This is a genomic window from Pseudomonas sp. B3(2017) (genome assembly GCF_002113595.1).
Taxonomy (GTDB): domain Bacteria; phylum Pseudomonadota; class Gammaproteobacteria; order Pseudomonadales; family Pseudomonadaceae; genus Aquipseudomonas; species Aquipseudomonas ekonensis.
In genome coordinates this window covers 1-115,343 of sequence record NZ_NEIU01000011.1, presented here as the reverse complement: position 1 = coordinate 115,343, position 115,343 = coordinate 1, and the positions used below count along the sequence as shown (strand labels likewise).

Sequence of the window (115,343 nt, the reverse complement as noted above, 5' to 3'; positions counted from 1 at the left end):
AGATGCCGGAGTCCGTCAGCGTGGCGCAGCACACCCCCGATCTTCCTCCCGAACTTCGCCCCTTGGCCGAGATGCCGTGGTTCAAGCGCCTGGCCGCCCGTTTCCTGGGGCACGGCCTGACCCGCTTGCGCGCCCAGCACCGGTCGTCGTGGCTGCACGGTCAGGCCGACGGCTTTCGCAGCGGCCACACCGCCGGCGTCGAGTACGGCTATAAGGAAGGCCGGCAGGACGGACTGGAAGAGGGCCGCCAGATGCTGCTGATCCGTGACAGCCGCAGCACCGAACATCGGCCGCCGTCCATCGATGACCACCTGTTCGATGACTGGCGCCTGCCGCTCACCCCGGAGCTGAAGAAGCGGATGAAGGCCGATGTGGCGCGCCTGCTGCCGGCCCAGGCCCAGCCGAGCGCGGCGCAGTGGAAGATGATCTTCAGCGACACGCCGTCGACGTCCGTGGTGGCCGGTGCCGGCGCCGGCAAGTCGACGACCCTGGTGCTGCGGATCCTGCTGCTGACCCATTACCTGGGCTTCGAGCTCGACTCGATGACCGTGGTGACGTTCACCCGCGAATCGCGCCGGGACTTCATCAGGAAGCTGATCGAACTGTTCGCCCTGTGGGGGCGGCCGCTGGAGCAGAAGCAGGCGCGCGACCTGGTGCGCACGTTCCACTCGCTCATCCTGCCGATGGTGCGCAGCCTGCCGGGGTTCGAGCGGTTGCAGGCCTTCGAGAACCTCAGCAACCGGCCCCAGGGCGGCGATGACGAGGCAGACAGCAATCCGTTCGACCTGCGCATCAACGAGGCCCAGCGCCAGCGGCTCAATGCCTGTTACCACCGCTTGTACACCGAGGATGAGCGTTTCCGTCAGTTGGTCCAGCCATTGTCGCGGCATGCCTTGCAGCTCAAGGAGCTGGAGCGCGACCACCCGGACGTGCAGAAGCGCATGGCGGTGACCGAACTGGCCGCCAAACGCGATGAAGAGCTGTGCGACGTGATTGAGGACTTGTGGTTCCGGGCCGGGGCCTGGCCGATCAAGGGGATCGAGCCGAACCGCCAGACCTTTGAGATCAACGGTGCCCGTTTCCATTGCCACGGCTACATCCCGAGCCTGGATGCCTGGGTCGTGCTCGGCTTCGATGCCGGCGAAAACCCCCAGACCTGCCGGCCGGGCGCCAAGCTGACGGTGCGCGCCGAGTGGGCCGTGAAACGCACCCTGTTTCAAGCTTTCTGTCGTAAACCATTGATTTGGTTGGACAATTACGAAATGTCGAAGCGGGTTCTGGCCACGCTGGCGGGGGATGCGAGCGCAGGCCCCGGCTTCGACTACAAGGTCAAAGGCGAGTTGGCTTCCGCACCGCTGCTCGACTGTTTCGTCGGCGCCGCCGGCTTCATCGAGAACCTGGGGCTGGACGTGCCGGACGCGGTCGGCCGCATGAGTTTCGCCAAGGACGACCCCGACCGGTTCTTCTTCGAGGCCTTGAGCCTGTTTTGGCGCGCCCTGGAAGATCACCTGCTGGATCAGAAGCCGCCGGTCATGACCTACAACCGCATGTTCGCGCTGTTCAGCGAGCACTCGCCGGAAAACCTCAAACTGCTCGGCGATGACCTGCTGCGGCCGATGTCGCACCTGATGATCGACGAGTTTCAGGACGTTTCGCCGCAGATCGTCTCGTGGATCCGCGCCAGCCTGGGCGAGATCCGCAGCCGCGGGCCGTCCATGCATGTCGGGCGCGGGGCGCAACGCTCGTCGCTGCTGTGCGTGGGCGATGACTGGCAGTCCATCTACGGCTGGCGCGGCAGTTCGCCGAGCTACTTCATGGCCTTCAACACCGAGTTCCCGTCGCCGGCCACCACGCGGGTGATGCTCAGCGAGAACTACCGCAGCCACCAGCACATCATCGATGCGGCGGAGCATGTGGTGCGGGCCGCTCCGGCGATTCCCGGGAAAAAGGCCAAGGCCTGCGGCGAGGCCGGCGAACTGCGGCCGGTCAACGTTATGGAGCGCGATGACGCCGCATTGGCCCAGCGTTTGGCGGAGCATTACCGGAAAGGCGATTCGATCTTGATGCTGTATCGAAAAAGTAGCGATAAGTCATTGATTGAACAGCATATTCAGTCCGTAGTTAATGTGGATTCTAGCTTGCCGTACGACGCCCGGCGCCTGAAGCAACTGACCTTTCACAGCGCCAAGGGCCTGCAGGCCGACGCGGTGTTCATGCTGGGAGACTGCCAGCATTTGACCAGTTCCCCCTACAAGAACCAGGTCTACCGCATGGCTGGCCTGGGCAAGGCCGGCGACAGCGAGCCGTACGACAGTGCGCAAAAGGATGAGATCCTGCGCTTGGCCTACGTCGGTATCACCCGTGCGGTCAGTCACTGCTATTGGTATGTCGAACCCCAGGACGGGCCAGCGGTGAACATGCCGCGGGCATCGGACAGGGTCGATGGGGGCAAGCCGTTCTTCGCCGACCGGCGCCCGGAGAAAAAGACCGCCTGAATCGACCGACCAACAAAAAGCCCGCTATCGCTAGCGGGCTTTTTCTTTATGGATCATGTGGTTATGCGTAACTTCTCAACGATTCCGGAGGAGTGAACGCGTCCAGTTCATCCTCGACCGCCTCGATTATTCGTTCGACATCCGCAGCGTTCATCACGGTGGCGCAGGGAATGCCCGCGATCGCGATCAGGGTTTCGCCGCTGGCGCGGTCGAACAGACGGGCGATCATGCTGCCCGGTGCGTCCATCTTCGCCTCGAATCCCATGGGATGAAAATGCCAGCGCATCAGCTGGCAGGCATTGGGAAAGGTGACTTTGCTTGAGGCTCTATTCATGTGTTGCCCGCCTTCTTCATCGAGCGCTTCCGTTTGCTCAGGGTAGGTGGGAAGAGCCTTCATTGGCTCAACCGGTGGGTGCCATTAAAAGTAGCACCTGGATGTGAAAATCCTGTGAGAATTTTCAGGCCGTTTGGCGATTGCGCGGATTATTTTGATGTAAGTCACGAACCATACGGCTGCGGCCGACGAAGTGCCGCCGCGGTTCGGTCATTGCCCGGGCGTCTGAAGTTGGGCAAGCTCGGTGCTTTTGGCAGAGATCCTTATGCACGCCGACGACGACGGCCCGGAGCAGTCCCCGGCCACCCGCGAAACGGTCATGCGCTATCACCTGAGCTGGAAGCGCCGGGATCTGGACAGCGTGATGGCGCTCTACCATCCGGCCATCCAGTACAACGACTTTTTCCAGAACCGTGTGCTCGGCCTCGATGAACTGCGCGAGTACGTGCGGGTCAGCATGCCGCGCGAATCCGACGAAGCGCTGGAGCATTGCGACCGGATCCGCATCGACGGCAACACGGCGTTCATTCAGTACGAGGTGACGTTGCGCGGCGGCAGCGGCCTGGTGTCGTTCCGCTCCAGCGAAGCGATCACCGTCAAGGACGGCTTGATCTGGCGCGTCAACGAATACGCCTCGCTGGTGCGGGAAACGGCCGCTGCGGCCCAGGCGTCGAACCGGCGCCCGGCGGCGAGCCGCCTGGGGTTGTCGCCGCGCCAGTTGAGCTTCATGGCCGATGACCTGCAAAGCTATTTCCAGCGCCAGCAACCGTACCTCGACCCGGAACTGGACCTGCAGCGGGTGGCGAAGGAGTGCGGCTACAGCCGCAACCAGATTTCCTACTTGCTCAACCAGGTGCTGGGGCAAAGCTTCTATCGCTACGTCAATCAGGCCCGCCTGCAACATGTGTTGCGGGGCCTGGACACCGCCACGCCGCCGCTGCGCATCGATGAACGGGCCTTCGCTGCCGGCTTCAACTCGCTGTCGGCGTTCTACAGCTGCTTTCGCCAGCACACCGGGCAGTCGCCCAAGGCTTACGCCAAACAAATTTCTTTGCGGGCACGCGCGCAAGACAGCCCTTGAGTCCAGCCACTAGGATCGCCGCCATCGACCTTTTGATTGGCGGAGTCTTGCATGCCGGCGTGGCGCAACATCAGTTTGTGGATGGATCAGCTCGACGAGCCGCTGACCGCGCGGCCGGCGCTGGAGCAGGACCTGGACGTCGACGTGGCGATCATCGGCGCCGGCTACACAGGGCTGTGGACGGCGTACTACCTCAAGCGGCTGGCGCCGGGCCTGGACATCGCCATCGTCGAGGCGCAGACCGCCGGGTTCGGCGCGTCCGGGCGCAACGGCGGCTGGCTGATGGGCAACCTGCTGGGCGAGGACCGCTTGCTGGCCGGGCTGTCTCCCCAAGAGCGCCGGGCGTCCTACGACCTGCTGCACAGCATTCCCGATGAAGTGGAAGTTGTTCTTGAGCGCGAAGGCATCGACTGCGATTACCGCAAGGGCGGTGTGCTGTACTGCGCCGCGCGTTACCCGGAACAGGCGGCGAGCCTGCGCCAGTACCTCGACAAGCTGCACGCCCAGGGCCTGAGCGACAACGACTACCGCTGGCTCGGCCCCGAGCAGTTGGCGCAGCAGCTGCGGATCGCCAAGCCGTACGGCGCGATCTTCGCCCCCCACGTGGCGACCCTTCACCCGGCCAAACTGGTGCGCGGCCTGGCCCGCGCCGTCCAGCGCATGGGCGTGAAGATCTACGAAAACAGTCCGGTCACCCATTGGCAGGCCGGCAGCCTGCGCACCGACAAGGCCAGCGTGCGCAGCCGCTGGATCGTGCCGGCCGTCGAGGGCTATTCGGTGACGCTGCCGCCGCTGGGCCGCTATCAGTTGCCGGTGCAAAGCCTGATCGTCGCCACCGAACCGCTGTCGGCGGCGGTCTGGGACGAGATCGGCCTCAATGGCGGCCAGGCGTTCAGCGAGTTCAGCCGCCAAGTCACGTACGGCCAGCGCAGCGCCGACAACCGCCTGATCTTCGGGGCCCGGGGCGGCTACCGGTTCGCCGGCAGGCTGCGGCACGACTTCGACCTGACCCGCGATGAAGTGCAGCTGCGTCGCTATCTGTTCGGCGAGCTGTTCCCGCAACTGAAAAACGTGCAGATCACCCACGGCTGGGGCGGCAACCTCGGCATGTCCCGGCACTTCAAGCCGCACATGCTCTGCGATCGCGCCAACGGCATCGCCTTGTCCGGCGGCTACGGCGGCGAGGGCGTCGGCGCCAGCAACCTGGGCGGGCGCACCTTGGCCGACCTGATCCTGGAGCGCGACAGCGAGCTGGTGCGCCAGCCCTGGGTGCTGCCGGACGGCGGGATCCACGCGCTGCGCGCCTGGGAGCCGGAGCCGTGCCGGTGGCTGGGCTACAACGCGATCATCAAGAGCTTCGTCCATGAGGACCAGACCCTGGCCAACCCGGCCACGGCGCCCTGGCGGCGCAAGCTGGCCACCCGGGTGGCGGGCTTCATGGAAGGTTTCATGCATTGAACCCCAGCTTCAATCCCAAGACAGGTAGCCCTATGAGCATCACCCAGTTCAAAAACACCGCCACGATGCCGCTGGATGAATCCAATCCGGTGGCCGTTCCCCTCGGCACGCCGGTGGCGGTCGCCTCGACCACCAGCGTCGAGCGCGACGACGGCGTCGAAACCGGCGTCTGGGCGTGCACGCCCGGCCGCTGGCGCCGGCAGATCACCGCCCAGGAGTTCTGCCATTTCATTTCCGGCCGCTGCACCTTCACCCCCGACGGCGGCGGCGAAACCCTGCACATCCAGGGCGGCGACGCCTTGATGCTGCCGGCGAACACGCTCGGCGTCTGGGACATCCAGGAGACCGTGCGCAAGACCTATGTCCTGATTTTCTGACTTTCCGATCTTTGATTGCCTGCCCGCTTCACGACAAAAAAGACAACAGCACCCACAGGTATCCCCATGATCCAGAAAACCCTCTCACTGGCGCCGCTGCTGCTGGTCGCCTCGCTCAGCCACGCGGCCGACACGGTCAAGGTCTACAACTGGTCCGACTACATTGCGCCGGACACCGCGAAGAACTTCGAGAAGGACACGGGCCTGGGCGTCACCTACGACGTCTACGACAGCAACGAAACCCTCGACGGCAAGCTGATGACCGGCAAGTCCGGCTACGACGTGGTGTTTCCCTCCAACCATTTCATGGCGCGGCAGATCCAGGGCGGGGCGCTGAAGAAGCTCGACAAGAGCCAGCTGCCGAACTGGAAGAACCTCAACCCGGTGCTGCTCAAGGCGCTGCAGACCAACGATCCGGGCAACGAACACGGCTTCCCGTACCTGTGGGGCAGCACCGGCATCGGCTATAACGTGGCCAAGGTCAAGGCTGTGCTGGGCGAGGGTGCGCCGCTGGATTCCTGGGACCTGATCTTCAAGCCCGAGTACATGCAGAAGCTGCAGAAGTGCGGGGTGGCGATCCTCGACAACGGCCCGGAACTGCTGCCGGCGGCGCTCAACTACCTGGGCTTGCCGCACCACAGCAAGAACCCCGAGGACTACAAGAAGGCCGAAGCGCTGCTGATGAAGGTGCGGCCTTATGTCAGCTACTTCCATTCCTCCAAGTACACCAGCGACCTGGCCAACGGCGACATCTGCGTGGCGGTGGGCTTCTCCGGCGACATCCTGCAGGCGGAAAACCGCGCCAAAGAGGCGAAGAACGGCGTCGAGATCGGCTATTCGATCCCCAAGGAGGGCGCCGCCATCTGGTTCGACATGGTCGCGATGCCGGCCGACGCGCCTGACGAGAAGGCCGGCTACGCGTTCATGAACTACCTGCTGCGCCCGGATGTGATGGCCGGCATCAGCAACTACGTGCACTACGCCAACGGCAACGAACAGGCTGACGGTCTGATCGACCCGGCCATCAAGGGCGACACCAAGGTCTATCCGAGCCCCGAGATGATGGGCAAGCTGTTCGCGCTGGAGGCGATGCCCCTCAACATCGACCGGATCCGTACCCGCGTATGGAACAAGATCCGCACCGGCAGCTGATCAATCCCCCCCAAAAAAACGTAGGAGCGAGCCTGCTCGCGATGCGTGGATCCCTCGGCAGTCACGTTGAAGGATGCGCATCGCGGGCAGGCTCGCTCCTACTGTCGTTCAGGTGCCGGCCTACGCCCGGTTGCACTAATAAAGTGCAGGAAAGTGAGACGCCTTCGGCAAAAAACAATTAACCCCTATTTAATATTTAAATAAGAAATCGTCAGACAATTCGGCAAATTCACCAAAGTTCAAACAATTGTCCAACAGCACATGCTTTGTTTACGGGAGCTTTGCGGAAAAGTTCGTTTTGAGTTCGAAAAAACGCTAGACGTTCGATTTCAAATTGTGTCAGGTTGCGAATGCCTTCATTGGGCGAGTGATAGGACAATCTCGCCAGAGGTTGTCGCTATCTGACAAAAACTGTTCCATTGCTAAACAAGGAAGTGTGTTTATGTCGAAAGTAAAAGCTAACGCTATTGATACGGCCGAACAGGCATTCCAGCTGTCGGCGGCAAACCCCCTGGCGGCGTCCAGCACCGCCTGGAACCAGATCAATAGCTTCAGCCATCAGTACGATCGTGGCGGCAACCTCACGGTCAATGGCAAACCCTCCTATTCCGTCGACCAGGCCGCCGATTACATCCTGCGCGACGGGGCTGCCTACAAAGACTTGGACGGCAGCGGCAAGATCGAACTCACCTACACGTTCCTGACCTCGGCATCGTCCAGCACGATGTACAAGCACGGGATCAGCGGGTTCAGTCAGTTCAGCGCCCAACAGAAAGCCCAGGCCGTGCTCGCCATGCAATCCTGGGCCGACGTGGCCAACGTCACCTTCACCGAGAAAGCCTCGGGCGGTGATGGCCACATGACCTTCGGCAACTACAGCGGCGGCCAGGACGGCGCGGCGGCGTTCGCCTATCTGCCGGGCACCGGCGCCGGCTACGACGGCACTTCGTGGTACTTGATCAACAGCGGCTACCAGCAGAACAAGAACCCGGACCTGAACAACTACGGCCGTCAGACCCTGACCCACGAGATCGGTCACACCCTGGGCCTGGCCCACCCCGGCGACTACAACGCCGGCAACGGCAACCCGACCTACAATGACGCCCACTACGGTCAAGACACCCGTGGCTACAGCGTCATGAGCTACTGGAGCGAAAGCAACACCAGCCAGAACTTCAGCAAGGGTGGGGTGGAAGCCTATTCGTCCGGTCCGCTGATGGATGACATCGCCGCGATCCAGAAGCTGTACGGCGCCAACATGACTACCCGTACCGGCGACACCACCTACGGCTTCAACTCCAACGCCGGGCGCGATTTCCTCAGCGCTACGTCGTCGGCCGACAAGCTGGTGTTCTCGGTGTGGGACGCAGGCGGCAAGGACACCTTCGACTTCTCGGGCTTCACCCAGAACCAGAAGATCAACCTCAATGAAGCGTCGTTCTCCGACGTGGGCGGCCTGGTGGGCAACGTGTCCATCGCCAAGGGCGTCACCATCGAGAACGCCATCGGCGGTTCGGGCAACGACCTGCTGATCGGCAACAGTGTGTCCAACGAGCTCAAGGGCGGTGCCGGCAACGACATCCTCTACGGAGCCGGCGGCGCCGACAAGCTGTGGGGCGGGGCAGGTGCGGACATCTTCGTGTTCGGCGCCAGCACCGACTCCAAGCCGGGCGCGGCCGACCAGATCCTGGACTTCACCTCGGGCCTGGACAAGATCGACCTGACCGGCATCACCAAAGGCGCCGGCCTGCACTTCGTCAGCGCCTTCACCGGTGCGGCGGGTGACGCGATCCTGACTACCTCGGGCGGCAACAGCACCCTGCAAGTGGACTTCTCCGGGCACGGCGTAGCGGACTTCCTGGTCAGCACCGTCGGCGTCGCGGCTGTCACCGACATCGCAGCGTGATGTGAAACGGGAAAGCGGCGCACGGTGCGCCGCTTTCTTCACTTGCATCGCCTCGCCCTGTGGGCAAGGCTACACGCCGGAGCGAAATGTCCCATGACCCGTAGCGCAATTTCCCGCAAGGCAGTGGCTTGGCTGTTGCCGACGCTGATGATGATTTCTGGAGAGACACCCATGGCAAGCAGCCTCAGACTCGAAGAACCTTCGACGTTCGCCGGCCCGTGGCAGGCGACCTTGAGCGACCGCAGCGACGCGCCGGATGCCCAGGCCCTGCAAGACAAGCCGTCGAACACCTGCGTCATCGAGCTTGAGCCGGACCAAACCCTGGGCAAAGGCGCCGACTGCCTGAGCGCCTGGCTGCAGGACAGCGCCATCGGCTGGTTTCCCGACCCCGACGGCCTGTCGATCACCGGCAAGGAAGGCTCAAGAATCCAGTTCTTCAGCCGACAACGTGATGGGCTTTATCTGAGCACTTTGAAGTCGGGCCTGGTGATCACGCTGGTGCGCGCCGCAGCGCAACCGTGACGGCCGTCCGAACGAACAGTTTGAATATAAATGACCTCGATGCAGTTATAAGCATTGCCTTGATAGCGACAACGCCGGTTAAACATCGCGAAAGTTGTTATTGAAGTGTAAGCGGACACTTGCAGAGTATCTCCCGGGCCATGCACGGGTTGTTTAATAAAGACTCGCCAAAGAATGGCGGGGAATATCATTCGGGAATTATCAATGAAGATGGCGAAGGCCCCAGTCACCGCACCGTTATTCAAGGCACTGGGTGACTACAAGGGCATTCTGATCAGCGTCGGTTGCTTTACCGCACTGATCAACGTGCTGATGCTGGTGCCCTCCATATATATGCTGCAGGTCTACGACCGGGTGCTGTCTTCGCAAAACGAAACCACCCTGGCGATGCTGTCGCTGATGGTGGTCGGTTTCTTCGCCTTCATCGGCCTGCTGGAGGTGGTGCGCAGCTTCATCGTGATCCGCATCGGCAGCCAGCTGGAGCGCCGCTTCAACCTGCGGGTCTACCAGGCCGCGTTCGAGCGCAACCTGTTCAAGGGCGAAGGCAACGCCGGTCAGTCGCTGAACGACCTGACCCATATCCGCCAATTCGTCACGGGGCCGGCGCTGTTCGCGTTCTTCGATGCGCCGTGGTTCCCGGTCTATCTGTTTGTGATCTACCTGTTCAATGTCTGGCTGGGCGTGCTCGCCACCGCCGGTGCGGTGCTGCTGATCGCCCTGGCGTGCCTGAATGAATACATGACCAAGAAGCCGTTGGGCGAGGCCTCCGGGTTTTCGCAGAAGTCCAGCCAACTGGCCACCAGCCATCTGCACAACGCCGAAACCATCCAGGCCATGGGCATGCTCGGCGCGCTGCGCAAGCGCTGGTTCCAGGTGCATTCGCGGTTCCTCGGCCTGCAGAACCAGGCCAGCGACACCGGCGCGGTCATCTCGTCCCTGAGCAAGACCCTGCGCCTGTGCCTGCAATCGCTGGTGCTGGGGCTGGGCGCCTTGCTGGTGATCAAGGGCGACATGACCGCCGGGATGATGATCGCCGGATCGATCCTGATGGGCCGGGTGCTGAGCCCGATCGATCAGTTGATCGCCGTGTGGAAACAGTGGAGCGGGGCGAAGCTGGCGTACCGTCGCCTGGACTCGCTGCTGCAGGCGTTCCCGCCCAGCGACGACAACATGGCGCTGCCGGCGCCCAAGGGCCAGATCAGTTTCGAACAGGTCAGCGCCGGCCCGCCGGGCCAGCGGATGCCTACCTTGCACATGGTCAACTTCAGCCTCGCGGCCGGTGAAGTGCTGGGCGTGCTGGGGGCTTCGGGCTCCGGCAAATCGACCCTGGCGCGGGTGCTGGTCGGCGTCTGGCCGGCCCTGGGCGGCACCGTGCGCCTGGACGGCGCCGACATCCACCGCTGGAACCGCGATCAGCTCGGTCCGTACATCGGCTACCTGCCCCAGGACATCGAGCTGTTCAGCGGCACCGTGGCCGAAAACATCGCCCGCTTCAGCGATGCCGATCCGCAGAAGGTCGTGGCCGCCGCCCAGCAGGCCGGCGTGCACGAGATGATCCTGCGCCTGCCCAAAGGCTACGACACCCCGCTGGGCGAGGACGGCAGCGGCCTGTCCGGCGGCCAGAAGCAGCGCGTGGCCCTGGCCCGCGCCATGTACGGCACCCCGAGCCTGGTGGTGCTGGACGAGCCGAACTCCAACCTCGACACCGTCGGCGAGGCCGCGCTGGCCAGCGCCATCGCCCAGCTCAAGGCCCAGGGCACCAGCGTGATCCTGGTCACCCACCGTTCTTCGGTGCTGGCCCAGGCCGACAAGCTGCTGGTGCTCAACGACGGGCGCCTGCAGGCGTTCGGCCCGAGCCAGGACGTGCTGCGGGCGCTGTCCGGCAATCAGGAACAACCACGTGAGAAGACTGCGCAGGCACCGGCCGGGCTCAGCATGAGCCGGCAGTATCAGCCGACGACAAGGAATTCGGGTGTATGAGCAGTGCAAGCATGAACACAACCAACGAAGCGTCGCTGGAAAACGACTACACCCGCGAACGTCCGGAGCGCGACGCGAAGTTCTTCGCCCGGATGGGCTGGATCCTCGCGCTGGCCGGCGCCGGCAGTTTCTTCACCTGGGCGGCCCTGGCGCCGCTGGACCAAGGCATTCCCGTGCAGGGCACTGTGGTGGTGTCGGGCAAGCGCAAGGCCGTGCAGTCGATGAGCGCCGGGGTGGTCAGCCGCATCCTGGTGCGTGAAGGCCAAAGTGTGAAGCAGGGCCAGCCGCTGTTCCGCCTCGACCAGACCCAGGTCGCCGCCGACGTGCAGTCGCTCCAGGCCCAGTACCGCATGGCGTGGGCCAGCCTGGCGCGCTGGCAGGCCGAGCGCGACAACCTCAAGCAGGTGACGTTCCCGGCCGAACTGAGCAACGATCCGGATCCGCGCCTGGCGCTGGTGCTCGAAGGCCAGCGTCAGCTGTTCAGCAGCCGCCGCGAGGCGTATTCCCGCGAGCAGGCCGCGCTGCGCGCCAGCATCGAAGGCGCCAGTGCGCAACTGGCCGGCATGCGCCGCGCCCGCACGGACCTCAACGCCCAGGCCGATTCGCTCCAACAGCAGTTGAGCAACCTGCAACCGCTGGCGGACAACGGCTACATCCCGCGCAACCGCGTACTCGAATACCAGCGTCAGCTGTCGCAAGTGCAGCAGCAACTGGCGGAGAACACCGGCGAAAGCGGGCGGGTGGAGCAGGGCATCCTCGAATCGCGCCTGAAACTGCAGCAGCACGGCGAGGAATACCAGAAAGAAGTGCGCAGCCAACTGGCCGACGCCCAGCTCAAGAGCGTCACCCTGTCCGAGCAGTTGACCTCCGCCGGCTTCGATTTGCAGCACAGCGAGATCCTGGCCACCTCCGACGGCGTGGCGGTCAACCTCGGCGTGCACACCGAAGGCGCCGTGGTGCGCCAGGGCGAGACCTTGCTTGAGATCGTTCCGCAAGGCACCAGCCTGGAAGTGGAAGGCCACCTGCCGATCAACCTGATCGACAAGGTCGGCACCCACTTGCCGGTGGACATCCTGTTCACCGCGTTCAACCAGAGCAAGACCCCACGGGTGCCGGGCGAGGTCAGCCTGATTTCCGCCGACCAGATGGTCGACGAGAAGACCGGCGCGCCCTATTACGTGATTCGCAGCAGCGTCAGCGACCAGGCCATGGAGAAACTCAACGGTCTGGTGATCAAGCCCGGCATGCCGGCGGAAATGTTCGTGCGCACCGGCGAGCGTTCACTCCTCAACTACCTGTTCAAACCGCTGCTCGATCGGGCCGGCTCCGCGTTGACCGAAGAATAAGGATGTTCGGCTGTATGAATAAGCTTTCCATGCTGGCGGCAGCGTTCGCGCTGCTCGCAGGCAACAGTGCGGTGGCGGCCGTGGGGCCGTTCGAGATCTACGAACAAGCGTTGCGCAACGACCCGGTGTTCCTCGGCGCGATCAAGGAGCGCGACGCCGGCCTTGAGAACCGCGCCATCGGCCGCGCGGGGCTGTTGCCCAAGCTCGGCTACACCTACAACAAGGGCCACAACGACTCCAAGGCCACTCAGCTCAACAGTCGCGGCAACATCACCGAAGACCGCAAGTACAACAGCTACGGCTCCAGCCTGACCCTGCAACAGCCGCTGCTTGACTACGAGGCCTACGCCGCCTACCGCAAGGGCGTGGCGCAGTCGCTGTTCGCCGACGAAAACTTTCGCGGCAAGAGCCAGGAGCTGTTGGTGCGGGTGCTGGACAACTACACCAAGGCCCTGTTCGCCCAGGATCAGATCGACATCGCGCAGGCCAAGAAAAAGGCCTACGAGCAGCAGTTCCAGCAGAACGAGCATCTGTTCAAGTCAGGCGAGGGCACCCGCACCGACATCCTGGAAGCTGAATCGCGCTACGAGCTGGCCACCGCCGAAGAGATCGAGGCGCGCGACGAACAGGACGCGGCGCTGCGGGAGCTCGGCGCCCTGACCGGCGTGCCGGCCATCGACATCGGCGACCTGGCGCCGCTGGACCAGAACTTCCAGACGTTCACCCTGCAACCGGCCAACTACGACACCTGGCACGAGCTGGCGATCAGCAACAACCCGAACCTGGCCTCACAGCGCCAGGCCGTGGAAGTCGCACGCTACGAAGTGGAGCGCAACCGCGCCGGGCACCTGCCCAAGGTCAGCGCCTACGCGTCGATGCGCCAGAACGAATCGGAAAGCGGCAACACCTACAACCAGCGCTACGAGACCAACACCATCGGTTTTGAAGTGAGCGTGCCGCTGTACGCCGGCGGCGGGGTCTCGGCCTCGACCCGTCAGGCCAGCCGCAACATGGAGCGGGCCGAATACGAACTGGACGGCAAGACCCGCGAGACCCTGATCGAGCTGCGCCGCCAGTTCAGCGCCTGCCTGTCCGGCGTGAGCAAGCTGCGCGCCTATCAGAAGGCGCTGACGTCGGCCGAAGCGCTGGTGGTGTCGACCAAGCAGAGCATCCTCGGCGGCGAACGCACCAACCTGGACGCGCTGAACGCCGAACAACAACTGTTTACCACCCGCCGCGACCTGGCGCAGGCACGCTACGACTACCTGATGGCCTGGACCAAGCTGCACTACTACGCAGGCACCTTGAGCGAGCAGGACCTGGCCCGGGTGGACGAAGCCTTCGGACAAGGTCCCAAAGGCCGGATGAATTGATGGCGGCCTTCACCATAGGGGTAGGTGAAGGGATTGCAGCACTAAAACAACAATAGAAAAACGAGTGGTGAACATGGACGTACACTTCAAGCCGGCAGCGGTCGGCACCCTGTTGCTCGCGATTTCCGTGGCGCAGGCCCAGGCGCAGTACCTCGAAACCGGCAAGGCCGGCGATCCGGCCAGTTGGCGCAGCGCCGAGTTCCTGCGCGACTGGGGCCTGGGCCGCATGCAGGCCGACCAGGCGTATGCCGCCGGCATCACCGGCAAAGGCGTGAAGATCGGCGCCCTGGATTCGGGTTTCGATGCGCCCCATCCCGAGTTCTCCACGGACCGTTACCGCCCGGTGCTGGCCAACGGCAGCTACCTGGACGGCTCGCCGTTCAGCGTCAACGGCACGCTCAACCCCAACAACGACTCTCACGGCACCCACGTGGTCGGCACCATGGGCGCGGCCCGGGACGGCAACGGCATGCACGGGGTGGCGTACAACGCGCAGATCTACGTCGGCAACACCAACAAGAACGACAGCTTCCTGTTCGGTCCCAATCCCGACCCGCGCTACTTCAAGGCGGTGTACGACGCCCTGGCCGATGCCGGCGTGCGGGCGATCAACAACAGTTGGGGCAGCCAGCCGCCGGACGTCAGCTACCGCACCCTGGCCGACCTGCACGCGGCCTACGCCCAGCACTGGAACAAAGGCACTTGGCTCGATGCCGCCGCCGACGTGTCGCGGCGCGGCGTGATCAACGTGTTCAGCGCCGGCAACAGCGGTTACCCGAACGCCAGCGTGCGTTCGGCGCTGCCGTACTTCCAGCCGGACCTGGAAGGCCACTGGCTGGCGGTCTCGGGGCTGGACCAAGGCAACCAGCAAAAGTACAACCAGTGCGGCATCGCCAAGTACTGGTGCATCACCACGCCAGGGGCGAAGATCGACAGCACCATTCCTGACGGCGGCTATGCGGTCAAGTCCGGCACCTCGATGGCCGCCCCCCATGCCACGGGGGCGCTGGCGCTGGTGATGGAGCGCTACCCGTACATGACCAACCGCCAGGCGCTGGAGGTGCTGCTGACCACCGCCACGCAACTGGACGGCTCGGTCACCGAGGCGCCGACCACCCAGGTCGGCTGGGGCGTGGCGGACCTCGCCCGGGCGATGCGCGGGCCGGGCCAGTTGCTCGGGGCCTTCGACGCGAATCTTTCGCCAGGGCAGCGGGACGTGTGGAGCAACGACCTCTCCGACAAGGCGCTGATCCAGCGTCAGAACGAAGACCTCGCCGAACGCGCCGCCTGGCAGCAGACCCTGCAGAGCCGCGGCTGGCAGAGCGGCCTGCCGGCGGGCAGCAGCCAGCAGGACCAGACCGACTACGCGGTCGGCAGCCTTCGCGATGCCGCCGCGGCAGGCCGGGTGTATGAAGGCAGCCTGACCAAAAGCGGCGCAGGGCAACTGGTGCTCAGCGGCAACAACAGCTATCGCGGCGCGACCACGGTCAACGGCGGCCTGCTGACGGTCAACGGTTCGTTGACCTCGGCGGTCACCGTCAACGACGGCGGCAGCCTCGGCGGCTCCGGACGGGTCGGCGCACTGACCGCCAACCGCGGCGGGCGGGTGGCGCCGGGCAATTCCATCGGCACCCTGAACGTGGCCGGCGACGTGACCTTCGCCCCCGGCTCGACCTATGCGGTGGAACTGTCGCCGACCGCCAGCGACCGCATCGTCGCCGGCGGCACAGCCTCGGTGAGCGGCGCCACCGTCAGCCTGTCGCTGGAGAACAGTCCGACGCTGCTCAGCACCGTCGAGGCGAAAAGCCTGCTGGGCCGTTCCTACGACATCCTGCAAGCGGCGGGCGGCATTCGGGGGCAGTTCGCGGCGGTGGTGCCGGATTACCTGTTCATCGGCGGCAACCTGAGCTACGCCGGCAACGGCATTCAGCTCGATGTGCAGCGCAACGCGACGTCCTTCGCCAGTGTCGGGCAAACCCCCAACCAGCGTGCCGTGGCCGGTGCCGCAGAAGCGCTGGGAGCGGGCAACGCCGTCTACGAAAGCCTGTTGCTGTCGGCGACGGCGGCTTCGGCGCAGCAGGCGTTCCAGCAACTGAGCGGGGAAATCCATGCGGCCCTGGGCTCGATGCTGATCAACGACAGCCGTCAGTTGCGCGATGCCGTCGGCGAGCGGCTGCGCGACCCGCAGGCTGCGCAAGGCAACGGCTGGGTCAAGGCCCTGGGCGCCTGGGGCACCACGGACTCGACGCACGACACCGCCGGCTACAGCACCTCGCTCGGCGGCCTGCTGGCGGGCGTCGACGGGGCCTTGGACGAGCAGACCCGCATCGGCCTGGTCACCGGCTACAGTGACAGCTCGTTGAGCATGGGCTCCGGCACGCACGCGTCGGCCAAGGTCGACAGCTATCACTTGGGCGTCTACGCCGGCCGCGAGATCGAGGCCTGGCGCCTGAGCGCGGGGGCCGCCTACAGCTGGCACCGCGCCGACGTGAAGCGCGATCTGCAGTACGGCGACCTCAGCGCCAAGCAAAAGGCCAAGGTCGATGCCGCCACCACACAGGTGTTCGGCGAAGCGGCGTACCGGCTGGACGTGCAGCCGTTGGCGCTGGAACCGTTCGCCCACCTGGCCTGGGTGCATCTGGACAGCGACGGGTTCAAAGAGAAGGGCGACGCCGCCGCGCTCAAGGGCGGCGATGACCGCCGCGACGCGGTGCTCGGCACCCTCGGCGTGCGGGCGGGCAAGACGTTCGCCCTGCCGGCCGGCCAGGCCCTGGACGTCAGCGGCAAGCTCGGCTGGCAGCACAGCCTCAGCGACATCGAGTCGGAACGGCACCTGCGTTTCGCCAGCGGCACTGCGCCGTACACGGTCGAGAGTTCGCCGCTGGTGCGCGACGCCGCCGTGGTGGGCGTGCAGGCCAGCCTGGCGCTGAGTCGCGATGTGCGGGTGAACCTGGATTACGCCGGCCAGTTGGCCAGCCGCGAGAAGAGCCATGGGGTGGGCCTGAGCCTGAACTGGCAGTTTTGAAGGTGGGGAGGGGGCTGCAGCCGCGCCTCTTTGACGGCGGCCATGCCGTCGGGCGGGCGCCAGATCCCTCGCCACAGGGTGTTCCTCGATGCGTTGAGGAAAAAGGATTTTGTGCAACATCACTAAGGAAGGTCGCTGGATGAAAAACAACAACACCCCCGCGCAATCGGGTGGACGCTTTCGCCTGAAAACCCTCAACGGCGCGCTGCTCTGCGCGCTCGCCACCTGGGGCAACGCCCAGGCGGCGCCCTACGTGGAGAACGGCCGGGCCGGGGACCCGGCCAGCTGGCGCAGCGCCGAGTTCCAGGCCGACTGGGGCCTGGGCGCCATCGGCGCGGACTATGCCTACGCCGCCGGGTACTCCGGCAAAGGCGTGAAACTGGGGATCTTCGACCAGCCGGTGTACGCCGCGCACCCGGAGTTCTCCGGCGCGAACAAGGTCGTCACCCTGGTGACCCGCGGCATCCGCGAATACACCGACCCCTACATTCCGGTCAAGGCAGGCGATGCGTTTGTCTATGACGGCTCGCCTTCGGTGGGCTCCAACGGCAAGCTCGGCGCCCACGGCACCCACGTCGGCGGCATCGCCGCCGGCAGCCGCGACGGTGGGGTGATGCACGGCGTGGCGTTCGGCGCGCAGATCATCAGTGCCGACAACGGCGACCCGGGCCCGGAAGACGGGATCGTGCGCGGCAACGACGGCGCCGTGTACAAGGCCGGCTGGGATGCCCTGATCGCCAGCGGTGCGCGGATCATCAACAACAGCTGGGGGATCGGCATCACCGACCGTTTCGACCTCGGCGGCCGCGACCCGGCGTATCCGCACTTCACCGTCAACGACGCGCAACTGCAGTTCAACGAGATCCGCCAGCTGATGGGCACCAAGCCCGGCGGCGCCTACGACGGCGCCATCGCGGCGGCGCGCAGCGGGATCGTGACGATCTTCGCCGCCGGCAACGACTACAACCTGAACAACCCCGACGCCATCGCCGGCCTCGGTTACTTCGTGCCGGACATCGCGCCCAACTGGATGACCGTCGCGGCCTTGCAGAAGAACCCGGATCAGGGCAGCCCGATTCCGTACACCCTCAGCACCTTTTCCTCGCGCTGCGGCTACACCGCGAGCTTCTGCGTGTCGGCCCCCGGCACCCGGATCTACAGCTCGATCATCGAAGGCACCAACGCCGACAACCTGACCACCGGCTACGCCAACTACAACGGCACGTCGATGGCCGCGCCCCATGCCGCCGGCTCCGTGGCGGTGCTGATGGAGCGCTTCCCGTACATGACCGGCGCCGAAGTCGCCAGCGTGCTGCGCACCACCGCGACCGACCTGGGCGCACCGGGCATCGACGCCCTGTACGGCTGGGGCATGATCAACCTGCGCAAGGCCATCGACGGCCCGGCGATGTTCGTCACCGCCCAGGACATCCCGGCGGAGTTCCGCGTCGACGGCGCCTACGGCAACGGCCAGTTCGTCGCTGACCTGCCGGGCATCGGCGCGGTGCTGGACGCCGGCAAACCGACCCAGCGGCTGTGCACCGACATCACCTGTGGGCTCGATGTGTGGCGCAACGACATTTCCGGCCACGGCGGCCTGACCAAGCAAGGCCTCGGCACCTTGGTGCTGGCCGGCGCCAACACCTACGCAGGCCCCACCCTGGTGAACCAGGGGCGTCTCGCGATCAATGGCTCGCTGACCTCGGCGGTCACCGTCAACGACAGCGGCATCCTGGGCGGCAACGGCCGGATCGGTGCCCTGAGCGTGAAACGCGGCGGCACCGTGGCGCCGGGCAACTCCATCGGCACCCTGAACGTGGCCGGTGACGTGACCTTCGAGCCGGGCTCGACCTACGCGGTGGAGGTCTCGCCCACCAGCAGCGACCAGATCGTCGCCAGCGGCAAGGCGATCATCGACGGTGCCACGGTCAGCCTGTCCCTGGAGAACAGCCCGACCCTGCTGACCAGCGCCCAGGTCAAATCCCTGCTCGGCACCCGCTACGACATCCTGCAGGCGGCCGGCGGCATCGAAGGGCGCTTCGGTCAGGTGTTGCCGAACTATGCGTTCCTCGGCGGCATCCTCGACTACTCGACCGGCGGGATCGGGCTGACCGTCGCGCGCAACGGCGCATCGTTCGCCAGCGTCGGCGCGACCCCGAACCAGCGTGCCGTCGGCGCCGCCGCCGAAGCCCTCGGTGCGGGCAACGCCCTGTACGAAACCCTGCTGCTGTCGGCCACCCCGGCGGACGCGCAACAGGCCTTCCAGCAACTGACCGGCGAGATCCACCCGGCCATCGGCACGCTGCTGATCAACGACAGCCGCCACCTGCGCGATGCCGTGGGCGAACGTCTGCGCGAACGTGACATGTTCGACGCCGGCGCCCCCACCGACGACCGCAGCAACGCCTGGTTCAAAGTGCTCGGCGCCTGGGGCAAGAGTGACGGCGGGCATGACTACGCCGACTCCACCAGCTCCATCGGCGGGCTGCTGCTGGGTGTCGACGGTCTGGTCGCTGAAAATACCCGTCTGGGCTTCGTGACCGGTTACAGCGACAGCTCGCTGAGCATGGGCGAGGGCACGCACTCGTCGGCCAAGGTCGACAGCTACCACCTGGGCGCCTACCTGGGGCATCAGATGGACGCGTGGCGCCTGACCGTGGGCGGCGCGTACGGCTGGCACCGCATCGACGTCAAGCGTGACCTGGCGTTCGGCGACGTCAGCGGCAAGCAGAAGGTCAAGCGCGACGCCACCACCGCACAGCTGTTCACCGAAGCGGCCTACGACCTGGGCCTGAAACCGATGAACCTGGAGCCGTTCGTCAACCTGGCCTACGTGCACCTGAACAGCGACAGCTTCACCGAGAAGGGTGACGCGGCGGCGCTCAAGGGCGGCGAAGACAACCGCGACGCGGTGCTCTCGACCCTCGGCGTACGGGCCAAGCGCACGTTTGCCCTGACCGACAAGCAGCAACTGGAACTGGGCGCGAGCCTGGGCTGGCAGCACAACCTGAGCGGCGTGGACTCGAAGGAGCACCTGGCCTTCGCCAACGGCAACAGCGCGTTCACCGTGCAGAGCGTGTCGATGGACCGCGATGCCGCCGTGGTCGGCGTGCGCGCCGGGCTGGCGGTGGGCAGCGCCGCCCGTGTGAGCCTGGATTACAACGGACTGATCGGCGAGCGGGAAAAGGACCACGGCGTGGGCCTGACCCTCGACTGGGCATTCTGAGACGCTGTTTTTTGATGGAAGAGAGAGTGCGACATGGGAGTGTTTGACTATAAGAATGCCGACGGCAAAGCGTTGTACAGCGATGCCATCGCATTGACGCTGTATGCCTACACGCCGACCGGCAAACCGCTACCGGCCACCGGCTGGGCGCCGGTCACCGCCAAGGCGTTGGGGTATCAGGGCAAGGTCGGCGCGCAGGGCACGTTCTTCGGCGAGAAGGACGGGTTCACCAGCGCCGAGGCCGAGGTGCTCGGCAAGTACGACGCCGCCGGCAAGCTGATCGGCATCGGCGTGGCCTTCCGGGGCACCGGCGGGCTGGGCTACAGCGACACCTTCGGCGACATGAAGAACAACCTGCTGGCGGCGATCGGTCCGGTGGACTACGCGACCAACTACGCCAAGAACGCCTTCGACAACCTGCTCAAGGCGGTGGCGGCGTTCGCCGCCGCCAACGGCATCGCGGCCAAGGACGTGCTGTTCAGCGGCCACAGCCTGGGCGGGTTGGGCGTCAACAGCGTGGCCGAGCTGAGCGCAAGCAACTGGGGCGGGTTCTTCAAGGACGCGAACTACATTTCGTTCGCCTCGCCGACCCAGAGCAGCACCGGCAACAACGTGCTGAACATCGGGTTCGAGAATGACCCGGTGTTCCGGGTGCTGGACGGCACCACGTTCAGCAGCGCCTCGCTGGGCAAGCACGACGCGCCGCACGACTCGACCACCGACAACATCGTCAACTTCAACGACCAGTACGCGTCCACCGCGCAGAACCTGGTGCCGTTCAGCATCCTCAATCCGCTGAACTGGTCGGCCCACGGCTCGCTGGGGTACGCCGACGGCCTGAACCGGGTGATCGGCTCATCGTTCTACAACCTCACTGGCAAGGACTCGACCATCATCGTCTCCAACCTGGAAGAGGCCTCCCGGGGCAAGACCTGGGTGGAGGACCTGGGCCGCAGCGGCGAGCCGCACACCGGCAGCACGTTCATCATCGGCACCGACAGCAACGACTGGCTCAAGGGCGGGGCGGGCAACGACTTCCTGGAAGGCCGCGCCGGCGACGACCGGTTCCGTGACGACGGCGGGTTCAACATCCTGCTCGGCGGCCAGGGCCACAACACCTTCGAGCTGCAGAAGCCGCTGCAGAACTTCAGCTTCGCCAACGACGGCGACGGCACGCTGTATGTGCGCGACGCCTACGGCGGCATCAGCCTGACCCGCGACATCGGGGCGCTGGTGAGCAAGGAGTCGGGCTCGTGGTGGGGCAGCAAGGAAATCACCTGGACCGTCACCGCTAAAGGCCTGAGCAACGGCAGCGAACTGACCCAGTACAACCATTCGCTCAGCGGCGACGGCTACGGAAATGCGTTGCACGCCACCGCCGACGGCGACTGGCTGTTCGGCCTGGGCGGTGACGACCGGCTGATCAGCGACAAGGGTCATGTGACCTTCGTCGGCGGCGCCGGCAACGACGTGATGACGGCGATGGGAGGCAACAACACCTTCCTGTTCAGCGGCGCGTTCGGCTTCGACACGATCAACGGCTACCAGGGCGGCGACAAACTGGTGTTCATGGGCGTTCAGGGCGCGGGGCAGGGCTACGACTACAAGCAGCATGCGTCGCAGTCCGGTGGCGATACCGTGCTGAAGATTGGCGACTATGCCGTGACTCTTGTTGGGGTTGGAGTCGGTAATCTGTCGGATTCGAGTTTCGTGTTCGCGTAAAAGGCATGTGGGAGCGGGTTCGCCCGCTTCCGCAGGCAGCAACTCTGTGGGAGCCAGCCTGCTGGCGATGGCGGCTGCAAGGCCGCCGCACCTCCCGCATGAGCGCAGTGCAAAACGTAGTGAAATGCTCCGGGGCGTCCCCGTGGGGCGCCTTGGTTGTGGGCTATCTCTGACAATTCCAAAAAAAGAGAGGCAACAGCAATGGGTGTGTATGACTACAAGAACTTCAGTACGGCGGAATCCAAGGCGCTGTTCAGCGATGCCATGGCCATTACGCTGTATTCCTACCATAACCTCGACAACGGCTTCGCCGTGGGTTACCAGCAGAACGGCTTCGGCATCGGCCTGCCGCTGACGCTGATCAAGGCGTTGGTCGGCGGCACCGACTCGCAAGGGGTGATTCCCGGCATCCCCTGGAACCCGGATTCGGAAAAGGCCGCGCTCGACGCGGTGAAGAAGGCCGGCTGGACCCCCATCACCGCCTCGCAGCTGGGCTACGACGGCAAGACCGACGCCCGGGGAACCTTCTTCGGCGAAAAGGCCGGCTACACCAGCGCCCAGGTGGAGATCCTCGGCAAATACGACGCCCAGGGCCACCTCACGGAAATCGGCATCGCCTTCCGCGGCACCAGCGGTCCCCGTGAAATCCTCCTGCGCGACTCCATCGGCGACGTGATCAACGACCTGATGGCGGCGTTCGGGCCCAAGGACTACGCGAAGAACTACGTCGGCAATGCGTTCAACGATCTGCTCGCCGATGTGGTGGCGTTCGCCAAGGCCAACGGCTTGACCGGCAAAGACGTGCTGGTCAGCGGCCACAGCCTGGGCGGGCTGGCGGTCAACAGCCTGGCGGACTTGAGCGGCGACAAGTGGGGCGGGTTCTTCAAGGACTCCAACTACATCGCCTACGCCTCGCCGACCCAGAGCAGTACCGACAAGGTGCTCAACATCGGCTACGAGAACGACCCGGTGTTCCGCGCGCTGGACGGCTCGTCCTTCACCGGCGCCACCCTGGGCGTGCACGATGCGCCGAAGGAATCGGCCACCGACAACATCGTCAGCTTCAACGACCACTACGCCTCCACCGCGTGGAACCTGCTGCCGTACTCCATCGCCAACATCCCGACCTGGATCTCGCACCTGCCCACCGCGTACGGCGACGGCATGAACCGGATCATGGAGTCGAAGTTCTACGACCTGACCAGCAAGGACTCGACGATCATCGTCGCCAACCTGTCGGATCCGGCGCGGGCCAACACCTGGGTGCAGGACCTGAACCGCAACGCCGAAACCCACAAGGGCAGCACCTTCATCATCGGCAGCGACGGCAATGACCTGATCCAGGGCGGCAGCGGCAACGACTACCTGGAAGGCCGCGCCGGCAACGACACGTTCCGCGACAGCGGCGGCTACAACATCCTGCTCGGCGGCGCGGGCAACAACACCCTCGACCTGCAGCAGTCGGTGAGCAAGTTCACCTTCGCCAACGACGGCGCCGGCAACCTGTACGTGCGCGACGCCAACGGCGGCATCAGCATCACCCGCGACATCGGCAGCATCGTCACCAAGGAGCCGGGGTTCCTCTGGGGCCTGTTCAAGGACGACGTCACCCACACCGTGACCGCCGACGGCCTGAAGGTGGGCAACAACGTCACGCAATACGCGTCGAGCGTGAAGGGCGGCGCCGGCGCCGATACGCTCAAGGCGGGCGCCGGCGGCAGTTGGCTGTTCGGCCAGGACGGCAACGACCACCTGATCGGCGGGGCGGGCAACGACGTGTTCGTCGGCGGCACCGGCAACGACCTGATGGAGTCGGGGGGCGGGGCGGATACGTTCCTGTTCAACGGCGCGTTCGGCCAGGACCGGGTGGTGGGCTTCACCGGCAACGACAAACTGGTGTTCCTCGGCGTGCAGGGCGTGCTGCCCAACGAGGACTTCCGCGCCCATGCCACCGCAGTCGGGCAGGACACCGTGCTGAAGTTCGGCGCCGATACGGTGACACTGGTGGGGGTGTCGCTGAGCGGCCTCAGCGCTGACAGCATCGTCATCGCCTGACCGCCGCAAACCCCGTGGCGAGGGAGTTTGCTCCGGCAGGGACGCGCAGCCACCCCTCTTGCTGGGGACGGCTTCGCAGTCCAGCGGGAGCAAGCGCCTTCGCCACAATGCATACAGAAAGTGACCTGCTGGCCATTTCCTGACTCAAACCCCTGCACCAACAGGAACGCGGCACTAAATCCTGCGCATGCGCAGTCGTCATTTAGATGCCGCCATTGAGTACAGGAGATTCAAACGTGAAACGTTTCAAGGGGTATGTCGTTGTTGCGGGCATGGCGCTGATGACGGCCCAGGCCTGGGCCGATCTGCCTCACAGCTCGATTCTGAGCCGTTACGGGGTCAGCACCGATGAGTTGCCGGCACCGGCCGAGACCGAGCCCGCCGAACCCGTCGAAGAGAAAAGCCGTTTTCAGCTCCAGCCGGAGCAGCCTTTGGTGACCGTGCGTCTGGGCGACGGCAAGCCGCCGCAAGAGCCCACCGGCAACCTCAGCATCGACAACATGGCCCGTCAGGACCTCGAACGCTGCCAGCGCATGCAGGCCGAAGTGGCCCGGCGCGGCGGCCAATACATCCGTTGCGACAACAGCCTTCCGGGGATGGCGCCGCCGTCGCCGTATTGAGGGCAATGCCCGGGAGCTGCCGCCCGGCAGCTCCTTGCGGGCCGGTCAGTCCTGCTTGCGCACGGTGGCCACTTCATCGCCGCGCACCTTGATCTTGGCGCCGGAAATGTCCTCGAACTCATAGAAACCGTCCTTGGTCTTGGTCTCCGGCATGTCCTTGGTCAGGTACTGGGTGCCGTTCTGCAGCGTCACCACGGTCGGGGTCGAGCAGCCGGCCAGCGCCAGCAGGGCCGCCGCCAGTGAGGCGCCCAGCAGTTTGGTTTTGATTCCCATCGTTTCATGTCCTCGATTCATTCGGTCCGGCCGTTGTCGGCCTTCTAACGCGGTTGGTGCCATCAGGCTCGGAAAAGTTCGATGGACTGGCGAAAAAAACCGTCGGCGCAGGCCATTGATCCCTTTTTCGTTTGCGCCAGGCTTGCCCGAGCTGGTATCTGTACGCATAACCAGTATCCGTACGCGACGACCCCGACATCACCGTGACAGCCAATCCCCTCGACGATCCGTTCTATTACCTTAACAATTTTCGGCAAGTGCTTGATTGGCTTGAGCTTCGTTATGCCGATGTGATGGACGAGGCGGAACACGCGTTCGTCCACGGCTTCAAGGCGCTGCCCCAGGCCTCCCAGGGTCTGCTGGTGCGGCTGGTCATGCGCAAGGGCGTGCATTTCCGGGCGGGCAAGCTCGGCTACGCGGAGATCGGCGACATCGGCGAGGCGTCCCTGGCGCTGCTGGAGCGGGGCTGGCTCGACGAATACGCACCGCTGTCGATGGCCGAGCTGTTCGACGTGCTGCTCAAGGACGAGATCCTGCAGGCCTTCGGCCCGTACATCGACCGGCCCAAAGGCAAGAAAACCGAGTGGCTGGCGTCGTTGGACGAACGCTTCCCCGAAGCGCGCCCGCTGCGCGGCTGGTGCCCCGAGCTGGACGAGCGCCTGTTCAGCCTGACGGTGATGGGGCTGTGCGACCGCCTGCGCCTGATGTTCTTCGGCAACCTGCATCAGGACTGGTCGGAGTTCGTGCTCGCCGACCTTGGCATCTACGCCTACGAAAAGGTCGAACTCAGCGCCGACTCCCGCAGCCTGCGCAGCCGGGCCGACGTCGATGCCTGCCTGTTCCTGCATGACTGCCAGCAGCGTTTCGAGAGCGGCGAGCCGCTGCAAGCGATCGTCGGGCAGCTCGCCACGCTGGCGTTCGACAACCCGTGGCTGCAACGCCGGCGCGGCAAGCTGCTGTTCCACATCGCCCAGCACTGCGAACGCCTCGGCGAGTTCGCCCAGGCATTGGGCATCTACCGCGACTGCGTCTACCCCGGTGCGCGGCTGCGGATGATCCGGGTGCTGGAGCGCTGCGGGGAGTACGGCCTGGCGCTGGAGGCGGGCGAGCTTGCCGAACAGTCGCCGGAAAGCGCCGCCGAAGCGCAGGGCCTGCAACGGGTGCTGCCGAGGCTGCGGCGCAAGCTCGGCGGCCCGCCGGTCAAGCGTGCGGCGGCCAGGCCTGTGGAGCGTCTGGACCTGCACCTGCCGCGCCTGGATCCGGCGCTGTCGGTCGAGCAGTGCGTCCAGTTGCACCTGCATGAAGACGAAGGCCCGGTGCACTACGTGGAAAACAGCCTGATCAATTCGCTGTTCGGCCTGCTGTGCTGGCCGGCGATCTTCGCGCCGCTGCCGGGGGCGTTCTTCCACCCGTTCCAGCGCGGCCCGGCGGACCTGCACCATGAGGATTTCCAGCCGCGCCGCGCCGAGCTGTTCCGGGCCTGCCTGGCCGAACTCGACGACGGCCGCTACATCGACACGATCCGCACCCGCTTCGTCGCCAAGTGGGGCCTCCAATCGCCGTTCGTGTTCTGGGGGGCATTGACCGAAGCGCTGCTGGAGCAGGCGTTGGCCTGCCTGCCCGCCGAACACCTGCGGCACTGGTTCGACCGCCTGCTGCTGGACATCAAGGCCAACCGCGCCGGCATGCCCGACCTGATCCAGTTCTGGCCCGGGCAACGGGCCTACCGGATGATCGAGGTCAAAGGCCCCGGCGACCGCCTGCAAGACAACCAATTGCGCTGGCTGGAGTTCTGCGACCTGCACCGCATGCCCGTGGCGGTCTGCTATGTCCAGTGGCAGGAGCCGGGCCTGTGAGCTACAGCATCGCGGTGCGGGCGCTGTGCGAGTTCACCGCCAAGTGCGGCGACCTCGACCTGCGCTTCACACCGTCGCCGACGGCGCTGGAGGGCATCGCCGGCCACCGCACCGTCGCGTCCCGCCGCAACGACAACTATCAGAGCGAAGTTGCGCTTGAAGGCGAATTCCGCCACCTGAAGGTCAAGGGCAGGGCGGACGGCTACGACCCGGCGCAGAACTGCCTCGAAGAGGTCAAGACCTTCCGGGGCGACCTGGCCACGCAACCGCCCAACCATCGCCAACTGCACTGGGCCCAAGCCAAGGTCTACGGCTGGCTCATGTGCCGCAGGCTCGGGCTCTCGCGGATCAACGTGGCGCTGGTGTACTTCGACATCGTCAGCGAGAAGGAAACCTGCCTGGTCGAGGCCTGCAGCGCCGACGACCTGCAACGTTTCTTCGAGCAGCAATGCGGATTGTTCCTGCAGTGGGCCGAACAGGAACTGGCCCACCGCCAGGCCCGCGACCTCGGCGCGCAACAACTGGGGTTTCCCCACACAGGCTTCCGGCCCGGGCAGCGGCACCTGGCCGAGTCGGTGTTCAAGGCCGTCAGCACCGGCCGCTGCCTGATGGCCCAGGCGCCCACCGGCATCGGCAAGACCCTCGGCACCCTGTTTCCGATGCTCAAGGCGTTGGCGCCGCAGCAACTGGACAAGGTGTATTTCCTCACCGCCAAGACACCGGGACGGCAACTGGCCCTGGACGCCGCGCACGTGCTGTTCGAGCGCAACGAAGCCTTGCCGTTGCGGGTGCTGGAAATGGTCGCCCGGGACAAGGCCTGCGAGCATCCGGACAAGGCCTGCCACGGCGAATCCTGCCCCTTGGCCCGGGGCTTCTACGACCGTTTGCCGGCCGCGCGGCAGGCGGCCAGCCAAGTGCGCCTGCTGGATCAGGCGGCGATCCGCGAGATCGCCCGGCAACATGCGGTCTGTCCGTATTACCTGAGCCAGGAAATGGCCCGCTGGGCTGACGTGGTCGTTGCGGACTACAACTATTACTTCGATTTCAGTGCGCTGCTGTTCGGCCTGGCCCAGTTCAATCAGTGGAAGGTCGCCGTACTGGTGGATGAGGCGCACAACCTGGTCGAGCGCGGGCGGCAGATGTACAGCGCGAGCCTCGACCAGGCGACCCTGGACAGCGTGCGCAAGGCTGCGCCCGAGGCCCTGAAAAAGCCGCTGCAGCGGGTCAACCGCGAGTGGAACGCCCTGCACAGCGACCAGACGGCGCCGTACCAGGCCTACGACAAGGTGGGGGAGAAACTGCTTCAGGCCGTTTCCCTGTGCTGCGCGAGCATCGGCGACTACCTCAACGATCACCCGCAGGGGCTCGACAGCGGCCTGCAGAACTTCTACTTCGAGATGCTCCAGTTCGGCCGGGTGGCGGAACTGTTCGACGCGCACTACCTGTTCGACATCAGCAAACGCGACCTCGACCGCAAGCGCCCGCGCTCACAGCTGTGCCTGCGCAATGTGGTGCCTGCGGCGTTCATCGGCCCGCGCCTCGGCGCCGCCCGCAGCGCCGTGCTGTTTTCCGCGACGCTCGCCCCGCGCCGGTTCTACGCCGATCTGCTCGGCACGCCGGCCGACACGGTGTCGATCGACGTCGAATCGCCGTTCTGCGCCGAGCAGTTGCAGGTGCGGATCGAAAGCCGGATCTCCACGCGGTTCAACCATCGTCAGGCGTCGCTGGCCCCGATCACCGAACTGATCGCCCGCCAGTTCGGCGAGCGTCCGGGCAATTACCTGGCGTTCTTCAGCAGTTTCGATTACTTGCAGCAGGTGGCGCAGCTGTTGGCCGAGCGCCATCCGCACATTGCGCAATGGCAGCAGTCGCGGGGCATGACAGAAGAGCGGCGCCAGGCGTTTCTCGACCGTTTCACGGCTGACGGCCAAGGCGTCGGGTTCGCCGTGCTGGGCGGCGCGTTCGGCGAAGGCATCGACTTGCCCGGCGCACGCTTGATCGGCGCCTTCATCGCCACCCTGGGCCTGCCGCAGCTCAACCCGGTGAACGAGCAGATAAAGCGGCGCATGGCGGCGGTGTTCGGCGCCGGCCATGACTACGTCTACCTGTTTCCCGGTGTGCAGAAGGTGGTGCAGGCCGCCGGGCGGGTGATCCGCACCCAGGAGGACCGCGGCGTGGTGACGCTGATCGACGATCGGTTCGCCGAAGCCCGGATCCGGCAATTGCTGCCGCAGTGGTGGGCGCTCGACGCCTCTGAGGAGGCGTCTGCAAAAGCCCTTGTGCCTGTAGGTCGTTGACCCTCTCACTCGTGTGTTATGGAACTGGGCTTGTAGGATTTTTCATTAATAAAATCAAAGAGATATCCGGTAAATCTTTCGGCTTTGAAAATGTCGCAGACATCAGGCCTTATCGGTGCCGTCACTCACGACAGAACCTTGATAAGGAAATCAATGACATGTCCGAACTTGCGACCTATGCCTACACCCCTGCCGACGTGAACGCTGCGTATACCGACATCCGCGAAGCGTTGTTCACCGGCAAAGAGGCCAGCGAAGTCCCGCAGTTGCTGATCACCGCCGGACTGCAAGGCTCCGGCAAGACCTACTTGCTGGAAAAGACGCTGCTGCCGTCGGGGCAGTACGCGAACTACATCCGGCTGTACTCGCCGGACTTTCGAAAGAAGCATCCGCAATACGACACCATGCTGCGCAAGGGCGTGCTGCACGCGTACGAACACACGGAGTCGTTCGTGCGCGAAGTCTGCGCGAAACTGTTCGAAGAGGCCTTCACCGGCCGGTATTCCATGATCGTGGAGTGCGCCTTCGACGACATCGATTTTGCGAATCTGCCGGCCTTCGCTGCAGGCGCCGGCTACCGGATCGAAGCGCACATCGTCGCCTGCAGCCTGCCGTTCGCGTTCATCTCGGGGGTCAAGCGGGCATTCAGAAGCCTTGAAAAGCAGGAGCTGGAGCGGTTCGTGCGGCCGTCGGACCTGCGTTCGAGCCTGGGCAATTCCCACGCGGTGCTCTTTGCCCTGGAAAGCGCGGCCAAGACGGTCGACGGATCGCAGATCCACCTGTACGAACGGGGCCTGGGCGCCCTCAATGACCGTGTGTTGCGCCGGCAAAGCACCTACAGCCTGGATGAGTCGAAAAAACTCACGGTGACCTCGATGCTCGAACCCTACCGCTACAGCGACTACGAGCAGGTCAGCGGCAATACGGTCAACACGACGGCTGAACGCGACGAAATGATCAGGGAATGCCACCTGGCCCTGAGCAAGACGGCCGCGCATGTGGATCAGGTTCCGATGTTTGTCTACAACGCACTTCACGCCCGAATCGTGAAGCACGTCTACCGTTGACCGCATTCGCGGGCGTCGATCTGCACGGGCCGCTTCTCAATCCCGTGGTTTGACGCATACTCCTGAGAGTCATGACGGGTGTGTGAGCCGATGAGCGAAAATTTCAGCAAGAATTCGATCAGTGAAGAAACGCGTTTTCGCCTGTTGATCGATGCGGTGGTCGACTACGCGATCTACATGATCGACCCACATGGCGTCATCACCAGCTGGAACTCCGGGGCCAAGCGCTTCAAAGGGTACGAGAAGGCGGAGATCCTCGGTGAGCACTTCTCGCGGTTCTACACCGAGCGCGACCGCGCCGCCGGCTTGCCGCAGCGCGCACTCGACACCGCCATCCGTGAGGGGCGGTTCGAGGGCGAAGGGTGGCGCGTGCGCAAGGACGGCACGCAGTTCTGGTGCCATGTGGTGATCGATCCGATCTTCAGCCCCGGCGGGCAACTGCTCGGGTTCGCCAAGATCACCCGCGACCTGACCGACCGCAAGAAGGCCCAGGAGGCCCTGGAGAAAACCCGCGAAGCGCTGTTCCAGGCGCAGAAGATGCAAGCCATCGGCCAGCTCACCGGCGGCATCGCCCACGATTTCAACAACCTGTTGACGGTGATCCTCGGCAACCTGGAGATCGTGCGAAAACGGGTGGGGGACGACCCGAAGGTCAGCCGCCTGCTGGAGAACGCCACCGAGGGCGTGCTGCGCGGCGTATCCCTGACCCAACGCATGCTGGCGTTCGCTCGCCGCCAGGAACTCAAGACTGAACCGGTGGACGTGGCCGCGCTGATCCAGGGCATCACCGGCCTGCTGCGCAGTTCCCTGGGGCCGGGGATTCGGATCGAGACCCGCTTTGCGCAGGGGCTCGATCCGGTGATGGCCGACGTCAACCAGCTGGAGCTGGCGGTGCTGAACCTGGCGACCAACGCCCGGGACGCGATGCCGGAGGGCGGCAGCGTGATCATCAGCACGCGGCCGGAGGTCGTGCTGGAGCATGCCCAAGCCCCGGTGATGGCCGGGCGGTATGTGTGCCTGAGCTTCGCCGACAGCGGCGAAGGCATGGACGATGCGACGCTGGCGTCGGCAAAGGATCCGTTCTTCACCACCAAAGGGCTCGGCAAAGGGACGGGGCTGGGGTTGTCGATGGTGCACGGGCTCGTCGAGCAACTGGGCGGGCGGTTCGTGCTCAAGAGCGAAAAGGGGCAGGGCACCACCGCCGAGCTCTGGTTGCCGGTGGCCGACGACGCAGTGGCTGGCAAGCCGCTGGCCTGCGCCGAGGATTCGCCGGTGGTCACGCGGCTGCGCGTGCTGGTGGTGGACGACGACAGCCTGGTGCTCACCAGCACGACGCTGCTGCTGGAGGACCTGGGCCACCGGGTGATCGGCGTGACGTCCGGGGCCCAAGCGCTGGCGCTGTTCGATCAGGGGGAAGTCATCGACCTGATGATCACCGACATGGCCATGCCGAACATGACCGGCGCCCAGTTGGCCCATGCGGTGCGGGTGCTCAAGCCCGACCTGCCGATCGTCCTCGCCACCGGCTATGCCGAGCGCCTGGAAGGGTTTGCGGCGCAATTGCCGCGGCTGTCGAAACCCTTCACCCAGGTCAACCTGCTGGAGATCATCGCCCGGTCGATGAAGTAGGGCGCTTGCGCCGCTCATAGCGGGCCAGCAGCGGCTGGGTGCTGACGCCGTGCAACAGGATGCTCAGCGCCACGACCGACAGAGTCAGGTCGGTGCACAGGGCCGTCAGCGCGTCGTTCAACCCGTGGTTCTGGGCATAGAACAGGTAGAACAGGCTGCCGATGCCGCGGATGCCGAACCAGCCGATCAGCAGGCGCTGATGTCCCGTCAACAGTGCCCCCCACGGCAGGAGCGCCACACAGGCCGGTCGGATCAGGCCGAACAGCACGCCACCGACCACCAGCGCGCGCCAGTCCCAATGGGGCATGAGCACCACCCCGAGCAGGGTGAGCAGGAACACTTCCAGCGCCCGTTCCACCAGGCTGCCGAAGGCCAGCATGTCGCCCATCATGATGCCGGCGGCCACCTGGCTGTCCTCCAGGCGCTCGGTGTCGCCGTGCACCGCGTGCTGCGGTTCGACGTTCTGATGGCCCACCACCGGTTGCACCAGGTGTTCGGCCGGTGGCTGTTCCGCCCCGGTGGATCGTACCTCTACCTGGCGCAGGCCCAGGCCTGCGGCGAACACAGAGAGAAAACCGTAGCCGCCCAAGGATTCGGCCACCACATAGGCGAGGGCGATCAGCGCCAGGGCCAGGTAATCGTTGGGGCTGACGGTGCTGTCGTCGTGGCGCAGGCGCAGCGACAAGGTGATCCGGCCGATGCCGCGTCCCAGCCAATAGCCGCTGAGCAGGCCGGCGGGCACGGCCCACAGCAGGCTGCGCAAGGCCCAGTCGGCCCACCTGTCCGACAGGTCACCTGCCGGCAGCAGCAACAAGCCCAGCAGCACGAACGGAAAGGCGATGCCGTCGTTGAGCCCAGCCTCGCCCGACAGGCCGAAGCGCACGCTGTCGACGTCGCGGGCGTCGTTGACCTGAACCAGCGCGGCGAGCACCGGGTCGGTCGGCGCCAGGATCGCGCCGACCAGCAGCGCAGGGCCCCAGCCCAGCCCCAGGCCGTAATGCAGCAGCAGGCAGACGCCGAGGATGGTCAGCACCATCACAGGTCCAGCCAGTCCGGCGGCGATCCGCCAGTTCCGGTCACGCAAGGGCAGGCGCAGTTTCAGCCCGCAGATGAACAGCGAGAACAGCACGGCGACTTCGGTCAGATGCTCCATCCACAGAGAGGCGCCGTCCAGCGAAAGCTTCAGCAGGCCCAGCCCGGCGGGGCCGATGGCGATGCCCAGCAACAGGCACACCGCCGAGGTCGTCACCGGCAGCCAGCGCAGGTATGAAGACGTCAGGGCGAGGGCCAGCAGCACGGCGCCGAGCACCGCGACCCAATCGATGAAACTCACGGCGAGCGGCCGGCGCCCCGACCGCGCCTAGCCGAGCGGCGCGCGCAGGTACTCCGGCGTCAGCACGTTGAACCACAGCAGGATCATCGACACCAGAATGGTCACCAGCACCAGCAGGCCGACGCCCCAGACGCTGGCCGCATAGAGCAGGCCTTGTTCCTTGCGTTCATGCATGAAGGTCGGCAAGCCGACGAACAGCAAGAATGTGGAGTACACCGAAGCCGCGCCCAACACCAGAATGGCGAGCCAGCGACTGGGGTACAGGCCGGCGATCCCGGCGATGAAAAACGGCGTGACGGTGTAGGCGGCGAAGCCGATGCACTGGTTGAGCGTCGGCCGCGCGTCGAACGTGCGCGACATCCAGCGGATGAACCCGCCCATGATCGCCACACCGGCGATGGTGGTGAGGTACAGCAGAAGGCTCAATTGCAAGGCGCTGGCGTTGCTGAGCCAGACCGTTTCCCCAGCCGCCAGGCTCCAGCCGACCGAGGTGGTGCCGATGAACAGGCAGACGGCGGGTATCAGGGCGAGCAACAGCAGGTGGGCGAGGTAATGCCGGGGATGGGCCTCTTCTTCGCGGCGGATGTCGCTCCAGGCGAAGTTGGGCTGGGTGAAGAGCTTGATGATGGGCGCGGACATGACGACCTCCGATCTTTCACGGCCCGGGCAGGGCTATAAAAGTATTGAGAGGCGCCTGGTGCGGCGGTTCAGTTTTTTCGACGGCGGACGCCCCGTCAGGGACGGGGCGCCGTGTCGTCAAGGCTGCGCGGGCTTACAGGCCCAGCTCCGAGAGGCCCGGATGGTCATCCGGACGCCGGCCCAGCGGCCAGTGGAACTTGCGTTCGCTTTCCTTGATCGGCATGTCGTTGATGCAGGCGTAGCGGTTGAACATCAGGCCGTTCTCATCGAACTCCCAGTTCTCGTTGCCGTAAGAACGGAACCAGTTGCCCGAGTCGTCGTGCCATTCGTAGGCGTAACGCACGGCGATGCGGGTATCGGAGAACGCCCACAGCTCCTTGATCAGACGGTAGTCCAGCTCCTTGGCCCACTTGCGGGTCAGGAACGCCTTGGCTTCGGCGCGGTTGTGGGCGAATTCGGCGCGGTTGCGCCATTGGGTGTCCAGGGTGTAGGCCAGCGACACGCGTTCCGGGTCGCGGGAGTTCCAGCCATCCTCGGCCAGGCGAACTTTCTCGATGGCCGATTCACGGTTGAACGGCGGCAATGGCGGACGAACTTCGGCTGCAGTAGACATATTTATCTCCCGATCAATTAACAGTTAAACAACTTGTCGGCTTGTTTCGGCGTTACAGGTCCAATAACTTTCGCGCCATGCATTGCGCATTATCGGCGGCACTGTGATCACCCATCACAAGCGCTACGGTAATGGCGCCGTCGATCAGGATCAGCAACTGTCTGGCCAGCTGTTGCGGATCCTCGGCGCCATGTTCGGTGCACAGCTCGAACAGGTAGTCGAGCAGTTTCTGTTTGTGGTCTTTGGCGACCTGGCGCACCGGATCCTCGGGGTCGCCGGTCTCGCCGCTGGTGTTGATGAAGGCGCAGCCCCGGAAGCCTTCGGAGGCGAACCAGCCCTTGAGCACGGTGAACAGGTTGAGCAGGCGGTCGGCCGGGGTTTCGGCCTGATCCACCGCGGTTCTGTACCAGTGCATCCAACGCACGTCGCGGCGTTGCAGGGCGGCGACGGTGAGCTCCTCCTTGTTGGCGAAGTAGCGGTAGATACTTTTTCTGGAGACACCGGCGGTCTTCACCAGGAGATCCATGCCGGTGGCGGCGATGCCACTTTTGTAGATCAACTTTTCGGTGACATCCAGGATGATGTCGCGGGTCGTGTCGTTGCTATTGATTTCGTTCATGCGGCAAACAGTAGAACGATCGTTCTCCTTGGTCAAGAAGATATTTTGTGAATCTTCTCGATCGTTTTGGCGGATCGTCCCGGGCGCAGGGGTGGGGTTCTTGTTCTGTGGCGCTTTCATTGACGCCATCGCCCGCAGGCTGGCTCCCACAGGAGGTCTTTACAGACACTCACAAGACCGGGCCGAATCGATGGTGTAAGCTCTCGGGTTCTTCGGATTCGACCCATAGCGAGCCCTATGCCGTTGCTTTTCAAACGCTCCCTGCTGCCCAAGTTGCGCAGCTTTCCGCTGACCGCCGAGGCCGTGACCGTGCTGTCCGGCGCTGCCGAGTTCCGCCGTTGCCTGCTGGAGAAGATCGCCCAGGCGACCCAACGCATCTACATCGTTGCGCTCTATCTGCAGCACGATGAGGCCGGCCAGGAAATCCTCGATGCCTTGCATGCCGCCAAGCTCAAGCGCCCCGAGCTTGAGATCGCCGTGGTGGTCGACTGGCTGCGCGCCCAGCGCGGGCTGATCGGCGCCGGCAAGCAGCCGGGCAACGCGGCGTGGTATCAGGAGATGACCCGCACCCACCAGAGCACGGTGCCGATCTACGGCGTGCCGGTGCAGACCCGCGAGCTGTTCGGCGTGCTGCACCTCAAAGGCTTCGTGATCGACGACTGCGTGGTGTACAGCGGCGCGAGCCTGAACAACGTCTATCTGCACAAGTTCGACAAGTACCGCTTCGACCGCTATCACCTGCTGCACAGCCGCGAACTGGCGGATTCGATGCACCATCTGGTCAAGCATGGCCTGATCGAGTCGAAGGCCGTGCACCGCCTGGATCTGCCGAAACTGCCGACCACCCGCAGCCTGCGCAACGACATCGGCGACCTGCGCAGCCGCCTCAAGCACGCGGCCTACGACACCACGGCCGGCAGCACCGAGCGCAACGGACTGTCGGTCAGCCCGGTGCTTGGGGTGGGCAAGAACAATCCGCTGAACCGGGTGATCCTGGAGCTGATCGCCAGCGCCCAGCGGCAGCTGACCATCTGCACGCCGTACTTCAACCTGCCGCTGGGGGTGGTCCGCGAGATCAACCGGGCGCTGGCCCGTGGGGTGAAGATCGACATCGTGGTGGGCGACAAGACCGCCAACGACTTCTACATCCCGCCGAGCGAGCCGTTCAAGGTGATCGCGGCGCTGCCGTACCTGTACGAGATCAGCCTGCGGCGGTTCGCCAAGCGCCATCAGCGCTCGATCGACAGCGGCCAGCTGAACCTGCACCTGTGGCGCGAGGGCGACAACAGCTATCACCTCAAGGGCATGTGGATCGACGAGCGCCGCACCTTGCTGACCGGCAACAACCTCAACCCGCGGGCGTTCCGTCTTGACCTGGAAAACGCGCTGCTGATCGACGATCCGAAGGGGGAGTGGCTGCAGCCGCGGCAGCAGGAACTGGACAACATCATGCGCCACACCACGCGGATCGCGCATTTCCAGAGCCTGGAAGCCTTGCCGGACTACCCGGCCGGGGTGGCCAAGTTCCTCAAGCGTGTGAGCCGGGTGAGGGTGGAGCGCCTGCTGTACCGCATTCTGTAGCGCTCTACAAAGGCCCGTTCACCTTTACGGGGATCCTTTGTGGGAGCAACTGTCTTGCTTCTGTTCTGCGGCGCCTTGAATGACGCCTTCGCTGGCAAGTCGAGTCGTCGCACCGCAGCTCCCACAGGAATCTTGGTGGATGCAGAAATGTGACCACTGCAAAATCCTGTGGGAGCGGGCTTGCCCGCGATAGGGCCCTTCAGAACACTACAAGACTCAGTTCAGCCCCAGCTTCCCACGCAACGTGGAAAGGTCTTCCGCCAAGGTATTGACCGGCCCCACCAACGCCTTGCGGTCGTTCTCCTTTACCTTGTCATACGTCTCGAACCCACCGTCCTGGGTGCGGTACTTGGCCAGGATCTTGTCCACGGTGGCGAAGTTCTTGTCGACCTTGGCCACGAACGCCTTGTCCTGCTTCTCGATCTGCGGGCGGAACAGGTCGACGATCTTCTTCGCGCCGTCGATGTTGCCCTGGAAGTCGTACAGGTCGGTGTGGCTGTAGCGGTCCTCCTCACCGGAAATCTTGGTCGCCGCCACTTCCTCCAGCAGCGCCGCCGCGCCGCCCACCACTTTCTCCGGCGGGAAGGTCAGGCCGGCGACACGGGCCTGCAGGTCCTTGACGTCTTTGTTCAATCCGTCCGCCAGGGCATCCAGGCCGTCGGTGCTCTTCTCGGAGAACAGCGAATACTCGATGCGGTGGAACCCGGTGAAGTCTTCGGCCTTCACGCCTTTCTCGTGGTCGTCCACCCGAGAATCGATGGAGGCGTCGAGGTCGCTGAACAGCTCGGCGATCGGCTCGATGGACTCGTAGAACACCCGGGTCGGCGCATAGAGCTTCTGCGCGGTGGCCAGGTCGCCTTTCTTCACGGCGTCGGTGAACTGCTGGGTGTGGCTGGCCAGTTCATCCAGTTGCTCGGTGACGTAGATCTTGTAGTCCGACACCGGCCCCACCAGGTCCAGCGGCGCGGTGGCGGCGAAGGCCGGAAGCGGGGTGTTGAGCAGACCTAAGGTCAGCAGCAACGCGAGAGGCGTTTTCTTCATGGGGTGGCGGCTCCTGGGCTTATGCAGTTGTTTTGGGTTGGGTAGCGTTGAGCAGCGAGCGACCGATGAAGTCCTTGTCGCCCGTGACACCCGGCAGGGTGAAGAAGTAACCGCCGCCGATCGGCTTGAGGTATTCCTCCAGCGGTTCGCCGTTGAGGCGGGTCTGTACGGTGATGAAGCCTTTTTCCAGGTCGGCCTGGTAACAGATGAACAGCAGGCCCATGTCGAGCTGGCCGTTCTTGTTCACGCCGTTGGAATAGTTGAACGGCCGGCGCAGGATCAGGTTGGCCTGGGTGGCGGCGGTGCGCGGGTTGGCCAGGCGGATGTGGGCGTCGAGCTTGGTCAGCTTGCCGTGGGGATCCTGGCCGTAGTCCGGCACTTCGGTCTCGTGATGGGCGCCTATCGGGGCGCCGGTGGTCTTCACCCGGCCGATGATGCTTTCCTGTTCCTGCAGCGGCGTGCGGTCCCAGCGCTCGACGAAGTTGCGGATGATCCGCACCGCCTGATAGCTGCCGTGGGCGGCCCAGGCCGGTTCGTCGCTGCCCGGCTGCACCCAGACGATGCGGTCCATGACGCTGGCGTCGGTGGAGTCCGGGTTGGCCGAGCCGTCGCGAAAGCCCAGGAAGTTACGGGCCGACTGCGCAGGCGTACCGGGTTTCGCCGGGGCCTGGGGCGGCACGCTGCCTTCTTGCTTCCAGCGCACCAGCAGCAGGTCCGGCAGGTTCTTCACGATGTCGCGCAGGGCGTGGATGTTGGTGTCGGCGGTGTTGGAGCAGAACTGCAGGCTGAGGTCGCCGTGGCAGCAGTCGGCTTCGAGGGCGTCGTTGGGGAAACCGACCATGCGCACCAACCGCTTGGGCTTGGCGCCGGCCAGGCCGAAGCGCTCGTCGAACAGCGATTCGCCCACCGAGACGGTGATGGTCAGGTTGTCCGGCGTCACCACCGGCCCCAGGATGCCGGAATCCAGCGGCGGCAGCTTCGGGTCGACCTGGGCCACCGGGCCGCCCTTCATCAGGAATGCGATGCGCTCGTTGAGGGTGCGGAACAGGCGCTCCAGGTCGTCACGGTCGGTGGCCAGCACGTCGAAGGCCACCAGCATGCCGGCCACCGGGCGCGGAGTGACGATGCCGGTCTGGTGCACGCCATGGAAGTCGTGGCGGTCCTGGGTCTTGTCGCTGCTGGGCGCTTCGGTCACTTGCGCAGGTTCGGCCGCTGCGGCCATCGCCGGGCAGCTCAGGGTGGAGCCTGCCAGCGCAACGCCGGCGGCGCCCATGCCCATCAGGAGGCGGCGGCGTTGCAGGTTGAAGTCTTCTGTATCGTTCATCGCGGGTCGTCTTCTGCTTACAGGCCGGAGAGGCCGAGGGCGGGGTCAATGGCGTCGAGGGTGTCGGCCAGGGTCTTGGCCTTGTCGGCGAGCTGCTTGCGCTTTTCGCCGCTGACGGTGTCGTAGCGCACGTAGGCGCCATCGGCCTTCAGGCCGTTGAGTTCGGCGTCGACGTCGGCGAGTGCCTGGTCAATCTTGGGCACCAGGTCGGCGGCGGATTTGGCCAGCATCGGGCGCAGCAGGTCGATGACCTTGCGGGCGGTCTCGACGTTGGCCGCAAACCCGTTGAGGTCGCTGTGGCTGTAGCGTTCCTCTTCGCCGCTGGCCATGCGCACGTCGGCCAGGGTGTTGAGGTTGCGCACCACGATTTCCACCAGTTGCTCCGGCGGCAGCGACTGGGCCAGCAACTGCAGCTTGAGCGTGGTCACGTCGTCCAGCAGCCGTTTGGCCACCGGGGCCAGGCCGTCGAGCTTGCGTTGCTGGAAGAGCCCGTACTCCAGGCGATGGAACCCGGTGAACCCCGGATCCTGTTCGCGTTGCTCGAAATAGTCGGCGCGGGCGTTGATGGCGTTGTCCAGCTCGCCCAGGCGCTGGGCGGCAGGGGCCAGGCGTTGATAGGCGGCACGGGCCGGCACGTACAGCGCCTGGGCCTGGGCCAGGTCGCCGCTGTCGATGGCCTGGTTCAGTGCCTTGACGGCCTTGATCAACGCACTGCTGTGCATGGCCACGTACACACGGAACTCCGACAGCGGCCCGACGAACGCGACCATCGACGGCTTGGCCTTGGCGGCGGCCTCGGAAGCGGCGGTGGGCGTCACGGTCAGCGTTCCGCGCGGGTTGCTGAGCAGGCCGCAGGTGATGGTGTAGGTGCCGGGCGCAAGGTTGGCGTTGATCACCTGGCTCAGGCCCGGCGCGATGTTTTCCCGTTCCTCGATCACCAGCACGCCGCTGAGGATTTCCCATTCCACCGCCCGGTCGGAGCGGTTGACGATGCGGAAACTGGAGTGGCCGGCCGGCACGGTCAGTTCATTCGGCTCGCAACTGCGCGGATGGATGTTGACCACCACTTCGTCGTGGTTGAGTTGACGCTTGGCCGCCGCCAGTTTCGAGGCGTAGTAGAACAGGCCGCCGGCGGCGATCATCACGATCACCGAGCCGGCCACCGCCCAGCGCAGGGCGCGGGGAGGGGAGGCCTGAAGAGAGGATGGCTTTGACATGAAGGCCCTTACTGGCTGGAAACGGAAGGAGATTTGTCGGCGGACTGGGGGCCGACGGCCGCCGCCGGATAGAAGAACACCGCCAGCGCCACCGCCAGATAGATCACGTAGGCACCCAAGGTGCTGACGGTCGGCGCGTCCTGATAGCCGAACATGCCGGCCAGCACCGAACCCACGGGGCCGTCCATCGGCAATGTCTCGCTGACGTCGAACAGTACGGTCTGCAAGTGGTTCCACAGCCCGGCCTCATGCAGGGCCTGCACGGAATTGGCGAGGATCCCGGCAGCGACCACGAGGATGAACAGCCCGGTCCAGCGGAAGAACGCCGAAAGGTTCAGGCGCATGCTGCCGGTGTAGATCAGGAAGCCGACGATGACCGCCAGGACCAGGCCGAGCAGGGCGCCGATCGGCGCGGCCGGGCCTTCGCTCTGCTGGAACACCGCCAACAGGAAGAACACGGTTTCCAGGCCTTCCCGGGCGACGGCGAAGAACACCATGGCGATCAGCGCGATGACCTGGTGCTTGGAGGTGGTCAGGGCCTGGTCGAGGGACGCCCGCAAGGAGTGCTTGATCGAGCGCGCCACCTTGCGCATCCAGAACACCATGGAGCTGAGGATGCCCACGGCCACCAGGCCGACCACGCCTTCGAACAGTTCCTGCTGCTTCTGCGGAAACTCGGCGCTGACCAGCTCCAGGCCGCCACCCACCAGCAAGGCCAGGGCCGCCGCGAGAAACACGCCGATCCACACCGCCGGCATCCATTGCCCGCGGCCGGTCTGTTGCAGGTAACTGGCGATGATGCCGACGATCAGCGCGGCTTCAATGCCCTCGCGCAACATGATCAAAAAAGGGACGAGCATTCGGTGTCCATGGGGTCGGGAAATGTAGTTACAAGTTGTAACATAATGAAATTCATTCTCACATGGCATCCGTTGACATTTACCTGAACCTTAGCTGAACAACCTGTTTTTGCATGGCCGAAACAGCGGTGGCCGTAGAAGGAGATCCTTGTGGGAGCCAGCCTGCTGGCGATGACATCAGCGAAGGCGCTATAGGGCTGCTGCTCACCAGGAAATGTGCCGGCCTTGAGCCGCTGCGTTAAGATGCCGGCACTCGAACAACCACGGATCAGCCGCGCTCCATGTCGGAAAAAGACACCATCGCCATTCAGCTTGTGCGCGAGGCGCTGCTGCAAAGCTGCGCACCGGGCCAGGCCACGGAAGAAGTGCTGAACAAGGTCGGGATCGCCCCGGCGCTGCTGCAGACCGACCACAGCCGGGTGCCGGCCTCGCAGTACGCCAGGCTTTGGCGGCTGCTGGCCCGGCGCGGCGATGACGAGTTCTTCGGCATGGATCCGCGCCGGCTCAAGTCCGGCAGCCTGGCGTTCCTCTGCCGCACTGCGATGGCGCAACCCAACCTTGCCCTGGGATTGGCCAGCGGGCTGAGTTTCCTGTCGCTGATGCTGGACAAGCTGCCGGCGCAACTGGTGCATCAGCAGAGCCTGGCGGAGATCGTTCTGCTGGAGGAGGACCCCGAGCCGCGCCGGGCGTTCACCTATTTCACCTACTGGATGATCGTCCACGGCGTGGCCTGCTGGCTGGCCGGGCGGCGGATCCCGATCCTGTCCATCGAGCTGCGTTGCGCGCAGCCGGACTTCTGCGACGACTACCGGGTGATGTTCTCGCAGAACCTGCGCTTCGACCGACCGCGTACCCGGATGATCTTCGCCGCCGATTGCCTGGACCTGCCGATCAAGCGCAGCGCCGATGAGCTCAAGCGCTTCCTGGCCCATGCCCCGGCCAACATCCTGGTGAAGTACCGCGACCCGCAAAGCCTGGCCAGCCGGATCCGTCACGACCTGCGCCAGTTGCCCGCCGAGCAGTGGCCGGAAACCGAAGCCCTGGCCCAGCAGTTGTGCATGTCGGCCTCGACCCTGCGCCGCCGGCTGGCGGAAGAAGGGCAGACCTGGCAGGGCCTCAAGGACGGCGTGCGCAAGGAACTGGCGATCGCCTGGCTGGCGGAGCCTTCGATCAGTTTCGCCGAAATCGCGGCGCGCCTTGGGTTTGCCGATGCCAGTTCGTTCTACAAGGCGTTTCGCAAGTGGTCGGGGAGCAATCCCGGGCATTACCGCAGCCTGATCCTGAACGAGGCGGTCTGATCTGGATTCTGCGATGAATTGACCGGCCTCATCGCCAGCAGGCCGGCTCCCGCAGGGCCTGAGCCTTGGCCAAACCGGTCATCCAACTTGACGCCTTTGACCATTGCCGCGCTCGCTGTGCGGAGCGACTATCCCGGTGTTGTTTACGGTTCCCCCAACCTAATAAGAACACAGAGGGATTCTGGCAATGCGCGATTACTTGTCCGCCACCGAACAGTTCAACTATCAGCACACCGTGGACGCCGTCCTCAGCGGCACGCTGGAGGCGCTCAACGCCTGTGTCGAATGCTGTGACCGTCACGCCTTGCCGGGTCGCATCGCGTTGTTCTGGGAAGGCCGCGACGGCGCCAGCGCGACCTACACCTTCAGCGACCTGCAGGATCAGGCCGCGCGCTTCGCCAATTTCCTGCTCGCCCAGGGCGTGCGCAAGGGTGACAAGGTCGCCGGCCTGCTGCCGCGCAACATCGAACTGCTCATCACCGTGTTCGCGACCTGGCGCATCGGTGCGGTGTACCAGCCGCTGTTCACCGCGTTCGGGCCCAAGGCCCTGGAACATCGCCTGAACAGTTCCGGCGCCAAAGTGGTGGTCACCGATGCCGTGAACCGGCCCAAGCTCGCCGAAGTCGACGGTTGCCCGACCGTGGTCACCGTCGGTGGCGCCAAGGGCCAGGGCATCGTGCGGGGCGATTTCAGTTTCTGGGCCGAACTGGCCCACCATTCCAACGTCTGCGAACCGGTGCTGCTCACCGGCGAAGACCCGTTCCTGCTGATGTTCACCTCCGGCACCACCGGCCCGTCCAAGGCGCTGTCGGTGCCGCTCAAGGCCATCGTCGCCTTCCAGAGCTACACCCGCGACGCCGTGGACCTGCGCCCGGAAGACGCGTTCTGGAACGTGGCCGATCCGGGCTGGGCCTACGGCATCTATTTCGGCGTCACCGGGCCGTTGTCGATGGGGCACCCGATCACGTTCTACGACGGCCCGTTCACCCTCGAAAGCACCTGCCGGGTGATCAACAAGCTCGGCATCACCAACCTGACCGGCTCGCCGACCGCGTACCGTCTGCTGATCGCCGGCGGCGACGAGTTCGCCAAGTCGATCAAGGGCAAGCTGCGCATCGTCAGCAGCGCCGGCGAGCCGCTGAACCCGGAGGTGATCCGCTGGTTCGCGGACAACCTGGGCGTGGCCATCCACGACCACTACGGCCAGACCGAACTGGGCATGGTGCTGTGCAACCACCATGGCCTGGAGCACCCGATCCACCTGGGCGCCGCCGGTTTCGCCTCGCCGGGCCACCGCATCGTGGTGCTCGACGAGCAAAACACCGAACTGGGCGTCGGCCAGCCCGGCATCCTCGCCATCGACCGCGACCGCTCGCCGATGTGCTGGTTCGCCGGCTACGAAGGCGCGCCGACCAAGGCTTTCGTCGGCCACTACTACCTGAGCGGCGACACTGTGGAGTGGAACCCCGACGGTAGCATCAGCTTCGTCGGCCGCAGCGACGACGTGATCACCACGTCCGGCTACCGGGTCGGCCCGTTCGACGTGGAAAGCGCGCTGATCGAACACCCGGCGGTGATCGAGGCGGCGGTGGTCGGCAAGCCCGACCCTGAGCGCACCGAACTGGTCAAAGCCTTCGTGGTGCTCAACCCGCAGTACCGCGCCGAACCTGCGTTGGCCGAAGAACTGCGCCAACACGTGCGCAAGCGCCTGGCCGCGCACTCGTACCCCCGTGAAATCGAATTCGTCAGCGACTTGCCCAAGACCCCGAGCGGCAAGTTGCAGCGCTTCATCCTGCGCAACCAGGAAATCGCCAAGGCTCAAGAGGCTGCGGCGAAAAACGTTTCAGCTTGAATCCAAGGAAACCGTCATGCAGATCGAGAACAAGGTATTTATCGTCACCGGCGGCGCGTCCGGCCTAGGGGCCGCCACCGCTGAATCGCTGGTCAAGGCCGGCGCCAAGGTGATGCTGGTGGACATGAACGCCGAAGCCGTCGCCGCCCAGGCCCAGCGCCTCGGCGCCCACAGCACGGTGGCGGACATCAGCAACGAGGCCGCCGCCGAAGCCGCCGTGCAGGCGACGCTAAAAGCGTTCGGCAGCCTCAACGGGCTGGTCAACTGCGCCGGCATCGTGCGCGGCGAGAAGATCCTGGGCAAGAACGGCCCGCACGCGCTGGCCAGCTTCAGCCAGGTGATCAACGTCAACCTGATCGGCAGCTTCAACATGCTGCGCCTGGCCGCTGCGGCCATCGCCGAAAGCGAAGCCAACGCCGACGGCGAACGCGGGGTGATCATCAACACCGCGTCGGTCGCCGCGTTCGACGGCCAGATCGGCCAGGCCGCGTACTCGGCCTCCAAAGGCGCGATCGCCAGCCTGACCTTGCCCGCCGCCCGCGAGCTGGCGCGGTTCGGCATCCGTGTGATGACCATCGCCCCGGGCATCTTCGAGACCCCGATGATGGCCGGCATGACCCCCGAGGTGCGCGACTCCCTGGCCGCCGGCGTGCCGTTCCCGCCGCGCCTGGGCAAGCCTGCCGAGTACGCCGCGCTGGTTCGGCATATCATTGAGAACAGCATGCTCAACGGCGAGGTGATCCGTCTCGACGGCGCCTTGCGCATGGCCGCCAAGTAAGGAGGATTTGTCATGACCACCGCCAACGATCCGATCGTCATCGTCAGCGCCGTCCGCACCCCGATGGGCGGCTTCCAGGGCGAACTGAAAAGCCTCACCGCGCCGCAGCTGGGCGCCGCCGCCATCAAGGCCGCCGTCGAACGTGCCGGCATCCGGGCCGATGCCGTCGATGAAGTCCTGTTCGGCTGCGTGCTGCCCGCCGGCCTCGGCCAGGCTCCGGCGCGCCAGGCCGCGCTGGGCGCGGGGCTGAACAAGTCGACCCGCTGCACCACCGTCAACAAGATGTGCGGCTCCGGCATGGAGACCACCATCCTGGCCCACGACATGCTCGTGGCCGGCAGCGCCGACGTGGTCATCGCCGGCGGCATGGAAAGCATGTCCAACGCGCCGTACCTGCTCGACCGCGCCCGCAGCGGCTACCGCATGGGCCATGGCCGGGTGCTGGACTCGATGTTCCTCGACGGCCTCGAAGACGCCTACGACAAGGGCCGCCTGATGGGCACCTTCGCCGAGGACTGCGCCGAGACCAACGGCTTCACCCGCGAGGCCCAGGATGCCTTCGCTATCGCCTCGACCACCCGCGCCCAGCAGGCGATCAAGGACGGCGCGTTCAAGGATGAGATCGTTCCGCTGACCGTGACCGTCGGCAAGGAACAGGTGGTGATCAGCAACGACGAGCAGCCACCCAAGGCCAAGCTGGACAAGATCGCTTCGCTCAAGCCGGCGTTCCGCGAGGGTGGCACCGTGACGGCGGCCAACTCCAGCTCGATCTCCGACGGCGCGGCGGCGCTGGTGCTGATGCGCCAGTCCCAGGCGCAGACGCTGGGCCTCAAGCCGCTGGCGGTGATCCACGGCCATTCGGCGTTCGCCGACACGCCGGGCCTGTTCCCGGTGGCGCCCATCGGTGCGATCAAGAAGCTGATGAAGAAAACCGGCTGGTCCCTGGAGCAGGTCGACCTGGTGGAAGTCAACGAGGCCTTCGCCGTGGTCGGCATGGCCGCCATGACCCACCTGGAGATCCCCCACGAAAAGCTCAACGTCCATGGCGGCGCCTGTGCCCTGGGCCACCCGATCGGCGCGTCCGGCGCGCGGATCCTGGTGACGCTGCTCTCGGCCCTGCGCCAAAGGGGCCTGAAGCGCGGCGTGGCGGCGATCTGCATCGGCGGCGGCGAAGCCACGGCGATGGCCGTGGAATGCCTCTACTGATCGCCAGGTCCCAACCCCTGTAGGAGCCAGCCTGCTGGCGATGGCGGCGGATCATCGACCTCTCTGTCGACTGACACACCGCTATCGCCAGCAGGCTGGCTCCCACACGAAGCAGTCGGCGTGACTTTTTAAGGATTCACCATGATTCCCAACGAAGACCAACAACAGATCCGCGACATGGCCCGGCAGTTCGCCGAGGAGCGGCTCAAGCCGTTCGCCGCCGAGTGGGACCGCGAGCACCGTTTCCCCAAGGAAGCCATCGGCGAAATGGCCGGCCTGGGCTTCTTCGGCATGCTGGTGCCGGAGCAGTGGGGCGGTTGCGACACCGGTTACCTGGCCTACGCCATGGCCCTGGAAGAGATCGCCGCCGGCGACGGCGCCTGCTCGACCATCATGAGCGTGCACAACTCGGTGGGCTGCGTGCCGATCCTCAAGTTCGGCAACGACGACCAGCGCGAACGCTTCCTCAAGCCGCTGGCCAGCGGCCAGATGCTCGGCGCCTTCGCCCTGACCGAGCCCCAGGCCGGTTCCGACGCCAGCAGCCTGAAGACCCGGGCGCGGCTGGAAGGCGACCACTACGTGCTCAACGGCTGCAAGCAGTTCATCACTTCCGGGCAGAACGCCGGGGTCGTGATCGTGTTCGCGGTGACCGATCCGGGCGCCGGCAAGCGCGGCATCAGCGCGTTCATCGTGCCCACCGACTCGCCGGGCTACAGCGTCGCGCGGGTCGAGGACAAGCTCGGCCAGCACGCCTCCGACACCTGCCAGATCCTCTTCGAGGACGTGAAGGTGCCGGTGGCCAACCGACTGGGCGAAGAGGGCGAGGGCTACAGGATCGCCCTGGCCAACCTGGAAGGCGGGCGCATCGGCATCGCTTCGCAATCGGTGGGCATGGCCCGCGCCGCGTTCGAGGCCGCCCGTGATTACGCCCGTGAGCGCGACAGCTTCGGCAAGCCGATCATCGAGCACCAGGCCGTGGCCTTCCGCCTGGCGGACATGGCCACCCAGGTCGCCGTGGCCCGGCAAATGGTGCATTACGCCGCCGCCTTGCGCGACAGCGGCCAGCCGGCGCTGGTCGAGGCGTCGATGGCCAAGCTGTTCGCCTCGGAAATGGCCGAGAAGGTCTGCTCGATGGCGCTGCAGACCCTCGGCGGTTACGGTTACCTCAACGACTTCCCGCTGGAGCGCATCTACCGCGACGTGCGGGTCTGCCAGATCTACGAAGGCACCAGCGACATTCAGCGCATGGTCATTTCGCGCAATCTTTGAGAAGGAATCCACACATGAGCTATGAAACGATCCTGCTGGAAACCCATGGCCGCGTCGGCCTGATCACCCTGAACCGGCCGCAAGCGCTCAACGCCCTGAACGCGCAACTGGTCAGCGAAGTGAACCGTGCCCTGGACGGTCTGGAAGCCGATGCGAACATCGGCTGCATCGTCATCACCGGTTCCAAGAAGGCCTTCGCCGCCGGCGCCGACATCAAGGAAATGGCGGAGCTGACCTATCCGCAGATCTACATGGACGACCTGTTCAGCGACAGCGACCGGGTGGCCAACCGGCGCAAGCCGATCATCGCGGCGGTCAACGGTTTCGCCCTGGGCGGCGGCTGTGAGCTGGCGCTGATGTGCGACTTCATCCTGGCCGGCGACAACGCGAAGTTCGGCCAGCCGGAAATCAACCTCGGCGTGCTGCCGGGCATGGGCGGCACCCAGCGCCTGACCCGTGCGGTGGGCAAGGCCAAGGCCATGGAGATGTGCCTGAGCGGCCGTCTGATCGGCGCCGAAGAGGCCGAACGTTGCGGCATCGTGGCGCGCATCGTGCCGAGCGACGAACTGCTGGACGAGGCGCTGAAAGTGGCGGCGGTGATCGCCAGCAAGTCGCTGCCGATTGCCATGATGGTCAAGGAAAGCGTCAACCGCGCCTTCGAAGTGAACCTGACCGAAGGCGTGCGCTTCGAGCGCCGGGTGTTCCATGCGGCGTTCGCCACCCATGACCAGAAAGAAGGCATGGCGGCGTTCATCGCCAAGCGCGAGGCTGAGTTCAAGGGCCAGTGAGGCGGCTCCGCTGCTGACGCCGTCGCTGGCAAGCCGAATCGTCGCACCGCAACTTCCACAGTTAACCGGGCCGTTCACAGATGGTGTGCTCGACACAGACCCTGTGGGAGCTGGCTTGCCAGCGATGGCGGAGTGTCAGTCGACACGGTTCAGAGAAAGACCGCAGCCTCATGCAGGCTGCGGTCTTTTGCTTTCAGATCAGGTAGTGCTTGAGCTCGCGGGCGATGACCATGCGCTGGATCTCGCTCGACCCTTCGTAGATCTGGGTGATCCGCGCGTCCCGGTAGTATTTCTCCACCGGGTAATCCTCCAGGTATCCGTACCCGCCATGGATCTGGATCGCCGATGAGCAGACCTTCTCGGCCATTTCCGAGGCGAACAGCTTGGCCTGGGACGCTTCGGACAGGCACGGCTTGCCGGCGGTGCGCAGGCGGGCGGCGTGCAGGATCATCAGCCGTGCGGCGTTCAGTTGCATGTGCATGTCGGCCAGCAGGTTGGCGATACTCTGGTGCTCGATGATCGGCGTGCCGAACTGCACGCGCTCACGGGCGTAGGCCAGCGCCGCTTCGAAGGCTGCGCGGGCGATGCCCAAAGCCTGGGCGGCGATGCCGATGCGGCCGCCTTCGAGGTTGGACAGGGCGATGGCCAGGCCCTTGCCGCGCTCGCCCAGCAGGTTGGTCTCGGGGATGCGGCAATCGTTGAGGGTCACGGCGCAGGTGTCGGAGGCGCGGATGCCCATCTTGTGTTCGCTGCGGTCAACGGTGAAGCCCGGGGTGTCGGTGGGCACCAGGAACGCCGAGATACCTTTCTTGCCCAGCTCCGGGTCGGTCACCGCAAACACGATGGCCAGCTTGGCCCGCTTGCCATTGCTGACGAACTGCTTGGCGCCGTTGATCACCCACTGGCCGTCGCGCAGTTCGGCGCGGGTGCGCAGGTTGTGCGCCTCGGAGCCGGCCTGGGGTTCGGTCAGGCAGAAGCAGCCGATCACCTGACCGCTGGCCAGGTCCGTCAGCCAGGTCTCTTTCTGGGCCTGGCTGCCGTAGTTGAGCACCGGGCCGCAGCCCACCGAGTTGTGGATGCTCATGAACGCGCCGGTGGCACCGTCGCCGGCGGAAATCTCTTCCACCGCCAGGGCATAGGCGACGTAATCGACATAGCTGCCGCCCCATTCCTCCGGCACCACCATGCCGAGCAGGCCCAGTTCGCCCATCTTCGCCACCAGGCCGTCGTCGATCCAGCCGGCCTTTTCCCAGGCTTGCGCGTGGGGCGCGATTTCGCCGCGGGCAAAGTCCCGGGCCATGTCGCGGATCATCACTTGTTCTTCAGTCAGTTCGAGATCGTGCATGGCTCAGCTCCCGCTCTCAGTGAAACCTTGGAAGAAACCCGCGACCCGTGCGGCGTCCAGCGCCTTGAGGGTGGGCGGGTTCCAGCGTGGGGATTTGTCTTTGTCGATCAGCAGGGCGCGCACGCCCTCGATCAGGTCGCCGCGTTCGAACCACTGCCGGTCCAGGTGCAGTTCGAGGGCGAAGCAGTTGTCCAGGCTCAGGTGCCGGCCCCGGCGCAGCATTTCCAGGGTCACGGCCATGGCCAGCGGCGAACGGGTCTCCATCAGGTCCGCGGTGGCGGTGGCCCATTCGTGGCTGTCGGCGACGGTCACGGTGCGCAGTTGCTCGACGATGCTCGGCACGTCAGGCAACGCGAAGAAATGGTCGATGGCCGGGCGCAGGGCCTGGAGCGGCGCGTCGGGCAGGGTCTGCACGGCGAGCCCGGCCAGCAGGCTCTGCAGATCCTTGAGCGGCGTGTCGTGCCATTGCAGGTGGTCGAGCCGCTCGTCGAGGGTCGCCAGTGCGGCACTCTCCAGATACCAGTCCGCCAACCCGCAGTACAGCGCATCGGCGGCACGGACCTGTACGCCGGTGACGCCCAAGTAGATCCCCAGCTCGCCGGGGATGCGTGGCAGGAAATAGCTGCCGCCCACGTCCGGGAAGTAACCGATGGCCGTTTCCGGCATCGCCAGGCGGCTTTTCTCGGTGACCACCCGCAGGTCGGCGCCTTGCACCAGGCCCATGCCGCCGCCCAGGACGAAACCGTCCATCAGCGCCAGCACCGGTTTGCGGTAGCGGTGGATCGTCAGGTCGAGGGCGTATTCCTCGACGAAGAAGTCTTCGTGCAGCGTGTCGCCGCTCTTGTGGCTGTCGTACAGGGAACGGATGTCGCCGCCGGCGCAGAACGCCTTTTCGCCGGCGCCGCGCAGCACGACGGCGCGGATGCGGTCATCGCCCGCCCAGGCGTCGAGGTGGCGCTGCAACTGGCGGACCATGTCCAGGGTCAGGGCGTTGAGCCCGGCGGGGCGGTTGAGGGTCAGGTGACCGATGTGATTGCGAACCTCGGCCAGCACGTCGTTCTGTGTGGCATCCATGGACGGCGTCCGCGGGGATGAAGCCTGAGCAGTCATCAGTAACTCCCTGCTTTTATTGTTTTTTGTGCGATGTGTGCGGTGTGCTCGCGCGCGAGCGTTGCCGGATCGTAACAGTGCAAATTTGCCGTGCACAACCGGGATCCGTGCAGGGGGTGTCTGCATTTTTGTCATGCCGGCGACCGTGTCCCGTCGCAAGTGCCGGATCTTCGGCGCCCGCGACAGAATCGGCTGTGAACGTGCCGTTATCAGCACAATAGAGGGGTCGCCGCCGCCCCATACGACACCTGCCGCCGACGGTCTGTTGGCATTCTGGCCCCCGGATCCCGAGCGCTCTGCGCCAAGGGTTTCAGCCCGGGCATCACCCATGTCCCGGAACAAAAACAACAAGAACGCTGTTGCGGCCGATGCCGCATCGACTTTCTGTTCCTGCCCATAAAGGCGGCCGACCGGCGCGGCCGCGACAATTCCAGACAGATCAGGACTCAAGAAGATGAAAACCAAATGGCTGAGCGTGTCCGTACTCGCGTTGCTGTGCTGCACAACCGGCGCCCATGCGAAGGAATGGAAAGAGCTGCGGTTCGGCGTCAACCCCAGTTACCCGCCCTTTGAGTCGACCACCGCCGACGGCGGCGTGCAGGGCTTCGGCGTGGATCTGGGCAATGCCATCTGCGCCGAGCTGAAGGTCAAGTGCGTGTGGGTCAGCAATGACTTCGACGGGCTGATCCCGGCGCTCAAGGCCGGCAAGTTCGACGCCATCGAGTCGTCGATGACCGTGACCGACGCACGCAAGAAGCAGATCGACTTCACCGACCGCCTGTACGCAGGACCGACCGCCATCGTCACCCGCAAGGATTCGGGCCTGCTGCCCACCGGCGAGTCCCTCAAGGGCAAGACCATCGGTTACATGCAGGGCACGATCCAGGAGGCCTACGCCAAGGCCCGCCTGGGGCCGGCCGGGGTGAAGCTGCGGGCCTACCAGAACCAGGACCAGGTCTACGCCGACTTGGTGTTCGGCCGCCTCGACGCCTCGATCCAGGACAAGCTGCAGGCGCAGATGAGTTTCCTCGCATCCCCCCAGGGCGCGCCGTTCCAGAACAGCGAAGGCATCAGCGACCCGATGATCCCGTCGGACATCGCCATCGGCGTGCGCCAGGGCAACGACGAACTCAAGGGCATGCTCAACGCCGCCATCAAGGCCCTGCATGACAAGGGCATCTACGCGCAGATCCAGCGCAAGCACTTCGGCGACCTGGACCTCTACAACAACTGATCCCCGCGCCCAGTGTGCTGTCCAAGCGCGCAGCGCACGGAGGCGGGCGGCAAACGACAGGTGACTGGCGTGAATGAATTCCTGAGTTGGACCGGGCTCGGTCTGTCGAGCCTGCAAGGCTACGGCCCGCTGTTGCTGCACGGCACATGGGTGACCCTGCAACTGTCGGCGCTGGCGCTGCTGGTGAGCATGGCCCTGGGCCTGTTGGGGGCGGCGGCCAAGCTGTCGCCGCTCAAGCTGCTCAACCTGCCGGCGACGTTCTACACCACGCTGATCCGCGGCGTGCCGGACCTGGTGCTGATGCTGCTGATCTTCTACAGCCTGCAGGGCTGGGTGAGCAGCCTCACCGAACTGATGGGCTGGCCGTACCTGGAGATCGATCCGTTCGTGGCGGGCATCGTCACCCTCGGCTTCATCTACGGCGCGTACTTCACCGAGACGTTCCGCGGGGCGATCCTCAGCGTGCCGCGGGGTCAGCAAGAGGCCGCCGCGTGCTTCGGCCTCGACCGCTGGCAGCGTTTCCGCTTCGTGGTGTTCCCGCAGATGATGCGCTTCGCCTTGCCGAGCCTGGGCAACAACTGGCTGGTGCTGCTCAAGGCCACGGCGCTGGTGTCGATCATCGGCCTGTCGGACCTGGTCAAGGTGGCCCAGGAGGCGGGCAAGAGCACGTTCAACATGCTCGACTTCCTGCTGCTGGCGGCGGCGCTGTACCTGCTGATCACCAGCGCCTCCAATTACGTGCTGCGCGCGCTGGAGCGCCGCTACAACCTGGGCGTGCGGGGGATGGCGCGATGATCGAACTGATTGCCGAGTACTGGAAACCCTTCCTGTTCAGCGACGGCGAGGCCCTGACCGGCCTGGCGATGACCCTCTGGCTGCTGGTGGCGAGCATCGCGATGGGGTTCTGCCTGTCGCTGCCTTTGGCGGTCATGCGCGTCTCGCGCCTGGGTGTGGTGCGCTGGCCGGTGCAGCTGTTCACCTACGTGTTCCGCGGCACGCCGCTGTATATCCAGTTGCTGATCTGCTACAGCGGGATCTACGGCATCGCTGCGGTGCGCTCGCAGCCGCTGCTCGAAGCGTTCTTTCGCGACGCGATGAACTGCACGTTGCTGGCGTTCACCCTGAACACCTGCGCCTACACCGTGGAGATCTTCGCCGGGGCGATCCGCAGCATTCCCTACGGCGAGATCGAAGCGGCCCATGCCTACGGCCTCAGCGGCTGGCGCCTGTACCGGCGGCTGATCCTGCCGTCGGCGCTGCGCCGGGCGCTGCCGTACTACAGCAACGAAGTGATCCTGATGCTGCACGCCACCTCGGTGGCGTTCACGGCCACCATCCCCGATATCCTCAAGGTCGCCCGGGACGCCAACGCCGCGACGTTCATGACCTTTCAGGCGTTCGGCATCGCCGGCCTGCTGTACCTCGCGCTGTCGTTCGGCCTGGTCGGCGCATTCCGCCTGGCGGAGCGGCGCTGGCTGAACTTCCTCGGCCCGGCCCACTGATCCTTTCTTTTGATCCAGAGCCGCGCCGGTGCAGGGCGGCTCCAGGAGTTTGATCCATGTACAAACTGACGGTAGAAAATCTGTACAAGCGCTTCGGTGACAACGAAGTGCTCAAGGGCGTCTCGTTGAACGCGCGGGCCGGTGATGTGGTGAGCATGATCGGCGCCAGCGGTTCGGGCAAAAGCACTATGCTGCGTTGCATCAACTTTCTGGAGCGGGCGGACGAGGGCGCCATCACCCTGGACGGCGAACGGATCCTCACGCGGCAGGGCGCCGGCGGCATGCGGGTGGCCAACCCCAAACAATTGCAGTCGCTGCGCACGCGTCTGGCGATGGTGTTCCAGCATTTCAACCTGTGGAGTCACCTGACCGTGCTGGAGAACATCGTGCTTGCGCCCTGCCGGGTGTTGGGCGAAAGCCGCAAGGAAGCCGAAGAGCGGGCGCTGGCGTACCTGGACAAGGTCGGCCTGCCGCAGCGGGTGGCGCAGCAGTACCCGGCGTTCCTCTCCGGCGGCCAGCAGCAGCGGGTGGCGATCGCCCGGGCATTGGCGGTGGAGCCGGAGATCCTGCTGTTCGACGAGCCGACCTCGGCGCTGGATCCGGAACTGGTCGGCGAAGTGCTGAAAGTGATTCAGGCCCTGGCCGAAGAGGGGCGCACCATGCTGATGGTCACCCACGAAATGGGCTTTGCCCGGCAGGTGTCCAGCCAGGTGCTGTTCCTGCACCAGGGACGGGTGGAGGAGCAGGGCGACGCGAGCCTGCTCGACCGGCCGCGCAGCGAGCGTTTGCAGCAATTCCTATCGGGTCGTTTGAAGTGAGGCAAGGGATACATGGCGGACATCCGCGATCTGACGATCGTGCTTGATCGGATCGATCAGGCCATCATCGAAGTGCTGCGCCACGAAGGGCGCATCACCTATCAAAAGCTCTCCGAGCGCGTGCACCTGACGCCCAGGCCTTGCCTGGAACGGGTGCGCAAACTTGAACAGCTCGGCGTCATCCGGGGCTACGGGGCGATTCTCGACGAGAAGAAGCTGACGCCGGGGCTCTCGCTGCTGGTGCTGGTGGCGCTGTCGAACCAGAGCGGGCGCGCGGCGCAGAAGGCCTTCGAGGCCAAGGTGCGCGCCTGCCCGCAAGTGCTTGAATGCCGGCTGATCAGCGGTGCGTTCGACTACAGCCTGCGCATGCGCTGCCGGGACATGGAGCACTACCGGGTGCTGACGGAAGTGTGGTTCGACGACCCGGACCTGCACATCGACAAACTGGTGAGCCACCCGGAACTGGCGACGGTGAAGACCACGATGGAGTGAGCCGGCCCGACACCAAGACCGCAGCCCGCAGGCTGCGGTTTTTTTTGCCCGGGCGCCTGCCGAATCGGCTGGGCAAACAGCCGATTTCGACCGTTTCCATCACTGGCGGTCGGCGCAACAACCGGGTTTGTTCCGGGCCGGAACAGACAATGGGCACCTCCCAACCCTCATCGGTTCCGTGCCCATGCAGACCACCAACACCGTTTTGATGATTCGCCCGACACGCTTCTCCTTCAACCAGGACACGGCGGCGAACAACCGCTTCCAGCGCCCGGCGGAGCACGCCGAAGACGTGCAGCTCAAGGCCTTGCAGGAATTCGACGGCTACGTCGCCGCGCTGCGCGGGCACGGGGTCGAGGTGCTGGTGCACAACGACCGCGAGGCCCCGCACACCCCCGACTCGATCTTCCCCAACAACTGGTGGAGCAGCCACCCCGACGGCACGCTGGTGCTGTACCCGATGCAAGGGCAGAACCGCCGACTGGAGCGCGACAAAGGCGTGCTCGACTGGCTGGGCGAAACCTACCGGGTCGAGCGCCTGGTGGACCTTTCCGGGCTGGAGCGCCAAGCGGTGTTTCTGGAGGGCACCGGCAGCATGGTGCTCGACCGTCAGCAGCGCATTTGCTACGCCGGCTATTCGACCCGCACCCACGGCCATGCCCTGGAGCAGGCGGTCGAGCAGTTGGGGTATTCGCTGTGCGCCTTCAACGCCGTCGACCGCCAGGGCGTGGCGATCTACCACACCAACGTGATGATGAGCGTCGGCACCCGGCTGGCTGTAGCGTGCCTGGACAGCGTCGCCGATGCCGGCGAGCGCCGGGCGCTGCGTTCGCGGCTGGAGGAGAGCGGCAAGCAGGTGATCGCCCTGGACTGGGCCCAGCTCGAATCCTTCGCCGGCAACATGCTGGAAGTCCACAACGACGCCGGCGAGCCGCTGCTGGTGATGTCGCGCACCGCGTGGCAATCGCTGAACGCCGCCCAGCGCCGCACCCTCGAAAGCCTGGCCACGCCGCTGCCGGTGAACATCGACACCATCGAACGCATCGGCGGCGGCAGCGCACGCTGCATGCTGGCCGAGGTGTTTTTCCCCAAACGCGAGCCGCAACCGCTGACCGCCAAGGAGCGCACCCGATGATCGTCCGTCCAGCCACCCCCGATGACTTGCCCGCCTTGCTGGCCCTGGCCCACAGCGCCGGCGCCGGTTTGACCACCTTGCCCGCCGACGCGGCCCGTTTGCGCCAGCGCCTGGACTGGGCGGCGAAAACCTTCGCGAAAGAAGCCTCCCGAGCCGATGCCGATTACCTGTTCGTGCTGCAGAACCCGCACGGCGAGGCCATCGGCATCTGCGCCCTGGCCGGCGCGGTGGGCCTGCGCGAGCCCTGGTACAACTACCGCTTGGGGCTGTTCGTGGCGGCGTCGAAGAACCTCGGCATCAACCAGCAACTGCCCACGCTGTTCCTGGGCAACGACATGACCGGCCAATCGGAGCTGTGCTCGCTGTTCCTGCACGCCGACCACCGCAGCGGCCTCAACGGCCGGTTGCTGTCCAAGGCGCGGTTCCTGTTCCTGGCGGAGTTCCGCGAGCGCTTCGGCGACAAGGTCATCGCCGAAATGCGCGGCTATTCGGACGAGAACGGGGTGTCGCCGTTCTGGGAAGGGTTGGGCCGGCACTTCTTCAAGATGGACTTCGCTGATGCCGACTACCTCACAGGCCTGGGCAACAAGACCTTCATCGCCGAACTGATGCCCAAGTTCCCGCTGCCCACCTGCCTGCTGCCGGAAGCCGCCCGCGCGGTGATCGGTCGCGTCCACCCCAACACCGAACCGGCGCTGGGCATGCTCAAGGCCGAAGGCTTCGAACACCGCGACTACATCGACATCTTCGACGGCGGTCCGCTGATCGAATGCGACACCGGCCAGATCCGCGCCGTGCGCGACAGCCAGGTGCTGCAACTGAGCCTCGGCACACCGGGGGACGGGGCGGATACCTGGCTGATCCACAACCGTGGGTTCGCCGACTGCAAGATCACGGCCGCGCCGGCGCGGGGGGCGGCGGGCACCTTGATCGTCGATGCGCAGACCGCCGGCACGCTGGGACTGACGGCCGGGGCGTCGGTGCGGGCGGTGCCGCTGGCGGTGCCGGCGCGGCAGCAAGCGGCGGCGTGAGCTCGGCCCGAGGTCAGGGCTTGGCGCCGAGCACTTCGCCGATGCTGCGCCGTTTGGCGTGCAGCTCGCTGGCATGGATCAGTTGCTCAAGGTCTTCCGGGGTGACGTCGATGAAGGCTTCCATGTCGGCCAGGGCCAGTTTGAGGTCGTCGGCGGTGATGGCCAGGGCGTCCACGGGGGCGACGGCGGGGGGCGGTTCGGCGGGGCGCTTGGGGTAGTGGATGCGCGTCAGGTTGTTGTAGGCCAGCGCGCAGACCACCAGGCTCACCGCGCTGAGCATCACAGGCCCCAGGGCCGTCCAGTCCATGGCCACGGTGGCGGGGTCGGCCAGCACCATCGTCAGGGCCACGGCACCGGCCGGGGGGTGCAGGCAGCGCAGCCAGCACATCACGATCAGCGCCATGCCGGCCGCCAGGCAAGCGCTGCCCAGGGTGCGGCCCAGCACATGGGCCACCAACAGCGCGACTGTGCCGGCGCACAGGTAGCCGCCGACGATCGACCAGGGTTGCGCCAGGGCACCGGAGGACACCGCAAACAGCAGCACCGCCGAAGCGCCCAGCGGGCCCATCACGTGATAGGCCGCCTGGATGCCGAACACCTGGCTGCACACCCAGACGCTGACCAGCGTGCCCAGGGCCATGCCGACGGCGGCGCGGCTCCATTCGGTGGGACGGGTGTTGACGGCGGCAGGCAACCAGCGGGCGAGCATGTGAAGACGTTCCTCGTGGATCGGGCAGAAAAGCGCAAGGCAAAAAAAAGGACTTGTCCGTGATGTCCGGAAAGTCCTTCGAAACGTTCCAACTATTGGGGGAGGAACGCGCACAGTGTGCCAAGCAAACTGGATGCTGACAAATTCATATAAATGCAGTTTCAGTGCACTATTTTTGCAGTAAGGCCACCCGCCGTCCGCTCATGAAGCACAGGAAGCCGCCCATCGCGGTCAACCCGCTCAAGGCGTAGAACATGGTCGGCGCCGGGGTGTGCATCAGCAGGAAGCCGCAGATCACCGGGCTCAGGGCGCCGCCCAGGGCCGCCAGGTTCTGCGCGCCGTAGTAGCTGCCGCGCAGTTCTTCCGGGGCCAGGGTGTCGACGAACAGGAACTCGGACGGGTAAATGATCATCTCGCCGAGGGTGAAGATGAACATGGCGACGCACCAGCTCACCAGGCTGTCGGCCAGGCTGAAGCCGATCAGGCCGGCGATGAACAGGCCCGTGCCGGCGACGATCCAGTAGCGCAGCTTTTCCCGGCTCAGGAACCGGCCGATCTGGTATTGCAGCAGGATCACCGCGATGGCGTTGCAGGCGAGCAGGGCGGCCATGGTCTTGAGGGCCTGCTGCGAATCCTCGACCACCAGCAGGTACTGCGACAGGTACAGGGTGAAGCGCCCGTGCACCACGGTGCTGAGCAGGCAGCCGCAGGTGAACATGATCAGGGTGCGGTCGTTCTTCAGGGTCACCAGGGTCTTGAGAAAGCTCTGGGGCTGGCCGATCACGGCCACGGGGTTGGCGTCCTTGGGGATGCCGACCATCAGGAAGATGCTGGCGAAGGCGATGGCGGCGGCGATCAGGAACGGCGCGATCGGATAGACCCCGGCGATCACCACCCCGAGCATCGGGCCGGTGGCGTAGCCGATGTTGGTCAGGGTGTAGCGCAGGGAGAATGCCTTGGCCCGCTGGTTGATCGGCAGGTGTTCGCTGAGGATCGCCTTGGAGCCGATCAGGAACAGGGCCGAGGCGGTTTCGGTGATCACCAGGGTGGCGGTGGTCAGGTACAGATTGTGGGCGAACGTCAGCAGCACGAAGCCGATGGCGCTGGAGAGCATCGCCAGGATCAGCAGCCGGCGCTTTTCCAGGCGGTCGATGATGTAGCCGCCGTACAGCGCGAGCAGGGTGGCGATGAACACCGCGATGCCCAGCAGCAGACCGACGTCCTGCTGGTTGAGGCCCAGCTTCTGGCTCAGGAACAGGGTGAGCAGCGGGCTGGTGATGGCGCGGCTGACGACGATGGTCAGCGAGACGATCATCAGACGGCGGATAACGAGCGAATACTTGGCCACGGAAAATCAAATGTCCTTATTCATTTAGTGTTTTGCTCAACTGGAAACCGCGTGGCCTTCATCGCTGGCAAGCCAGCTCCCACAGGAATCCGGGCCGGACGCAGAACCTGAGCCCGGCACACAACCCTTATGGGAGCCAGCCTGCTGGCGATGAGGCCGGCACTTCTAGCCTCGATGTCGCCTGCCGGATCGCCATCGCCAGCAGGCTGGCTCCCACAGGAATTTCGGCTGGATGCAGGACCTGAGCCCGCCGCAAAACCCTGTGGGAGCTGGCTTGCCAGCGATGAGGCCAAATGCGGCCCCCCAACAATCACGTCAGCCACCGCTCAAGCCCCGATACCGATTCCAGCGACTCCAGATGCCGCAATCGTTCCAGCAACCCTTCGGCCCGCTCCTGAGGCAACGCCCGCAGCGCCAGGCTGAAGAACTTCTCCTCCAGCGCCGCATCGCTCAGCGGATTGCCCGGCGCCCCCAACGGCACCTCGACGCACAGGCTGGCCTCACGCCCGTCCACGGTGTGCACGCTGACGACCGGCTCGCCATCCTCGGACAGTTGCCCGTCCACTTCAAGGCGAATCCGCGTCATCCACCGGGCAATGTCCGGATCGTCGCGCCGGGCGTCGTCGTAGGCCGAGAGCCGGCAATGCCCATGCGCCAGCCGCGCCGCGAGGGCGTAGGGCAGGCTCATCTGCGCCGCCGCCAGCGAAGCGGTGTCGCGCCCGCCGCACATGGCCTGCAAAAAGCCGCACAGGCGCACTTGGACGTCTTCCACCTGAGGCGCCTCGACCTTGAGCTGCGCCATCAGCAGCCCCAACGCATCGATCGCCGAATGCGTCCCGCGGCACGCCGCATAAGGCTTGATCGAACAGCGGGCGAGTTTCCACACCTGGCCCAGGTCCGCCACCAGCGCCGCCGGTTGCGCGGTGCCTGGCGCGAGAGTCTTGAGAAAGCCGCCCCACACGTCATCGAACAGTTGCGACGGTCCGCTGATCCCTTCGCGGGCGAAGCGGGCGGCGAGCAACCCGCCCTCGGCGGCGCGACCGCTGTGCAGTTTCTTGCTCTGCGAGCCGTCGTGGATGAACGCCCACAGACCGCCGCTGAAACTGCCGGCGATGCCCAGTGCCGACACGGTCTGCGCCGCGTCCAGGCCGAAGATCCGCGCGCTGGCCGCCGCCGCGCCGAACACCCCGCAGGTGGCGGTCGAGTGCCAGCCGGCGCCGTTGTGGGCCGAATAGCTGCCGCAGGCTTCCAGCACCCGTCGGCCGATCTCGTAGCCGATCACCACGGCGGTGATGAACTCGCGACCGCTCACCGGGCGCTCCGCCAGCGACAGTGCGGCCATCGCCGCCGGCAGCACCACGGCGCCGGAGTGGTCGCAGCCGCCGGTGTCGTCCAGCTCCAGCGCGTGGGCGGCGATGCCGTTGAGCAATGCGGCATCGCCGGCGCCGACCCGCTGTGAAGTGCCCCAGACCGGCACGGTTCCGGGGGCGCTGGCGAACAGCCGTTGCGCCTGAAGCGCCACGCGGCTGTCCGCCCCGGCGAGCGCTGCGCCGAAAGTGTCGAGGATGTGCCGCTTGGCCTGGGCCACCAGCGCCTCGGGCAGTGCTTCGAACCGGGTTTCGACGCAGAACTGCGCCAACCGCTGCATCGATTCGGTCATGTGAGGTAATCCCGATAATGCCGCTCATACACCGAGGCGGGATGATCCGCGCCCACCGCTTCAGCCTTCTGTGCCCACCATCGGGCGATGTCGGCGCCGCTGGCGATCCACACGTCGCCGTGCTGGCGGATGCTCTCCAGCAGCTCGCGCAGCACGCCGATCCGGCCCGGCGTGGCGATGATTTCCGGGTGCAGGCGCAGCACGTAGCACAGGCCGAACCGGTGGAAACCGGCGAAGTCCAGCAGCAGGTTGCGCAGCGTGTGGCTGTAGGAGGCGATCCGCGACTGGGCCGGCGGTACGGCGGGGCTCAGGTTGAAGGCGAAGTAGGGTTCGTCTTCCAGTTCGTAGTGCAGCGGCAGCTCGATTACGTCCGGCGCCGTCGGGTGGGCGAACGGCAGGTCATCGCCGCGCCATGAGGACGACCAGCGAATGCCTTCGTCGCGCAGCGCTTCGATGAACCCCGGCGCGCCGTTGCCGGCCGGAATGCGGAAACCGGTCGGGCGTTGCCCGGTCAGCGTTTGCAGCGCCGCGCAGCCCTTGGCCACCTCGGCGCGTTGCGCCGCCAGGTCCAGGGTGTCGTAGTCCTGGTGGCGGTAGCCGGCACAGGCGATTTCGTGCCCGCCGGCCAGGATCGCGGCGATGTGCTGCGGGTTCTCTTCGGCGACGATGCCGGGGACGAACCAGGTGGCGGTCACTTCCAGTTCCTTGAACAGCCGCAACAGCCGTTCGACGCCCCGTTGGGTGCCGTAGCGCCACACCGACAGGGTCTTGTCGCGCCCGGCCACTTCGGGGGCCTGGGTGAGAATGCCGTGGATGTCGTTGTAGTCGACGGTCAGCGCCACGGCGCAGCGGCGGCCGGCGGGCCAGACGGTGGCGTCAGTCATGGTGATGCTCCTTGAGCCACCAGCGGGCGACGTCGCGGCAGGTGGCGAACCACACGTCGTCACGCTCGCGCATGTGTTCGAAGAGTTGTTCCAGCAGCAGGATGCGCCCAGGCTTGCCGGTGATTTTCGGGTGGAACAGGGTGGTCAGGCACAGCCCTTCGTCCATCGCGCCGTCGTACTCGCGCCGCCAGTTGTCCAGGGTCAGGGCGTAGCTGGCGGTGCGGTCCAGGCCGGACGGGAAGTTCGGCGCGCGGGTGTAGGCGAGGGAGGCGTAGTCGTCCATTTCCCAGCGGCCGGGGATCTCCACCAGCGGCGTGGCGTGGCCCGGCACGTCGACCAGGTACGGGCGGTCGTCGCCGCGCATGCTGCTGGAATAGATGACGCCGTTGTCGGCGAGCATCTTCGGGGTCTCGGCGCGCCAGTCGCCGGACGGGGTGCGGAAACCCTCGGCGCGGATGTGCAGGTGCTGCCAGAACACCTCGCGGGATTTCTGCATGACGGCCTGCTGCTCGTCGAGCGTCAGGGCGTAGAAGGATTCGTGCTTGTAGCCGTGGTAGGCCACCTCATGGCCGCGCTCGACGATGGCCTGGCATTGCCTTGGCCAGTTCTCCACGACCCAGGCCGGGACGAAGAACGTGGTCGGCAGCCTGAACGCGTCGAGCAGGTCCAACAGGCGCGGCAAGGCACGGTAAGGGCCGTAGCCGCCGAAGCCGAAATACTCGGGCTTGCGCCAGATCGAGCCGTTGAGCATGGCGTCGCCGGTGGGGCCGTCGAGGTCGAAGGCCAGGGCCAGACAGGCTTTGCGGCCGTCGGGCCAGGTGGGGGAAAGCGGGGAGGACATCACAGGCACTCCAACCATCAATGGATAAACACAAGACCTTGCGGGGGCGGCCTTGCGGTGTGTCATTGGCCGGAGATTTCGCCTGATCCGGCCCTATCGCGGGCAAGCCCGCTCCCACAGGGTTAAATGTCGGGCCCGGGTTCTGTGTACGACCGGGATTCCTGTGGGAGCGGGCTTGCCCGCGATGAGGCCGGTACAGCCGACACCGCCGCCGCGATCAAACCCGCTCCCACAGGGTTAAATGGCGGGCCCGGGTTCCGTGTACGACCGGGATTCCTGTGGGAGCGGGCTTGCCCGCGATGAGGCCGGTACAGCCGACACCGCCGCCGCGATCAAACCCGCTCCCACAGGGTTAAATGTCGGGCCCGGGTTCTGTGTACGACCGGGATTCCTGTGGGAGCGGGCTTGCCCGCGATGAGGCCGGTACAGCCGACACCGCCATCGCGATCAGGCCCGCTCCCGCAGGCTCACTTGCCGGCGTTGACGGTCACGTTCTTGATCGCGCCCAGTTCCAGGTCCCATTTCTTCAGGATCGCGCCGTAGCTGCCGTCATCCACCATGCTCTGCAACGCGACTTTCACCGCCTCGCTCAGCTCAGGCTTCTTCTTGCTCACGCCAAGGCCGGTGAACTGCACGGAGATCGGCTGGCCGACGGTCTTGTACATGTCCTTTTCCTGGGTCTTGAGGTACGACAGGGTTTCGCTGCCCTGCATCGCTGCGTCGATCCGGCTCTGGCGCAGTTGGGCGCGGGCGTCGGCCGAGCCTTCGGTGCCGATCACCGTGATCGCAGGCTTGCCCGCCGCCTCGCAGTTGGCCTTGCTCCATTCGGCGATCTCCGACGGGAAGGTGGTGCGGCGGCTGGTGCCGACTTTCTTGCCGCACAGGTCGATGATCTCGTTGGTCGCGGCGTTCTTCTGCAAGGTGTAGAACTGCGGCCCGCTGGTGAAGTAGTCGACGAAGGTCACGCTGGCCTGGCGCTCGGCGGTGTCGGTCATGCCCGACAGCACCATGTCCACGCGGTCGGTGGTCAGGGCGTTGATCATCTGCTCGAAGCCGGTCTCCTGCCATTTGATCTTGACCCCCAGGCGCTCGGCCAGGGCGTTGCCCAGGTCGTAGTCCAGGCCGGTGAGCTGGTTGGTGGCCGGATCTTTGAAATCCATCGGCGGGTAGTTGGGCATGATCGCCACGACGATCTCGCCCTTGGCCTTGATGCTGGCCGGCAAGTCGGCGGCGGTGGCGAAACCGCAAGACATGAACGAAGCGAGTACTGCTGGAATGACGAAGTTCTTCATGGACGTTCTCTTATGAGTGTTGTGAAGGCCAAGGGGGCCTCAGGTTCGAACGGCAGAAATGAAGCTTTGGGTGCGCGGGTTTTGCGGGCTTATTAGTATTTCTTCGGGGCTTCCAGCCTCCACGATCTGGCCGCCGTCCATGAACACCATGCGGTTGGAAACCTCCCGGGCGAAGCCCAGTTCATGGGTGACGACGATCATGGTCATGCCGGTCTGCGCCAGGTCGCGCATCACCGACAGCACCTCACCGACCAGTTCCGGGTCGAGTGCCGAAGTGGGTTCATCGAACAGCATCAGCTTGGGCCGCATGGCCAGGGCGCGGGCGATCGCCACCCGTTGCTGCTGGCCGCCCGACAGTTCGATCGGGTAGCTGTTGCGCTTGTCGGCCAGGCCGACCCGGGCCAGCAGTTCCAGGGCCTCTTCGTGGGCCTCCTTGGGCGAACGCTTGAGCACCTGGCACGGGCCTTCGATGATGTTTTGCAGCACGGTCATGTGCGGAAACAGGTTGAAGCGCTGGAACACCATGCCGGTGGCCAGGCGCTGGCGGGCGATCTGGGTCTCGGTCAGCTCGTGCAGCTTGTGCCCGACGACGCGGTAGCCCACCAGTTCGCCGTCGACCCACAGGCCGCCCTTGTCGATCTTCTCCAGCTGGTTGACGCAGCGCAGCAGGGTGCTCTTGCCCGAGCCCGACGGGCCGATGATGCACAGCACTTCGCCTTGCTCGACCTCGATGTTGATGTCCTTGAGGGCGTGGTACTGGTCGTAATACTTGTTCAGGGCCACGGCCTTGACGATGCTTCTCATGTTCGATTCTCCTGCGCGGCTTACGAGCGCTTGCCGGCGCCGCGAGCGAAACGGCGCTCCAGGCGGCTTTGACCAAAGGACAGCACCGTGACGGTGGCCAGGTACCAGATGCCGGCGACGATCAGCAGCTCCATCACCCGGGCATTGGCGTAGTAGATGTTCTGGGCGTTGTAGAGCAGTTCCGAGTACTGGATGACGCTGGCCAGCGAGGTCATCTTGACCATGCCGATGAATTCGTTGCCCACCGGCGGAATGATGATGCGCATGGCCTGGGGCAGGATGATCCGGCGCAGCGCCTGCAGGCGCGGCATGCCGATCGACTTGGCCGCCTCGTATTGCCCGGTGTCCACCGACAGCAGGCCGGCGCGCACCACTTCGGCGGTGTAGGCGCCCTGGTTGATGCTCAGGCCGAGCAGGGCGGCCACGAACGGCGTCATCAGGCTCACGGTGTCGAGCTCGAACAGGCCGGGAATGCCGACCGTGGGGAAGATCAGCGCCAGGTTGAACCACAGCAGCAGCTGCAGGATCAGCGGCGTGCCCCGGAACAGCCAGGTGTAGGTCAGCGCCACGTAGCGCAGGATCGGGTTGGCCGACATGCGCATGATCGCCGTGATCACCCCGAACACGATGCCCAGGGCCATGGCCAGCACGGCCATGACGATGGTGTTGAACAGGCCCCACATGATCGCTTCGGAGGTGAGGAACTGGCCGATGTACGACCATTCGATCTTGCCTTCGGCGAAGGCCCGCACCAGGCCGATGAGTGCGATGACGATCACGGTGGCGAAGAAGATCCGCCCGTAGTAGCGCCGCGGCACATGTTGGTACTGGGTGATGTCGAACTGGTTCTCCGCCAGTTTGCGCTCCGCCTGGAGTCGTTCTGCCTGAGTCTGGCTCATGGTGTTTCTCCGAACTGTACTTTCAAATCCGACACCGGTCCTTGTGGGAGCTGGCTTGCCAGCGATTGCGGTGGGTCATCCGGCATCGATGTCGACGGTCTGGACGCTATCGCTGGCAAGCCAGCTCCCACAGGGGCCGCGGTCGTGTCTTAGAGGCGCAAGCCCCGGTAGTCTTCTGTCCACGCCTGCTGCGCAGCGAGGGCGGTCTTGAGCCGGCCGATCTGCTCGCGCACCTGCTGCGGCGCGGTGCCGCCCCAGCCGCTGCGGGCGGCGATGGCGGCTTCCAGGGTCAGGCTGTCGCGCACGTCGGCGGTCAGGCGCGGGTCGATTTCCGCCAGCAGGGCCGGCGAGGCTTCCCACAGCTCGATGCCGTGCTTCTCGCAGGCCTGCACCAGGGCACCGGTGATCTCGTGGGCTTCCTTGAACGGCACGCCGCGCACCGCCAGCCAATCGGCGACTTCAGTGGCGAGGGTGAAGCCCAACGGTGCCTGGCGCCGCAGTTCCTCGACGTTGACGGTCATGGTCGCGACCATCCCGGCCATGGCCGGCAGCACCAGCAGCAGGGTGTCGACGCTGTCGAGCACGCCGTTCTTGTCCTCGCTCAGGTCGCGGTTGTACGACAGCGGCAGGGACTTGAGGGTGGACAGCAGGCCGGTCAGGTTGCCGATCAGGCGCCCGGCCTTGCCCCGCGCCAGTTCGGCGATGTCCGGGTTTTTCTTTTGCGGCATGATCGAGCTGCCGGTGGCATAGGCGTCGTCCAGGTCGACCCAGCGGAACTGGCGCGACGACCACAGGCAGAACTCTTCGGCCAGGCGCGAGATGTTGATCCCCAGCATGCTGGCGATGAACAGGAATTCGGCGACGTGGTCGCGGCTGGCGACGGCGTCGATGGAGTTCTCGCAGACGCCGGCGTAGCCCATTTCCTTGGCCGACTGCTGTGGCTGGCGGGCGATGGCGGAGCCGGCCATGGCCGCGGCGCCCAAAGGCGACAGCGACGTGCGCGCATCCCAGTCCGCCAGCCGCTGCACGTCACGCAGCATCGCTTGGGCGTGGGCCAGCAGGTGATGGGCGAACACGATCGGTTGGGCCTGCTGCAGGTGGGTGAAGCCGGGGCAGATGCTCTCCACATGTTGCTCGGCCTGGTCCACCAGGGCCTGTTGCAGGGCCAGGACTTCCACGGCCAGGGTGCGCACGTGGTCACGCAGGAACAGACGCAGGTCGTTGGCGGTCTGGTCGTTGCGCGAACGGCCGGCGCGCAGCTTGCCGCCCAAGGCGCCGAGGCGTTCGGTCAGCAGGCGTTCGATGAAGGTGTGGACGTCTTCGTCGTCCAGGGTCGGGGCGATGCGCCCGGCGGCGAAGTCGGCGCCGATGGCGTCCAGGGCCTCGATCATCGTGCGGGTTTCCTGCCCGTCGAGCAGGCCGGCCCGCTGCAGTTCGCCGGCGTGGGCCTTGGAGCCCGCCAGGTCGTACGGGGTGAGGCGGAAATAGCGCTCGGGGCAACGGGACAGGGCCGCCAGGGCAGCGGACGGACCGCTTTTGAAACGGGCGCCCCAGAGACGGTCGGTGGCTTGTGACATGTGTTGTTTTCCTCGTCGGTAACGCGAACTGAAATCGGTGTGCACGGCCTGCCGTTCACGCTGAAAAAACAGCGGACGGAATCAGGCCGAAGCAGTCTTCAAGAGGGCAGTTGCAATGTCGCGAGAGCTGATCGAAGTGTCAGCTTTTAATGTTTTGCGATCAGTGAGTTGGCACTGATGTGCGGGATTTTTTGGCGGTTGCCAAGCCTTGTTTTCTGTGTTCATTATTATTGGTCGGCGATGTTTTTGTTGTTGGACACAGATTGTTGAACATTGCGCCAGAGGTAAATCAGCATTATGGAAACCCCACTTTCCAATTCCGGAAACCCGCCGGTGAAGACTGCCCACCGGGCGCCGCTGGCCCTCAGCGGACTGGACTTCAAACTGCTAAAGGTGTTCAAGGCCGTGGTCGAGGCCGGCGGCTTCAGTGCCGCCCAGAATGAGCTGAACGTGGGCCTTGCGGCCATCAGCAAGCAGATCTCCGACCTTGAGATCCGCATCGGCATGCGCCTGTGCACCCGCGGGCGCGAGGGGTTCCATCTGACCGAGGAAGGGCGTCTGGTGTATCAGGCGTCGATTGACCTGTTTGCCTCGGTCGACAACTTTCGGGATCGGCTTAGTTCTGCGCAGAATGAACTGATCGGCGACCTTGGTATTGGCGTTATCGACAATACGATCAGCGACGTTAATTCGCCGTTAGTTGCAGCGCTTAAACGCATGAATGAAGAATCGCCGAAAGTAAGGTTTCAACTTCAGGCGACCCAGCTAGATGAAGTCGAAAGAGGGGTGGTGGAAGGTCGCTTAGTTGCCGGAATCGTGCCGGTCTATCAACGGCGGGAAGAGTTTGATTATTACCCGTTGTACGAAGAACGCTCGGAAGTCTACTGCGCAGTCGGCCACCCGCTGTTCGACATGCCGGAGGCGCAGATGGGCAGTGACGTGCTGCTGGACCATGCCTGCATCAACCACCGCTACGCGATCCACCGGGACAAGCTCAACCATGCGCGCTACGACAGTTTTTCCGCGTCGGCGACCCAGGTCGAAGCCGTGGCGCTGCTGATCAAGACCGGGCGTTTCGTGGGTTTCCTGCCCCAGCACTACGCCGCCTCATGGGTGGCGGCCGGGCAGTTCCGAGCGGTGCGCCCGCAGGTGATCAACATCGTCACGCCGTTCAGTCTGATCCTGCGCCACAACACCGTGCGCAGCCCGTTGGTGAAGGCGTTCGCCCATGCCTTGGGCGTCGATCTGAAGGCGTCGGCCTGATCTCAGCCCAGCGTCAGTGCCATTGCGCAACGGCGCTCACCGGGCAATCCGTGGGCGATTTCGTTGTTCAGAACTTCGCTCAGACGCGGGCCGGTTTGTTCCGGGCTCAACAACTCGAATCCCATCCGTTGATAGAACGGTGCATTCCACGGCACATCGCGAAAGGTGGTCAGCGTCACCGCGGCAAGTTGCTCGTGGCGTGCCTGTTCAATGGCCGCCGACAATAACTTGCGGCCGATGCCCATACCCTGGAAGTCCTGCCCAACGGACAATTCTTCGATATGCAGTTGACGATCGGTTTGCACCGCCCGCAAGAAGCCTGAAAGTTGTCCGTCAATGCCTTGCGCCACCCACACCCGTGCCGTTCGAATGGCCTGCCGATGCTGTTCGGCGTCGGGCACCGGGGCGTCGGCCAGCCAGGCAAGGGAAGGGTCGAGGCGGAACAGCCGCGCCGCCGACCGCTCCAGGGCGGGCAGGGCGCTGGCGTCCGATTCACGGGCCGGGCGCACGCTGAATGTCATGGGAGAAGCCGCTCCAGTCGCAGGGAAAACCCGCAGGTTACGGCTTCAGCCACAGCAGCACATAGTCGTTTTTGTCGAAACGGCCGCTCAGCACCGGCGGCGCGTCACCCAACGGCGTGCCTTTCAAGGTCTGGTAGTCGCTGCGGTCCATCATCAGCCAGGCCGGTCCCTTGAGGGTTTCCAGCGCCTGGAGGGAATCGCTGAACTGCGGTTGCAGGTCCTTCTCGACGTTGACCATGAACTTGATCGCCTTGGCGTCCTTGCCCATGCCTTGCAGCACCAGCGGCGCAGGGTTCTGCTCCACCTGGGCGAGCACGGCCCGGCTGAAGGTGCGGGTGTCGTAGAGCTGACGCTCCACCGGTTCGAACACCAGCGCATACACCGCCCACAACGCCAGCACCGCGCTGAAGGCCAGCGTCTCGGCCCGCCAGCGCGGTCGCCACAGCCGCGACAACGCCGCCAGTTGCAGGACGCCCAACACGATCAGCACCGGAAGCAACCCCGTCAGATGCTCCGGAAATCTCTTCCGGGCAACCAGCAAAGCCACCATCAGCAACCCCGGCGTCACCAGCCACAGGCCTTGAATCACCCCGCGCAGCCAGGCGAACACCCGGCCATGGGCGACCTGGAACGGATACGCCGCAATGATCGCCGCCATCGGCAGCATCGGCAGCAGGTAACGGGCCTTCTTCGCCTGCGGGATCGACAGGCCGACCATCACGATCAAACCCGCCGCCGCGCAGTACTGCACCAAACGCAGGGCCGGCCCGCGTTGGCGGGGCTTGCTCAGCCACGCTGCCGCCAGAGCCAGCAACGCAAGCGGATAGGCCAGCGCGTAGTTGCCCAGCGAACTGGTGAAGTAGTAGAGCGAGCCGCTGACGCCTTCGCTGCCGTCCATGCGCCCCATGAACTGCATGCGGATCACGTCCTGGACGAACGCCTCGCCGCCGCTGACCTTGGCCAGCCACAGCAACAGGCCGACGCACGCCGCCAGCAGCACCGAGGCCAGCACGCCGAACAGCAGCAACCGCACCCATTGGCGTTCGAGCAAGTAATAGCTGCACAGCATGCCGGTCGGCACCACCAGGCCGATGGGCCCGCGGATGCCGAAACCGAGCAGCAGCAACGCAAAGACCAGCGGCCAGCGCCGGCCGGCGCCGAAATGGTCATGGGCGTAGCCGAGGTAAAACACCGCCAGCGCCACCGCCGCAAGCATCAGGTCCTGGGACACCGCCCGCACTTCGGTGACGAAGGTGACGGTCAGCATCAGCAGGGCGACGGCGGTCAGCGCCCAGCGAACCGAATGCACCGCCAGCAGCCGGTACATCAAGGTCACGGTCACCGCGCCCGCCACGGCGCTGGGCAACCACGCCGTCAGGCTGTTGACCGCGCCGAAGGGCAGGGACAGCAGCCAGACGAACAGCGTCGACAGCGCCGAGTAGTCGGCATACGGCTCGCCGTAAGTGGTGGGGAACACCGTCGGCCCGTGGCGCAGCATCTCCTGGGCGAACAGCACGAACCGCGAATCGAAACCGATGGGGGCCTGCCCGTACACCCCGGCGATGAACAGCAGCAACGCCAGCAGCCCCGCAACCAGGGACTGCCGGCGGACGGCAGGCGACAGCGCGGTCAAGCGACGTCCGAGGTGTGAGGCCACTGCTGCAGCGGAATCGGCAGCGTGCGCGATTCCCCCCGGCCCATCGGGAAGTAATGGAAGCCGTTGCGGGCCAGGCGTTCGGCGTCGTACAGGTTGCGGCCGTCGAAGATCACCGGATCCTTGAGGCGCTGCTTGATCAGGTCGAAGTCCGGCGCCTTGAACTGCTGCCATTCGGTGCAGATGATCAGCGCGTCGGAACCGGCCAGCACCGATTCGGGGGTGCCCATCAGCATCAGCTTCGACTCGTCCGGGTACAGGTGCTGGGTTTCCTGCATCGCTTCGGGGTCGAACGCCCGCACGTTGGCGCCGGCGGCCCACAGCGATTCGAGCAGCACCCGGCTCGGCGCGTCGCGCATGTCGTCGGTGTTGGGCTTGAACGCCAGGCCCCAGAGGGCGAAGGTCTTGCCGCGCAGTTCACCCTTGTAGAACGCGTTGATGCGTTCGAACAGCTTGTGCTTCTGCCGCTGGTTGATGGCTTCCACCGCTTGCAGCAGGTCGCTGGAGCAGTGGGCTTCCTCGGCGCTGTGGATCAGGGCGCGCATGTCTTTGGGGAAGCACGAGCCGCCGTAGCCGCAGCCGGGGTAGATGAAGTGGTAGCCGATGCGGGTGTCGGCGCCGATGCCCTGACGCACCGACTCGATGTCGGCCCCCAGGTGTTCGGCCAGTTCGGCGATCTGGTTGATGAAGCTGATCTTGGTCGCCAGCATGCAGTTGGCGGCGTACTTGGTCAGTTCGGCGCTGCGCAGGTCCATGAACATGATGCGATCGTGGTTGCGGTTGAACGGCGAGTACAGGTCGCGCATCACATCGCGCACCTCTTCGCGTTCGCAGCCGATGACGATCCGGTCCGGGCGGCGGCAATCGCTGACCGCCGAGCCTTCCTTGAGGAATTCGGGGTTGGACACGATATCGAACTGCAGCAGCTTGCCGGCCTTGACCAAGGCTTTTTCGATGTGCGTGCGCAGGGTGTCGCCGGTGCCCACCGGCACGGTGGATTTCTCCACCAGGATCAGCGGCTTCTCACGGTGGCGGGCCACCGCGTCGCCCACCGACAGCACGTAGCGCAGGTCGGCCGAGCCGTCCTCCTGAGAGGGCGTGCCGACGGCGATGAACGCCACCTGGCCGTGCTGCACCGCGAGTTTTTCGTCGCTGGTGAATTGCAGCCGCTGGCCGTCCAGGCCCTCGCGCACCAGGCTGGCCAGCCCCGGTTCGAAGATGCTCACGTGGCCTTGGCGCAACAGTTCGACTTTCTTCTCGTCGATGTCCATGCACACCACGTCGTGGCCGACCTCGGCCAGCACGGCCGCCTGCACCAGACCGACGTAACCGCTACCGAATACTGTGATTTTCATGGGGTACTCCTCAATTCAGGCGCACATGCCGGACGAGTGTTGATGGTGATGACGCCGAGCATGACCAAGGCCACGCCCAGGGATTTGGTAACGCTGAAGGATTCGTTGAACAGCGGCAGGCTGGCCGCCAGCAGGTAAACCAATGCGTAGCTGACGCTGAGCAGCGAGTACGCCCGCCCCAGCGGCACGTCGCGCAGGGCGGCGAGCCAGCAGAGCATCGACAGGGCGTAGGCCAGGATCGCGGCGGCCACCAACGCCAGCGCGGTCAGGTCGATGCCGCCGGCGCCAAGCGCCTCCAGCCATTGCTGGGGCTGCGGCAGGCGCACCATGCTCCAGCGCATGCCCAGTTGCGCGCCGCTGGCCAGCGCCACACTGCCCAGGGCGAAGGCGATTCCGCGTTTCTGGCTCATGACTGTTGCCCCAGCAGCGCCACGCCGCCGATCACCAGCAACACGCCGAACCAGTGGCGGCGGTCGATGGGCTCACGGAACACGAAGCGGGCGATCAGAGTGATGAAGACGAAGTTGAGGCTGAGCATCGGGTAGGCGATGCCCACATCCATGCGCTGCAACACCAGCAGCCACACCAGTAGGCCGGAACCCAGGGCGAACAGCGCCAGCCACAGCCAGGGCGAGCGCAGCTTGTCGACCCAGGACGAGTCGACGCCGCGCCAGCTCTCCACGGCGTATTTCTGCGCCACCTGGCCCAGGCAGGTCAGCAGGCACGCGGTCAACAGCAGCAACAGGCTCATGACGCCACCTTCGGCAGGATCATGATCACCAGGTTGCCCTGTTCGTAGCGGACGCCGTCCTTGGGAAGACGATCGATTTCGTCCAGTTCATCCTGCCCCTTGACGCGCATCACCACGCCGACCGAACCGGTTCGGCGGGCTTCGCGCATCCACTGTTCGACCCGGAAAGAGTCGATCCGCCGCTCGATGCCCTCAGGATAGGCCAAGCCATATTTCAGTTCGCCTACGGTGTTGTACAACGCCACGTTCGGGCGCTGCAGGCGCCAGGCCAGCGCCGAGGCCGCACCGAGGTCGTTGCTCAGCAGGTGGGTGGTGCCGGCCAGTTCGTCCTGGTGATGCAGGATGAACTGGTCCGGAGTCTTGTTGGCCACCACCGACTTGGGCAGCGCCGCCGGCAGCAGCGCGATGAACAGCAGACTGCCGAACGCCGGGGCCGCCCAGCACTGCAACGGACGGAACGCCTGCAGCAGGTTGCTGATGATCCAGCCGGTCAGGCCGATGAACACCAGCACCAGGCTGTGCAGCTCGTGGTCGTACAGCGGCTTTTTCAGCTGCACGTACACCAGGGCGATGAGGGTGACGATCCCCAGCGCCATGTTCAGCAGCCCGTTGAACCCCAGGGCCCGGCCTTGCTCCAGGCGCAGCCGCTCGGCCAGCACATGGCCCAGCAACAGGGCCAGCGGCAGCAGGCACGGCAGGATGTAGGTCGGCAGCTTGCCGTTGCTCAGGCTGAAGAACAGCAGCGGCATCACCAGCCACAGGCCGAGGAACGCGATGGCCGGCTCGCGACGGGTCTGCCACGTCTGACGCACCGCCGTCGGCCACAGCCCGGCCCACGGCAGGCTGAACGCCAGCAGCAACGGAATGTAGAACCACCAAGGCGCGTCGTGCTGGGCGTCATCGCCGGCGAAACGGCGGATGTGCTCGTGCCAGAAGAAGAACCGCCAGTAGTCCGGCTCTTGGGCATGCACGGCCAACACCCACGGCAGGCTCACAGCGATCGCCACCACGACGGCCACCGGCCCGAAGACCAGCAGCTCACGCCAGCGTTTCTGCCAGAGCATCCACGGCAAGGCGATCAGCACCGGCAGCGCCCAGGCCAGAAAGCCCTTGGTCATGAACCCCATGCCGCAGGCCAGGCCCAGCACCGACCAGCCCGCCAGGCGTTGGCCGGTGGTGCGGCTGTCGAGGGCGAACCACAAGGCCACCAGGCTCAGGTTGACCCAGAATGTGAATTGCGGATCGAGGTTGGCGTACCCGGCCTGGCCGGCCACGACGGTGAAGCTCATGTAGAGCAGGGCGCAGGCGAAACTCTTGCGCGGATCGTTCCACAGCCGCCGGGCCACCAAAAAGCACAGCAACACGCTCAGGCCCGTGCTCAGGGCCGAGGCGAAACGCACGCCGAACAGGTTCTGCCCGAACAGCTCCTGCCCCAGGGCGATCATCCAGTAGCCGGCGATCGGCTTCTCGAAATAGCGCAGCCCCATGAAGTGCGGCGACACCCAGTTGCCGCTCAGCAGCATGTCCTGGCTGATCTGCGCGTAACGGGTCTCGTCGGGGATCCACAAGCCATGGCTGCCCAGCGGCAGCAGGTAGGCCAGCAGAAAGAGCAACAGCAACAGCGGCAACGCCCAGCGCTTGCTCATGCCCCTTGCACTCCCAGCCAGCCTTCGCGGCCTTCCAGGGCACCCCGTTGCACACGGCCCAGGGGCAGTGTGTTCAAGAACTCGGGCAACAGGTCGCCCAGCGGTCGGAACGCGATGTCGCGCCGGCGCGCATCGGCCAGCAATTGTCGAAAATCAGGTGCCATCAGAATCCCTTCCACCTCGGCATGAATGGTGTAGACGTTGAGTTGCCGGTCGCGGAACCGGTCGAGGATGAAAGCGTTGAAGTCCTTGGCCGCCACGGTCGGGCCCACCACTTCGTCGAAGGTCGGCAGATCCACCGGAATCTGCGGGGTGCCTGCCGAGCCGTCGGCGAGCAGTGGCCGGAACACCTGCTGCCCGCGGCAATCGCTGTTGTAGCGAAAGCCGAAGGCCTGCTTGGCTTCGATCACCCGCTCGTCCGCCCGCCAACCCGCAGCGGCGGAGCACTGGATCTTTTCGCCGACGATGTCGCCGAGGGTGTCCACGCCGCGGCGGATCTGTTCGATCAGCTGCGCGTCGCTCCAGCGCCCGGCATTGGCCTGCCAGCCGTGGTGGTCCCAGGCGTGCAGGCCGATTTCGTGGCCGGCATCGCGGGCCCGGCGCATCAGGTGCCCGAGCTCGCGGCCGATCGGCTTGCCCGGCCAGGCGGTGCCGGCCAGCAGGATGTCCCAGCCGTACAGGCCGGCGGCGTTGGAGCGCAGCATCTTCCACAGGAACTGCGGGCGGATCAGGCGCCACAGGTGCCGGCCCATGTTGTCCGGGCCGACACTGAAGAAGAACGTCGCCTTGACCTGCGCCTCGTCGAGGATGTCCAGCAGGCGCGGCACGCCTTCACGGGTGCCGCGGAAGGTATCGACATCAATACGCAAGCCTGCCTGCATCAGCGCGCTTCTTCTTTAGGGCGCTGGGCGATTTCGAGCATCGCCTCGCGCAGGAAGAAGTCCAGGGTGTTGCCGATGGTCTCGCGCATCTCCACGGTCGGCGCCCAGTCCAGCAGGCGCTTGGCGTTGGCGATGCTCGGCTTGCGGTGCGACACGTCCTGGTAGCCGCCGCCGTAGAACGCCTTGCTTTCCACGTCGCGGAAACCGGCGAACGGCGGGAAGTTGTGGCGCAGCGGGTGGGCTTCGAACTGGCGCAGCAGCTCTTCGCCCAACTGACGGATGCTGGCTTCGTTGTCCGGGTTGCCGATGTTGATGATCTGGCCGTTGCAGACGTCGTTGTCGTTGTCGATGATCCGCGCCAGGGCCTCGACGCCGTCGGCAATGTCGGTGAAGCAGCGTTTCTGCTCGCCGCCGTCGAACAGGCGGATCGGCGTGCCTTCCACCAGGTTGAGGATCAGCTGGGTGATGGCGCGGGAACTGCCGATGCGGGCCGAGTCCAGGCGGTCCAGGCGCGGGCCCATCCAGTTGAACGGACGGAACAGGGTGAAGTTCAGGCCTTTCTGGCCGTAGGCCCAGATCACACGATCCAGCAGCTGCTTGGACACCGAGTAGATCCAGCGCTGCTTGTTGATCGGTCCGACCACCAGGTTGGAGCTGTCTTCGTCGAAGTTCGGGTCCTGGCACATGCCGTAGACCTCCGAGGTCGACGGGAAGATCACGCGCTTGTTGTACTTGACGCAGAAGCGCACCAGCCGCAGGTTTTCCTCGAAGTCGAGTTCGAACACGCGCAGCGGGTTGCGGGTGTATTCGATCGGCGTGGCGATGGCCACCAGCGGCAGCACCACGTCGCACTTCTTGATGTGGTACTCGATCCACTCGGAGTGAATGCTGATGTCGCCTTCGACGAAGTGGAAGTGCGGATGGCTGCGCAGGCGTTCGATGGCGTCGGAACCGATGTCCAGGCCATAGACTTCGTAGCGGTCGTCACGCAGCAGGCGCTCGGACAAGTGGTTGCCGATGAAGCCGTTGACGCCGAGGATCAGCACACGGGTGCGGCGCGGGCCGCGGCCGGACTCGGCGCCGCGCAGCAGCGAGCCGTCCACCAGGCCCAGTTCGTCGGCCAGTTGCGGGCCGCGCAGGTACAGGCCGTTGTCGTTGCGCTGGCCGGCGTTGATCACCAGCGAGTCCTGGCCGCAGGCGATGCGCAGCGGATCGGTGCTGATCACCCGGCCCGGGGCCTGGCCTTCGTTGCCCTGGACGACGTCGGCGCTCCACACGATCAGCTTGTGCTCGCCCACGGCGCAGAACGCGCCCGGATACGGCCGGGTGACGGCGCGCACGAGGTTGAACAGTTCTTCGGCCGGCTTGTTCCACAGCAGCTTGCCGTCCGCCGGGGTGCGACGGCCGAACACGGTGGCCTTGGACTCGTCCTGCGGGGTTTCGGTGACTTTGCCTTGCAGCAGCGCCGGCAAGGTGTCGCGCAGCAGGTCGCCGGCGGCGGTGCGCAGCTTGGCGTGCAGGCTCAGGCCGGTGTCGCTGCGCTCGATGGCCACCCGTTGCTGGGCGACGATGGCACCGGCATCGGCGCGCTTGACCATGCGGTGCAGGGTGACGCCGGTCTCGGTCTCGCCGTTGACCAGCACCCAGTTGGCCGGTGCCCGGCCGCGGTAGCGCGGCAGCAGCGAGCCGTGCAGGTTGTAGGCGCCCTTGGAAGCGGTGGCCAGCAAGGCCTCGCTCAGCAGGTTGCGGTAGTAGAACGAGAAGATGTACTCGGGGTTGAGCTTGGCGATGCGCTCGACCCACAGCGGGTGGTTGGCGTCTTCCGGCGCGTGCACCGGGATGCCTTTGTCGGCGCACAGCTGCGCGACCGACGCGTAGAAGGCGTTTTCCTTCGGATCGTCGGCGTGGGTGAACACCGCCGCGATGTCGAAACCACTGTCGAGCAGGGCTTGAATGCCGGCGCAGCCGATATCGTGATAGGCGAAGACAACAGTTTTTGCGCTCATTGGAAAACCTGATCAGAAGTGGAGTTTTGATGTTGGGCAGTGGAGAGACCGTCGACGGTGACGGCAGGCGCCGGCGCGGCCGGGTGGCTGCGCAGCACCTTCTCGATGAAGAAACGCGGGCGGGCGCGCACGTCGCTGTACATGCGGCCCAGGTATTCACCCAGAAGCCCCATGCCGATGAACTGGCCGCCGGTGAACACGAACAAGACCGCGAACAGCACGAACAGGCCGTCGCCACCCCAGCCGGCGCCGAGCGCCAGGCGCAGCACGATCAGCGCGAAGGCGAACAGCAGGCCCAGGCCCGCCATCGTGAAGCCGACGATGCTCAGCAGGCGCAACGGTGTGGTGGTCATGCAGGTGATCAAGTCGAACATCAGGTTGATCAGGCGCATCGGGCTGTACTTCGAGTCGCCGTGCTCACGCTCGGCGTGGGCCACGACGATCTCAGTGGTGTGGCGGGCGAAGCTGTTGGCCAGGATCGGAATGAACGTGCTGCGCTCGCGGCAGGCCAGCATCGCGTCGATGATCGTGCGGCGGTAGGCGCGCAGCATGCAGCCGTAGTCGCTCATGGCCACGCCGGTGGAGCGTTGCACGGCGAGGTTGATCAGCTTCGACGGCCAGCGGCGCAGGGCCGAGTCCTGGCGGTTGTTGCGCACGGTGCCGACCACGTCGTAGCCGCGCTCGGCTTCGGCCACCAGCCGCGGGATCTCTTCCGGCGGGTTCTGCAGGTCGGCGTCGAGGGTGATGACCACGTCGCCCTTGCACTGCTCGAAACCGGCCATGATCGCCGCGTGCTGGCCGTAGTTGCGGTTGAGGATCACCGCCACGAACGGGCTGTCCGGGGCCTGGGCCGCGTCTTCGAGCAATTGCGCGGAGCGGTCGCGGCTGCCGTCGTCCACCAGCACGATTTCGTATTCGTGCTTGAGCTGGGCGCAAGCGGCGGCGGTGCGGCGCAGCAGCTCCGGCAGGCTTTCCTCTTCGTTGTAGACCGGGATGACGATCGACACACAATGGATTGGGTAAGGTCTCACGGGCGTTTTTCCAGTACGTGTTCAATGGCCCCGACGACGCGGTCAAGATCCTGGCCGGTCATGTCGGGGAACAACGGAATCGAGCACAGCCGCGCCGAGTTCCATTCGGTGTGGGGCAGGTACAGATCGGGGTCACGCTGGCGGTACCAGGTGTGCAGGTGGGTGGCGATGAAATGGATGCCGGTGCCGATGCCCAGGTCCTGCAGGCCTTTCATGAAGGCCTCGCGGTCCAGGCCGCAGCGTTCGCTGTCGATGCGCAGGATGAACAGGTGCCAGGCGTGCTGCTGCGCGTAGGTCGGCAGCGACAGCGGCTGCACCGGCAGGCCTTCGAGGCGCTGCAGGTACTGGGTGGCGAGTTCGGTGCGGCGGGCGTTGATCGCGTCCAGGCGCTCCAGCTGCACCAGGGCGATGGCGGCGTTGATGTCGGCCAGGTTGTACTTGAAGCCCGGTTCCATCACCTGGGCCTGAGGCTTGCGGCCGTGGGTGAGGCGGTCGTAGGCATCCACGCCCAGGCCGTGGAACTTGAGCATGCGCACGCGGTTGGCCAGGGCTTCGTCGTCGGTGACGAACATCGCGCCTTCGGCGCAGGTCATGTTCTTGATCGCATGGAACGAGAAGATCGCGGTGCCGGTGGAACCGACGTGGCGGCCCTTGTAGCGGGTGCCGGCGGCGTGGGCGGCGTCTTCGATCACCGCGATGCCGTGCTTGTCGGCCAGGGCGTAGAGCGGATCCAGGTCGAACGCGGCGCCGGCGTAGTGCACCGGAATGATGGCTTTGGTGCGCGGGGTGATGGCGGCTTCGATGCGGGCGGCGTCGGTCATCAGGGTGTCGCGGTCGACATCGACGAACACCGGCGTGGCGCCGAGCAGCGAGATCATGTTGGCGGTGGAGACCCAGGTCTGCGACGGCGTGATCACTTCATCGCCGGGGCCGATGCCCAGGGCCAGCAGGGTGATGTGCATGCCGCCGGTGGCCGACGACAGCGCCACCGCGTGGCGGCAGCCGACGTATTGCGCGAATTGCTCTTCGAGTGCCTGGTTCTTCGGGCCGGTGGTGATCCAGCCTGAACGCAGGACCTGTTCGACGGCTGCTATTTCCTCCTCGCCGATACTCGGGCGGGAGAAGGGGAGAAACGCCTGACTCATGAGCACCTCGCTGCGAATAAAAATGACTGATCTGTTTCCTGTTGGATCCAATCCCAGCGTAGACGCAAAAAAAGTCTTCGCATCAAGGAGTTGCTAAAACAACATGACGTCGGGGTTTGGTTGACTTTTCAGGCGTTGCCCGGCAGGTTGGTTGGTGCCGGCTGAGGATCAATCGAACTTAAGGTTATGCTCGATTTTGTGAAAGGAATATGAAAAACCGGTCGGCGAATCGTTTATCTGAAAGTCATACAGCCAGTGTTCAGGCTTCTGCCGTTTATCGCGTTTTTTTGCGGAAAAGTCCTACGGAAAAACGCTCTTTAGATCATTCTCATTGCAGTTGTTAGTTGCAGTACTGAACCGTTTTTATTCAAGGCCTATCGTTTGATCGACTTACCCGCTGCACCTTCGAAAGACTCCGCAACCAGCCCGATGTCCCTGTATCTGGCGCGTCTGGCGCCCTCCAGCCAACTCACCATGCGTTATGTGCTGCAAGACGCCGCCGACCGCCTGGGATTTGAAGACGTGAATGTCGAAGACATTCCCTGGCACGCGCTGCAACCGGAAGATGTTGTTGCGCTGGTCGCCGCATTGCGCGCCGACAACTACGCGCCGAACACTTCTTCGCTGTATGTGAATGCCGTTCGCGGCGTCATGAACGAAGCCTGGCGCATGAGCCTGATCAGTCACGAACATCTGTTGAAGATGCGTTCGGTCAAAGGCATCGCCGGCACACGGCTGTCCCAGGGGCGCAATCTGAAACGCACCCTGATCCACGAACTGATGGAAGTCTGCGCCGCCGACCCGCGTCCGCAGGGGCTGCGCGACGCGGCGATCATCGCCTTGCTGTACGGCACCGGCATGCGCAAGTCGGAGTCGGTGGACCTGGACCTGCACCAGGTGGACTTCGGCGAGCGCAGCCTGTGCGTCACCGGCAAGGGCAACAAGCAACTGATCAAGTACGCGCCGGCCTGGGCATTCGCCAAGCTCGACGCCTGGCTCGAACTGCGCCGTTCGCAGCTCAAGGAAGGCGAGCGCGACGATGCGTTCCTGTTCAACCGCATCCGACGCGGCAGCCACATCACCCGCGAGCGCATCACCAAGCACGCGATCTACTACATCGCCCGCCAGCGCGGCACCCAGGTCGGGGTGAAGATCATGCCCCACGATTTCCGCCGCTCGTTCATCACCCGGGTGATCGAGGAGCACGACCTGTCGATCGCGCAGAAGCTGGCCCACCACAGCAACATCCAGACCACCGCCAACTACGACGTGCGCGACGACAACGAGCGACGGCGGGCCGTGGACCGCTTCGACCTCTGATCACGCTCGACCTCCGGTCACTGCGCGTCGAAGACGTGGGCCGCCCCCAGCACCGACAGTTGCACGGCGCTGCCGGCCGACGGCGCGTGCATGCCCGTGCTGCGCACCAGCAATGAGCGCCCGCTGTCCATGGCCGCCGGCGGGCGCAGCTCCACGGTCAGGGTGCAGGTGTTGCCGCCGAAGTCCCGCTCGGTGACCACGGCGTTGCAGCCCTGCGCATCGACCGTGTCAGACAGCAGCAGCTGTTCGGGGCGCAGCATGATCTGCGCATCGCCGCAGAAGCCGTTGCTGTTGACCGGCACCCGGCCCAGGTCGCAATCGGCCCAACCGGCCTCGATCCGCGCGGGCATCACCACCGCTTCGCCGAGAAAACGGGCGGTCTGCTCGTCGTCCGGGTAGCGGTAAAGATCCATCGGGTGACCGGACTGCACCAGACGTCCGCCGCGCATGACCGCCAACTGATCGGCGAACGACAGCGCCTCGCTCTGATCGTGGGTGACCAGGATGGTGGTCACGCCGGTCGCTTCCAACAGGCGCGCGACCATCTTGCGCATGGCGCCGCGCAGGCCGGTGTCGAGGGCGGAAAACGGTTCGTCCAGTAGCATCAGCCGCGGTTGCTGGGCCAGCGCCCGGGCCAGCGACACCCGCTGCTGCTGGCCGCCGGACAGCTCATGGGGCCAGCGCGTGGCCATGCCCGCGTCGAGCGCGACGCTGTCCATCAGTTCGGCGATCCGTTCGGAACGGGCGGTGCCGGTCTCCGCCAGGCCGAAGCCGATGTTGGCGGCCACTGTCATGTGCGGGAACAGCGCGCCGTCCTGCGGCACATAGCCGATCTGGCGCTGGTAGGCGGGCACGGCATGGGTGCTGTCCACCAGCGTCTGGCCGTTGAGCGTGAGGCTGCCGGCGTCGGGGAATTCGAAACCGGCGATCATGCGCAGCAACGTGGTCTTGCCCGAGCCGGACGGGCCGACGATCACCGTGCGGCTGCCGGCGGGCACCGACAGGCTGACGTCGTCCAGCGCCGTCTGTGCGCCGAAGGTCTTGCAAAGGGATTTGAGTTCGAGAGCGTTCATCGGCCGGCACTGCGCCTGGATTGGTGGTAGAGGATGGCCGTCAGCGGCAGCGACAGGATCACCATCAGCAGCGCGTAGGGCGCAGCGGCGGCGTAGTCGATTTCGCTGGTCATGGCCCAGAAACCGGTGGCCAGGGTGCGCGTGCCGTTGGGCGCGAGCAGCAAGGTGGCGGTGAGTTCGTTGGTGATCGCCAGGAACACCAGCGCCGCGCCCGCCGCCGCACCGGGCGCCGCCAGGCGCAGGGTGATCAGCCACAAGGCCCGCAGCGGCGAACGCCCCAGGCTCTGGGCGATGTTCTCCAGCTCCACCGGCGCCTGGGCGAAACCGGCGCGCAGGCTGACCAGCGCCCGGGGCAGGAACATCAGCAGGTACGCCAGCAGCACGGTGAGGGTGGTCTGGTAGATCGGCCGGGCGAAATGGATCGTCACGGTGACCAGGGCCAGGGCCACGACGATCCCCGGCAATGCGCTGGTGATGTAGTTGCAGCCTTCGAGCAGGCGCTGCAGCTTGCCGGGGGCACGGATCGACAGCCAGGCGATGGGGATCGCCGCGAGGCTGGTCAGCAGCGCGCCGGTGACGCCGAACGACAGGGTCTGGAGCAGGGCCGGCAGCAGCTCGTCGCCTTGCCAGACCTCGGCGCCGCCGGCGATCAGCCAGCGGCCGAGCGTGAGCAGCGGCACGCCCAGGGCCAGCAGGCACGTCACCGTTTGCAGGATCAGGCCCAAGGCGGCCGTGGCCGGGCGCAGGCGCACGGTGCGCTGCTCGCGGGCGCTGCCGGAGCCGACCCGCGCATAACGAGCCTGGCCCCGGGCGGCGGACTCGGCGGTGAGCATCGCCAGGCAGCACAGCGCCAACACCCCGGCCAGCATGTTGGCGGCCGGGCCGTTGAAGGTGGACTTGAACTGGTCGAAGATCGCCGTGGTGAACGTGTCGAAGCGGATCATCGCGTACAGGCCGTATTCGGCCAGCAGATGCAGGCCCACCAGTAGCGCGCCGCCGCAGATGGCCAGGCGCAGTTGCGGCAGCACCACCCGGAAGAACACCGCCCGGGGCTTCAGGCCCAGGGACTCGGCCACGTCCTCGATGGCCGGATCCAGGCGCCGCAGCGTCGCGGCGATCGGCAAATAGAGGAACGGGAAATAGGCGATCACGGACACCAGCACACCGGCCGGCAACCCGTGGATCGACGGCACCAGGCTGACCCAGGCGTAACTGTGCACGAAGGCCGGCACCGCCAGCGGCGCGACCGCCAGCAGCGACCAGATCCGCCGGCCCGGCAGGTCCGTGCGCTCGGTGAGCCAGGCCAGCGCCGTACCGAGCACGATGCACACGGGCAAGGTGATCAGCACCAGCAGCACGGTGTTGACCAGAAGCTCGGCCACGCGCGGGCGGAACACCAGCGCTTCGATGGTCGCCCAGCCGGTGTACCACGACACGCCGATCACAAACCCGATCGGCAGCAGCGACAACAGCGACACCGCCACGGCCAGCACGACCACCCACGAGCTCCCGCGCCCATTGAAGGCCCGGGACTGACGCGACAGGTTGACGGAAGGCGCCGCAGCGACTCCCGCCGGCAGAGATTCATGCATCAATTACAACAGTCCGGCCTGGGTCATCAGTTCGACGGCTTTCTTGCTGTCGAGCTTCGACGCATCGACTTTCGGCGCGCCCAGATCCTTCAACGGCACCAGTTTGGGGTTGGAACCGGCGTCCTTGCCCACGGCGTACTCAAACGACTTGCCGGTGCGCAGCACCTCCTGGCCCTGTTTGCCGGTGATGTACTCGAGGAATTTCTGGGCTTCCTCCTGGTGTTTGCTGGACGCCAGCACGCCGCCGCCGGAAATGCTCACGAAGGCGCCCGGATCCTGATGCCGGAAGTAGTGCAGGGCGGTGTTCTTGCTGTTCTCGCCGGTCTTGGACTGATCGACGAAGCTGTAATAGTGGTAGATGACGCCGCTGTCGATCTGACCGGCGTTCACGGCCTTGAGCACCGCGCTGTTGCCGCGGTAGGCGGTGGCGTTGGTTTTCATGGCCTTGAGCCAATCCAGCGTGGCGGCTTCGCCTTTCTGCTGCAGGACGGCGGCGACGATGGCCTGAAAGTCCGCGCCGGCCGGTGAGGCGGCCCAGCGGCCTTTCCAGGCCGGATCCGCCAGGTCCATCAGGGATTTGGGCAAGTCCTTTTCCGCCAGTTTGGCCGGGTTGTAGACGAACACGGTGGAGCGGGCCGCGATGCCGACCCACTGGCCATGGGCCGGGCGGTAGGCGGCGTCCACTTGCTCCAGCGTGGCCGGGGCCACAGGCGCGAACAGCTTGGCGTTGTCCACCAGCACCATGGCCGGGGAGTTCTCGGTGAGGAACACGTCCGCCGGAGAGGCCTTGCCTTCCTGCACCAGTTGGTTGCCCATCTCGGTGTCGTCGCCGTTGCGTAGGGTCACCGGGATGCCGGTCTCTTCGGTGAAGCCCGCGACCCAGGCCTTGGTCAGGGTTTCGTGCTGGGCGTTGTACACCACGATGCCGACCGAGTCAGCGGCAACGGCATGGCCGGCACCCAACAGTGCGGCAGTGAGCGCAGCGAGTTTCAGGAAGGACGGGACGCGTGGACGCATGACGGGACAGCTCCTGTGGTGAGACGTGATCGGCAACCCGTCGCGTGCCTAGCAATGCGAATGAGTTGCAAATGTCGGATGGCTGGCAATGTAGAGAGGCAAATGAGAAAAAAACGTCAAACAAACCGTTAATACATGTCATTGCCATTCAGGTTAGCAGTCACTCGGCCTTTGCAGGGTTGCCGTGCGTCACACAGAAGCGCTGTCGGTCAGTTGCGGGGGATGTAGGCCACGCTCTGGTCCTGGCGGACATGGAACACCTGTTCGCCGCGGGTGGGAGTGGTGGTGACGACCTGGTGGTCCGCGCCCAGGTAATCCAGGGGCACCGGGTCGCCGGGGCGGTACTGCGCGACGATGATCGTGCGCTGCGGATCCCAGTGGCGGCCGCTGGTGCGTTCCAGCCAGGCCATCAGCGCGGCGGTGTCGCCGGCGCGAGGGAAGTCCTGGGTTTCCTGCACGTAGTAGAAGGGGGCGCCGCCGGTCTGCAGGTACATCGGCACTTTGTTGTCCACCTCGACCATCACCATCTCCCACTGCTTGAGCGGTGCTTGCAGGCTGGCTTGCTGGCGTACGGTTTCGCCGAAGCGGATCACGCCGCCGCCACTGTTGGTCCACGGGTAGAGGACGCCCAGCACGCCGAGCGTCAGCACCGTGGCGGCGGCGAACCCGGCCTTGAGCCGATTGCCGCCGAACCGCCCTTGGGCTTCATGCGCCGCCATGCGACGGGTGATCCACCAGGCGCCGAGCAACTGCGCGAACGGCACCAGTGGCAGTACGTAGTAGCTGCGCCGGCTGCCGCTGGCGGTGAAGAACAGCAGCAACAGGCCCAGGCCCTGGATCAGCCGGCGGGTGTCCGGCTCGATGTGCCGCCAATGACGCGCCGCCACCCACAGCGCAATGATCCAGCACGGCGCCCACGGCAGGGTGTAGACCGGCAGGTAGACCAGATAGGTCCAGATCGGCCCGATGTTGTCGAACGGCTGGAAGAAGCGCACCACGTTTTCCCGCAGCACCAGGCCCAGGCCGCTTTCGCCGTAGTTCGGCGCGCCGTACAGGTGCGAGAGCAGGAACGGCGTCATGTAGAACGCCCCGGCCACCAGCAGCGCCGCGCCCAGGCGCAGGTTGAGGTGACGTTTCCAGCGGCCGTCCTCCAGCAGGTGCGGCAGCAGCACCAGCCCCGGCAGGATGAAGCCGATCAGCCCCTTGAACAGTGAGGTCAGGGCCAGCAGCAGGCAAAACACCACGTAGCGCGAGAAACGGGTGTCGTCCGGCCCGCGCCAGTACCACCAGACCGCCGCCAGCACACCGCACACGGTGAGGATGTCGGCGGTGGCGACCCGGGCCCAGAACACGAAGTAGAACGTGGTCGCCAGCATCCACCCGGCGATCAGCCCGGTGCCCTTGCGGAACAGGCGTTCGCCCAGCAGGTAGACCAGCCACACGCTGAGCCACGCCGCCACCACCGACGACAGTCGCAGCGACCAATGCCCCAGGCCGCCGGTCAGCCAGCTGCTGGCGGTGATCAGCCAGTAGGAGAGCAGCGGCTTGTCGTAATAGGCGCCGCCCTTGAGGTACGGGTCGAAGTAGTCGCCGCTTTGCAGCATCTGCAATGCTATGTTGGCCCAGCGGGTTTCGGCGCCCCAGAGTTCGCGGCCGCCCAGGCCCAGCATCAGCATCAGGGCGGTGGCGCCCAGCAGCAGCCACAGGGCGCGACGGTCATTGCTTACGGTCATGGCTGGCTCTGGGGAAAGATGAAGATGTGCAGGTTGCCGCGCCGGAAGTGCTGGCCGTCCACCGGCAGCAGTTCGACTTCTTCCTCTTCCTGGGTGCTGTTGACGCGCATCACCACACCCACCGAGCCTTTCTTGCGTGCATCGGTCATCCACTGGCCGACGCTGTCGAGGCTGACCTTGCGGTTGGCCATCGCCGGGTCATCGAGACCGTACTTCAGTTCGCCCACGGTGTTGAACAGATCCACCTGCGGGCGGTTCAGCCGCCATGACAGGGCCGAGGCCGCGCCCAGGTCGTTGCTCAACAGCGAAGCGGTTTCGCCCAGCGCCTGCTGGTGCTCGGCGATGAATTGGTCGGGCATCTTGCTGTCGACGATCCGCGCCGGCATCGCCGCCGGCAGCAGCGCCACCAGCAGGCCGATACCCAGCGCCGGCGTCGCCCACAGCGTCAACGGCCGCAGGGTTTGCAGGGCATTGGCGATGATCCAGCCGATCAGCACGATGTAGGCCAGCGACAGGCTGAACATCTCGGTGTTTTCGTAGAGTTCGCGCTTGCTCTGCAGGTAGAGCAGGGCCACCAGCGCCACGCTGGCCAGCACGGTGTTGATGATGCCGTTCAGGCGCAGTACGCGGCTGCTGCGGTTGTCCAGCCAGGTCACCACGGTGTGCCCCATCAGCAGGGCCAGCGGCAGCAGGCACGGCATGATGTAGGTCGGCAGCTTGCCGCTGCTGAGGCTGAAGAAGGCCAGCGGCAGGAGGAACCACAGGGCGAGGAACGCGGTTTTCGGTTCGCGCCGTTCCCGCCAGGTGCGCATCAGCGTCGACGGCAGCAGCACCGCCCATGGCAGGGTGGAGGCGAACAGCAGCGGCAGGTAGAACCACCACGGGCGGGCATGCTGCGCCGCGTCGCCGGCGGCGAAACGGCGGATGTGCTCGTGCCAGAAGAAGAAACGCCAGAAGTCCGGTTCCCGATAATGGACAGCAATCACCCACGGCAGGCTGACCAGCGCCGCCACCAGCACGGCCAACGGGCCGTAGCGCAGCAGTTCGCCGAAGCGGCGCTGCCAGACCATGTAAGGCAGCACGATCAGCACCGGCAGCATCAACGCCAGGAACCCCTTGGTCAGGAAGCCCATGCCGCAGGCCAGCCCCAACAGTGCCCAGCCGCCCAATCGGCCCCTTGGCGTCCGGCTGTCGAGGGCGAACCACACCGCCACCAGGCTCAGGTTGACCCACAGGGTGAACTGCGGGTCGAGGTTGGCGTACCCGGCTTGGCCGGCGATCAGGCCGAAACTCATGTAGAGCAGGGCGCAGGCGGCGCTGATGCGCGGCGAGTTCCACAGGCGGCGGGCCAGCAGGTAGGCCAGCCAGACGCTGACTCCGGTGCTCAGGGCCGAGGCGATGCGCACGCCGAACAGGTTCTCGCCGAAGATCGCCTGACCGATAGCGATCAGCCAGTAGCCGCCGGCGGGCTTCTCGAAGTAGCGGATGCCCATGAAGTGCGGAGCGACCCAGTTGCCGCTCTGGAGCATTTCCTGGCTGATCTGGCCGTAGCGGGTCTCGTCCGGGATCCACAGGCCGTGGTTCATCAACGGCAGCAGGTAGAACACGGCGAACGCCAGGATCAGGCCGAGGATGGCCCAGCGTTCGAAGGAGGCGTCGGGGCGGTTCAGGGGGATAGGGCGGGCAGCGTGGCGCAGCGGATTGTTTTGGGACGTCATGACAAAGCCTTGGTAGGGCGGAGTGCAGGGTTCAACGGTCCCCGACATGTTCCTGTGTCGGTGGGCCATCGGGTTGAATGAATGCAGGCGCGTGATCGGGCTACGGATGTTTCCTGTATTCAGAGTGCGTCCCAACCTCCAGGCGGGCGCGCTCGCGGTTAAGACAAGCCTAAATGGGACGGATGTCCAGTTTGGCGGCCCGTAATACATCTTTCTTTACAAAACAATGAAAGCGCTGTGGTTAAGCTGATAAATAACGTCACTGTTTCCGTTGTGGCCTTACTTCAGGGAAAGTTGCGGCCAAGTGTCGGCGTTGACGATGCCCAGTACTTCAAGCTGCCCCTTGCCGCCGATGCGTACGAACAGTGCGCTGCCATATTCTGCGGTGGCCGCGTGGGGGAACCCGGTCTGCTTCTCGAAATCGCTGATGCAGCCGCTGTGGGTCACCAGCACCAGGTTATGTTGCGCAACCTTGTGCGCCACCACGTCATTGCGCAGCGTGGGGCCGCAAGTGGCCAGCCATTCCTGGGTGGCGGCGTCGTGGCCGAACATGAAGTGTGCGGTCTGCGCGGTGCGTGTCATCGGGCTGCTCAGCACCTGGGCCCGGTCCATGCCCAGGTGCGTGAAGCCTTGCCCCACGGCGGTCGCCGCCGCGCTGCCCACCTGCGTGATGCCGTCGGCCGGCCCCAGGCAAAGGTTCTCGGAGCGGTCGCAGCGTTCGGTATGGCGCACCAGCGCAACCACTTCGCCAGCCTTCCAGGCCGTGACCAACCGGCTGGTTTCGGCAGGCCCCGCATTGCCCAGATAGGTCGGCGTGCGCGGCCACCAGACAAACCCGCTGACCAGCGCGGCCAGCGGCAGGAGCCAGGCCAATAGCACCAGTATGCGCATATGTTTCAAGCGCCCTTTCTTATTGGCGGAAATGAATTGCACGGACTCTCCCAAGGCTCGACCCCTTAGAACTTTCTGAATAAGTCAGGCACGGGGAGTGCCAACTATTTAATCAACTTTGATCGCGGGAAACATGAACGGTAGCTGAACACTACGCAGCTGCTCGTTGGGGCGCGGTGAAGAACATGTGAAAAAAATGCCAGAGCCGTAGATCCGCAACTAATCCGGTAATTGATAAATAAACTCAAATCCGAATTTTGTTTGGGTTAGAGGCTTACAAATATTGACGGCTGGGCTGAAGTTGTATTTTTTCGACTTCAACAGGGGCGACGGTGTGTCGCCCCCATGCCGTGCAGCCCGGAACGCGCCTGCTGAAGCCCTGGAGTCACCGAACCGAATGGATCTCAAGCAAAGCCTGAGCAAGCGCATCGTCATCGTGTTTGCTCTGATGAGCGCCGTCGTCGCGGGCGTGTTTGCCGTGGGCATCGTGGCCACCGTCCATGTGGTGGAGCACAAGCTGACGAGCACTGCCCTGAGCGGCGGATTACGCCGGTTGTTGTCGATGGATGACATCAGCCGGTGGAACCATCGCCCGGAAAAAGATGAACTGTTTTACTTCGAGGGGGGACCAGGGCCGTTGGCGCTCACCCCGACGCTGGCGGCATTGCCGCCGGGCTTTCAGGAGGTGACGTTCGGCGACGATGCGTTCTTTGCCATGGTGGAGCTGGTCGGCGGGCGCAAGTACGTGCTGCTGCGCGACCAGGAAAGCCTGGAAAAGCGCGAGCACCTGCTGTTCGTCGTGGTGACCGTCGGGTTTCTCCTCAGCGTGCTGCTGGCGCTGGTGCTCGGGCGCCTGCTGGCGCGCAGGGTGATGGCGCCGGTGATCCGCCTGGCGCGTCAGGTGCGGCACCGCGATCAGTTGCTGGAGCTGGCGCCGCCGCTGCACCCGGACTACGCGGCGGATGAAGTGGGCGAACTGGCGCTCTCGTTCGACCAGACGCTGGGGCGCCTGCGCGAGACCCTGAGCCGGGAAAAGCTGTTCACCGCCGACGTCAGCCACGAACTGCGCACGCCGCTGATGGTGCTGTCCGGCTCCTGCGAACTGCTGCTCGCCAACCCGTCGCTTGACCCGCGCTCCTCGGCGCAAGTGAACCGCATCGCCAGGGCCAGCCATGAGATGCGCCAACTGGTGGATACTTTCCTGATGCTGGCCCGTGCCCAGGACGACACCGGCAACGACATCTGCGCCACGCTCAGGCAGGTGGCGGACGCCCAGGCGGAAATCTGGGGCCGGTTGATCCGGGAAAAGGGCCTCGAATTCTTCTACGACCCGAACCCGACCCATTCGCAGAGCTACAACCTGACGTTTCTGCAATCGGTGATGGGCAACCTGCTGCGCAATGCCTGGCACTACACGGATAAGGGCTACGTGCGCCTCACGCTGACGCAAAGCGGTTTTGTGGTGGAGGACAGCGGCATCGGCATCCCCGAGGAGCAGCGCCCGGCGATGTTCCAGCCGTTCGTGCGCGGCGACGAGCGTCGTGGCGAAGGGCTCGGTCTGGGGCTGTCGCTCGTGCAGCGGATCTGCACCCGGCAGCGCTGGACGGTGGAACTCACCACCCGTGAGCCCAACGGTTGCCGTTTCGCGGTGGAACTGACCCCGCCGGCTCAGGAGGCCGTCGGGCAACCGCGATTGCCGCCCGCGGCCTGAATGATCAGCGCGGCCAGGCGTTTGACGTTGTTTTGCTGGGCGCTCACCAACTCGTCGATCGAAGGCCCGGACGGCGTGCGCAAGGTCGAACGGCAGGCCAGCCGCGCACCGTCGCCGCCCGCTGCCCGCAGCTGCCATTTGACGTCGATCAGCCCGTACTGGCCGGGCACCGAATCGAAGCGCTGCACCTCGATCAGCACCGACGCCTTGCGCGGGCTGCCGGCATTGCCCAACTGATCCGTCAGGGTGCTACGCAATTCATCGGCCAGGCTCGCCGCCCACCATTCGGTCTCCAGGATCGCCAGGCCGCTGTTGCCCTGGCGGATGACGATCTGCGGCCGATCCACCTGCGGCGGCACGCTGATGCCTTCCAGGGCGATGTCCGGGCCGGCGCGGCCGGCGGCCGGTTGCGCCGGGGTCAGGGTATGGAAGCTGATCGGGTCGCTGCGGCAGGCGCCGAGCAGCAGGCATGCGGCGAGCACGGCGGTTTTCAGCGGTGAGGCCATGGGACAGCTCCTGTGCTCAGTTGCGCGGCGGGCCTTTCAGGTCCAGCGGCGCGGCGTTGTCGGGACGTCCGCGGATCAAGGATTCCGGGTGCCGGCCCAGGTAATCCGAGAGTTCGCGCAGCGAACGCGACATGCGGCCGAGTTCATCCAGCGTGCGGGTCAGCTGTTCGCGCTGCGGCGAGTCTTCGGCCAGGGTCGAGTTGGCCGACTGCAAGGTCTTGCTCACGTCGGACAGGGTGTTCTGCACGCCTGGCAAGGTCTTGGCGTTGAACTGGGTCAGGCCTTTGCGCAGTTCCACCAGGTTGCTGTCCAGGTTGCCGGCGATCCGTTCCACCGGCAGCTTGTTGAGCTTGTCGATCACGGCTTCAAGCTTTTCCTGCAGCTGTTCGAGGCTGCCGGGGAGGGTCGGGATCATGACGGGGCGCAGGGTTGGGTCGAACGCGACCTTTTCGGCCTTCGGATAGAAGTCCAGGGCGATGTACAACTGGCCGGTGAGCAGGTTGCCGCTGCGGGCCTGGGCACGCAGGCCGTTCTCGACGAAGGTGCCGATCAGCCGCACGGCGGCGGCTTCGTCTTCGGGATTGTGCTTGAGCACCTTGAGCATCTTGATGTGGGCCTGGCCCAGGCGCTGCGGGTAGATCACGATGCCGACGTTGACCGGGAAGCTGCGTTTCTTCTCGTCGAAATCCAGGTTCACGCTCACCACCCGGCCCACTTCCATGCCGAGGAATTCCACCGGTGCATCGACCTTGAGCCCGCGCAGCGCCTGGTCGAACCGCAGGCTCAGGTACTGCGGCTTGCCGTTGGGCGGGGCGAGGGCGGTCTGCTGGTCGTCGAACAGGTCGAAGGTCTTGAGTTCTTCGGCCGCCACGTCGTTGGGGCTGTACTCCGGTGCGCGGAAAGCGACGCCGCCGACCAGCAGGGTGGACAGCGATTCGGTCTTGACCGCGAAACCGTTGGCGCCGACGTTCACGTCCAGGCCGCTGGCGTTCCAGAAACGGGTGTTCTCGGTGACGTAGGCATCGTTGGGCGCATGGATGAACACTTCGACGGTCACGCCTTTGCCGTCGGCGTCCAGCGCGTAGGCGACGACCTGGCCCACCGGGATCTTGCGGTAGTAGACCGGCGAGCCGATGTCCAGGGAGCCCAGGTCCTGGGTGTGCAGGTTGAAGCGCTTGCCCGGTTCGCCGTAGGTGATCGGCGGCGGGTTCTCAAGCCCGGTGAAGCGCTTGGCGCGGCTGTCGGACTGACCGATGTCGGCGCCGATGTAGTCGCCGGAGAGCAACGTGTCGATGCCCGACACTCCGCCGGCGCCGATGCGCGGGCGCACCACCCAGAACTGCGAGTCCTTGCGGGTGAAGGTCTCGGCCTGCTTGGACAGCTTGAGGGTGGCGTTGACGCTTTTCTGGTCGTTGCTCAGCTCGACGTCGGTCACGTGGCCGATCACCACGTTGCGGTATTTGACCTCGGTCTTGTTGGCGGTCAGGCCGCTGCCGGTCTTGAACGAGACGGTGATGGTCGGGCCTTCCTGCATCAGGTTGTGCACCACCAGCGAAATGCCCACCAGCACCGCGACGATCGGCACGATCCACACCAGCGACACGTTGAAGCGCCGAGTCTTGACCGGGGCGGGACCGGGTGCGGGCGGCGGGCTCGCGGCTGACGTCTCCATCCATGACCTCCGGGGGTGTGTTCGGCAATGAGCGTCAGGAACGCAAAAGCACTTCCTCAATATAGAAGTGCTTTGCGAGAGAGCAAATGCGGGCCGGCGCCGCCGTCAGCCGAGGATTTCCCGCAGGCGGTACCAGAACATGCCCAACGCCAGCAGCGGCGAGCGCAGGGCCGGGCCGCCGGGGAAGGTCATGTGCGGCACGTCGCTGAACACGTCCATGCCTTGGCTGTGGCCGGCGTGGATCGCCTCGCCGAGCAGTTTGGCGCACCAGTGGGTGACGTTCAGGCCGTGGCCGGAATAGCCCTGGGCGTAGAACACGTTCGGGTGCTGCCGGAGACGGCCCACCTGCGGGAAGCGGTTGGCGGTGATGCCGATCTTGCCGCCCCACTGGTAATCGATGCGCACGTCCGCCAGTTGCGGGAACACTTTGAGCATCTTCGGCCGCATGTACGCGGCAATGTCCGCCGGATCCCGCCCGGAATAGTGACAGGCACCACCGAACAGCAGGCGGCGGTCCGCCGAGAGACGGTAATAGTCGAGGCCGACTTTCTGGTCGCACAGCGCCAGGTTCTGCGGGATCAGTTCGGCGGCGCGCTCCGGCGACAGGGGCTCGGTGGCGATGATGTAGCTGCCGGCGGGCAGCACCTTGCCGCTGAGTTTCTGTTCAAGTTCGTCCAGGTGCGCGTTGCAGCCCAGCACCAGGCTGCCGGCACGCACGGTGCCGTGGGTGCAGCGCACCTGTACGGTGTCGCCGTGGGTGATCTCCTGCACCTGGCTCTGCTCGAAGATCCGCACCCCCAGCGCAGCGGCCACCCGGGCTTCGCCCTGCACCAGATCCAGCGGGTGCAGGTGACCCGAGCCCATGTCGATCAGGCCGCCCTGGTAGACGCCGGCATTCACCACCTGCCGGCGGATCTGTTCCGGCGCCACCAACCGCGTCTCATGGGCATAGCCGGACTTCGCCAGGCTGTCCTGTTCGGCCTTGAACGCCTCGAACTGCGCGGCGGTGTTGGCCAGCTCGCAGAAGCCCCAGCGCAGGTCGCAGTCGATGCCGTGCTCGGCGATGCGCCGGCGCACCAGCTCCACCGAGTCGATCCCGGCCTGTTGCAGGTAGCGCACGCCGTCGCTGCCGACATGGCGGGCGAAGCTTTCGACGTCATGGCCGATGCCGCGGATCAATTGCCCGCCGTTGCGCCCGCTGGCGCCCCAGCCGATCCGCCGGCCCTCCAGCAGCACCACCGAGAGGCCGCGCTGCGCCAGTTCGATGGCGGTGTTGACGCCGGTGAAGCCGCCGCCGATCACGCAGACGTCGGCGCTCAGGTCGCTGTCCAGCACCGGGTAGGGCGTGGCCGCGCGGGCGGAAGCGGCGTAGTAGGAGCGGGTGTGTTCCTGGGTGTACTGATTCATTTGTTCGACTTCACTTTGCTCCAGGACCGGGTCATCAGACGCATGATCGACTGGGGCGGGGTAGAGGAGATGTAGAGCTTGTCGAGCACCGCCTGGGGCGGGTAGACCTCGGGGTTATTGACCAGCTCGGCGTCCATGTACGGTTTGGCCGCAGGGTTGGGGTTGGCGTATCCGACCGAGGCGCTGACCTTGGCGATCACTTGCGGGTCGAGCAGGTAATTGATGAAGGCGTGGGCCTCTTTCGGGTTGCTGGCGTCGGCGGGGATCGCCAGCAGGTCGAACCACAGGTTGGCGCCTTCCTTGGGGATCGCGTAGGCGATGTTCACGCCGTTCTTGGCTTCCTTGGCGCGGTTGGCGGCCTGGAACACGTCGCCGGAATAGCCGAAGGCCACGCAGATGTCGCCGTTGGCCAGGTCCGACACGTATTTGGAGGAGTGGAAGTAGGTGATGTAGGGGCGGATGCTCAGCAGCTTCTCTTCGGCCTTCTTGTAGTCGTCCGGGCTTTCGCTGCGCGGATCCAGGCCCATGTAGTTGAGGACGGCCGGGAAGACTTCGTCGGCCGAGTCCATCATCGACACGCCGCACTGGGTGAGTTTCTTCAGGTTCTCCGGTTCGAACAGCACGGCCCAGGAGTCGATGTGGTCGACGCCCAGCACCTGCTTGACCTTGTCGACGTTGTAGCCGATGCCGTTGGTGCCCCACAGGTAAGGCACGGAGTGTTCGTTGCCGGCGTCGTTCTTCTCCAGCAGGGCGAGCAGTTTGGGGTCGAGGTTCTTCCAGTTCGGCAATTGCGAGCGGTCGAGCTTGAGGAACGCGCCGGCCTTCACCTGGCGGGCCAGGAAGTGGTTGGAGGGCACCACCACGTCATAGCCGGTGCGGCCGGCGAGCAGTTTGCCTTCCAGGGTTTCGTTGGAGTCGAAGACGTCGTAGATCACCTTGATCCCGCTGCCGGCCTGGAAGTCGGCGAGGGTGGTCTCGCCGATGTAGTCGGTCCAGTTGTATACGCTGACCTGGGGTTGAGCCTGGGCCCCGGCGCTGCACAGCAGCGCGAGGGCGGCGGGGATCATGGATTTCAACGGACGCATGGCGACACCTCTTGGCATTGTTGGAATTTTTGGGTTGCTGCGTTTCCTGTGGGAGCTAGCTTGCTGGCGATGGCGGTCTGTCAGCCGACGACGATGTTGGCTGTGCCGGCCCTATCGCGGGCAAGCCCGCTCCCACAGGGGAATGCGGTGTTTCGGGTTGCTGCGTTTTCTGTGGGGGCTAGCTTGCTGGCGATGGCGGTCTGTCAGCCGACGACGATGTTGGCTGTGTCGGCCCTATCCCGCTCCCACAGGGGAATGCGGTGTTTCGGGTTGCTGTGTTTCCTGTGGGAGCTAGCTTGCTAGCGATAGCGGTCTGTCAGCCGGCGAAGATGTTGGCTGTGCCGGCCTCTCGCGAGCAGGCTCGCTCCTACAGGGATTCAGACGCTCAGCAGCAGGAATTCCCGCTCCCAGGAGCTGATCACCCGTTTGAAGTTCTCGTGCTCGGCCCGTTTGACCGCCACATAGCCGCGTACGAACTTGTCGCCCAGGTAGCCGGCGACGGTCTCGCACTCTTCCATCTGGGTCAGGGCCTCTTCGATGGTGATCGGCAGGCGCAGGTTGCGCCGCTCATAGGCCCGGCCTTCCACGGCAGCACTCGGCTCGACGCCTTCGACCATGCCGATGTAGCCGCACAGCAGGCTGGCGGCGATGGCCAGGTACGGGTTGGCGTCTGCGCCCGGCAGGCGGTTTTCCACGCGCATCGATTCCGGCCCCGAGGTCGGCACCCGCAGCCCGACGGTGCGGTTCTCTTCGCCCCATTCGACGTTGACCGGCGCCGAGGTGTCCGGCAGGAAGCGGCGGAACGAGTTCACGTTCGGCGCGAACATCGGCAGCACCTTGGGGATGTACTTCTGCAGGCCGCCGATGTGGTGGCGGAACAGCGTGCTCATGGAGCCGTCGGCATCGGCGAAGATCGGCTGGCCGGTGGCGATGTCCACCACGCTCTGGTGCAGGTGCATGGCGCTGCCGGGCTCGTCGCCGATGGGCTTGGCCATGAAGGTGGCGGTGACGTTGTGCTTGAGCGCCGCCTCGCGCAGGGTGCGCTTGAAGACGGTGATCTGGTCGGCCAGATCCAGCGCGTCGCCATGGCGGAAGTTGATTTCCATCTGCGCCGGGCCGTCTTCGTGGATCAGCGTGTCCAGGTCCAGGCCTTGCAGCTCGCACCAGTCGTAGACGTCTTCGAACAGCGGGTCGAATTCGTTGGCCGCGTCGATGGAGAACGACTGGCGGCCGCTTTCGGCACGGCCCGAGCGACCCAGCGGCGCCTTGAGCGGCAGGTCCGGGTCTTCGCAGCGCTGGGTCAGATAGAACTCCATTTCCGGCGCCACGATCGGCTTCCAGCCCTTGTCGGTGTACAGCTGCAAGACCTTCTTGAGCACGTTGCGCGGCGACAGTTCGATCGGGTTGCCGAACTTGTCGAAGGTGTCGTGGATCACGATGGCGGTGGGCTCGATGGCCCAAGGCACCACGTACACCGCGTCGCTCACCGGTTTGCAGACCATGTCGATGTCGGCCGGGTCGAGCAGGTCGTAGTAGATGTCGTCGTCGACGAAATCCCCGGTTACCGTTTGCAGCAGCACACTTTCCGGCAGGCGCATGCCTCGCTCATGCAGGAACTTGTTGGTCGGTGCGATCTTGCCGCGGGCGATGCCGGTCAGGTCGCTGACCACGCATTCCACTTCGGTAATCTTGTGATCTTTCAGCCATGTGAACAGCTGATCGAAAGGGGCGTTCATAAAGACCTCGTCGTTGGTTTTATTGACGCGCCGGGAATACGGTTTCATCTGCCGCAGGCTTCCCCTGTGGCGCGTTGACGTCTATCTTGGGCGGGCCTTGCAGTTCCATCTATCCACTTTCAGCAGCACCAAAGCGCACCAAAAGAGTGCGCAAGGTCTCCCATGACAACGTGTAACCCGATACAGGTCCAAGCCTTCGACACCGCCGACGTCACCGAACAGATCCGCGCCACGCCGGGTTGGGTGCAGCATTACCAACAGATGTCGCCAGGGCATTTCGCCGGGCGGATCCGCTACCTGGACCTTCAGGGTGTGGAGGTCTACGAAGAGCAGATGAACACCCGGGTCGAGCAGAACTTCAGTGCGCCGCCAGGGGCGCTGGCGTTCTGTTTCGACCGCAGCGACAACGCGCTGTACCTGCTCAACGAAGAGAGCCGCAACATCTGGATCACTCCGGAGAACTACCAGGAAATCGCCGTGGTGTTCGGCCCCGACTTCGTCCGCCAGCACGGCCTGGACGTGGCCCGGCTGGAGGGGCTGTTCATGGCGCCGCTCAACGGCGGGCAGAACGCGCTGTTCAGCCGCTGGCTCAGCGCGACCCTGACCCGGCTCGCGCAGACCTTCGACCCGACGACTAAAGACGCACTGACCCGCCAGTTGCTGGAGGACTGCCTGTTCATCCTCGACAACGCCCGGCTGTGCCTGGATCGCGGCGCCCAGCAGCGCAGGGCCGATGAGCGGAGGATCATGAAGCGCGTGGGCGAATGGGCGGCGGACTCGCCGGAAGAGACCGTCAACCTGCTGGAGCTTTCACAGGTTGCCGGGGTGTCGCTGCGTCAGTTGCAGCAGGCGTTCAAGGCCTACACCGGCATGTCCCCGACCCACTGGCTGCGCCTGCGCCGGCTCAACAGCGCCCGGCGCGAACTGCTTGGCCGCAGCGGCGGGGCCAACACGGTGGCCGAAGTGGCGATGAATTGGTCGTTCTGGCATTTGGGGCGGTTCTCCAGCAGTTACCGGGCCCTGTTCAAGGAGTTGCCCAGCGAGACGCTGAAGCGGCGGAACTGAGCGACGCAACGGCGCGCAACGGCCAGCCCGGCGGCCGACCGTTACGCGCAAGGCCTCACATGCCGTTGGCGAATTCCGGATCGTCCGGGTGCAGGCGGGCGCCGAGGCCGGCCAGCGCCTTGGCGTATGCGCCGAGCACGTGAAGCGCCCAGTCGGCGCGGCGGCGGATACGCTGGTCGTCTGGACCGGCGCTCTCCGGGCCGTTCATCACGGTTTCCACCTGACGCACGATCAATTGTTCGGGCAGGTAGCAGATGCGACAGTTCTTGTAGCTTGAGGCACGCAGCTCGCAGAGCGGGTAGGCACCGCCCTGGCCGGACGAGACGCCCACCAGCAGCGCAGGCTTGTGGCCCAGTTCGCGGTAGCCGGCGTGGACGAACAGGTTCTTCAGCGCCGGGCAGGCCATACCGTGCCATTCCGGGGTGAGGACAACCAATGCGTCTGTCTCGCGCAGCAACGCGGCGTGATCTGCCCAGATCCCTTGGGTGTCTTCGGCAGGCCATAAGGGCAGCGGCGCATGGCCCAGGTCAATGACGTTGGGGCGGCTGCAAAGTTGCAAGGTCTGCAAGCGCCCCGCGAGGTACCTGGCGACTTTCGCCGATTGGCTGTAGGGCTGGCTGGAGCCGGCGACGAGGACGATGTTCAGGCTCATTGGGCCAGCTCCTGGTTGGCGGTTTTCCGGGGTTGCGGGCGTTTGTCGCGCACCAGCGGCCAGAACAGCTCGTGCTGCCAACTGACCGGGCGCATGTCCTCGATGCCGTAATGCTCAGGCCGGCGCCGGGTGATCCTGGCCGAACCGAACAGCACGTCCCAGAAGAACAGCAGGTTGCCGAAGTTGCCCTTGTAGTGGGTCACGCCGTCGTCGGCATTCAGCCCGTGGTGCGCCGAGTGGGTGGCGGGGGTCGAGATGGTGCGTTCCAGCAGCCACATCAACGGGCGCAGCGCCGCAATGCGGTACAGCCGGTCATCCCACGGCACGCTGCTGTGGGCCCCGAAAATCACCAGCATCTTGACGATCAGGTAGCCGAAATACACCGGGGCCAGGCCCATGTAGAGCAGGGCGCCGGAGAACCACAGCCCAGGCATCAGCAGGTAATAGAAGCTGTTGTTGCGGTAGACGATGCGGATGCTCATGTACGGCGCCGAATGATGGGCGCGGTGCAGCGAGTACAGGAACGGCACCTTGTGGCTGAGGCGGTGCCACCAGTATTGGGTCATGTCGTCCAGCACCAGGAACAGGCCCAGCCCGAGCAGCCAGTGCAGGCCGGCGAGGCTGTCTTTGGTCTGCGGCGCGAAACGGTCGAGCAGCCAGGCGCTGAGGAATGTCACCAGCGGCAGCGTGACGCCCATCAGCAGGCCTGAGCCGATGATTTCGATGACCGCGTCACGGCGTTGGGCACGGGGCTGCCGGAAACAGGCGCAGGCGATTTCGAGGACGATGAAGCCGATCAGGATGGCGCTGATGATCGGGATCGGACTGTTGGTTATTGTTGTTGTATTCATGGCACTCTCTGGTTGGGGCCGACAAGGCCGGTGCCAGACAATAAAAAACCAAGGGCCCGCCGCACGATATGCGCAAAACGGACAGAATCACCCGAGAAGCGGCCAACCCGATGCCGGAGCGGTTTCACCGCGGGCCGTTGGGGCGGGTGCTGGAGCGTTATCTCCACAGCCGTTCCTCACAGCCGCGAACCCACTACAGCATGGTCGCCCTGGAACAGCTTTGGGCCAAGGCCGCCGTCCATGATCCGGCCATCGGCCTGCATCTTTTCTCCCATTTCCGCCGCCAGGACTGGCACGTGCTGGCCCATGCCTGCCTGTTCAGCGTCGATCTCGAAGAGGCGATCCGCTTCTGGGCGCGCTACGCGTCGCTGGCGTCGGACATGGACCACGTGGAACTGGTCGAGGAGGGTGATTGGCTCGGCGTGGAGCTGCGCATCGATGCGCCGGCGAGCCTGGTGCGTTACGTGGTTGAGCACTACTGCGTGATGTCAGTCAGCGTGCTGCGGGCCGGAATGGACAGCGCGATCCTGCCGCAGCGAGCCTGCTTCGCGCATGAGAAGCCTGACTATCACGCCGAATACACTCAGTGGTTCGGCGAGGACGTACGGTTCGGCTGCGGCCACAATCGTGTGTATTACGATCGCGCCAGTCTGCAGCGGCCACTGCTTACCGCACATGTCGGGATGATGGAGGTGCTGTGCCAGGAACTGGACCGGCGCCTGGCCCGTCAGCATCAACTGAGCGGTTGGGCGGGAAGGGTGGCGCAGGGGATCCGCCAGGATCTGCTCGCGAGCCAGAAGCCCAGCCTGGAAACCCAGGCGCAAGCGTTGCACCAAAGCACCCGGACGTTGCGCCGGCGACTGGAAGAGCAAGGCCTGACCTTCCGCCAGCTGTTTGACCGGGTGCGCGCGGAGACGGAACAGTATCTGGAGTTGCAGGGGCTCAGCCGGGCGGAAATCGCGGCTCAATTGGGCTACAACGATCTGGCGGCTTACGTGCATGCGCGCAAGCGGTGGCGGGCAGATAGGGATGACGAATATGCAAATAAATTATAACTACGCTAAATGACTGTTTAGTGTAGTTATATTAATCGTGACACCAAGCGCAGCGAGGACTGGACGATTGAACCGATATGACGCACGGGAACTGGCCGTCGCACTCAACCTGGAACCCCACACCGAAGGCGGTTTCTACCGGCGCACGTATCAAAACGATCTCGAACCCATGATCGACACGCCCGGTGGCAAGCGTCCTCTGATGTCGTCGATCTACTACTTGCTGACCGAGAATGCGCCCATCGGGCATTTGCATCTGAACCGATCCGACATCGTTCATTACTACCATGTGGGCGACGCGATCGAGTACAGCCTGATCCTGCCTGACGGCACCTTGAAAACCGTCGTGATGGGCACCGATGTCTTGGCCGGCCAGCACTTGCAGCTCTACGTGCCTGGCGGTGTCTGGAAGGCCTCGCGGTTACTGGATGGGGCGAACGGATTCGGTTTGATCAGCGAGGCTGTATCGCCGGGCTTCGACTATGCGGACATGAGGCTGGGCGAACGAGATGAGCTCTGTGAGCGGTTTCCGCAACATCGGGATCTGATCGACAGACTGGCGTTGTGATGCCTAGTTGGGACGGGACAGGGCGCAATTGACAGGCCCGGTGCGCGCTCACGCACCAGGGCCGCCTTAACAGTTACCACTGGCCGCTAACGAGACAGCCAACGATTTCCCAGCCGCTGTACTCCCACCAGGAATAGCGTTCATCGGAGCAACTTCTGGCCAGACTTGCCAACTTGATCTCGCCGGCTTTTGCCTGCGTTCCGAAAGGCGTATCCAGTGAGGCTGTCACCGGATTGACGGTTTGCGGAGCCTTGATGGCGGTCGGATGCACGGAAGCGTTCGCGACCGTTGCGGTGAGTACGAGCGTCGCGGATACGGCCAGAGCCGCTATGGACTTTTTCATGTTCGAATCCCTTCAGTTATCTGACATGCAGCGTATGCATTGGCCAGACCTGCATGAACCAACAATCTGAACAGATCGGCCATTCGCGTGAGGTGACGCGATTGAAGCCTAACACCAGGCTGGATCCGGAACAGTCGCTCAAGTGTGCTATTGACAAGCCTGTGGTTGAGGGAATGGAAAGAGGCTCTAGTAGCCCAGGTGGTGGCTTTCAATCTGGGCAGGACGGCTCGGTACGCCTCACATAAAAGTACGCATAATGTATATTATGTTAAACCAGATGCCATGTCAGATGTGTTCATGAGCTGTCCATTTCCACCAATCCCCGGTCGGAATTCCAAGAAACCCCGTTTGACGTAAAATCAGTCGTTTGCGATGGCATCTGAGGCAATCGCGATATAAATAGACGTTGCTTCGAAAAGCGCTTAACAGATTGATTTTACTGGGCATTACGAAAAATGTAGTGCAGGCCTCACCAACTGTTGCAACGTAATTATGAGACTACCGTGTAGCCGGCAGTTGGCCTGTAAGCCTTTATTTGCGAGGGTTTCAGCCTATTCCTTCATTTTGTTACTAGCTCAGAGTCTATCAATCAATCGTGAGACAACGTCGCGTATCCACGCTTGCGAAATTAAGATAAATTCCAATAAAAACAATAAGTTATCTATATTTCGAAGAAGTCGCGAGACATAACCCGCAGCGCTTTTGGTGAAGATTTGACGAGACACTTCTGGGCCCGAACGCTCTGGCGGCATAGGCAGAATTCCGCGCCAATCCACCGCTCGGATTGCTGAAGATCAAGCCTGACGCGAGTTTTCCTAAAATATTTGTTGGAATAACTGGGCTGAGAACTGCTCTGCACTAGACCCATCCTAGAGCTATGGTTTTGGCTTCCCGGCACGAAATCGTGAGATATCACCAGTGGACAGCGCTACGCCGCTACTGCGACCAATATCGAATGCAACCCGTCATCCCACGGATGTTTGGCTGGCTGAAAGAGAACCGCCGGATCGTAACGCGCTTCGACAAACTCGCGAAAAGCTACGCCGCCATGGTCTCACTGGCTTGTTCTATGCGGTGTTTGCGACATCTCTTTTCGTACAGAGCCTAGTGACCTTTGAGGTGAGGAGGGTTTTGAATCGTATTTAAAGCTTGCTGCCATAGTGTTGCTCCCTTCCCTGAGGGATGAACTGTGCATCGGACTTGTAGCGTCCGTAGCCGGACAGACACCGGCACCCTCCTCCGTTACCGTCTAGCTTTCGTCCCGGCAAGTATGACCGTGTGGCACGTGCGACTCCGATGCCAAGGCTTTACACCCAGAGAATCAACCAGACGAGAAGCCGAAAAATCCAATTTAAAACTCGACCCTTCGCGCTGATTAAACCCGTGGCATGAGCCCAGACACACTGCTGACGCTAGATTAGACATCAGCAGAGAGCCGTAAGGGCGACGAGTGAAAACGGTGGATACCTAGCCGCGCTAGGCACCCATATGACTTCTACCAGTCCATCCCACTACGAAAACTCATATTGAGAGTATTTTCAGCTTATTGACTAGACGACCGTATGCGCTCGTCTTTTTTTCAGGATTATCAAGTATCGACTGTTGACTAATGTGATCGAACATACTCATCACTGCCTGCGTTGCCATTGAACCAAATTCTTCCTTACCAAAATCACATTCTAGCGTCGAAATTACATATGCATTACGCTTCCCCCATTGTTCGAAGCGTACAACCATTCGTTTGTTGATAATCACAGCGCCGGCGTGGAAGTCATCAGAAAAATAAAAGTCCATTTGAGGATTAATCTCGAGTTTCTTATCCGAGGAAGTTATCAATCTCTTCAGAAATGAAGTTAACCGCACCCCTCCTGTCACGGATAGTCCCACCCCCCAAGCGTTCATCACCGTTAAAATAATACTTTAAAAGTATTATTGCCTTTCGATTGAAATACGGTACGTCGTGGGCTTTTTCAAAAAAGTGAAAATCCGACGACTCCCCTATTAGCTCATAATTATTCTCAAAAAACTCTGATTCGGAGAAGCTATTCAATCCAACATCTTTTGGTTGAAGCTCAATTTCTCCGCCCATGAAAAAATCAATAAATCCGTAAAAATTCGTTGAAAGCATAACCACCCTACGTTAGCGCGCTATGGGATTTGTTCCAGCGGCATGATGCCTACCTAGAATAGAACCTACCTGTTTTAACTCCGGTACTCGACCGGAGTTAGGATTTGCATCAACCCCCGCCTGAGCGGCTTTAGCCAATCGGTCTACGTTACTTTGTTTATCAAGGTACTTTATTACGCATTCGCAAGCTTTTCCCCACTGAGACTTGCTCATATCACGCGTGGCCTTGTCAGCAGGTTCGAGCACGACATGAGTTCCCTCGCTTCTACCGACCGGGTCATAACGATAAGAGGACTGACCACGTCGGCTGTCATTGATGTCAGTCAGTTGGCCTGCGGTATCGTAGGTGTACTCACGCTTAAGCAGGACGGATTTGTCATCACTTCTGCCGAGCAATTGCTCCTGCAATCTTCCCGCTGGGTCCCACTTCTGAGTCTGCATCAACCGGTTGCCTTGATGACGCGCAACTTCACGATGCATGTCGTCACGCTCGTAGCCCAGCAGTTCATGCTCGTTCAAGCGCAATGCCAACAGATGGCCGCTACCATAGGTCAACCAACTGATCCTATGACCATCTGGGCGCTTCGTTGCGATACGCTGGTTGAGTACGTCGTACTCGTGCTGCCAGACCGCCACCAACGGTTTTTCCAATCCTAGGTAATGCTGATGTTCACGCACCAGATTGCCTGCCGGGTCGTGGAACCATTGCACGCGGCTGTCGGCATTACTGGCGAGGATCAGATTTCCGTTGGCATCGTAGGCAAACGACTCGCTCTGAGATGCGTCACCCAGACTCGCACGACGCTCGGTGACACGCCCCATTTCGTCGAGTCTGATGCTGACAACCCGCTTACCATTAATGATCGAAGCCAGGCGCCCGGTTTCAGGTTCGTACTGATAGCGGGTGACGCGAGCATCAAAGCCGATTTCGGCTAACAAGCGCCCCATGGAGTCGTACTGGAACTGCGCCGAACGCTCGTTCTCGTTTTCCAATGCCTGCAACCGCCCCAGACGATCCCAGCGATAACGTAGTGTCTGCTCGGCGGCATCCACCCGTTCAGCGATAAAGCCAGCAGCAGAATAGGTCCAGGTGGTGCAGCGATCCATACCATCTACATAAGCCAGCAACCGGCCTTCGGCATCGCGCTCGAAACGTTCTTCGGTCTTGTCCGGGTGCCTGGTCAGCACCAACTGCCCGGCCTTGTATTCGTATGCGGTGGCGTTGCCGGCGGCATCGGTGAAACAGGTCATCTGTCCGAGTTCGTCGTACTCCCAGGCGCTGGTCTTGCCTGAGCAATCGACATACTCCACCAGTTGTCCGGCGTCGTTGTAGTCCAGGGCTTTTTCGTTGCCGTTGGCGTCCTTGATCATGGTGGGTTGACCCACCTTGTTGTAGGCGTATTCGGTTTTGTTGCCTAGCGGATCGACGGCTTCGACCAGATTGCCGGCTTCGTCATAAGCGCTTAACCAGAGACCGCCCTCCGCATCCGTGACTTTGATCACTTGATCCTGATCGTCATAGGCGAAATGCACGACGGTATTGTCCGCCCGAATGTGCTCAAGCCGATTGCCGCGCTCATCGTAGCTGTAACGATCCGTCGTGCCGTCGGCATGCACGTGGCGCACAACGTTTTTGGCTTCGTCGCGGAACAACCATTCTGAAAGCCCATCGGCATGCTGAATCCGATAGGTGTATCCAAGAATGTCGTAGTAATGCCAAGTCTCGTTGCCATGTGCATCGGTCACGTAGGTCAGGCGAATGTTTTCGTCCCATTCCAGGCGTGTGTCAAAACTGCCGTCATCGGCCCATTCGCGCACGGCTTTGGCATCGGCATTAACGCCCTGCCACTCCAAGTTCATACCGCGGCCTGTGCGGTCGGTGTAACGGGTGATCAAGTGATGCTGGTACTGGTACGACCAGACTGCACCGTTCTCGTCCTGTGCCTGGATCAAATCGCCATGGGTGTCGTACTGATAGGCACAGAGCTGCCGTAGTGGTTCACCGTCGCGGATTTCCCAGAGTCCTGTGAAACGGCCCTGCTCATCAATCATCGTTCCTAGATGGCGACGAACCTTGGTGACATCATTTTCCACGTACGTGATCAAATCGGACAGGACTGGCAACGACTCATGATGGTGCTCGTGATGCAGCATCACCCCTGCACCGTTGCGCAGCGTAATGTTGGTCAGAACAAAACGCTGGCCACGGCGCACGTAGGTTTCCTTGCGTTCGAAACCACGGCACAACATCAAGTGATCTTCACTGCTACGAACCAGCGTGATGTTCTCGATGGCGTCGTAATGGAACAGCCCGACTTTGGGCAGTGGATAGCTGTGGTTGCGACCATCGGCGCCGTAGAACGTCAGGCCATCATCCACGCAGTCAAAACGTGTGGTGAATTCGGTGATCCAGCGGGCGCCAAGTTCGCTGTTGTCATACGCGCTCAGATTCGAGTTGTAGGTACGTGTCCACTCGACCGGAAACGGTCCCGGCATTTTGAAATCGCGATGACTGAGGCTTTCCGTACCCATTGCGAAATTGATGCTGTGGCAGGTGCTGGTACAGGTGCCGTTCTTCTGTGGATCGGCCGCATGCGTCGCCGGAGCCTGCTGCCCTGTAGCACCCAGTCCGCCATTAGAAGCGGTGCGCTTGGCCTGACTGGTTTGATCTGGTTTAACGCCCGCACCCTGACCATGAACATTACGTTTGCGCCAAAGAGTAACGGCGCTGGACAGAATCAGCAGTAACCAGCCAATCGAGTTCTGAACGGATTCATCGTCCAGCTTGCTCAGTTGAGTGCGTAACTCCGGGCCCATCGCCCGTAGCTTCGCAGTCTCGTTGGCAACCTTTTTCTTCACCTCATCAGGCAGCAGATTTTCCGCCGCGCTGTTGGCCAAGCCTTTACCTGCTGCCTTGTAAGCGCTGAATGCGGCACCGAAAATGTTGTCAATCGCCGCCAGTGGATCGTTGAGCAGTTGATCGCCAGCGGCGCTGATCTGCTGACTGGCCGACTGCGCATCGCCCTTGGCATCGAGCTTGCCATTGGCCACCGTATCGAGACCTTTGGCGATCTCGTTGATGACGTCCTCACCCAGCTTGCCCGCGTCCGCCAGAATCCCCGGCAGCTTACCTTTGGCCTGCTCAACAAAATCGTCGAGCGTGCCGATGATGGATTCGTTCAAGTGCCCGATCAGGATTTCAATGACCGACGAGCTGAGCAGTACCTTGCTGGTGGCCTTCATCTCCTGACGCACCAGAAACAGCGTTGGACGCAGGGTCATACGCGCAGCCGCCATCGCCGGCGGCAATGGCAAAACACCGATCAGATTGATACCGAGACTGGCCCACGCCAGCAGGTCGCGCTTTTGCGCATTCGATAACGTGACGATGTCACCCAGCGCATCGACCAGCGCCATGATGTTCCCCACTACGGGCAACGCGCCTGCAACGTTCTTGATCCGGTCAAGAGTGACCACCCCGCCACTGGCCGATTGCAGCCAGGCGTCGAAAGTCGCGGCGCTACTGGCAACGTCCTGGATGTCGATGGCATTCAACGGAACGATGGCAACCTGGGGTTCACGTTTTACAACAGCAGCGGTGTCAGTCATGGAAGCGTCTTACCAGCCAGCAGGCCTGGGGGTAGCAGAAATGGTGTATCAGGCGCATTGCCCCCAGTAAGCGCGACAACAAGCCGCGCCCGGGAACATGGGCTCAGACGAAATTCAAATTTTTATTTAGCTGATCACGGCGCCTTTCGGGCCACTGGCAATCAGTGCAGCCCCGCAGGCGGTTTTCATGCCGTCCAGTGCGATGGGCGTGCCGTCGACGGTGTAGGTGCTGCTGCCCTCTGCGATCGGGAAAACTCCTTTGCACAATGGGCAACTGACTTTGTGACCGACCCCGGCAATCGGCTTGCCGTTGAGGTCGGTCTGGGAGAACGCTTCGAGCACCTTGCCACCGTGTGTGGTGGAGTCACCCAAGCGGATTGCGTCTTTCATGTTGTCATTCCTTTGACCAGACTTCTGGCTGTCCAAATTGGTCTACTGGATACATCAGGTATGAAACCGGAGGTGATCCGATCTCACCCTTTCCTACGTCTCCATCCAGACATCTTCATAACCGGCTGTGTCGATAATGAATTTTGCTCCAGTGGGCAGGCAGAGATAATTCACAACCTCTGGCAGCATCTCACTGAGGTGGTGAACATGAACCGGCTTGTAGAAGTCATCTGCTGCCGAGTACTCACCACAATGAATGAACCAGCTGATATTTCCGCCTTCCGGCAATTGAACTCTCGTACCGTAAATCGGTGACTGGCCAAGCGAGTCAATGGCAACGGCGACCATTTCTTCAGGCACTTGCACAGGCATTCCATACTTGTCACAAATTTCCTTTTGCGACTCGTCAGGATAAACAGCTTCAGCCTTTTGCATTAATCAGATCCTCAACTTCGTTTTCATACATTTTGACCTACGAATTGAACCTGGGCTTTACTGAGTTAGGCCCACCAATCATGGAGCTTCACCGATCTGAAGCCATAGAAGGAACGTTGCTCCCCGTAAACAACAGTGGCGGATGTGCTCATGCGGGTTACCGCCGAGGCGCCGTTGACCAACGGATTGAGCCTTTGCACTTCATGGCGGGCCCAAAAAACCCAGAGTGCAAGTTGTTGTTGGGATTGCTCATCCTGTGGCGTCGCGTCGATGGTGGCTTGGATGAACGCTTCAATGCGCATGGCCCGCTCCCACGACTCGGTATTGCACACCAGAGAAGTCTGCAGCCTCACGCGGCGCTCCTCTGCGTCGTGAGCCTCTCGCTTGAGTTGCTGATCACGATCCCATTTGCGTTGCCAATCTTCATCAGCCGCCCGCTTTACTTTTACTGATTGGGCCAACCTTGGGAGAGCAATAAGCACCTGCCCGAGTCTTTTTTCGATCTGCTCTTTGTCTCTGTCTGTCCAGTTTTTTCTCTCCTGAGTCAGTGTCCTGACATCTACTGACAAGGTGAGAATACCTGTCGATTCCCATCCAAATCTGGATCTGGACAAACCGGCAAAATCTGGTCTCCAGGCTTGGCCTGGCCTTAACGGTTTGGGTGGAGGCCGTGGTATTTCGAACCGTTTCAGCTTTTCACTGATCGAGATTTTTAGCTGCTCATGATCCACGATTACGTGGGTTGCACTCGCAGTGATGGAGAAAAGATAACCACGCTTTTCGCTCTCCTTGATCAGCGTGTCGAAAATCAGCGCACAGCGGGCTATCGAATCACTGGAGACTCGGGCTGACAGAACGCATGAACTTGAGAGATCCAGCGCTCCCTCCACCACTTTGGCCTTGCGAGCTGCAGAGAGCCATTTCCTCACATGGGGATGAGGCTCAACCAACTCTGTGGATACCGCAACCAGCAACGGCTCAGGTTTTACCCTCATCTCGACGCCCAATTGGGCCTTCTGGATGTCCAAGACAGAGAACTCAATCAGGTCGGTTTGCGCTGGCGGCTTAGGGCGCTGTGGCCTTTTTGCCTCAGGCTTTGCCCAGTGCCCTCGCGCCGGCAGGATAATGCCGGCCTTCCTGCAGGCCTTTGACAGACCGACATCGGATACCCCGATTTCGCGAGCAAGCCTCAGCACAGGAGTAGTCCATACCTTCTCGAACAGCTCTTGGGGGGTGAAGCTTTTTGTGATGTACATGTCGATCCACACCTACTTTGCCATTGCACAGTTAGGTTATAGATCGGCAACAAAGGGTCTGCGCAAGATTCAGGTATTGGCGGAGCAAGACCCAGATAGACATATTCGAAGCACCAACTACTCGAATAGCCAACTGCCGCCCCCACTCAGCGAGGCGGAGAGCACTTAGCCTAACGTTGGCTTCGACAATGAACAGACATCAAGGCCTGCCGTTGAGTCAGGCGTAAGTGATTTTGCCCATACATTCAGGTGGCGCAATGCTTCCAAGGCATCCCGGCTGGCCAACACCCGGGCTGAAATCGGTTTGGCCTCGGATTAAGCCTGGGCAAAAAAATCCCGATCGACGATTCCGGCTGTTCCTGCGTTGTTCGTAGGATCGAACCTGTTCCTGTCTCTGATGCCAGGCAGGGCAGTTAAGAAGGCGTCAAGCCTAGGCTGACGCCTCCTTCGAATGCCTCAGCACTCAACGATTGGCAAAGTACATCGTCACTTCAAAGCCAATGCGCAAGTCGGTATAGCTGGGTTTGGTCCACATAGTGCGTGCTCTCTCGGTTGGTGAATTGATAAAAGGCAGCGTCCGTCCTTGTCCGCCGCGTAAACCTTGTGTTCGTTCAGGGATTGCCGGCCACCGGCGCCTTACCCTCATGAGCGTCCCAAGCCTGGTTGATCAGGTAGGCAAAAACGGCCTTGAGCTGATCATCGGTAAAATCCGCAAACGCCGGCATTCCGCCGCCAGCCTTGGACAGTACGCCTTGGCGCACGACGGCTTCGAAGAAGTCGTAGCTCGGTGGTGGCGCGTAGATGAGATTGGGCACACGGCCGCCGGCAGCGTTGCCGCGAAAACCATGGCACTCGATGCAGCCGCTGCCCTCGAACAGCTTGCGGCCAAGGGCTGTCAGTGCTTCTGGCTGCCGGGGCGTGAGCGGCGCCGGCACCTTTTGCACTTGTGCGAACGGTGGGTATTCCTTGACGCCGCCCAACTTGAACGCCAGTAACCGTGGCGTGGTTCTGGCCTTCGGCGCGGAAGCCGCGTCTGCGTTCAGCGACCCGGTTGCTGCCGCAGTGCCGGTACCGGTCGCCAGCAGAACGTATTGCTCGCCGTCAACCATGACGGTCGACGGCGCGGCCCGCACCGCGCCACCGATCTCGTGGCTCCACAGTGTCTTGCCCGTCGCCGCGTCCAGCACCTGCATGCGCCCGTCGCCGGTGCCCTGGAACACCAGGCCACCGGCCGTATGCAGCAGGCCGCCGTTGGTAGGCATCGGCAAGCGTGACCGCCACTTCACGCTGTTGTGGCGTACATCCCAGGCAACGGTTTCGCCGTAGGTTTCGTACTGGCCATCGGCAGAGCGCTGAATGGGCTCGAACGACTGGCCGCCGAGCGCGGAATCGGGATCATCCTTGACCATCGTCGGCTGAGACATGGCAGGAATGAACACCGTCTCGTCGTCCGGATTGAAGGCCAGCGCTTCCCAGCCATGGGCACCCAGGCCATTGGGCAACTGCATGTACTGCTTGGCGTTATTGAGCCAATACTGCCCTTCCCGCTTCATGATCGGACGACCGTTGGCGTCCAATCCTGAAGCCCATTCCATCGGCATGTAGGCGCCGCCGGAAATGAACTTGCCGGTCTGAGCATCCAGCGCGTAGGCGAAGCCACTCTTCGGCACGCTCAGCACCGCCCGTTTCGACTGCCCGTTCACGGTGATGTCGGCAATCATGATGCCGACGCTGGAGTCATAGTTCCAAGCATCCTGGGGCGTTTGCTTGAAATGCCATTTGTATTCGCCCGTGCTGGCGTCCAGGGCCACGATGGAGTTGGTGAACAGCTCATCGCCCGCCTGCTCGCCACGCTTGGACGGATCGAACGGTGCCGGCCCCCCTACCCCTATGTAGAGCAGGTTCAACTTCGGGTCATAGGTCATCGCATCCCAGGCACTGCCACACCCGTGGGTCTTCGAGTACCAGTCTTTGCCCCAGGTCTTGGCCGCATTCTCATACAGCGCCGATTGCGGCTTCGAGGGATCGTCAGGCACCGTGTAGAAACGCCAGCGATGAGCACCGCTCTTGGCGTCGAAGGCATCGACATAGCCGCGGGTCGTTCCGGTGTCGAGGCAGGCATTGCCGGTGAACACCAAGCCATTGCCCACCCGTGGCGCCGCGGTAATCGCGTACATGTCGGCGGAGTCGCACGATGTCGCCTCCCACACTTTCTTGCCCGTGCGCTGGTCGACCGCGATCAGGCGGCAGTCACCCGAGGCGATGACGACATTGCTGCCACTCAGTGCCACACCGCGATTGAATCGACGCCCCCAATAGCCTGCGAACGATGAGCCCTGCTGCGCATTCTCATCTTTGAAATTCCAGATCAGCCGGCCGGTCTTTACATCGTTGGCAATGACCTGGCCGTTGGGCGCTCCTTGAAAAACAATGCCGTCCTTGACCAGGGGGTTGCCTACCAGACCGTCACTGACTGGGAGATCCACCCACCAGGCCAAGCCCAGTGAACCAACGGTTTCCTTGTTGATGGCCTTCAGCGACGAGGAATGCTGCATCTCGCTGGAGTTTCCAAGAAACTCCCAGTCTGTATTGGGTTTCTCAGCCGGCTGTTCGTTCAGCCCGCATCCCGCAAGCGATACCACCAGTGATGCGACGATTATTGTTCTCATACCAACCCTCTAACCATATAGGCACCCAGGCCAAGGAGATGGTTTGGTCATCAACTATCCCATCGGTCTGGTAGCCATCAGTATTATGATCATTCGACCTAATCAATTGACCAACTCCTGGCAGCGCATTTGACCAGCAATGCCGCGAGCACGCTACAAGAATTTTTTATGGCTTATGAATCAATTGGATATGACGGACTCGGAGGATTGCGCTAGGCGGTAGCCGTTGGGGCCGCTGGCGCCGTCGCAGCTCTGACAATGGCAGGTCGAGGTTGCCGGCATTGGTCAGCTCGATGCTACTTGGCACCGTAGACATCAAAATCGAAGTACTTGTTGTTGATCTGCGCATAAGTGCCGTTGGCAAGAATGGCGGCCAATGCCTTGTTCAAGTCCTCACGCAACGCGACATCAGCCTTGCGCAGTCCAAGGCCATCACCCACACCAAAGTAAGTCGGATCATCCAGCGTGGCGCCCGTAAGCTCAAAGTCCTGGCCCTGCGTTGTTTTCAGGAAGCCATAACTGGCTTGAATGGCGCCCTGCAACGAAGCATCCAGGCGCCCGACCACAAGATCTGCGTAGACCTGATCCTGATTTTGATAGGAAAGAACCTCTACCCCGTTCCGCCCCCAAACCGCTTTGGCATAGCTTTCCTGGGTCGACCCCTGCTCCACACCGATTCGCTTGCCCTTGAGCGAGTCGACAGTGGGCTCGAGTCCCGAGCCACGTTTGGCCACGAGCCGCGATGGCGCGTTGGACACTTTGTCGGTGAAGGCAATCTGCTCAAGGCGTTTGGGGGTGATGGTCATCGAGGACGCCACAGCATCAAACTTGCGCGCCAGAAGCCCCGGTATCATTCCGTCCCAACTGCTTTCCACCCAGACACATCGGGCCTTCAGCTCGGCGCACAACGCCTCGGCGATGTCGACTCCGAAGCCTGTCAGGGTGCCGTCCTGATTCTTGTACTCCAGCGGCGGATACGTTGGATCCACCCCCAGCCTCAAGACTTTACCGGACCAATCCGCCGCACTCGCCAAGCCAGAGGCGCTCAAGATCACCAGGGAAACGGCCGCAATCACTTTTTTCATTTTTTGTTCTCTTCAGGTCGCAGTTTTTATAGGCACAACTGGAGATCAACTCAGGAAACGTTCGACCAACTTGACCCAGTAGCTCGCACCGATCGGCAGGCATTCATCATTGAAGTCATAGCCAGGGTTGTGCAGCGGGCACTCCCCCTCTCCTTCACCGTTACCGATCACCAGATAGCTGCCCGGGCACTTTTCCAGGACAAAAGCAAAGTCCTCGCTGGCCGTGAAAGGCCGCAAATCATCGATCAGGCATTGCGCTCCAAGCCAGTCGCGAGCGACCTCGCGGGCAAATGCCGTCTGCTGAGGATCGTTGATCAGCACTGGGTGGCAGCGCTGGTAATCGATGCGGGCCTGGGCGCCATAACTCATGGCCTGCCCCTTGACCAACTCAGTGATTCGGGACTCCAGCAAATCGCGCACCTCTGGAGTCAGCGCACGTACGCTCAAGCTCAAGTCCGCATGGGGCGGGATGACATTCGAGGCGCTCCCGGCAAGCAACGAACCTACTGTGATAACGGCCGTTTCCTGCGGATTCACGTTGCGCGCAACAATGCTTTGCAGCGCCATGACGATCGAGGCACCGACCATCACCGGGTCGATGGCCTTGTGCGGCGCCGCACCATGGCCACCGTTGCCGATGATTCTGATGTTCACCGTGTCGGCGGACGCCATGAAGGGGCCGCTGTAAAAGCCCAAATGGCCGACGGGGTAGCCTGGCACGTTATGCATGGCGAAGATCGCGTCACACGGAAACCGCTCCAGCAGGCCGTCCTCCAGCATTTCTCTGGCGCCGCCCAGCCCTTCTTCCGCCGGTTGGAAAATCAGGTGCACAGTGCCTTTGAACGGCCGCGTCCGGGCCAGGCAGTGCGCAGCCGCCAACAAGACGGCCGTATGGCCGTCATGGCCGCAGGCATGCATCACCCCGCTGATTTGGCTGGCATGGGGCACGCCCGAGTTTTCCTGTATCGGCAACGCATCCATATCGGCGCGCAAACCGATGGATCGGCCCTCGCCGTTCTTCAGGGTGCCAACCACCCCCGTCCTGCCCACCCCAGGCGTGACCTCGTAACCCCACTGAGTCAAATACGCTGCCACCAACTCGCCAGTGGCGAACTCTTCAAATCCCAGTTCAGGGTGCGCATGAATGCGGTGACGTATTGCAACCATTTCATCTTGTATCTCGGCAATACCAGGTAGAACCGGGCTGGCATTCATCGATGTTCTCCTTGGACGGAAGCTGTGCAGCAGCAAACGCTGCTGGGCCCGATCTTAGGGAACGGCTGCAGGGCTGGGGAGGCGCAATTTGGTTATGATGACAACCATCAGTTGTCATTTTGGTAGGCGGATGAAACTACATCAATTGCAGGCGCTGATTGCCAGCGCCGAGACCGGCAGTATCCGTGCGGCCGCGCGTTCCTTGAATGTTTCCCAGGCCGCCGTCACCAAAGCGCTGCGCGAGCTGGAAACCAACCAGCAGCTTCCGCTTTTCAATCGAACCGTCAGCGGCCTGAGCTTCACGGAATACGGCAAAGTGCTGCTGACTCACGCCAGGCTGGTGCTCAAGCAACTGGAGCTCGCACAGGCCGAACTCGATCATATGCGTGGCAATGCCCAAGGCCGGCTTTGCGTGGGGATCACGCCCTGGGTCGCCCTGACATTCCTGCCTGAGGTGGTGGTGGCTTTCCGCACTCGTATGCCACACATCAGACTGGAGTTGTTCGAAGGACTGATGGCCGTCGCGCAACCGTTGCTGCGCGATGGCAGCATGGATTTCGCGGTTGGCCAGCTCCACCCTGCTCTATCGAGCCAGGAGTTCGCCAGCGAAACGTTGCTCGACTACGAGACCTCCGTGATGGTTCGCGAGGGGCATCCCCTGCAGCACGCGCGATCCATTCACGAGCTGTTGGGTGAAACCTGGGTTCTGAACTACGCACCGGACGGGCACGACGGGCTGATGCGGGAGCTGTTCTGGAATCACGGCGCGCAGATCGAAGAAAGCCGTATCGTGCGTGCTCACTCGCTCGCGCTTTTGCAGGTGCTGGTCGAACGGGCCGACATGTGCGCCTGGGGACCGTCCATCGTCAGCACCGCACCGCCATTTCTGGGACGCTTGGTGTCCTTGAAGCTGGAGGAACAGTTCGACACCCGGCAACTGAGTGTCGTGACGCGGCGCGACAGCGCGCTAAGCAACCCGGCCACGTGTTTCATCGAGTGTCTGTTGCTCGTCATACGAAGCCATGCCCGTTCGGCCAAAAAGGAAGATCGTGCGCTGTTTGAAACTTTGCGGCTGCGGTTTTGAGGTCAGCCCAAACGGTGTTGCGCAAGAAGTTGCGCACTTATTCCGTGAAATGCCTGACACAGCACGCTGGAGGCCTTGAACGACGTGGCTTCCAGCCAAGTGCGCAAGAAGTTGCGCAGTACTGCGCAACTTCTTGCGCACTTTTCATGGGTTTCCACCGACATGATCGGCCTCCATCAAAACAGAACCCTATAAATCACGGATTTATAGGGGTTTTTCATTTCTGGCACGTTCCTTGATAACAGTCAGGCACCCACCGGGCGATTCCGCCTCCCGGGCACCCTAACTCAATCCGCAAGGAGCACCTCCCATGGCAACACCAGCGTACATG

The 115,343-nt window shown here is 64.0% G+C and carries 95 protein-coding genes and 1 pseudogene; 41 read left to right on the top strand and 55 right to left on the bottom strand.

Annotation, left to right across the window (positions count from 1 at the left end; genetic code table 11):
* The first annotated feature begins 20 nt into the window (after positions 1-20).
* Complete coding sequence (locus CAG33_RS17450) at positions 21-2,495, top strand: UvrD-helicase domain-containing protein (protein WP_085639766.1); 2,475 nt, start codon at positions 21-23, stop codon at positions 2,493-2,495.
* 61 nt (positions 2,496-2,556) lie between these two features.
* Here the strand turns inward: CAG33_RS17450 and CAG33_RS17445 are convergent, their stop codons facing one another.
* Entirely contained in the window at positions 2,557-2,829 is a 273-nt protein-coding gene (locus tag CAG33_RS17445) for a DUF1652 domain-containing protein (protein WP_085583289.1), read from the bottom strand.
* Positions 2,830-3,094: 265 nt separating this feature from the next.
* Here CAG33_RS17445 and CAG33_RS17440 point away from each other — a divergent pair, with 265 nt between their 5' ends.
* The 14 genes from CAG33_RS17440 (at position 3,095) to CAG33_RS17375 (ending at position 24,672) form a co-directional block, all read left to right on the top strand.
* Positions 3,095-3,910 carry an AraC family transcriptional regulator gene (locus CAG33_RS17440; protein WP_085583151.1) on the top strand — a complete coding sequence of 272 codons (816 nt, stop codon included), beginning with the start codon at positions 3,095-3,097 and terminating at the stop codon, positions 3,908-3,910.
* A gap of 51 nt (positions 3,911-3,961) precedes the next feature.
* The gene (locus CAG33_RS17435) at positions 3,962-5,368 is read left to right on the top strand and encodes an FAD-binding oxidoreductase (RefSeq protein ID WP_085639663.1); all 1,407 of its coding nucleotides are present in this window, start codon (positions 3,962-3,964) and stop codon (positions 5,366-5,368) included.
* Between the two features lie 32 nt (positions 5,369-5,400).
* Complete coding sequence (locus tag CAG33_RS17430) at positions 5,401-5,745, top strand: cupin domain-containing protein (protein ID WP_085583147.1); 345 nt, start codon at positions 5,401-5,403, stop codon at positions 5,743-5,745.
* Positions 5,746-5,811: 66 nt separating this feature from the next.
* Positions 5,812-6,897 (top strand): polyamine ABC transporter substrate-binding protein, encoded by a 1,086-nt coding sequence (locus tag CAG33_RS17425; RefSeq protein ID WP_085583145.1) that lies wholly within the window; start codon positions 5,812-5,814, stop codon positions 6,895-6,897.
* 442 nt (positions 6,898-7,339) lie between these two features.
* Positions 7,340-8,803 carry a serralysin family metalloprotease gene (locus tag CAG33_RS17420; RefSeq protein WP_085583143.1) on the top strand — a complete coding sequence of 488 codons (1,464 nt, stop codon included), beginning with the start codon at positions 7,340-7,342 and terminating at the stop codon, positions 8,801-8,803.
* 93 nt (positions 8,804-8,896) lie between these two features.
* On the top strand, positions 8,897-9,325 hold the full coding sequence (locus CAG33_RS17415) for an AprI/Inh family metalloprotease inhibitor (RefSeq protein ID WP_170930051.1): 429 nt from the start codon (positions 8,897-8,899) through the stop codon (positions 9,323-9,325).
* Positions 9,326-9,529: 204 nt separating this feature from the next.
* Positions 9,530-11,305: a type I secretion system permease/ATPase gene (locus tag CAG33_RS17410; protein ID WP_085639659.1), complete on the top strand. Its 1,776-nt coding sequence runs from the start codon at positions 9,530-9,532 to the stop codon at positions 11,303-11,305.
* Positions 11,302-12,651 carry an HlyD family type I secretion periplasmic adaptor subunit gene (locus CAG33_RS17405; protein ID WP_085583137.1) on the top strand — a complete coding sequence of 450 codons (1,350 nt, stop codon included), beginning with the start codon at positions 11,302-11,304 and terminating at the stop codon, positions 12,649-12,651. Before CAG33_RS17410 ends, CAG33_RS17405 begins: the two co-directional genes overlap by 4 nt.
* A 14-nt stretch (positions 12,652-12,665) precedes the next feature.
* Positions 12,666-14,024: a TolC family outer membrane protein gene (locus CAG33_RS17400; RefSeq protein WP_256576742.1), complete on the top strand. Its 1,359-nt coding sequence runs from the start codon at positions 12,666-12,668 to the stop codon at positions 14,022-14,024.
* Between the two features lie 73 nt (positions 14,025-14,097).
* Positions 14,098-17,049 carry an autotransporter serine protease gene (locus CAG33_RS17395; protein ID WP_085639653.1) on the top strand — a complete coding sequence of 984 codons (2,952 nt, stop codon included), beginning with the start codon at positions 14,098-14,100 and terminating at the stop codon, positions 17,047-17,049.
* 139 nt (positions 17,050-17,188) lie between these two features.
* The gene (locus tag CAG33_RS17390) at positions 17,189-20,275 is read left to right on the top strand and encodes an autotransporter serine protease (RefSeq protein ID WP_085583131.1); all 3,087 of its coding nucleotides are present in this window, start codon (positions 17,189-17,191) and stop codon (positions 20,273-20,275) included.
* A 33-nt stretch (positions 20,276-20,308) separates the two neighbouring features.
* Positions 20,309-21,997, top strand: a complete 1,689-nt coding sequence (locus tag CAG33_RS17385) for a polyurethanase (protein ID WP_085583129.1) — start codon at positions 20,309-20,311, stop codon at positions 21,995-21,997.
* Positions 21,998-22,198: 201 nt separating this feature from the next.
* Positions 22,199-24,052: a polyurethanase gene (locus CAG33_RS17380; RefSeq protein ID WP_085583127.1), complete on the top strand. Its 1,854-nt coding sequence runs from the start codon at positions 22,199-22,201 to the stop codon at positions 24,050-24,052.
* A 236-nt stretch (positions 24,053-24,288) separates the two neighbouring features.
* Positions 24,289-24,672 (top strand): hypothetical protein, encoded by a 384-nt coding sequence (locus tag CAG33_RS17375; protein ID WP_085583125.1) that lies wholly within the window; start codon positions 24,289-24,291, stop codon positions 24,670-24,672.
* A 45-nt stretch (positions 24,673-24,717) separates the two neighbouring features.
* On the opposite strand, the gene CAG33_RS17370 is transcribed toward CAG33_RS17375, so the two are convergent.
* Complete coding sequence (locus CAG33_RS17370; RefSeq protein ID WP_085583123.1) at positions 24,718-24,945, bottom strand: YgdI/YgdR family lipoprotein; 228 nt, start codon at positions 24,943-24,945, stop codon at positions 24,718-24,720.
* Between the two features lie 203 nt (positions 24,946-25,148).
* Between CAG33_RS17370 and CAG33_RS17365 the strand changes: the two genes are divergently transcribed.
* The 4 genes from CAG33_RS17365 to CAG33_RS17350 all read left to right on the top strand — a co-directional run bounded on the left by CAG33_RS17365 (position 25,149) and on the right by CAG33_RS17350 (position 31,794).
* Positions 25,149-26,801, top strand: a complete 1,653-nt coding sequence (locus CAG33_RS17365; protein ID WP_085639650.1) for a VRR-NUC domain-containing protein — start codon at positions 25,149-25,151, stop codon at positions 26,799-26,801.
* Positions 26,798-29,098, top strand: a complete 2,301-nt coding sequence (locus tag CAG33_RS17360; RefSeq protein ID WP_085639647.1) for an ATP-dependent DNA helicase — start codon at positions 26,798-26,800, stop codon at positions 29,096-29,098. Before CAG33_RS17365 ends, CAG33_RS17360 begins: the two co-directional genes overlap by 4 nt.
* Before the next feature lie 158 nt (positions 29,099-29,256).
* Positions 29,257-30,165 (top strand): zeta toxin family protein, encoded by a 909-nt coding sequence (locus tag CAG33_RS17355; RefSeq protein WP_085583117.1) that lies wholly within the window; start codon positions 29,257-29,259, stop codon positions 30,163-30,165.
* A gap of 90 nt (positions 30,166-30,255) precedes the next feature.
* Positions 30,256-31,794 carry a PAS domain-containing sensor histidine kinase gene (locus tag CAG33_RS17350; RefSeq protein ID WP_085583115.1) on the top strand — a complete coding sequence of 513 codons (1,539 nt, stop codon included), beginning with the start codon at positions 30,256-30,258 and terminating at the stop codon, positions 31,792-31,794.
* On the opposite strand, the gene CAG33_RS17345 is transcribed toward CAG33_RS17350, so the two are convergent.
* The 4 genes from CAG33_RS17345 to CAG33_RS17330 form a co-directional block, all read right to left on the bottom strand.
* Entirely contained in the window at positions 31,772-33,127 is a 1,356-nt protein-coding gene (locus CAG33_RS17345; protein ID WP_085583113.1) for a sodium:proton antiporter, read from the bottom strand. The two genes, CAG33_RS17350 and CAG33_RS17345, sit on opposite strands and share 23 nt — an antisense overlap.
* 27 nt (positions 33,128-33,154) lie before the next feature.
* A complete protein-coding gene (locus tag CAG33_RS17340; protein WP_085583111.1) occupies positions 33,155-33,766 on the bottom strand; it encodes a Yip1 family protein in 612 nt (203 codons plus the stop codon).
* 133 nt (positions 33,767-33,899) lie between these two features.
* Positions 33,900-34,379, bottom strand: coding sequence for a nuclear transport factor 2 family protein (locus CAG33_RS17335; RefSeq protein WP_085583109.1), 480 nt, complete (start codon positions 34,377-34,379; stop codon positions 33,900-33,902).
* 52 nt (positions 34,380-34,431) lie between these two features.
* A complete protein-coding gene (locus CAG33_RS17330) occupies positions 34,432-34,998 on the bottom strand; it encodes a TetR/AcrR family transcriptional regulator (protein WP_085583107.1) in 567 nt (188 codons plus the stop codon).
* Positions 34,999-35,235: 237 nt separating this feature from the next.
* Here CAG33_RS17330 and pssA point away from each other — a divergent pair, with 237 nt between their 5' ends.
* Positions 35,236-36,579, top strand: coding sequence for a CDP-diacylglycerol--serine O-phosphatidyltransferase (gene pssA, locus CAG33_RS17325; protein ID WP_085583105.1), 1,344 nt, complete (start codon positions 35,236-35,238; stop codon positions 36,577-36,579).
* Between the two features lie 216 nt (positions 36,580-36,795).
* On the opposite strand, the gene efeO (CAG33_RS17320) is transcribed toward pssA, so the two are convergent.
* From efeO (CAG33_RS17320) to efeU, 4 genes are read right to left on the bottom strand one after another with little or no spacing between them, the layout of a single operon-like run.
* A complete protein-coding gene (gene efeO / locus CAG33_RS17320; RefSeq protein WP_085583103.1) occupies positions 36,796-37,620 on the bottom strand; it encodes an iron uptake system protein EfeO in 825 nt (274 codons plus the stop codon).
* A 19-nt stretch (positions 37,621-37,639) separates the two neighbouring features.
* Positions 37,640-38,944: an iron uptake transporter deferrochelatase/peroxidase subunit gene (efeB, locus tag CAG33_RS17315; protein ID WP_085639642.1), complete on the bottom strand. Its 1,305-nt coding sequence runs from the start codon at positions 38,942-38,944 to the stop codon at positions 37,640-37,642.
* Positions 38,945-38,961: 17 nt separating this feature from the next.
* Positions 38,962-40,161: an iron uptake system protein EfeO gene (efeO, locus tag CAG33_RS17310; protein ID WP_085639639.1), complete on the bottom strand. Its 1,200-nt coding sequence runs from the start codon at positions 40,159-40,161 to the stop codon at positions 38,962-38,964.
* An 8-nt stretch (positions 40,162-40,169) separates the two neighbouring features.
* On the bottom strand, positions 40,170-41,021 hold the full coding sequence (efeU, locus tag CAG33_RS17305; protein WP_085639636.1) for an iron uptake transporter permease EfeU: 852 nt from the start codon (positions 41,019-41,021) through the stop codon (positions 40,170-40,172).
* 281 nt (positions 41,022-41,302) lie between these two features.
* Here efeU and CAG33_RS17300 point away from each other — a divergent pair, with 281 nt between their 5' ends.
* The 6 genes from CAG33_RS17300 (at position 41,303) to CAG33_RS17275 (ending at position 48,212) form a co-directional block, all read left to right on the top strand.
* Entirely contained in the window at positions 41,303-42,319 is a 1,017-nt protein-coding gene (locus CAG33_RS17300) for an AraC family transcriptional regulator (RefSeq protein ID WP_085583095.1), read from the top strand.
* 187 nt (positions 42,320-42,506) lie between these two features.
* Positions 42,507-44,171 (top strand): AMP-binding protein, encoded by a 1,665-nt coding sequence (locus CAG33_RS17295; protein WP_085639633.1) that lies wholly within the window; start codon positions 42,507-42,509, stop codon positions 44,169-44,171.
* A 16-nt stretch (positions 44,172-44,187) separates the two neighbouring features.
* Positions 44,188-44,949 carry an SDR family NAD(P)-dependent oxidoreductase gene (locus CAG33_RS17290; RefSeq protein ID WP_085583091.1) on the top strand — a complete coding sequence of 254 codons (762 nt, stop codon included), beginning with the start codon at positions 44,188-44,190 and terminating at the stop codon, positions 44,947-44,949.
* A 12-nt stretch (positions 44,950-44,961) separates the two neighbouring features.
* Complete coding sequence (locus CAG33_RS17285; RefSeq protein ID WP_085583089.1) at positions 44,962-46,155, top strand: acetyl-CoA C-acyltransferase; 1,194 nt, start codon at positions 44,962-44,964, stop codon at positions 46,153-46,155.
* A gap of 141 nt (positions 46,156-46,296) precedes the next feature.
* Positions 46,297-47,424 carry an acyl-CoA dehydrogenase gene (locus CAG33_RS17280; protein ID WP_085583087.1) on the top strand — a complete coding sequence of 376 codons (1,128 nt, stop codon included), beginning with the start codon at positions 46,297-46,299 and terminating at the stop codon, positions 47,422-47,424.
* Between the two features lie 14 nt (positions 47,425-47,438).
* Complete coding sequence (locus CAG33_RS17275; protein ID WP_085583085.1) at positions 47,439-48,212, top strand: enoyl-CoA hydratase; 774 nt, start codon at positions 47,439-47,441, stop codon at positions 48,210-48,212.
* A 193-nt stretch (positions 48,213-48,405) separates the two neighbouring features.
* Here the strand turns inward: CAG33_RS17275 and CAG33_RS17270 are convergent, their stop codons facing one another.
* Positions 48,406-49,557 (bottom strand): acyl-CoA dehydrogenase family protein, encoded by a 1,152-nt coding sequence (locus tag CAG33_RS17270; protein ID WP_085639630.1) that lies wholly within the window; start codon positions 49,555-49,557, stop codon positions 48,406-48,408.
* Positions 49,558-49,560: 3 nt separating this feature from the next.
* Positions 49,561-50,667: an enoyl-CoA hydratase/isomerase family protein gene (locus CAG33_RS17265; RefSeq protein ID WP_085639627.1), complete on the bottom strand. Its 1,107-nt coding sequence runs from the start codon at positions 50,665-50,667 to the stop codon at positions 49,561-49,563.
* Positions 50,668-51,121: 454 nt separating this feature from the next.
* Here CAG33_RS17265 and CAG33_RS17260 point away from each other — a divergent pair, with 454 nt between their 5' ends.
* From CAG33_RS17260 to astA, 7 genes are all read left to right on the top strand, one after another.
* A complete protein-coding gene (locus CAG33_RS17260) occupies positions 51,122-51,901 on the top strand; it encodes a transporter substrate-binding domain-containing protein (protein ID WP_085583079.1) in 780 nt (259 codons plus the stop codon).
* Positions 51,902-51,970: 69 nt separating this feature from the next.
* Positions 51,971-52,696 (top strand): ABC transporter permease, encoded by a 726-nt coding sequence (locus CAG33_RS17255; protein WP_085639624.1) that lies wholly within the window; start codon positions 51,971-51,973, stop codon positions 52,694-52,696.
* Positions 52,693-53,403, top strand: coding sequence for an ABC transporter permease (locus CAG33_RS17250; protein WP_085632514.1), 711 nt, complete (start codon positions 52,693-52,695; stop codon positions 53,401-53,403). The genes CAG33_RS17255 and CAG33_RS17250 overlap by 4 nt, the downstream gene beginning before the upstream one ends.
* Before the next feature lie 56 nt (positions 53,404-53,459).
* Positions 53,460-54,221: an ABC transporter ATP-binding protein gene (locus tag CAG33_RS17245; protein ID WP_085639621.1), complete on the top strand. Its 762-nt coding sequence runs from the start codon at positions 53,460-53,462 to the stop codon at positions 54,219-54,221.
* Between the two features lie 12 nt (positions 54,222-54,233).
* A complete protein-coding gene (locus tag CAG33_RS17240; RefSeq protein WP_085583070.1) occupies positions 54,234-54,713 on the top strand; it encodes an Lrp/AsnC family transcriptional regulator in 480 nt (159 codons plus the stop codon).
* Positions 54,714-54,897: 184 nt separating this feature from the next.
* Complete coding sequence (gene ctlX / locus CAG33_RS17235; protein WP_085639618.1) at positions 54,898-55,848, top strand: citrulline utilization hydrolase CtlX; 951 nt, start codon at positions 54,898-54,900, stop codon at positions 55,846-55,848.
* A complete protein-coding gene (gene astA, locus CAG33_RS17230) occupies positions 55,845-56,879 on the top strand; it encodes an arginine N-succinyltransferase (RefSeq protein WP_085639615.1) in 1,035 nt (344 codons plus the stop codon). Before ctlX ends, astA begins: the two co-directional genes overlap by 4 nt.
* 13 nt (positions 56,880-56,892) lie before the next feature.
* Here astA and CAG33_RS17225 read toward each other — a convergent pair whose 3' ends face one another.
* The 9 genes from CAG33_RS17225 to argH form a co-directional block, all read right to left on the bottom strand.
* Positions 56,893-57,588, bottom strand: coding sequence for an HPP family protein (locus CAG33_RS17225; RefSeq protein WP_085639611.1), 696 nt, complete (start codon positions 57,586-57,588; stop codon positions 56,893-56,895).
* A 169-nt stretch (positions 57,589-57,757) separates the two neighbouring features.
* Complete coding sequence (locus tag CAG33_RS17220) at positions 57,758-58,936, bottom strand: MFS transporter (protein ID WP_085639607.1); 1,179 nt, start codon at positions 58,934-58,936, stop codon at positions 57,758-57,760.
* Between the two features lie 310 nt (positions 58,937-59,246).
* Positions 59,247-60,596, bottom strand: a complete 1,350-nt coding sequence (locus CAG33_RS17215; protein ID WP_085639604.1) for an MmgE/PrpD family protein — start codon at positions 60,594-60,596, stop codon at positions 59,247-59,249.
* The gene (locus tag CAG33_RS17210; RefSeq protein ID WP_085639601.1) at positions 60,593-61,480 is read right to left on the bottom strand and encodes a polysaccharide deacetylase; all 888 of its coding nucleotides are present in this window, start codon (positions 61,478-61,480) and stop codon (positions 60,593-60,595) included. Before CAG33_RS17210 ends, CAG33_RS17215 begins: the two co-directional genes overlap by 4 nt.
* Positions 61,473-62,321: a polysaccharide deacetylase gene (locus CAG33_RS17205; protein ID WP_085639598.1), complete on the bottom strand. Its 849-nt coding sequence runs from the start codon at positions 62,319-62,321 to the stop codon at positions 61,473-61,475. The genes CAG33_RS17210 and CAG33_RS17205 overlap by 8 nt, the downstream gene beginning before the upstream one ends.
* Positions 62,322-62,788: 467 nt before the next feature.
* A complete protein-coding gene (locus CAG33_RS17200) occupies positions 62,789-63,613 on the bottom strand; it encodes an ABC transporter substrate-binding protein (RefSeq protein WP_085583054.1) in 825 nt (274 codons plus the stop codon).
* Positions 63,614-63,652: 39 nt separating this feature from the next.
* Entirely contained in the window at positions 63,653-64,417 is a 765-nt protein-coding gene (locus CAG33_RS17195) for an amino acid ABC transporter ATP-binding protein (protein WP_085583052.1), read from the bottom strand.
* A gap of 20 nt (positions 64,418-64,437) precedes the next feature.
* The gene (locus CAG33_RS17190; protein ID WP_085583049.1) at positions 64,438-65,316 is read right to left on the bottom strand and encodes an amino acid ABC transporter permease; all 879 of its coding nucleotides are present in this window, start codon (positions 65,314-65,316) and stop codon (positions 64,438-64,440) included.
* Between the two features lie 149 nt (positions 65,317-65,465).
* The gene (gene argH, locus CAG33_RS17185; protein ID WP_085583047.1) at positions 65,466-66,893 is read right to left on the bottom strand and encodes an argininosuccinate lyase; all 1,428 of its coding nucleotides are present in this window, start codon (positions 66,891-66,893) and stop codon (positions 65,466-65,468) included.
* 297 nt (positions 66,894-67,190) lie between these two features.
* Between argH and CAG33_RS17180 the strand changes: the two genes are divergently transcribed.
* Entirely contained in the window at positions 67,191-68,156 is a 966-nt protein-coding gene (locus tag CAG33_RS17180) for a LysR family transcriptional regulator (RefSeq protein WP_085583045.1), read from the top strand.
* Between the two features lie 2 nt (positions 68,157-68,158).
* Here CAG33_RS17180 and CAG33_RS17175 read toward each other — a convergent pair whose 3' ends face one another.
* The 10 genes from CAG33_RS17175 to arnB are packed head-to-tail and all read right to left on the bottom strand — an operon-like array spanning position 68,159 to position 79,146.
* On the bottom strand, positions 68,159-68,677 hold the full coding sequence (locus CAG33_RS17175) for a GNAT family N-acetyltransferase (RefSeq protein WP_085639596.1): 519 nt from the start codon (positions 68,675-68,677) through the stop codon (positions 68,159-68,161).
* A 37-nt stretch (positions 68,678-68,714) separates the two neighbouring features.
* Positions 68,715-70,310, bottom strand: coding sequence for a glycosyltransferase family 39 protein (locus CAG33_RS17170; RefSeq protein WP_139833044.1), 1,596 nt, complete (start codon positions 70,308-70,310; stop codon positions 68,715-68,717).
* Positions 70,307-71,686: a UDP-glucose/GDP-mannose dehydrogenase family protein gene (locus CAG33_RS17165; RefSeq protein WP_085583039.1), complete on the bottom strand. Its 1,380-nt coding sequence runs from the start codon at positions 71,684-71,686 to the stop codon at positions 70,307-70,309. Before CAG33_RS17165 ends, CAG33_RS17170 begins: the two co-directional genes overlap by 4 nt.
* Positions 71,683-72,096 (bottom strand): 4-amino-4-deoxy-L-arabinose-phosphoundecaprenol flippase subunit ArnF, encoded by a 414-nt coding sequence (gene arnF / locus CAG33_RS17160; RefSeq protein WP_085583037.1) that lies wholly within the window; start codon positions 72,094-72,096, stop codon positions 71,683-71,685. Before arnF ends, CAG33_RS17165 begins: the two co-directional genes overlap by 4 nt.
* The gene (arnE, locus tag CAG33_RS17155; protein ID WP_085583035.1) at positions 72,093-72,437 is read right to left on the bottom strand and encodes a 4-amino-4-deoxy-L-arabinose-phosphoundecaprenol flippase subunit ArnE; all 345 of its coding nucleotides are present in this window, start codon (positions 72,435-72,437) and stop codon (positions 72,093-72,095) included. Before arnE ends, arnF begins: the two co-directional genes overlap by 4 nt.
* Positions 72,434-74,083 carry a lipid IV(A) 4-amino-4-deoxy-L-arabinosyltransferase gene (gene arnT, locus CAG33_RS17150; RefSeq protein WP_085639590.1) on the bottom strand — a complete coding sequence of 550 codons (1,650 nt, stop codon included), beginning with the start codon at positions 74,081-74,083 and terminating at the stop codon, positions 72,434-72,436. The genes arnE and arnT (CAG33_RS17150) overlap by 4 nt, the downstream gene beginning before the upstream one ends.
* A complete protein-coding gene (arnD, locus tag CAG33_RS17145; RefSeq protein ID WP_085639587.1) occupies positions 74,080-74,964 on the bottom strand; it encodes a 4-deoxy-4-formamido-L-arabinose-phosphoundecaprenol deformylase in 885 nt (294 codons plus the stop codon). The genes arnT (CAG33_RS17150) and arnD overlap by 4 nt, the downstream gene beginning before the upstream one ends.
* Complete coding sequence (gene arnA, locus CAG33_RS17140; protein WP_085583029.1) at positions 74,964-76,970, bottom strand: bifunctional UDP-4-amino-4-deoxy-L-arabinose formyltransferase/UDP-glucuronic acid oxidase ArnA; 2,007 nt, start codon at positions 76,968-76,970, stop codon at positions 74,964-74,966. The genes arnD and arnA overlap by 1 nt, the downstream gene beginning before the upstream one ends.
* On the bottom strand, positions 76,967-78,001 hold the full coding sequence (arnC, locus tag CAG33_RS17135; protein WP_085583027.1) for an undecaprenyl-phosphate 4-deoxy-4-formamido-L-arabinose transferase: 1,035 nt from the start codon (positions 77,999-78,001) through the stop codon (positions 76,967-76,969). The genes arnA and arnC overlap by 4 nt, the downstream gene beginning before the upstream one ends.
* The gene (gene arnB / locus CAG33_RS17130) at positions 77,998-79,146 is read right to left on the bottom strand and encodes a UDP-4-amino-4-deoxy-L-arabinose aminotransferase (RefSeq protein ID WP_085583025.1); all 1,149 of its coding nucleotides are present in this window, start codon (positions 79,144-79,146) and stop codon (positions 77,998-78,000) included. Before arnB ends, arnC begins: the two co-directional genes overlap by 4 nt.
* 429 nt (positions 79,147-79,575) lie before the next feature.
* Here arnB and xerC point away from each other — a divergent pair, with 429 nt between their 5' ends.
* Positions 79,576-80,466: a tyrosine recombinase XerC gene (gene xerC, locus CAG33_RS17125; RefSeq protein ID WP_085583023.1), complete on the top strand. Its 891-nt coding sequence runs from the start codon at positions 79,576-79,578 to the stop codon at positions 80,464-80,466.
* Between the two features lie 17 nt (positions 80,467-80,483).
* Here the strand turns inward: xerC and CAG33_RS17120 are convergent, their stop codons facing one another.
* From CAG33_RS17120 to CAG33_RS17095, 6 genes are all read right to left on the bottom strand, one after another.
* Positions 80,484-81,539, bottom strand: a complete 1,056-nt coding sequence (locus CAG33_RS17120; RefSeq protein ID WP_085632538.1) for an ABC transporter ATP-binding protein — start codon at positions 81,537-81,539, stop codon at positions 80,484-80,486.
* A complete protein-coding gene (locus CAG33_RS17115; RefSeq protein WP_085583287.1) occupies positions 81,536-83,131 on the bottom strand; it encodes an iron ABC transporter permease in 1,596 nt (531 codons plus the stop codon). The genes CAG33_RS17120 and CAG33_RS17115 overlap by 4 nt, the downstream gene beginning before the upstream one ends.
* 3 nt (positions 83,132-83,134) lie before the next feature.
* Complete coding sequence (locus CAG33_RS17110; protein ID WP_085639584.1) at positions 83,135-84,148, bottom strand: iron ABC transporter substrate-binding protein; 1,014 nt, start codon at positions 84,146-84,148, stop codon at positions 83,135-83,137.
* 209 nt (positions 84,149-84,357) lie between these two features.
* Positions 84,358-85,881, bottom strand: coding sequence for a glycosyltransferase family 39 protein (locus CAG33_RS17105; RefSeq protein WP_085639581.1), 1,524 nt, complete (start codon positions 85,879-85,881; stop codon positions 84,358-84,360).
* Positions 85,878-87,599, bottom strand: a complete 1,722-nt coding sequence (gene arnT, locus CAG33_RS17100) for a lipid IV(A) 4-amino-4-deoxy-L-arabinosyltransferase (protein ID WP_085639578.1) — start codon at positions 87,597-87,599, stop codon at positions 85,878-85,880. Before arnT (CAG33_RS17100) ends, CAG33_RS17105 begins: the two co-directional genes overlap by 4 nt.
* Before the next feature lie 279 nt (positions 87,600-87,878).
* The gene (locus CAG33_RS17095) at positions 87,879-88,490 is read right to left on the bottom strand and encodes a histidine phosphatase family protein (protein WP_085639575.1); all 612 of its coding nucleotides are present in this window, start codon (positions 88,488-88,490) and stop codon (positions 87,879-87,881) included.
* Between the two features lie 397 nt (positions 88,491-88,887).
* Here CAG33_RS17095 and CAG33_RS17090 point away from each other — a divergent pair, with 397 nt between their 5' ends.
* Entirely contained in the window at positions 88,888-90,201 is a 1,314-nt protein-coding gene (locus tag CAG33_RS17090; protein WP_085639572.1) for a HAMP domain-containing sensor histidine kinase, read from the top strand.
* Here CAG33_RS17090 and CAG33_RS17085 read toward each other — a convergent pair.
* From CAG33_RS17085 to CAG33_RS17065, 5 genes are all read right to left on the bottom strand, one after another.
* Positions 90,159-90,707, bottom strand: coding sequence for a membrane integrity-associated transporter subunit PqiC (locus CAG33_RS17085; protein ID WP_085583009.1), 549 nt, complete (start codon positions 90,705-90,707; stop codon positions 90,159-90,161). The two genes, CAG33_RS17090 and CAG33_RS17085, sit on opposite strands and share 43 nt — an antisense overlap.
* Positions 90,708-90,723: 16 nt before the next feature.
* Positions 90,724-92,379: an intermembrane transport protein PqiB gene (locus CAG33_RS17080; protein WP_085632549.1), complete on the bottom strand. Its 1,656-nt coding sequence runs from the start codon at positions 92,377-92,379 to the stop codon at positions 90,724-90,726.
* A 105-nt stretch (positions 92,380-92,484) separates the two neighbouring features.
* The gene (locus CAG33_RS17075) at positions 92,485-93,786 is read right to left on the bottom strand and encodes an FAD-binding oxidoreductase (protein WP_085639569.1); all 1,302 of its coding nucleotides are present in this window, start codon (positions 93,784-93,786) and stop codon (positions 92,485-92,487) included.
* Positions 93,783-94,871, bottom strand: coding sequence for a polyamine ABC transporter substrate-binding protein (locus CAG33_RS17070; protein WP_085583003.1), 1,089 nt, complete (start codon positions 94,869-94,871; stop codon positions 93,783-93,785). The genes CAG33_RS17075 and CAG33_RS17070 overlap by 4 nt, the downstream gene beginning before the upstream one ends.
* Before the next feature lie 377 nt (positions 94,872-95,248).
* The gene (locus CAG33_RS17065; RefSeq protein WP_085632553.1) at positions 95,249-96,607 is read right to left on the bottom strand and encodes a glutamine synthetase family protein; all 1,359 of its coding nucleotides are present in this window, start codon (positions 96,605-96,607) and stop codon (positions 95,249-95,251) included.
* A 162-nt stretch (positions 96,608-96,769) separates the two neighbouring features.
* On the opposite strand from CAG33_RS17065, the gene CAG33_RS17060 reads away from it, so the two are divergent.
* Entirely contained in the window at positions 96,770-97,672 is a 903-nt protein-coding gene (locus tag CAG33_RS17060) for a helix-turn-helix domain-containing protein (RefSeq protein ID WP_085582999.1), read from the top strand.
* Positions 97,673-97,727: 55 nt separating this feature from the next.
* Here CAG33_RS17060 and CAG33_RS17055 read toward each other — a convergent pair whose 3' ends face one another.
* A complete protein-coding gene (locus tag CAG33_RS17055; protein WP_085639565.1) occupies positions 97,728-98,324 on the bottom strand; it encodes an NADPH-dependent FMN reductase in 597 nt (198 codons plus the stop codon).
* Positions 98,321-99,175, bottom strand: coding sequence for a sterol desaturase family protein (locus CAG33_RS17050; protein WP_085582995.1), 855 nt, complete (start codon positions 99,173-99,175; stop codon positions 98,321-98,323). Before CAG33_RS17050 ends, CAG33_RS17055 begins: the two co-directional genes overlap by 4 nt.
* A 68-nt stretch (positions 99,176-99,243) precedes the next feature.
* Here CAG33_RS17050 and CAG33_RS17045 point away from each other — a divergent pair, with 68 nt between their 5' ends.
* Positions 99,244-100,230 carry an AraC family transcriptional regulator ligand-binding domain-containing protein gene (locus tag CAG33_RS17045; RefSeq protein WP_085639563.1) on the top strand — a complete coding sequence of 329 codons (987 nt, stop codon included), beginning with the start codon at positions 99,244-99,246 and terminating at the stop codon, positions 100,228-100,230.
* A 67-nt stretch (positions 100,231-100,297) separates the two neighbouring features.
* Complete coding sequence (locus CAG33_RS17040) at positions 100,298-100,798, top strand: cupin domain-containing protein (RefSeq protein WP_085582991.1); 501 nt, start codon at positions 100,298-100,300, stop codon at positions 100,796-100,798.
* A 73-nt stretch (positions 100,799-100,871) separates the two neighbouring features.
* Here the strand turns inward: CAG33_RS17040 and CAG33_RS17035 are convergent, their stop codons facing one another.
* A complete protein-coding gene (locus CAG33_RS17035; protein WP_085582989.1) occupies positions 100,872-101,141 on the bottom strand; it encodes a hypothetical protein in 270 nt (89 codons plus the stop codon).
* Positions 101,142-102,069: 928 nt separating this feature from the next.
* Between CAG33_RS17035 and CAG33_RS17030 the strand changes: the two are divergent.
* Positions 102,070-102,249, top strand: a pseudogene (locus tag CAG33_RS17030) (IS5/IS1182 family transposase); the annotation flags it as partial.
* 413 nt (positions 102,250-102,662) lie between these two features.
* On the opposite strand, the gene CAG33_RS28310 reads toward CAG33_RS17030, so the two are convergent.
* The 10 genes from CAG33_RS28310 to CAG33_RS16985 form a co-directional block, all read right to left on the bottom strand.
* Positions 102,663-102,935 (bottom strand): hypothetical protein, encoded by a 273-nt coding sequence (locus tag CAG33_RS28310; protein WP_139833045.1) that lies wholly within the window; start codon positions 102,933-102,935, stop codon positions 102,663-102,665.
* 22 nt (positions 102,936-102,957) lie between these two features.
* Entirely contained in the window at positions 102,958-103,269 is a 312-nt protein-coding gene (locus CAG33_RS17025) for a hypothetical protein (RefSeq protein ID WP_085639560.1), read from the bottom strand.
* A gap of 12 nt (positions 103,270-103,281) precedes the next feature.
* Entirely contained in the window at positions 103,282-106,878 is a 3,597-nt protein-coding gene (locus CAG33_RS17020) for a DUF6531 domain-containing protein (protein ID WP_085639557.1), read from the bottom strand.
* Positions 106,879-107,004: 126 nt separating this feature from the next.
* A complete protein-coding gene (locus CAG33_RS17015) occupies positions 107,005-107,268 on the bottom strand; it encodes a PAAR domain-containing protein (protein ID WP_085582987.1) in 264 nt (87 codons plus the stop codon).
* 93 nt (positions 107,269-107,361) lie between these two features.
* Positions 107,362-107,703 (bottom strand): hypothetical protein, encoded by a 342-nt coding sequence (locus CAG33_RS17010; protein ID WP_085582985.1) that lies wholly within the window; start codon positions 107,701-107,703, stop codon positions 107,362-107,364.
* Positions 107,704-107,768: 65 nt separating this feature from the next.
* Complete coding sequence (locus CAG33_RS17005) at positions 107,769-108,959, bottom strand: hypothetical protein (RefSeq protein WP_139833046.1); 1,191 nt, start codon at positions 108,957-108,959, stop codon at positions 107,769-107,771.
* 463 nt (positions 108,960-109,422) lie between these two features.
* The gene (gene pqqA / locus CAG33_RS17000; protein ID WP_063607997.1) at positions 109,423-109,494 is read right to left on the bottom strand and encodes a pyrroloquinoline quinone precursor peptide PqqA; all 72 of its coding nucleotides are present in this window, start codon (positions 109,492-109,494) and stop codon (positions 109,423-109,425) included.
* A 76-nt stretch (positions 109,495-109,570) separates the two neighbouring features.
* A complete protein-coding gene (locus CAG33_RS16995; protein WP_085639551.1) occupies positions 109,571-111,628 on the bottom strand; it encodes a PQQ-binding-like beta-propeller repeat protein in 2,058 nt (685 codons plus the stop codon).
* Between the two features lie 296 nt (positions 111,629-111,924).
* Complete coding sequence (locus tag CAG33_RS16990; RefSeq protein ID WP_085639548.1) at positions 111,925-112,713, bottom strand: ABC transporter substrate-binding protein; 789 nt, start codon at positions 112,711-112,713, stop codon at positions 111,925-111,927.
* Positions 112,714-112,758: 45 nt separating this feature from the next.
* The gene (locus CAG33_RS16985; protein WP_085639545.1) at positions 112,759-113,928 is read right to left on the bottom strand and encodes a M20 aminoacylase family protein; all 1,170 of its coding nucleotides are present in this window, start codon (positions 113,926-113,928) and stop codon (positions 112,759-112,761) included.
* A 130-nt stretch (positions 113,929-114,058) separates the two neighbouring features.
* Between CAG33_RS16985 and CAG33_RS16980 the strand changes: the two genes are divergently transcribed.
* Positions 114,059-115,012, top strand: a complete 954-nt coding sequence (locus CAG33_RS16980; RefSeq protein ID WP_085639542.1) for a LysR substrate-binding domain-containing protein — start codon at positions 114,059-114,061, stop codon at positions 115,010-115,012.
* The last annotated feature ends 331 nt before the right edge of the window (positions 115,013-115,343 follow it).

Bases quoted from the DNA above. Each gene is read 5' to 3' on its own strand.
- CAG33_RS17445 (WP_085583289.1), bottom strand. From the start codon at position 2,829: ATGAATAGAGCCTCAAGCAAAGTCACCTTTCCCAATGCCTGCCAGCTG.
- CAG33_RS17440 (WP_085583151.1), top strand. From the start codon at position 3,095: ATGCACGCCGACGACGACGGCCCGGAGCAGTCCCCGGCCACCCGCGAA.
- CAG33_RS17435 (WP_085639663.1), top strand. From the start codon at position 3,962: ATGCCGGCGTGGCGCAACATCAGTTTGTGGATGGATCAGCTCGACGAG.
- CAG33_RS17430 (WP_085583147.1), top strand. From the start codon at position 5,401: ATGAGCATCACCCAGTTCAAAAACACCGCCACGATGCCGCTGGATGAA.
- CAG33_RS17425 (WP_085583145.1), top strand. From the start codon at position 5,812: ATGATCCAGAAAACCCTCTCACTGGCGCCGCTGCTGCTGGTCGCCTCG.
- CAG33_RS17420 (WP_085583143.1), top strand. From the start codon at position 7,340: ATGTCGAAAGTAAAAGCTAACGCTATTGATACGGCCGAACAGGCATTC.
- CAG33_RS17415 (WP_170930051.1), top strand. From the start codon at position 8,897: ATGACCCGTAGCGCAATTTCCCGCAAGGCAGTGGCTTGGCTGTTGCCG.
- CAG33_RS17410 (WP_085639659.1), top strand. From the start codon at position 9,530: ATGAAGATGGCGAAGGCCCCAGTCACCGCACCGTTATTCAAGGCACTG.
- CAG33_RS17405 (WP_085583137.1), top strand. From the start codon at position 11,302: ATGAGCAGTGCAAGCATGAACACAACCAACGAAGCGTCGCTGGAAAAC.
- CAG33_RS17400 (WP_256576742.1), top strand. From the start codon at position 12,666: ATGAATAAGCTTTCCATGCTGGCGGCAGCGTTCGCGCTGCTCGCAGGC.
- CAG33_RS17395 (WP_085639653.1), top strand. From the start codon at position 14,098: ATGGACGTACACTTCAAGCCGGCAGCGGTCGGCACCCTGTTGCTCGCG.
- CAG33_RS17390 (WP_085583131.1), top strand. From the start codon at position 17,189: ATGAAAAACAACAACACCCCCGCGCAATCGGGTGGACGCTTTCGCCTG.
- CAG33_RS17385 (WP_085583129.1), top strand. From the start codon at position 20,309: ATGGGAGTGTTTGACTATAAGAATGCCGACGGCAAAGCGTTGTACAGC.
- CAG33_RS17380 (WP_085583127.1), top strand. From the start codon at position 22,199: ATGGGTGTGTATGACTACAAGAACTTCAGTACGGCGGAATCCAAGGCG.
- CAG33_RS17370 (WP_085583123.1), bottom strand. From the start codon at position 24,945: ATGGGAATCAAAACCAAACTGCTGGGCGCCTCACTGGCGGCGGCCCTG.
- CAG33_RS17355 (WP_085583117.1), top strand. From the start codon at position 29,257: ATGTCCGAACTTGCGACCTATGCCTACACCCCTGCCGACGTGAACGCT.
- CAG33_RS17350 (WP_085583115.1), top strand. From the start codon at position 30,256: ATGAGCGAAAATTTCAGCAAGAATTCGATCAGTGAAGAAACGCGTTTT.
- CAG33_RS17340 (WP_085583111.1), bottom strand. From the start codon at position 33,766: ATGTCCGCGCCCATCATCAAGCTCTTCACCCAGCCCAACTTCGCCTGG.
- CAG33_RS17335 (WP_085583109.1), bottom strand. From the start codon at position 34,379: ATGTCTACTGCAGCCGAAGTTCGTCCGCCATTGCCGCCGTTCAACCGT.
- CAG33_RS17330 (WP_085583107.1), bottom strand. From the start codon at position 34,998: ATGAACGAAATCAATAGCAACGACACGACCCGCGACATCATCCTGGAT.
- pssA (WP_085583105.1), top strand. From the start codon at position 35,236: ATGCCGTTGCTTTTCAAACGCTCCCTGCTGCCCAAGTTGCGCAGCTTT.
- efeO (WP_085583103.1), bottom strand. From the start codon at position 37,620: ATGAAGAAAACGCCTCTCGCGTTGCTGCTGACCTTAGGTCTGCTCAAC.
- efeB (WP_085639642.1), bottom strand. From the start codon at position 38,944: ATGAACGATACAGAAGACTTCAACCTGCAACGCCGCCGCCTCCTGATG.
- efeO (WP_085639639.1), bottom strand. From the start codon at position 40,161: ATGTCAAAGCCATCCTCTCTTCAGGCCTCCCCTCCCCGCGCCCTGCGC.
- efeU (WP_085639636.1), bottom strand. From the start codon at position 41,021: ATGCTCGTCCCTTTTTTGATCATGTTGCGCGAGGGCATTGAAGCCGCG.
- CAG33_RS17300 (WP_085583095.1), top strand. From the start codon at position 41,303: ATGTCGGAAAAAGACACCATCGCCATTCAGCTTGTGCGCGAGGCGCTG.
- CAG33_RS17295 (WP_085639633.1), top strand. From the start codon at position 42,507: ATGCGCGATTACTTGTCCGCCACCGAACAGTTCAACTATCAGCACACC.
- CAG33_RS17290 (WP_085583091.1), top strand. From the start codon at position 44,188: ATGCAGATCGAGAACAAGGTATTTATCGTCACCGGCGGCGCGTCCGGC.
- CAG33_RS17285 (WP_085583089.1), top strand. From the start codon at position 44,962: ATGACCACCGCCAACGATCCGATCGTCATCGTCAGCGCCGTCCGCACC.
- CAG33_RS17280 (WP_085583087.1), top strand. From the start codon at position 46,297: ATGATTCCCAACGAAGACCAACAACAGATCCGCGACATGGCCCGGCAG.
- CAG33_RS17275 (WP_085583085.1), top strand. From the start codon at position 47,439: ATGAGCTATGAAACGATCCTGCTGGAAACCCATGGCCGCGTCGGCCTG.
- CAG33_RS17270 (WP_085639630.1), bottom strand. From the start codon at position 49,557: ATGCACGATCTCGAACTGACTGAAGAACAAGTGATGATCCGCGACATG.
- CAG33_RS17265 (WP_085639627.1), bottom strand. From the start codon at position 50,667: ATGACTGCTCAGGCTTCATCCCCGCGGACGCCGTCCATGGATGCCACA.
- CAG33_RS17260 (WP_085583079.1), top strand. From the start codon at position 51,122: ATGAAAACCAAATGGCTGAGCGTGTCCGTACTCGCGTTGCTGTGCTGC.
- CAG33_RS17250 (WP_085632514.1), top strand. From the start codon at position 52,693: ATGATCGAACTGATTGCCGAGTACTGGAAACCCTTCCTGTTCAGCGAC.
- CAG33_RS17245 (WP_085639621.1), top strand. From the start codon at position 53,460: ATGTACAAACTGACGGTAGAAAATCTGTACAAGCGCTTCGGTGACAAC.
- CAG33_RS17240 (WP_085583070.1), top strand. From the start codon at position 54,234: ATGGCGGACATCCGCGATCTGACGATCGTGCTTGATCGGATCGATCAG.
- ctlX (WP_085639618.1), top strand. From the start codon at position 54,898: ATGCAGACCACCAACACCGTTTTGATGATTCGCCCGACACGCTTCTCC.
- astA (WP_085639615.1), top strand. From the start codon at position 55,845: ATGATCGTCCGTCCAGCCACCCCCGATGACTTGCCCGCCTTGCTGGCC.
- CAG33_RS17225 (WP_085639611.1), bottom strand. From the start codon at position 57,588: ATGCTCGCCCGCTGGTTGCCTGCCGCCGTCAACACCCGTCCCACCGAA.
- CAG33_RS17215 (WP_085639604.1), bottom strand. From the start codon at position 60,596: ATGACCGAATCGATGCAGCGGTTGGCGCAGTTCTGCGTCGAAACCCGG.
- CAG33_RS17210 (WP_085639601.1), bottom strand. From the start codon at position 61,480: ATGACTGACGCCACCGTCTGGCCCGCCGGCCGCCGCTGCGCCGTGGCG.
- CAG33_RS17205 (WP_085639598.1), bottom strand. From the start codon at position 62,321: ATGTCCTCCCCGCTTTCCCCCACCTGGCCCGACGGCCGCAAAGCCTGT.
- CAG33_RS17200 (WP_085583054.1), bottom strand. From the start codon at position 63,613: ATGAAGAACTTCGTCATTCCAGCAGTACTCGCTTCGTTCATGTCTTGC.
- CAG33_RS17195 (WP_085583052.1), bottom strand. From the start codon at position 64,417: ATGAGAAGCATCGTCAAGGCCGTGGCCCTGAACAAGTATTACGACCAG.
- CAG33_RS17190 (WP_085583049.1), bottom strand. From the start codon at position 65,316: ATGAGCCAGACTCAGGCAGAACGACTCCAGGCGGAGCGCAAACTGGCG.
- argH (WP_085583047.1), bottom strand. From the start codon at position 66,893: ATGTCACAAGCCACCGACCGTCTCTGGGGCGCCCGTTTCAAAAGCGGT.
- CAG33_RS17180 (WP_085583045.1), top strand. From the start codon at position 67,191: ATGGAAACCCCACTTTCCAATTCCGGAAACCCGCCGGTGAAGACTGCC.
- CAG33_RS17175 (WP_085639596.1), bottom strand. From the start codon at position 68,677: ATGACATTCAGCGTGCGCCCGGCCCGTGAATCGGACGCCAGCGCCCTG.
- CAG33_RS17165 (WP_085583039.1), bottom strand. From the start codon at position 71,686: ATGAAAATCACAGTATTCGGTAGCGGTTACGTCGGTCTGGTGCAGGCG.
- arnF (WP_085583037.1), bottom strand. From the start codon at position 72,096: ATGAGCCAGAAACGCGGAATCGCCTTCGCCCTGGGCAGTGTGGCGCTG.
- arnE (WP_085583035.1), bottom strand. From the start codon at position 72,437: ATGAGCCTGTTGCTGCTGTTGACCGCGTGCCTGCTGACCTGCCTGGGC.
- arnT (WP_085639590.1), bottom strand. From the start codon at position 74,083: ATGAGCAAGCGCTGGGCGTTGCCGCTGTTGCTGTTGCTCTTTCTGCTG.
- arnD (WP_085639587.1), bottom strand. From the start codon at position 74,964: ATGCAGGCAGGCTTGCGTATTGATGTCGATACCTTCCGCGGCACCCGT.
- arnA (WP_085583029.1), bottom strand. From the start codon at position 76,970: ATGAGCGCAAAAACTGTTGTCTTCGCCTATCACGATATCGGCTGCGCC.
- arnB (WP_085583025.1), bottom strand. From the start codon at position 79,146: ATGAGTCAGGCGTTTCTCCCCTTCTCCCGCCCGAGTATCGGCGAGGAG.
- xerC (WP_085583023.1), top strand. From the start codon at position 79,576: ATGTCCCTGTATCTGGCGCGTCTGGCGCCCTCCAGCCAACTCACCATG.
- CAG33_RS17120 (WP_085632538.1), bottom strand. From the start codon at position 81,539: ATGAACGCTCTCGAACTCAAATCCCTTTGCAAGACCTTCGGCGCACAG.
- CAG33_RS17115 (WP_085583287.1), bottom strand. From the start codon at position 83,131: ATGCATGAATCTCTGCCGGCGGGAGTCGCTGCGGCGCCTTCCGTCAAC.
- CAG33_RS17110 (WP_085639584.1), bottom strand. From the start codon at position 84,148: ATGCGTCCACGCGTCCCGTCCTTCCTGAAACTCGCTGCGCTCACTGCC.
- CAG33_RS17105 (WP_085639581.1), bottom strand. From the start codon at position 85,881: ATGACCGTAAGCAATGACCGTCGCGCCCTGTGGCTGCTGCTGGGCGCC.
- arnT (WP_085639578.1), bottom strand. From the start codon at position 87,599: ATGACGTCCCAAAACAATCCGCTGCGCCACGCTGCCCGCCCTATCCCC.
- CAG33_RS17095 (WP_085639575.1), bottom strand. From the start codon at position 88,490: ATGCGCATACTGGTGCTATTGGCCTGGCTCCTGCCGCTGGCCGCGCTG.
- CAG33_RS17090 (WP_085639572.1), top strand. From the start codon at position 88,888: ATGGATCTCAAGCAAAGCCTGAGCAAGCGCATCGTCATCGTGTTTGCT.
- CAG33_RS17085 (WP_085583009.1), bottom strand. From the start codon at position 90,707: ATGGCCTCACCGCTGAAAACCGCCGTGCTCGCCGCATGCCTGCTGCTC.
- CAG33_RS17080 (WP_085632549.1), bottom strand. From the start codon at position 92,379: ATGGAGACGTCAGCCGCGAGCCCGCCGCCCGCACCCGGTCCCGCCCCG.
- CAG33_RS17075 (WP_085639569.1), bottom strand. From the start codon at position 93,786: ATGAATCAGTACACCCAGGAACACACCCGCTCCTACTACGCCGCTTCC.
- CAG33_RS17070 (WP_085583003.1), bottom strand. From the start codon at position 94,871: ATGCGTCCGTTGAAATCCATGATCCCCGCCGCCCTCGCGCTGCTGTGC.
- CAG33_RS17065 (WP_085632553.1), bottom strand. From the start codon at position 96,607: ATGAACGCCCCTTTCGATCAGCTGTTCACATGGCTGAAAGATCACAAG.
- CAG33_RS17060 (WP_085582999.1), top strand. From the start codon at position 96,770: ATGACAACGTGTAACCCGATACAGGTCCAAGCCTTCGACACCGCCGAC.
- CAG33_RS17055 (WP_085639565.1), bottom strand. From the start codon at position 98,324: ATGAGCCTGAACATCGTCCTCGTCGCCGGCTCCAGCCAGCCCTACAGC.
- CAG33_RS17050 (WP_085582995.1), bottom strand. From the start codon at position 99,175: ATGAATACAACAACAATAACCAACAGTCCGATCCCGATCATCAGCGCC.
- CAG33_RS17045 (WP_085639563.1), top strand. From the start codon at position 99,244: ATGCGCAAAACGGACAGAATCACCCGAGAAGCGGCCAACCCGATGCCG.
- CAG33_RS17035 (WP_085582989.1), bottom strand. From the start codon at position 101,141: ATGAAAAAGTCCATAGCGGCTCTGGCCGTATCCGCGACGCTCGTACTC.
- CAG33_RS28310 (WP_139833045.1), bottom strand. From the start codon at position 102,935: ATGGACTTTTATTTTTCTGATGACTTCCACGCCGGCGCTGTGATTATC.
- CAG33_RS17025 (WP_085639560.1), bottom strand. From the start codon at position 103,269: ATGCTTTCAACGAATTTTTACGGATTTATTGATTTTTTCATGGGCGGA.
- CAG33_RS17020 (WP_085639557.1), bottom strand. From the start codon at position 106,878: ATGACTGACACCGCTGCTGTTGTAAAACGTGAACCCCAGGTTGCCATC.
- CAG33_RS17015 (WP_085582987.1), bottom strand. From the start codon at position 107,268: ATGAAAGACGCAATCCGCTTGGGTGACTCCACCACACACGGTGGCAAG.
- CAG33_RS17010 (WP_085582985.1), bottom strand. From the start codon at position 107,703: ATGCAAAAGGCTGAAGCTGTTTATCCTGACGAGTCGCAAAAGGAAATT.
- CAG33_RS17005 (WP_139833046.1), bottom strand. From the start codon at position 108,959: ATGTACATCACAAAAAGCTTCACCCCCCAAGAGCTGTTCGAGAAGGTA.
- CAG33_RS16995 (WP_085639551.1), bottom strand. From the start codon at position 111,628: ATGAGAACAATAATCGTCGCATCACTGGTGGTATCGCTTGCGGGATGC.
- CAG33_RS16990 (WP_085639548.1), bottom strand. From the start codon at position 112,713: ATGAAAAAAGTGATTGCGGCCGTTTCCCTGGTGATCTTGAGCGCCTCT.
- CAG33_RS16985 (WP_085639545.1), bottom strand. From the start codon at position 113,928: ATGAATGCCAGCCCGGTTCTACCTGGTATTGCCGAGATACAAGATGAA.
- CAG33_RS16980 (WP_085639542.1), top strand. From the start codon at position 114,059: ATGAAACTACATCAATTGCAGGCGCTGATTGCCAGCGCCGAGACCGGC.